Annotated in this window: 113 protein-coding genes, 2 tRNA genes and 1 pseudogene (2 of these 116 running past the window's edge); 86 read left to right on the top strand and 30 right to left on the bottom strand. The window is 41.7% G+C overall.

The features are described from left to right. The 3 genes from BacF7301_RS21805 to BacF7301_RS21795 all read left to right on the top strand — a co-directional run. Window positions 1–520, top strand: the end of a protein-coding gene (locus BacF7301_RS21805) for an alginate export family protein (RefSeq protein ID WP_167966112.1). Its footprint begins 758 nt before the window's first position; only the last 520 of its 1,278 coding nucleotides appear in the window; its start codon lies beyond the left edge, outside the window; the stop codon is at window positions 518–520. 183 nt (window positions 521–703) lie between these two features. Beyond that, a complete protein-coding gene (locus tag BacF7301_RS21800) occupies window positions 704–919 on the top strand; it encodes a hypothetical protein (protein WP_167966111.1) in 216 nt (71 codons plus the stop codon). Next, entirely contained in the window at window positions 912–1,184 is a 273-nt protein-coding gene (locus BacF7301_RS21795; RefSeq protein ID WP_167966110.1) for a type II toxin-antitoxin system YafQ family toxin, read from the top strand. Before BacF7301_RS21800 ends, BacF7301_RS21795 begins: the two co-directional genes overlap by 8 nt. 60 nt (window positions 1,185–1,244) lie before the next feature. Here BacF7301_RS21795 and BacF7301_RS21790 read toward each other — a convergent pair whose 3' ends face one another. Both BacF7301_RS21790 and BacF7301_RS21785 read right to left on the bottom strand, forming a co-directional pair. Then, entirely contained in the window at window positions 1,245–1,934 is a 690-nt protein-coding gene (locus BacF7301_RS21790) for a Crp/Fnr family transcriptional regulator (RefSeq protein WP_167966109.1), read from the bottom strand. Between the two features lie 119 nt (window positions 1,935–2,053). Further along, window positions 2,054–2,908 (bottom strand): AraC family transcriptional regulator, encoded by an 855-nt coding sequence (locus tag BacF7301_RS21785; protein ID WP_167966108.1) that lies wholly within the window; start codon window positions 2,906–2,908, stop codon window positions 2,054–2,056. 132 nt (window positions 2,909–3,040) lie between these two features. Here BacF7301_RS21785 and BacF7301_RS21780 point away from each other — a divergent pair, with 132 nt between their 5' ends. The 4 genes from BacF7301_RS21780 to BacF7301_RS21765 all read left to right on the top strand — a co-directional run bounded on the left by BacF7301_RS21780 (window position 3,041) and on the right by BacF7301_RS21765 (window position 8,768). Continuing rightward, window positions 3,041–3,670 carry a nitroreductase family protein gene (locus BacF7301_RS21780; RefSeq protein WP_167966107.1) on the top strand — a complete coding sequence of 210 codons (630 nt, stop codon included), beginning with the start codon at window positions 3,041–3,043 and terminating at the stop codon, window positions 3,668–3,670. Between the two features lie 119 nt (window positions 3,671–3,789). After that, window positions 3,790–4,329 carry a flavodoxin family protein gene (locus BacF7301_RS21775; RefSeq protein WP_005678067.1) on the top strand — a complete coding sequence of 180 codons (540 nt, stop codon included), beginning with the start codon at window positions 3,790–3,792 and terminating at the stop codon, window positions 4,327–4,329. Window positions 4,330–4,581: 252 nt separating this feature from the next. Beyond that, entirely contained in the window at window positions 4,582–5,403 is an 822-nt protein-coding gene (locus tag BacF7301_RS21770; RefSeq protein WP_167966106.1) for an MBL fold metallo-hydrolase, read from the top strand. Window positions 5,404–5,423: 20 nt separating this feature from the next. Continuing rightward, window positions 5,424–8,768: a S41 family peptidase gene (locus tag BacF7301_RS21765; RefSeq protein WP_167966105.1), complete on the top strand. Its 3,345-nt coding sequence runs from the start codon at window positions 5,424–5,426 to the stop codon at window positions 8,766–8,768. 81 nt (window positions 8,769–8,849) lie between these two features. Here BacF7301_RS21765 and BacF7301_RS21760 read toward each other — a convergent pair whose 3' ends face one another. After that, on the bottom strand, window positions 8,850–9,521 hold the full coding sequence (locus BacF7301_RS21760; protein ID WP_167966104.1) for a YczE/YyaS/YitT family protein: 672 nt from the start codon (window positions 9,519–9,521) through the stop codon (window positions 8,850–8,852). Between the two features lie 153 nt (window positions 9,522–9,674). Here BacF7301_RS21760 and BacF7301_RS21755 point away from each other — a divergent pair, with 153 nt between their 5' ends. Further along, on the top strand, window positions 9,675–10,565 hold the full coding sequence (locus tag BacF7301_RS21755) for a helix-turn-helix domain-containing protein (protein ID WP_167966103.1): 891 nt from the start codon (window positions 9,675–9,677) through the stop codon (window positions 10,563–10,565). A gap of 87 nt (window positions 10,566–10,652) precedes the next feature. Here BacF7301_RS21755 and BacF7301_RS21750 read toward each other — a convergent pair whose 3' ends face one another. Next, window positions 10,653–12,410, bottom strand: a complete 1,758-nt coding sequence (locus BacF7301_RS21750) for a 1-deoxy-D-xylulose-5-phosphate synthase (protein WP_167966102.1) — start codon at window positions 12,408–12,410, stop codon at window positions 10,653–10,655. 179 nt (window positions 12,411–12,589) lie between these two features. Here BacF7301_RS21750 and BacF7301_RS21745 point away from each other — a divergent pair, with 179 nt between their 5' ends. The 21 genes from BacF7301_RS21745 to BacF7301_RS21645 all read left to right on the top strand — a co-directional run bounded on the left by BacF7301_RS21745 (window position 12,590) and on the right by BacF7301_RS21645 (window position 34,982). Further along, window positions 12,590–13,345: a class I SAM-dependent methyltransferase gene (locus tag BacF7301_RS21745; RefSeq protein ID WP_167966101.1), complete on the top strand. Its 756-nt coding sequence runs from the start codon at window positions 12,590–12,592 to the stop codon at window positions 13,343–13,345. Window positions 13,346–13,623: 278 nt separating this feature from the next. Further along, on the top strand, window positions 13,624–14,829 hold the full coding sequence (locus BacF7301_RS21740) for an MFS transporter (protein WP_167966100.1): 1,206 nt from the start codon (window positions 13,624–13,626) through the stop codon (window positions 14,827–14,829). Between the two features lie 131 nt (window positions 14,830–14,960). After that, a complete protein-coding gene (locus BacF7301_RS21735; RefSeq protein ID WP_167966099.1) occupies window positions 14,961–15,992 on the top strand; it encodes an alpha/beta hydrolase in 1,032 nt (343 codons plus the stop codon). Between the two features lie 12 nt (window positions 15,993–16,004). Beyond that, window positions 16,005–16,523, top strand: a complete 519-nt coding sequence (locus BacF7301_RS21730; protein WP_245208278.1) for a cyclophilin-like fold protein — start codon at window positions 16,005–16,007, stop codon at window positions 16,521–16,523. A gap of 11 nt (window positions 16,524–16,534) precedes the next feature. Next, window positions 16,535–17,398, top strand: a complete 864-nt coding sequence (locus BacF7301_RS21725; protein WP_167966098.1) for a DUF3737 family protein — start codon at window positions 16,535–16,537, stop codon at window positions 17,396–17,398. A 3-nt stretch (window positions 17,399–17,401) separates the two neighbouring features. Next, window positions 17,402–18,559, top strand: coding sequence for a MalY/PatB family protein (locus BacF7301_RS21720; RefSeq protein ID WP_167966097.1), 1,158 nt, complete (start codon window positions 17,402–17,404; stop codon window positions 18,557–18,559). A 70-nt stretch (window positions 18,560–18,629) separates the two neighbouring features. After that, on the top strand, window positions 18,630–19,571 hold the full coding sequence (locus tag BacF7301_RS21715) for an EamA family transporter (protein ID WP_167966096.1): 942 nt from the start codon (window positions 18,630–18,632) through the stop codon (window positions 19,569–19,571). A 93-nt stretch (window positions 19,572–19,664) separates the two neighbouring features. Beyond that, window positions 19,665–20,867 carry a cupin domain-containing carboxymuconolactone decarboxylase family protein gene (locus tag BacF7301_RS21710; RefSeq protein ID WP_167966095.1) on the top strand — a complete coding sequence of 401 codons (1,203 nt, stop codon included), beginning with the start codon at window positions 19,665–19,667 and terminating at the stop codon, window positions 20,865–20,867. Between the two features lie 614 nt (window positions 20,868–21,481). Then, window positions 21,482–23,068: an ATP-binding protein gene (locus tag BacF7301_RS21705; protein ID WP_167966094.1), complete on the top strand. Its 1,587-nt coding sequence runs from the start codon at window positions 21,482–21,484 to the stop codon at window positions 23,066–23,068. A 304-nt stretch (window positions 23,069–23,372) separates the two neighbouring features. Next, window positions 23,373–23,888 carry an outer membrane beta-barrel protein gene (locus tag BacF7301_RS21700; RefSeq protein ID WP_167966093.1) on the top strand — a complete coding sequence of 172 codons (516 nt, stop codon included), beginning with the start codon at window positions 23,373–23,375 and terminating at the stop codon, window positions 23,886–23,888. A gap of 249 nt (window positions 23,889–24,137) precedes the next feature. Beyond that, window positions 24,138–25,265 carry an OmpA family protein gene (locus BacF7301_RS21695; protein ID WP_167966092.1) on the top strand — a complete coding sequence of 376 codons (1,128 nt, stop codon included), beginning with the start codon at window positions 24,138–24,140 and terminating at the stop codon, window positions 25,263–25,265. Window positions 25,266–25,458: 193 nt separating this feature from the next. Beyond that, window positions 25,459–26,532 carry an STM4015 family protein gene (locus BacF7301_RS21690; RefSeq protein WP_167966091.1) on the top strand — a complete coding sequence of 358 codons (1,074 nt, stop codon included), beginning with the start codon at window positions 25,459–25,461 and terminating at the stop codon, window positions 26,530–26,532. 5 nt (window positions 26,533–26,537) lie between these two features. Next, a complete protein-coding gene (locus BacF7301_RS21685; RefSeq protein ID WP_167966090.1) occupies window positions 26,538–27,548 on the top strand; it encodes an STM4014 family protein in 1,011 nt (336 codons plus the stop codon). Beyond that, on the top strand, window positions 27,535–28,389 hold the full coding sequence (locus BacF7301_RS21680; protein ID WP_167966089.1) for an STM4013/SEN3800 family hydrolase: 855 nt from the start codon (window positions 27,535–27,537) through the stop codon (window positions 28,387–28,389). The genes BacF7301_RS21685 and BacF7301_RS21680 overlap by 14 nt, the downstream gene beginning before the upstream one ends. Continuing rightward, window positions 28,386–29,660 (top strand): STM4012 family radical SAM protein, encoded by a 1,275-nt coding sequence (locus tag BacF7301_RS21675; RefSeq protein WP_167966088.1) that lies wholly within the window; start codon window positions 28,386–28,388, stop codon window positions 29,658–29,660. The genes BacF7301_RS21680 and BacF7301_RS21675 overlap by 4 nt, the downstream gene beginning before the upstream one ends. Before the next feature lie 55 nt (window positions 29,661–29,715). After that, window positions 29,716–31,263, top strand: coding sequence for an STM4011 family radical SAM protein (locus BacF7301_RS21670; RefSeq protein WP_167966087.1), 1,548 nt, complete (start codon window positions 29,716–29,718; stop codon window positions 31,261–31,263). 79 nt (window positions 31,264–31,342) lie between these two features. After that, window positions 31,343–31,804, top strand: a complete 462-nt coding sequence (locus tag BacF7301_RS21665) for a DUF2867 domain-containing protein (RefSeq protein ID WP_167966085.1) — start codon at window positions 31,343–31,345, stop codon at window positions 31,802–31,804. Window positions 31,805–31,817: 13 nt separating this feature from the next. Next, window positions 31,818–32,381, top strand: a complete 564-nt coding sequence (locus tag BacF7301_RS21660) for a Crp/Fnr family transcriptional regulator (protein ID WP_167967278.1) — start codon at window positions 31,818–31,820, stop codon at window positions 32,379–32,381. A gap of 90 nt (window positions 32,382–32,471) precedes the next feature. Beyond that, complete coding sequence (locus BacF7301_RS21655; RefSeq protein WP_122364959.1) at window positions 32,472–32,798, top strand: DMT family transporter; 327 nt, start codon at window positions 32,472–32,474, stop codon at window positions 32,796–32,798. Window positions 32,799–33,028: 230 nt separating this feature from the next. Further along, window positions 33,029–34,393, top strand: a complete 1,365-nt coding sequence (locus BacF7301_RS21650; RefSeq protein WP_167967277.1) for an MATE family efflux transporter — start codon at window positions 33,029–33,031, stop codon at window positions 34,391–34,393. 40 nt (window positions 34,394–34,433) lie between these two features. After that, window positions 34,434–34,982: a Crp/Fnr family transcriptional regulator gene (locus tag BacF7301_RS21645; protein WP_167966084.1), complete on the top strand. Its 549-nt coding sequence runs from the start codon at window positions 34,434–34,436 to the stop codon at window positions 34,980–34,982. Between the two features lie 162 nt (window positions 34,983–35,144). Here the strand turns inward: BacF7301_RS21645 and BacF7301_RS25985 are convergent, their stop codons facing one another. Together BacF7301_RS25985 and BacF7301_RS25980 are read right to left on the bottom strand one after the other, a co-directional pair. After that, a complete protein-coding gene (locus BacF7301_RS25985) occupies window positions 35,145–35,321 on the bottom strand; it encodes a hypothetical protein (RefSeq protein ID WP_245208277.1) in 177 nt (58 codons plus the stop codon). Beyond that, the gene (locus BacF7301_RS25980) at window positions 35,321–35,578 is read right to left on the bottom strand and encodes a DUF1016 N-terminal domain-containing protein (RefSeq protein WP_245208276.1); all 258 of its coding nucleotides are present in this window, start codon (window positions 35,576–35,578) and stop codon (window positions 35,321–35,323) included. Before BacF7301_RS25980 ends, BacF7301_RS25985 begins: the two co-directional genes overlap by 1 nt. Before the next feature lie 136 nt (window positions 35,579–35,714). Here BacF7301_RS25980 and BacF7301_RS21635 point away from each other — a divergent pair, with 136 nt between their 5' ends. Continuing rightward, a complete protein-coding gene (locus tag BacF7301_RS21635) occupies window positions 35,715–36,602 on the top strand; it encodes an AraC family transcriptional regulator (RefSeq protein ID WP_167966083.1) in 888 nt (295 codons plus the stop codon). Between the two features lie 89 nt (window positions 36,603–36,691). After that, window positions 36,692–37,114, top strand: coding sequence for a pyridoxamine 5'-phosphate oxidase family protein (locus BacF7301_RS21630; protein WP_167966081.1), 423 nt, complete (start codon window positions 36,692–36,694; stop codon window positions 37,112–37,114). Between the two features lie 611 nt (window positions 37,115–37,725). On the opposite strand, the gene BacF7301_RS21625 is transcribed toward BacF7301_RS21630, so the two are convergent. Then, entirely contained in the window at window positions 37,726–38,625 is a 900-nt protein-coding gene (locus BacF7301_RS21625; protein WP_167966080.1) for a helix-turn-helix domain-containing protein, read from the bottom strand. A 240-nt stretch (window positions 38,626–38,865) separates the two neighbouring features. Here BacF7301_RS21625 and BacF7301_RS21620 point away from each other — a divergent pair, with 240 nt between their 5' ends. Together BacF7301_RS21620 and BacF7301_RS21615 are read left to right on the top strand one after the other, a co-directional pair. Further along, window positions 38,866–39,912 carry an alpha/beta hydrolase gene (locus BacF7301_RS21620; RefSeq protein ID WP_167966078.1) on the top strand — a complete coding sequence of 349 codons (1,047 nt, stop codon included), beginning with the start codon at window positions 38,866–38,868 and terminating at the stop codon, window positions 39,910–39,912. 30 nt (window positions 39,913–39,942) lie between these two features. Continuing rightward, a complete protein-coding gene (locus tag BacF7301_RS21615) occupies window positions 39,943–40,641 on the top strand; it encodes a flavodoxin (RefSeq protein ID WP_167966076.1) in 699 nt (232 codons plus the stop codon). A gap of 69 nt (window positions 40,642–40,710) precedes the next feature. On the opposite strand, the gene BacF7301_RS21610 is transcribed toward BacF7301_RS21615, so the two are convergent. Both BacF7301_RS21610 and BacF7301_RS21605 read right to left on the bottom strand, forming a co-directional pair. Continuing rightward, window positions 40,711–41,169 carry a hypothetical protein gene (locus BacF7301_RS21610; RefSeq protein WP_167966074.1) on the bottom strand — a complete coding sequence of 153 codons (459 nt, stop codon included), beginning with the start codon at window positions 41,167–41,169 and terminating at the stop codon, window positions 40,711–40,713. Between the two features lie 68 nt (window positions 41,170–41,237). Beyond that, window positions 41,238–41,834, bottom strand: a complete 597-nt coding sequence (locus BacF7301_RS21605) for a type 1 glutamine amidotransferase family protein (RefSeq protein ID WP_167966073.1) — start codon at window positions 41,832–41,834, stop codon at window positions 41,238–41,240. 168 nt (window positions 41,835–42,002) lie between these two features. Between BacF7301_RS21605 and BacF7301_RS21600 the strand changes: the two genes are divergently transcribed. Further along, window positions 42,003–43,229 (top strand): AAA family ATPase, encoded by a 1,227-nt coding sequence (locus tag BacF7301_RS21600; RefSeq protein ID WP_167966071.1) that lies wholly within the window; start codon window positions 42,003–42,005, stop codon window positions 43,227–43,229. Beyond that, window positions 43,226–43,861 (top strand): RloB family protein, encoded by a 636-nt coding sequence (locus BacF7301_RS21595; protein ID WP_167966069.1) that lies wholly within the window; start codon window positions 43,226–43,228, stop codon window positions 43,859–43,861. The genes BacF7301_RS21600 and BacF7301_RS21595 overlap by 4 nt, the downstream gene beginning before the upstream one ends. A 243-nt stretch (window positions 43,862–44,104) precedes the next feature. On the opposite strand, the pseudogene BacF7301_RS21590 reads toward BacF7301_RS21595, so the two are convergent. Next, window positions 44,105–44,998: pseudogene (locus BacF7301_RS21590) on the bottom strand (arginase family protein); the annotation flags it as partial. 167 nt (window positions 44,999–45,165) lie between these two features. On the opposite strand from BacF7301_RS21590, the gene BacF7301_RS21585 reads away from it, so the two are divergent. Continuing rightward, a complete protein-coding gene (locus BacF7301_RS21585) occupies window positions 45,166–45,519 on the top strand; it encodes a winged helix-turn-helix transcriptional regulator (protein ID WP_209319469.1) in 354 nt (117 codons plus the stop codon). A gap of 71 nt (window positions 45,520–45,590) precedes the next feature. Here BacF7301_RS21585 and BacF7301_RS21580 read toward each other — a convergent pair whose 3' ends face one another. Further along, window positions 45,591–46,307, bottom strand: a complete 717-nt coding sequence (locus BacF7301_RS21580; RefSeq protein ID WP_167966066.1) for a LuxR C-terminal-related transcriptional regulator — start codon at window positions 46,305–46,307, stop codon at window positions 45,591–45,593. Window positions 46,308–46,415: 108 nt separating this feature from the next. Here BacF7301_RS21580 and BacF7301_RS21575 point away from each other — a divergent pair, with 108 nt between their 5' ends. Further along, window positions 46,416–47,501: an alpha/beta fold hydrolase gene (locus tag BacF7301_RS21575; protein WP_167966065.1), complete on the top strand. Its 1,086-nt coding sequence runs from the start codon at window positions 46,416–46,418 to the stop codon at window positions 47,499–47,501. 175 nt (window positions 47,502–47,676) lie between these two features. On the opposite strand, the gene BacF7301_RS21570 is transcribed toward BacF7301_RS21575, so the two are convergent. Beyond that, window positions 47,677–47,750, bottom strand: a tRNA-Asp gene (locus BacF7301_RS21570). 55 nt (window positions 47,751–47,805) lie between these two features. Then, window positions 47,806–47,879: transfer RNA gene (locus tag BacF7301_RS21565), tRNA-Asp, on the bottom strand. A gap of 443 nt (window positions 47,880–48,322) precedes the next feature. On the opposite strand from BacF7301_RS21565, the gene purU reads away from it, so the two are divergent. The 10 genes from purU to BacF7301_RS21515 all read left to right on the top strand — a co-directional run bounded on the left by purU (window position 48,323) and on the right by BacF7301_RS21515 (window position 58,490). Then, window positions 48,323–49,180: a formyltetrahydrofolate deformylase gene (gene purU / locus BacF7301_RS21560; protein WP_004297049.1), complete on the top strand. Its 858-nt coding sequence runs from the start codon at window positions 48,323–48,325 to the stop codon at window positions 49,178–49,180. Further along, window positions 49,180–49,770, top strand: coding sequence for an imidazole glycerol phosphate synthase subunit HisH (gene hisH, locus BacF7301_RS21555; protein ID WP_044653158.1), 591 nt, complete (start codon window positions 49,180–49,182; stop codon window positions 49,768–49,770). The genes purU and hisH overlap by 1 nt, the downstream gene beginning before the upstream one ends. A 161-nt stretch (window positions 49,771–49,931) precedes the next feature. Then, window positions 49,932–50,651 (top strand): 1-(5-phosphoribosyl)-5-[(5-phosphoribosylamino)methylideneamino]imidazole-4-carboxamide isomerase, encoded by a 720-nt coding sequence (hisA, locus tag BacF7301_RS21550; RefSeq protein WP_167966064.1) that lies wholly within the window; start codon window positions 49,932–49,934, stop codon window positions 50,649–50,651. Between the two features lie 73 nt (window positions 50,652–50,724). Continuing rightward, a complete protein-coding gene (gene hisF, locus BacF7301_RS21545) occupies window positions 50,725–51,480 on the top strand; it encodes an imidazole glycerol phosphate synthase subunit HisF (RefSeq protein WP_167966063.1) in 756 nt (251 codons plus the stop codon). A 21-nt stretch (window positions 51,481–51,501) separates the two neighbouring features. Then, window positions 51,502–52,113 (top strand): bifunctional phosphoribosyl-AMP cyclohydrolase/phosphoribosyl-ATP diphosphatase HisIE, encoded by a 612-nt coding sequence (gene hisIE, locus BacF7301_RS21540; protein WP_167966062.1) that lies wholly within the window; start codon window positions 51,502–51,504, stop codon window positions 52,111–52,113. A gap of 37 nt (window positions 52,114–52,150) precedes the next feature. Then, on the top strand, window positions 52,151–52,879 hold the full coding sequence (locus tag BacF7301_RS21535) for a cell division ATP-binding protein FtsE (RefSeq protein ID WP_167966061.1): 729 nt from the start codon (window positions 52,151–52,153) through the stop codon (window positions 52,877–52,879). A 13-nt stretch (window positions 52,880–52,892) separates the two neighbouring features. Beyond that, window positions 52,893–54,212 carry an aspartate kinase gene (locus BacF7301_RS21530; protein ID WP_167966060.1) on the top strand — a complete coding sequence of 440 codons (1,320 nt, stop codon included), beginning with the start codon at window positions 52,893–52,895 and terminating at the stop codon, window positions 54,210–54,212. A 77-nt stretch (window positions 54,213–54,289) separates the two neighbouring features. Beyond that, the gene (lysA, locus tag BacF7301_RS21525) at window positions 54,290–55,450 is read left to right on the top strand and encodes a diaminopimelate decarboxylase (protein WP_167966059.1); all 1,161 of its coding nucleotides are present in this window, start codon (window positions 54,290–54,292) and stop codon (window positions 55,448–55,450) included. A 141-nt stretch (window positions 55,451–55,591) separates the two neighbouring features. Then, the gene (locus tag BacF7301_RS21520) at window positions 55,592–56,071 is read left to right on the top strand and encodes a ferritin (protein ID WP_167966057.1); all 480 of its coding nucleotides are present in this window, start codon (window positions 55,592–55,594) and stop codon (window positions 56,069–56,071) included. Window positions 56,072–56,234: 163 nt separating this feature from the next. Then, a complete protein-coding gene (locus BacF7301_RS21515) occupies window positions 56,235–58,490 on the top strand; it encodes a sensor histidine kinase (protein WP_167966056.1) in 2,256 nt (751 codons plus the stop codon). Between the two features lie 53 nt (window positions 58,491–58,543). Here BacF7301_RS21515 and BacF7301_RS21510 read toward each other — a convergent pair whose 3' ends face one another. Then, the gene (locus BacF7301_RS21510) at window positions 58,544–58,951 is read right to left on the bottom strand and encodes a DUF2721 domain-containing protein (protein ID WP_167966055.1); all 408 of its coding nucleotides are present in this window, start codon (window positions 58,949–58,951) and stop codon (window positions 58,544–58,546) included. 180 nt (window positions 58,952–59,131) lie between these two features. Next, window positions 59,132–60,325: a glycine C-acetyltransferase gene (kbl, locus tag BacF7301_RS21505; RefSeq protein ID WP_167966054.1), complete on the bottom strand. Its 1,194-nt coding sequence runs from the start codon at window positions 60,323–60,325 to the stop codon at window positions 59,132–59,134. A gap of 135 nt (window positions 60,326–60,460) precedes the next feature. On the opposite strand from kbl, the gene BacF7301_RS21500 reads away from it, so the two are divergent. The 5 genes from BacF7301_RS21500 (at window position 60,461) to BacF7301_RS21480 (ending at window position 65,709) form a co-directional block, all read left to right on the top strand. Then, window positions 60,461–61,414 carry an NAD-dependent epimerase/dehydratase family protein gene (locus BacF7301_RS21500; RefSeq protein ID WP_167966053.1) on the top strand — a complete coding sequence of 318 codons (954 nt, stop codon included), beginning with the start codon at window positions 60,461–60,463 and terminating at the stop codon, window positions 61,412–61,414. After that, on the top strand, window positions 61,414–62,262 hold the full coding sequence (locus tag BacF7301_RS21495) for a DUF4348 domain-containing protein (protein ID WP_167966052.1): 849 nt from the start codon (window positions 61,414–61,416) through the stop codon (window positions 62,260–62,262). Before BacF7301_RS21500 ends, BacF7301_RS21495 begins: the two co-directional genes overlap by 1 nt. Window positions 62,263–62,281: 19 nt before the next feature. Next, complete coding sequence (gene murB, locus BacF7301_RS21490) at window positions 62,282–63,271, top strand: UDP-N-acetylmuramate dehydrogenase (protein WP_167967275.1); 990 nt, start codon at window positions 62,282–62,284, stop codon at window positions 63,269–63,271. Between the two features lie 9 nt (window positions 63,272–63,280). After that, window positions 63,281–64,039, top strand: coding sequence for an MBL fold metallo-hydrolase (locus BacF7301_RS21485; RefSeq protein WP_167966051.1), 759 nt, complete (start codon window positions 63,281–63,283; stop codon window positions 64,037–64,039). 83 nt (window positions 64,040–64,122) lie between these two features. Then, a complete protein-coding gene (locus BacF7301_RS21480) occupies window positions 64,123–65,709 on the top strand; it encodes a DUF3352 domain-containing protein (protein ID WP_167966050.1) in 1,587 nt (528 codons plus the stop codon). A 16-nt stretch (window positions 65,710–65,725) separates the two neighbouring features. On the opposite strand, the gene BacF7301_RS21475 is transcribed toward BacF7301_RS21480, so the two are convergent. Together BacF7301_RS21475 and BacF7301_RS21470 are read right to left on the bottom strand one after the other, a co-directional pair. Next, window positions 65,726–66,076: a hypothetical protein gene (locus tag BacF7301_RS21475; RefSeq protein WP_167966049.1), complete on the bottom strand. Its 351-nt coding sequence runs from the start codon at window positions 66,074–66,076 to the stop codon at window positions 65,726–65,728. A 160-nt stretch (window positions 66,077–66,236) separates the two neighbouring features. Next, on the bottom strand, window positions 66,237–66,611 hold the full coding sequence (locus BacF7301_RS21470) for a DUF3127 domain-containing protein (protein WP_167966048.1): 375 nt from the start codon (window positions 66,609–66,611) through the stop codon (window positions 66,237–66,239). Between the two features lie 152 nt (window positions 66,612–66,763). On the opposite strand from BacF7301_RS21470, the gene dnaN reads away from it, so the two are divergent. The 24 genes from dnaN (at window position 66,764) to BacF7301_RS21350 (ending at window position 93,035) form a co-directional block, all read left to right on the top strand. Beyond that, the gene (dnaN, locus tag BacF7301_RS21465) at window positions 66,764–67,885 is read left to right on the top strand and encodes a DNA polymerase III subunit beta (RefSeq protein ID WP_167966047.1); all 1,122 of its coding nucleotides are present in this window, start codon (window positions 66,764–66,766) and stop codon (window positions 67,883–67,885) included. A gap of 115 nt (window positions 67,886–68,000) precedes the next feature. Next, the gene (locus BacF7301_RS21460; protein ID WP_167966045.1) at window positions 68,001–68,780 is read left to right on the top strand and encodes a 3'-5' exonuclease; all 780 of its coding nucleotides are present in this window, start codon (window positions 68,001–68,003) and stop codon (window positions 68,778–68,780) included. After that, the gene (gene coaBC, locus BacF7301_RS21455) at window positions 68,780–69,997 is read left to right on the top strand and encodes a bifunctional phosphopantothenoylcysteine decarboxylase/phosphopantothenate--cysteine ligase CoaBC (protein WP_167966043.1); all 1,218 of its coding nucleotides are present in this window, start codon (window positions 68,780–68,782) and stop codon (window positions 69,995–69,997) included. The genes BacF7301_RS21460 and coaBC overlap by 1 nt, the downstream gene beginning before the upstream one ends. A gap of 16 nt (window positions 69,998–70,013) precedes the next feature. Continuing rightward, entirely contained in the window at window positions 70,014–71,675 is a 1,662-nt protein-coding gene (gene recN, locus BacF7301_RS21450) for a DNA repair protein RecN (RefSeq protein ID WP_167966041.1), read from the top strand. A gap of 55 nt (window positions 71,676–71,730) precedes the next feature. Next, complete coding sequence (gene rlmB, locus BacF7301_RS21445) at window positions 71,731–72,474, top strand: 23S rRNA (guanosine(2251)-2'-O)-methyltransferase RlmB (protein WP_167966040.1); 744 nt, start codon at window positions 71,731–71,733, stop codon at window positions 72,472–72,474. 1 nt (window position 72,475) lies between these two features. Then, window positions 72,476–74,182, top strand: coding sequence for a serine protease (locus BacF7301_RS21440; protein ID WP_167966039.1), 1,707 nt, complete (start codon window positions 72,476–72,478; stop codon window positions 74,180–74,182). Between the two features lie 393 nt (window positions 74,183–74,575). Further along, window positions 74,576–75,523, top strand: coding sequence for a tyrosine-type recombinase/integrase (locus BacF7301_RS21435; RefSeq protein WP_167966038.1), 948 nt, complete (start codon window positions 74,576–74,578; stop codon window positions 75,521–75,523). A gap of 358 nt (window positions 75,524–75,881) precedes the next feature. Further along, window positions 75,882–76,469, top strand: a complete 588-nt coding sequence (locus BacF7301_RS21430) for a UpxY family transcription antiterminator (RefSeq protein WP_167966037.1) — start codon at window positions 75,882–75,884, stop codon at window positions 76,467–76,469. After that, complete coding sequence (locus tag BacF7301_RS21425; RefSeq protein ID WP_209319468.1) at window positions 76,456–78,870, top strand: polysaccharide biosynthesis/export family protein; 2,415 nt, start codon at window positions 76,456–76,458, stop codon at window positions 78,868–78,870. Before BacF7301_RS21430 ends, BacF7301_RS21425 begins: the two co-directional genes overlap by 14 nt. A gap of 9 nt (window positions 78,871–78,879) precedes the next feature. After that, window positions 78,880–80,010 carry a chain-length determining protein gene (locus tag BacF7301_RS21420; RefSeq protein WP_167966036.1) on the top strand — a complete coding sequence of 377 codons (1,131 nt, stop codon included), beginning with the start codon at window positions 78,880–78,882 and terminating at the stop codon, window positions 80,008–80,010. Window positions 80,011–80,085: 75 nt separating this feature from the next. Further along, a complete protein-coding gene (locus tag BacF7301_RS21415) occupies window positions 80,086–81,630 on the top strand; it encodes a lipopolysaccharide biosynthesis protein (RefSeq protein ID WP_167966035.1) in 1,545 nt (514 codons plus the stop codon). 24 nt (window positions 81,631–81,654) lie between these two features. Continuing rightward, entirely contained in the window at window positions 81,655–82,608 is a 954-nt protein-coding gene (locus BacF7301_RS21410) for a glycosyltransferase (protein WP_167966034.1), read from the top strand. Between the two features lie 21 nt (window positions 82,609–82,629). After that, window positions 82,630–83,904 (top strand): EpsG family protein, encoded by a 1,275-nt coding sequence (locus tag BacF7301_RS21405; RefSeq protein WP_167966033.1) that lies wholly within the window; start codon window positions 82,630–82,632, stop codon window positions 83,902–83,904. Further along, complete coding sequence (locus tag BacF7301_RS21400; protein ID WP_167966031.1) at window positions 83,904–84,701, top strand: hypothetical protein; 798 nt, start codon at window positions 83,904–83,906, stop codon at window positions 84,699–84,701. Before BacF7301_RS21405 ends, BacF7301_RS21400 begins: the two co-directional genes overlap by 1 nt. A 69-nt stretch (window positions 84,702–84,770) precedes the next feature. Then, window positions 84,771–85,619 carry an alpha-1,2-fucosyltransferase gene (locus BacF7301_RS21395; RefSeq protein ID WP_167966030.1) on the top strand — a complete coding sequence of 283 codons (849 nt, stop codon included), beginning with the start codon at window positions 84,771–84,773 and terminating at the stop codon, window positions 85,617–85,619. Window positions 85,620–85,626: 7 nt separating this feature from the next. Continuing rightward, complete coding sequence (locus tag BacF7301_RS21390) at window positions 85,627–86,595, top strand: ATP-grasp fold amidoligase family protein (protein WP_167966028.1); 969 nt, start codon at window positions 85,627–85,629, stop codon at window positions 86,593–86,595. Continuing rightward, complete coding sequence (locus tag BacF7301_RS21385; protein WP_167966026.1) at window positions 86,592–87,458, top strand: glycosyltransferase family 2 protein; 867 nt, start codon at window positions 86,592–86,594, stop codon at window positions 87,456–87,458. The genes BacF7301_RS21390 and BacF7301_RS21385 overlap by 4 nt, the downstream gene beginning before the upstream one ends. Window positions 87,459–87,494: 36 nt before the next feature. Further along, a complete protein-coding gene (locus tag BacF7301_RS21380) occupies window positions 87,495–88,550 on the top strand; it encodes an NAD-dependent epimerase (protein WP_167966025.1) in 1,056 nt (351 codons plus the stop codon). A gap of 2 nt (window positions 88,551–88,552) precedes the next feature. Next, window positions 88,553–89,866 (top strand): UDP-glucose dehydrogenase family protein, encoded by a 1,314-nt coding sequence (locus tag BacF7301_RS21375; protein ID WP_167966024.1) that lies wholly within the window; start codon window positions 88,553–88,555, stop codon window positions 89,864–89,866. 4 nt (window positions 89,867–89,870) lie between these two features. Further along, entirely contained in the window at window positions 89,871–90,896 is a 1,026-nt protein-coding gene (locus BacF7301_RS21370; RefSeq protein WP_167966023.1) for a glycosyltransferase, read from the top strand. A 73-nt stretch (window positions 90,897–90,969) separates the two neighbouring features. Next, window positions 90,970–91,596, top strand: coding sequence for a sugar transferase (locus BacF7301_RS21365; protein ID WP_167966022.1), 627 nt, complete (start codon window positions 90,970–90,972; stop codon window positions 91,594–91,596). Window positions 91,597–92,227: 631 nt separating this feature from the next. Further along, window positions 92,228–92,461, top strand: a complete 234-nt coding sequence (locus BacF7301_RS21360) for a DUF4248 domain-containing protein (protein WP_167967273.1) — start codon at window positions 92,228–92,230, stop codon at window positions 92,459–92,461. Window positions 92,462–92,529: 68 nt separating this feature from the next. Then, complete coding sequence (locus BacF7301_RS21355; RefSeq protein ID WP_167966021.1) at window positions 92,530–92,724, top strand: hypothetical protein; 195 nt, start codon at window positions 92,530–92,532, stop codon at window positions 92,722–92,724. Further along, the gene (locus tag BacF7301_RS21350) at window positions 92,721–93,035 is read left to right on the top strand and encodes a hypothetical protein (RefSeq protein ID WP_167966020.1); all 315 of its coding nucleotides are present in this window, start codon (window positions 92,721–92,723) and stop codon (window positions 93,033–93,035) included. Before BacF7301_RS21355 ends, BacF7301_RS21350 begins: the two co-directional genes overlap by 4 nt. A 61-nt stretch (window positions 93,036–93,096) precedes the next feature. Here the strand turns inward: BacF7301_RS21350 and BacF7301_RS21345 are convergent, their stop codons facing one another. The 4 genes from BacF7301_RS21345 to BacF7301_RS21330 all read right to left on the bottom strand — a co-directional run bounded on the left by BacF7301_RS21345 (window position 93,097) and on the right by BacF7301_RS21330 (window position 96,838). After that, window positions 93,097–93,540: an N-acetylmuramoyl-L-alanine amidase gene (locus tag BacF7301_RS21345; protein WP_167966019.1), complete on the bottom strand. Its 444-nt coding sequence runs from the start codon at window positions 93,538–93,540 to the stop codon at window positions 93,097–93,099. A 20-nt stretch (window positions 93,541–93,560) separates the two neighbouring features. Further along, complete coding sequence (locus BacF7301_RS21340; RefSeq protein ID WP_156149973.1) at window positions 93,561–93,659, bottom strand: smalltalk protein; 99 nt, start codon at window positions 93,657–93,659, stop codon at window positions 93,561–93,563. Window positions 93,660–93,745: 86 nt separating this feature from the next. Continuing rightward, complete coding sequence (locus BacF7301_RS21335; RefSeq protein WP_167966018.1) at window positions 93,746–94,222, bottom strand: HU family DNA-binding protein; 477 nt, start codon at window positions 94,220–94,222, stop codon at window positions 93,746–93,748. Between the two features lie 249 nt (window positions 94,223–94,471). Then, entirely contained in the window at window positions 94,472–96,838 is a 2,367-nt protein-coding gene (locus tag BacF7301_RS21330; protein WP_167966017.1) for a DUF3987 domain-containing protein, read from the bottom strand. A 151-nt stretch (window positions 96,839–96,989) separates the two neighbouring features. On the opposite strand from BacF7301_RS21330, the gene BacF7301_RS21325 reads away from it, so the two are divergent. The 5 genes from BacF7301_RS21325 (at window position 96,990) to BacF7301_RS21305 (ending at window position 100,997) form a co-directional block, all read left to right on the top strand. Beyond that, window positions 96,990–97,349, top strand: a complete 360-nt coding sequence (locus BacF7301_RS21325) for a hypothetical protein (protein WP_167966015.1) — start codon at window positions 96,990–96,992, stop codon at window positions 97,347–97,349. Window positions 97,350–97,454: 105 nt separating this feature from the next. Then, a complete protein-coding gene (locus BacF7301_RS21320; protein ID WP_167966013.1) occupies window positions 97,455–98,636 on the top strand; it encodes a DUF262 domain-containing protein in 1,182 nt (393 codons plus the stop codon). Then, on the top strand, window positions 98,633–99,739 hold the full coding sequence (locus BacF7301_RS21315; protein ID WP_167966011.1) for an AAA family ATPase: 1,107 nt from the start codon (window positions 98,633–98,635) through the stop codon (window positions 99,737–99,739). Before BacF7301_RS21320 ends, BacF7301_RS21315 begins: the two co-directional genes overlap by 4 nt. 1 nt (window position 99,740) lies before the next feature. After that, on the top strand, window positions 99,741–100,580 hold the full coding sequence (locus BacF7301_RS21310) for a hypothetical protein (protein WP_167966009.1): 840 nt from the start codon (window positions 99,741–99,743) through the stop codon (window positions 100,578–100,580). A 42-nt stretch (window positions 100,581–100,622) separates the two neighbouring features. Further along, complete coding sequence (locus BacF7301_RS21305; RefSeq protein ID WP_022137846.1) at window positions 100,623–100,997, top strand: RidA family protein; 375 nt, start codon at window positions 100,623–100,625, stop codon at window positions 100,995–100,997. On the opposite strand, the gene BacF7301_RS21300 is transcribed toward BacF7301_RS21305, so the two are convergent. Further along, window positions 100,965–102,461, bottom strand: a complete 1,497-nt coding sequence (locus BacF7301_RS21300) for a bifunctional folylpolyglutamate synthase/dihydrofolate synthase (protein WP_167966007.1) — start codon at window positions 102,459–102,461, stop codon at window positions 100,965–100,967. The two genes, BacF7301_RS21305 and BacF7301_RS21300, sit on opposite strands and share 33 nt — an antisense overlap. Window positions 102,462–102,593: 132 nt before the next feature. Here BacF7301_RS21300 and BacF7301_RS21295 point away from each other — a divergent pair, with 132 nt between their 5' ends. Further along, complete coding sequence (locus tag BacF7301_RS21295) at window positions 102,594–103,919, top strand: PhoH family protein (protein ID WP_167966005.1); 1,326 nt, start codon at window positions 102,594–102,596, stop codon at window positions 103,917–103,919. Window positions 103,920–104,030: 111 nt separating this feature from the next. Here the strand turns inward: BacF7301_RS21295 and BacF7301_RS21290 are convergent, their stop codons facing one another. The 4 genes from BacF7301_RS21290 to BacF7301_RS21275 form a co-directional block, all read right to left on the bottom strand. After that, on the bottom strand, window positions 104,031–105,008 hold the full coding sequence (locus BacF7301_RS21290) for a dihydroorotate dehydrogenase-like protein (protein ID WP_167966003.1): 978 nt from the start codon (window positions 105,006–105,008) through the stop codon (window positions 104,031–104,033). Between the two features lie 15 nt (window positions 105,009–105,023). After that, a complete protein-coding gene (locus BacF7301_RS21285) occupies window positions 105,024–105,698 on the bottom strand; it encodes a YggS family pyridoxal phosphate-dependent enzyme (protein ID WP_167966001.1) in 675 nt (224 codons plus the stop codon). A 6-nt stretch (window positions 105,699–105,704) separates the two neighbouring features. Continuing rightward, window positions 105,705–106,184, bottom strand: coding sequence for a DUF4494 domain-containing protein (locus BacF7301_RS21280; RefSeq protein WP_167965999.1), 480 nt, complete (start codon window positions 106,182–106,184; stop codon window positions 105,705–105,707). A gap of 83 nt (window positions 106,185–106,267) precedes the next feature. Continuing rightward, window positions 106,268–106,831 carry an HdeD family acid-resistance protein gene (locus BacF7301_RS21275; RefSeq protein ID WP_167965997.1) on the bottom strand — a complete coding sequence of 188 codons (564 nt, stop codon included), beginning with the start codon at window positions 106,829–106,831 and terminating at the stop codon, window positions 106,268–106,270. A 137-nt stretch (window positions 106,832–106,968) separates the two neighbouring features. Here BacF7301_RS21275 and tpx point away from each other — a divergent pair, with 137 nt between their 5' ends. Beyond that, window positions 106,969–107,469, top strand: coding sequence for a thiol peroxidase (gene tpx / locus BacF7301_RS21270; protein ID WP_022137852.1), 501 nt, complete (start codon window positions 106,969–106,971; stop codon window positions 107,467–107,469). Between the two features lie 162 nt (window positions 107,470–107,631). Further along, window positions 107,632–108,516 carry a DUF3078 domain-containing protein gene (locus BacF7301_RS21265; RefSeq protein WP_167965995.1) on the top strand — a complete coding sequence of 295 codons (885 nt, stop codon included), beginning with the start codon at window positions 107,632–107,634 and terminating at the stop codon, window positions 108,514–108,516. 104 nt (window positions 108,517–108,620) lie between these two features. On the opposite strand, the gene BacF7301_RS21260 is transcribed toward BacF7301_RS21265, so the two are convergent. From BacF7301_RS21260 to BacF7301_RS21245, 4 genes are all read right to left on the bottom strand, one after another. After that, complete coding sequence (locus BacF7301_RS21260; protein WP_167965993.1) at window positions 108,621–109,259, bottom strand: DedA family protein; 639 nt, start codon at window positions 109,257–109,259, stop codon at window positions 108,621–108,623. A gap of 34 nt (window positions 109,260–109,293) precedes the next feature. Continuing rightward, window positions 109,294–110,736: a tetratricopeptide repeat protein gene (locus tag BacF7301_RS21255; RefSeq protein ID WP_167965991.1), complete on the bottom strand. Its 1,443-nt coding sequence runs from the start codon at window positions 110,734–110,736 to the stop codon at window positions 109,294–109,296. Window positions 110,737–110,841: 105 nt separating this feature from the next. Beyond that, window positions 110,842–112,584 carry a glutamine--tRNA ligase/YqeY domain fusion protein gene (locus tag BacF7301_RS21250; RefSeq protein WP_167965989.1) on the bottom strand — a complete coding sequence of 581 codons (1,743 nt, stop codon included), beginning with the start codon at window positions 112,582–112,584 and terminating at the stop codon, window positions 110,842–110,844. Between the two features lie 50 nt (window positions 112,585–112,634). Next, entirely contained in the window at window positions 112,635–113,447 is an 813-nt protein-coding gene (locus tag BacF7301_RS21245) for a PstS family phosphate ABC transporter substrate-binding protein (protein ID WP_167965987.1), read from the bottom strand. A gap of 177 nt (window positions 113,448–113,624) precedes the next feature. Between BacF7301_RS21245 and pstC the strand changes: the two genes are divergently transcribed. Both pstC and pstA read left to right on the top strand, forming a co-directional pair. Then, on the top strand, window positions 113,625–114,821 hold the full coding sequence (gene pstC, locus BacF7301_RS21240) for a phosphate ABC transporter permease subunit PstC (protein ID WP_167965985.1): 1,197 nt from the start codon (window positions 113,625–113,627) through the stop codon (window positions 114,819–114,821). A gap of 1 nt (window position 114,822) precedes the next feature. Next, window positions 114,823–115,343: the 5' portion of a phosphate ABC transporter permease PstA gene (gene pstA, locus BacF7301_RS21235; RefSeq protein ID WP_167965983.1), read on the top strand. The gene runs 355 nt beyond the window's last position; only the first 521 of its 876 coding nucleotides appear in the window; it begins with the start codon at window positions 114,823–114,825; the stop codon falls past the right edge of the window.

Here is a 115,343-nt window from a genome sequence, read left to right as displayed (position 1 = left end):
GAATGCTGAGAAAGTGTCGGCATTAATGGGAAGCGTGCAGGCTGCCTATGCTTTTGACAAGACATGGGGAGTTGTGGCAAGTTTCGACTATCTGAGCGGCGATAAGGGAAACGGCGACAAGTTTAAGGCATTCGACCCTCTCTACGGGACACACCATAAGTTCTACGGAAGTATGGATTATTTCTATGCGAATCTATTTGTGGACGGTTATGCGCCGGGTTTAATGGACAGCCGTATCGGTGCTCGTTTCCGTGCGTCAGACAAGGTGGATATGGAGTTGAATTATCACTATTTCACTACCGCGGTTAAATTGCCGGACTTGAAGAAGTCCTTGGGTTCGGAAGTCGATTATCAGATTAACTGGTCGGTGATGAAAGATGTGAAACTTTCCGCAGGATATTCTTTCATGCGTGGCACAAAGACGATGGATGCAGTGAAAGGCGGCAATCATAAGAGTTGGCAAGACTGGGGTTGGGTATCGTTGAATATCAATCCGAGAGTGTTTTTCACAAAATGGTAGAGAAATAAACAGAATGATAAGAATCCCGGTTGGCTTATGTTGACCGGGATTTTTTAGTTAACAGCGGCATATCCTTATTAATATATGTGTATGGTACTGCAAAAACAGTGTTTTTTAGTATATTGTAAAAGGAAATAATGATTATATTTGCAAAAAAGTGAGGAGGTATATATGGATATGACAATGGAAACAAAAAGTCTGAAAATGGACGTAATGGAGGATTTAATGGCTATAAATAATCAGGATACCTTGAAAAAAATAAAGTCGTATATAGCGAAAGTGCGTAAGCAGAATAATATGAATGATGCTACCCGTAAGGCTTTGGAGGAAATGGAAAAGGGAGAAATGATTCATTTCAATTCTTTTGATGCTTATGTAAAAGCAACAGAAAATGCTTGAGATTAATGTAACGCATCAGTTTATGAAAGACCTGAAAACTGCTAAAAAAAGAGGTCTTGATATTGATAAGCTTAATGAAGTGGTTCGTTTGATAGCTGAAGAGAAAATATTACCGGATAAGAATAAAGACCATAAACTAAAAGGTGACTACATGGGTTGCAGGGAATGTCATATCCAACCGGATTGGCTGTTAATCTATGTGGTGGAAGATTCGGTTAAAATATTGAATTTATTACGTACCGGCAGCCATTCTGATTTGTTTTAGGGAAGATTTAGAGAAGTGTTTTATTCTTTTTTCTGCTTCAAACCCGTCTCTGTTTTTTTATTATATGAATTTCTCTAAAGCTACTTTGTTCAGAATTTCCACCCGTTTCCCTTCCATGGTCATAAGCCCTTCCTTGATTATCTTATTTATTTCTTTCGATAAGGCAGGGCGCGATACATTGAGGTATTCGGCAAGTTGGGATTGCGTATGTGTAATCTCTACTATCAGAGAATCCTTCTTTTTGTGCTCAAACAAATAAACGATGAATCTTTCCCGGACAGTCTTTCGGGAGAGTGGTTTCAGCCGTGATACGGTACAAATGTTGCAATTACCGGCAATGCAGAGAAAATTGTGCAACACTTGCGGGTCTTGGCTGATAACTTTAAAGGTGGAATCCTTGGTTGCCATAAGTATCACACTGTCCTCAAGAGCAGTGAAAGTAGCCGGCAAAGTATTGTTCGAATTAAAAAGATGAGGAGTGGCGAAGGTACGTGGCGCAATGATATATTCAATCATTACTTCATTTCCCAATCCGTCGATAATATCCGTGCGCAATTTCCCTTCCAACAACACATACAGTTTGTTACAAGGTGTTCCTTGTGTGACGACTATCTCTTTTTTGTCTGCTGCGTAGATTACGAAATCCAGCTTTTCTAATAAAGATTCTTTTATATTCAAGGGCAAATCCCGGAAAAGAGGGATTTGGAACAGCTTTTCTTTATGTGTGTCGGTCAGTTGTATTTTTTTCATTGTATCATGTTGTTCGTATTGTGGACAAACTTACGGAAAATCTTCGTAATAAACGAATAAAAAGGGAGAAATGGCATTAAATGGTTAGGACACAAAATTGTCTTTGGAGAAAGAGATGATTATTGAAATTGTCTTCTGTATTTGGACGGAGATATTCCCAAGGTATTTGTGAAAACCCGGACGAAATGGGGCAAATCATTAAAACCGACCGTAAAACAAATTTCGGATACTTGCTTTTGTGAATGTTTCAGAAGTTCGCAGGCTGTATTTAAGCGGTATTGGGTTACATACTGCGAGAAAGTCATTCCTTTGCAACGTTTGAAATAGGAACAGAAAGCGGAGCGGTTCATGCCTACTTCTGCCGCAATGTCATCCAAAGATATGGTATGGATATAGTGAGCCATTACATAAGTACAAATTTGCTGCATACGTCTCACGTCACGTTCAATACTCATGGGCTTTCCGGCAAGGCTATGGTCGGATGAGGTAAAGATGACAGGTAGTAGACGAAACATTTCGCATAGGTGTCCCAACTCGTCCATATCGTTCATCTGTGACAATATCCGGCGAATGTTTTGTGAACTTCCAGTACCGAATTTCAGTGCGTTCGTCGGGAATGTAATGCCCGTCAGACGATTACGCAGTTCGGGGAATACTGCCATACACCGTTCTACAAGCGAATGACTGAAAGCTACCATTAAATAACGGACATACCCGTCATCGTCTGCCGAATCCGGCGAATATTCCCAGCGGTGTAGCATGGACGGCGGTATTAACGCCACGTCGCCTGTTGCGAAAGGTTGCAATGTGTCGCCTGCCATTCGTTTGCCATATCCATGGACAACATAATACAACTCCCATGCATCATGCCGGTGCAGTTTGGCTTCGATGCTTGTTGTCACTCGTTGGTCTATAAAGAAAAAAGAGTGATTCTCCACTTCGGGCAATTCATAAGGAATGGCGGTATCTTCCATAAAAGTAATGCTTAAAATGACTTATGTGCAAATATACGACAAATATCTAAGATGATACCACAAATATATAACAAGAAAGCCGGGTAACTTTGCTGCCGGAAACAATAAGTATAACTATTAAAATGTATTGTTATGGATTTCTATCAAGTATTAGAAAAAAGAAGAACTATTCGCGACTTTTCCGATAAGAAGGTGACGGATGAAGTGTTGGAGAAGGTATTGTCGGCTGCATTCAAAGCTCCGACTAATGACCATTTGCGGCAGTTTGAGTTTATTGTCGTGAGAGGGCAGGAAAACATTGCCCGACTCATATCGCCTGTGGCGGAAAACACCAAGAACATTCAGCAGACAGGGCTTGATGCTGCTGCCGGCGTGATGGATAAGGATGAACACGCCATGTTTGTCGATGCGTTGCCCAAACAACAACGTATGCTTATGCAAAGCAATTGTCTCATACTTCCATTTTTCCGGCAAAAGGATTTTCCTCTGTGCCAATCTGCCGACCAAAGTTCACTCAACTATTTCGCTTCTGCATGGGCAGCCGTTGAGAATATCCTGTTAGCAGCAACGGCGGAAGGACTGGCGTGTGCATTCCGTATTCCTATTGGCAACGAACCGGAGTATGTGAAACATCTCGTCAATGCTCCTGACGGATATGAGTTTACCTGCTTCCTCGCTATCGGCTATGCGGCGGAGAATGCACATATTTGTAAACAGAAAGAAATCCGGGTAGGGGATAGGATTCACAGGAATGTCTGGTAATCTGTAATTAAGGTATATCTCTCTGTAATTTATATACATTTGCTATGTTATAAATTGTCTATTTTTGCAGAGTGAAAAGACTGATTAATACAAAAAGATAAAACTAATAAAGTAAAGTTATGGCTAAAAAAGTTCTGATAATTTCGTCCAGTCCGCGGAAAGGCGGCAATTCGGATTTGCTTTGTGATGAATTTATGAAAGGTGCCCTTGAAGCGGGCAATGAAGTGGAAAAGATTGTATTGAAAGACAAAACGGTTCATCCTTGTACGGGATGCAGTGTTTGCAGTATGTACGGAAAGCCTTGTCCGCAGAAGGATGATGCGGCGGAAATCGTGGAGAAGATGATTGCTGCCGATGTGATTGTAATGGCGACTCCCGTGTATTTCTATACAATGTGCGGTCAGATGAAGATTATGATTGACCGTTGCTGCGCACGTTATACGGAGATAACGAACAAGGAGTTTTATTTCATTATTGCGGCAGCAGAGGATAATAAAGCAATGATGGAGCGCACGATAGACGGTTTCCGTGGCTTCCTTGATTGTCTGGAAGGGCCACAGGAAAAAGGAACGGTCTATGGAATCGGCGCTTGGAAGGTGGGAGAGATAAAAGATACTCCATACATGCAGGAAGCCTACAACATGGGAAAAATGGTGTAACTGTCACCGGCTTATTATAGTGACGCTATGCTTGCAGGATAGTGACGCTATAACAACAAGATAGTGACGCCATGACGACCGGATAGTGACGCTATCTTATGTGACCTTTTGAAGGTTAAAAATAAAAATTCAATCGAATAGATTGAAAAGTCAAGAATTTTAATTGCCTGGATTGCTTGTTCTGCCACAGAATTATTATAATTTTGTGGCAGAACTTTTTATTTTGTATGATTCGTTTAATAACTAAGCATCATGGGCTATACAATAACGACTCTTGTAGAGAATTGTGTCTATGGACGTAAATTGCAGGCAGAACACGGTCTTTCTCTCTATATTGAGACATCGGAACATAGATTACTCTTCGATACGGGAGCGTCCGATTTGTTTATCCGTAACGCCCGCCTGTTGCATATTGACTTGCAGAAAGTTGATTATCTGATATTATCCCACGGGCATAGCGACCACACGGGAGGCTTGCGTCATTTCTTGGAACTGAACAAACAAGCAACGGTTGTCTGCAAACGTGAAGTCTTCTCTCCTAAATTCAAGGATGAACGCGAGAATGGAATGCAGCATACGCAGACTTTCAACCTTTCCCGCTTCCGTTTTATTGAAGAACAAACCGAATTGCTTCCCGGCGTATTTCTCTTTCCCTCTATTGATATTATCGACCATGAGGATACCCATTTCGAACGCTTTCGGGTTCAGAAAGAAGACGGTTGCCATATACCGGATACTTTTCTGGATGAATTGGCGGTAGTGTTGGTAGAGCCGGGCGGTTTTTCTGTATTGAGCGCCTGTTCTCATCGGGGAATTACAAATATCTTGCGAACAGTCCGTGCGGCATTCCCCGAATCTCCTTGTAACTTGCTTTTGGGAGGTTTTCATATCCATAATGCGGAAGAACGGAAATATCAGGTCATTGCGGATTATCTGAAAGAGTATCTGCCGCGTCAGATTGGTGTCTGCCATTGTACGGGAGTAGATAAATATGCTTTCTTCTATAAGGATTTTGGCGACAGGATATTCTATAATCACACGGGAAAACTAATTCAAACCGATTTATCGGAATAAAATATATATAATTATTTAACATGAAGAAACTAATAACTTCTTTAGCATTGGCATTGACCGCATTGTCCGGCTATGCCATTACTCCTTTGTGGATGCGTGACGCACGTATTTCACCGAATGGAACGGAGATTGTCTTTTGTTATAAAGGCGATATTTACAAAGTCCCCGCACAGGGTGGGACAGCCGTTCAGTTGACAACACAAGCATCTTATGAAGCTAACCCCGTCTGGTCGCCCGACGGAAAGCAAATTGCATTTGCCAGCGACCGGAATGGGAATTTCGACCTCTTTATCATGTCTGCCGACGGCGGAACCGCTCAAAGGCTGACTTATCATTCCGCTTCGGAGATTCCTTCGGCTTTTACTCCGGACGGAAAGTATGTACTTTTCTCCGCATCTATTCAAGACCCTGCTGGCAGTGCTTTATTCCCTACCGGAGCAATGACAGAATTGTATAAAGTTCCTGTTGGCGGAGGACGTACCGAGCAAGTGCTCGCTACTCCTGCCGAATGGGTTTGCTTTGATAAATCGGGGGAAAACTTTCTTTATCAAGACCGTAAAGGCTTCGAAGATGAATGGAGAAAACACCATACTTCTTCTATAACCAGAGATATTTGGCTGTATAACACGCAATCGGGAAAACATACTAATCTGACGAACCGGGAAGGGGAAGACCGCAATCCGGTATATGCGCCCGACGGCAATTCTGTCTATTTTCTTAGTGAGCGCAACGGCGGCTCATTCAATGTCTATAACTTTTCACTGAACGCTCCGCAAACGTCGAATCTCCCTCAAGAGGTAAAAGCGGTAACTACATTCCGTACGCATCCGGTACGTTTCTTGTCAATCAGCGATAAAGGTACATTGTGCTATACCTATGACGGAGAACTTTATACGCAGGAAGCCAATGCCCGTCCGAAGAAAGTAAACGTCGAACTTGTCCGGGATGACGAAAAGGAGATTGCTTCCCTCAAATTCTCCCAGGGTGCTACTTCCGCTTCCGTATCCCCGGACGGCAAACAGGTTGCTTTCATTGTACGTGGCGATGTTTTTGTCACTTCGACGGATTATACTACAACAAAGCAAGTCACGAATACTCCGGGAAAAGAAGCCGCCGTGTCCTTTGCACCGGATAACCGGACGCTGGTCTATGCCAGTGAACGGACGGGGAACTGGCTACTTTACACCGCCAAAATAGCCCGCAAAGAGGAAGCCAATTTCCCCAATGCAACTCTTATCGAGGAAGAAGTCCTGCTTCCTTCCAAAACGGTGGAACGTGCTTATCCGCAATATTCTCCGGACGGCAAGGAACTGGCTTTCATCGAAGACCGCAACCGCTTAATGGTACTTGACTTAAAAACGAAGAAAGTTCGTCAAGTGACGGACGGTTCTACATGGTATAATACCGGTGGCGGATTCGACTACGAATGGTCGCCGGACGGCAAATGGTTTACTCTTGAATTTATCGGCAATCGCCATGACCCTTATTCGGATATAGGTGTTGTCAGCGCACAGGGCGGTATTATTACCAACTTGACTAACAGCGGATATATTAGCGGTTCTCCGCGTTGGGTCTTGGACGGAAACGCTATTCTTTTCCAGACTGAACGTTATGGTATGCGTGCGCATGCTTCTTGGGGTTCGCAACAGGACGTCATGCTGGTATTCCTGAACCAGGATGCTTATGACCGCTATCGCCTGAGCAAGGAAGACTTTGAACTGCTCAAAGAATTGGAAAAGGAACAGAAGAAAGCGAAAGAAAAAGACGACAAGAAGAAAGACGGAAATAAGTCCAAAAAGGAAAAGACTGAAAAGGAAAAAGCTAAGTCCTCTAAGGACAAAGACAGTGATAAGGATGAAGCTGACGAGGACAAAGCATCCGAAGATAAAGCAGACAAGAAAGATATAGTAGTAGAGCTTAATGGCATTGAAGACCGTATCGTCCGTCTGACTCCCAACTCGTCCGATTTAGGCAGTGCCATACTTTCAAAAGATGGGGAGAATCTTTATTATTTCTCATCTTTTGAAGGTGGATATGACCTTTGGAAAATGAATCTTCGTGAAAAAGACACGAAGCGTCTGCACAAACTCAATACCGGTTGGGCATCATTGATGTTGGATAAGAAAGGAGATATTTTCTTGTTGGGAAGCCGGATTATGCAGAAAATGGATGCGAAGTCGGATGCTTTGAAATCAATCAGTTATCAGGCTGAAATGAAAATGGATTTGGCTGCCGAGCGTGAAGCGATGTTCGACCATGTGCACAAGCAGCATCAAAAACGTTTCTACAATCTTACTATGCATGGGGTCGATTGGGATGCCATGACGGCTGCTTATCGTAAATTCCTGCCTCATATTGATAATAACTACGACTTTGCGGAATTATTGAGCGAATGGTTGGGCGAACTGAATGTTTCGCATACGGGAGGACGTTATTCTCCAAGAGGCGGGGGAGATGTGACGTCTAATCTGGGCTTGTTGTTCGATTGGAATTACCAGGAAAAAGGAATGAAAATCGCTGAGGTAATCGAGAAAGGCCCGTTCGACCATTCCCGTACAAAAGTAAAAGCAGGCTGCATTATTGAAAAGATTAACGGTGAGGAACTGGCTTCGGATAAGGATATTACTGCTTTATTGAATAATAAAGCCGGAAAGAAAACTCTGGTTTCATTGTATAATCCGCAGAACAAGGAACGTTGGGAAGAAGTGGTAATGCCTATTACTAGTGGAAAGCTTAACGGTTTGTTATACAAACGTTGGGTAAAACAACGCGCTGCCGATGTTGAGAAATGGTCGAACGGTCGGTTGGGGTACGTGCATATCCAGTCCATGGGAGACGGAAGTTTCCGTACTGTTTACTCGGATATTCTGGGTAAATATAACAACTGCGACGGGATTGTGATTGACACCCGTTTCAATGGCGGTGGCCGTCTGCACGAAGATATCGAGGTACTTTTCAGCGGTCAGAAATACTTTACGCAGGTAGTACGCGGACGCGAAGCCTGTGATATGCCGAGCCGTCGCTGGAATAAACCTTCTATCATGTTGCAGTGTGAAGCTAACTATTCCAATGCGCACGGCACACCTTGGGTGTACAAACATCAGAAGATAGGCAAACTGGTCGGTATGCCTGTACCGGGAACAATGACAAGTGTATCTTGGGAAACATTGCAAGACCCTTCACTGGTATTCGGTATTCCTATTATCGGCTATCGTCTGCCGGACGGAAGCTATCTGGAAAATAGCCAGTTGGAACCTGATATTAAAGTTGCCAATGACCCCGAAACAGTGGTGAAAGGAGAGGATACGCAACTGAAAATGGCTGTTGACGAATTGCTTAAAGAAATAGACAGTCAGAATAGATAGTAAATATCGAAGAGAAATATAAAAGCCGTTTCTTTGGGAGATTTAAAATTCTCTTTCCGAAGAAACGGCTTTTATTATGTTTTATTTCAAAACAGGCAAGAGCTTGTAGAGCGTCTTCCTCGTCATTATCTTCTGATTCAGAAAACTGACGATATATCCTGTGATGCAGGCAGCGATAAGAGAGCCTTCGCGTACTCCTTCAATGCATTGGGAAAGCAGGAGAGAAAGTAATACTGCAAATGTGACTAGCGTAACATCGAAATAGACCTTGAATTTCCCAAACTCTTTGTTGTAGCGGCGGGAAGCATATTTCACAAAGGCTTCCGCACTCATCATAGCGACTTTAGGTTTCAACTCCAGTACCACGCCGATAGATTGCACCATACATCCTGTAAGCAATAACGCTATTGACATACCATAACTCTCGGGATGCAGGCTGTTGGTGATTGTCATATTGAAATCAATGAATGCCGAGAAGATAAAGGAGAAGGGCAATTGAAGAAGAATCTCGATAATATCCTGCCGGGTCCTGTTCTTTCGGATAAGCCAAAACTGTCCTAAGATAAGTACCATATTGATAAGAAAGGTGCAAGTTCCCAATGACAAAGGACTGTTCAGGCTTAGTACATAGTTTACGCTGGATATAGGGGTGGTTCCCAATGCCGAACGTATGATTAATACTATCCCGGCAGCCAGAAAATACAATCCTATAATAAATACTAGGTATCTTTTACAAACGTCTTTCATTCCCATATCTTCAAAACTTTTTAATTGATTCCTTCTTATAAACTGAAAAGGATATGCAAAGGTCCTGCTTTTTTGCCAGAAATGAATTATCTAATTCCACACAGTTTTTGCCATATCCGAAACAAATCGTATTTTTACATCGAAAAGAAGGAGGCATAAATGGTAAAATCACGTATTTTCGATAATAAGCAGTTGTTGAAGGAACATCCCGGAATTCCTCATTACGAAGAGGACGTCGTTTGTTTCATGAGTGAATACAAAGACAGGAGTTATCCCGAAAATGAACGCTATTTTAACCGGGAACTGTATATGATACTTGTGCTCGAAGGTCGTTCGGAGATTTTGCTGAATGGAGAGTTTATTGCGATAGAGCCTTATATGCTGCTTATTCATGGAGCAAATTATCTTACCGACCATTTATACTCAAGTCCCGATATTAAGTTTATCACTCTTTCCATTTCCGAATCCATGCGGACGGATGATTCTTATCTGACTCAAATAACAGCTATCTTGTTGGCGACGATGAGGCAGAACAAGCAATATACCATACAACTGACCGCATACGAAGCTCAAATCATCCGCAACGAACTGGAAGTACTCATGCATCTGTTGAATATAAAACACCAGTTTCTTTTCCGGAGAATACAGGCTGCATGCAATGCTTTATTCCTGGATATAGCAGATTTTCTTTCCCGAAAGACGATTATTAAAAAGCAAGTTAGCCATAAAGACCATGTATTACAAGAGTTTCATGCACTTGTCACCCGGAATTTTAGGGAAGAACATTTCGTCGCTTTCTATGCGGATAAGCTGGCTATCAGTGAGCAATATTTGGCCCGCATCGTCCGTGCAGGAACAGGAAAGAGTGTAAACAGTATTATTAATGAGCTGCTGATAATGGAAGCCCGTACATTGCTGAGTTCAACCAAATCCACGATAGGAGACATCGCTTCCGAACTGGGTTTCAGTGACTCTGCCGGATTCTGTAAATTCTTTAAGAGAAATACAGGGCAGACTCCATTGAATTATCGGAAAGGATTACGGATTTGATTGAAAATAAAAGTAGGTTGATGCATATCTCCCGTTACGGAAGTGCATCAACCTACATGAATATATAATGAACTGGTTAGGACTTCTTTAACCGATAATCTTTCTTATATCTTCTACAATCAGTTCATCTGTCAGATGATTGGTACGAAGTAATTCTTGTATGTCGTACCGGTCTACGAATTCTTTCTTCGCTCCATAATTAAGAACTTTCATATCACTGGCACCATAATAACGGGCAATCTTTTCGCCGAAACCACCGTCCAACACACCGTCTTCCAATGTAATCACTAGTTGGTGGTCGGCTTTCAACTCTTCCATTAGCTCATTGTCAATGCCGGTGATATATCGGGGATTGATAAGCGTTGCATCAATACCAGCCTTTTCTTTCAGCAGTGACAGCACCGACTGTCCTAATCCGAAGAACGAACCTAACGCAAGGATAGCCACTTTCGAACCACGATGAACGACTTTATAACGATTGAGAATACTATAATCGGATTCCACAGACTCGTCACAGCTAATCACATCTGTTGCGGGCACACGGATAGCAACCGGGTGTTCATTCTGACGGATACCCCATTCCAGCATGGCAAGATATTCCTCTTTGCAGGTTGGCGCCAAATAGACCATATTCGGAATATTACTGATAAGCGGAATGTCGAAGAAACAGAGATGAGTCACATCATTCATACCGGATAATGTTCCACCAAATACCAAGAGGACTGCCGGATTATTATTGATGCAGAGGTCTTGCGAGAGCTGGTCGTAAGAACGCTGGATAAATGTGCTATATACTCCATAGACAGGTTTTCCCCCATTAGCCGCAATACCGGAAGCAAGTGCCACCGCATGTTCTTCGGCAATGCCGACATCTACAAACTGCTTGCCTGCTTCCTGGCGACGGTCGGGAGTAAATCCGAGAACGGCAGGAGTGCCCGAAGTGATTGTTACCACCCGCTTGTCTTCTTTAATCTTTTTCAGCAGATATTGAGCGGTTACTTCGCTATAATCTTCTGCGCTTTCGCCAAACTTGGATTCTCCGGTTTCTATATTGAACGGAGTACGCCAATGGTAAGTCTCTTTATCCAGTTCTGCGCGTTCATAACCTTTGCCTTTCAAAGTATTAATATGTACTACTATCGGATGCTGAATATCTTTCACTTTAGAGAAAGCCTCAACCAATGCTTCCACATTATTGCCGCCGTTCACGTACATATAATCCAATCCCATAGCCTTGAAGAAATTACATTCGCACTGACCGTTACTGTCACGCAAATCTTTCAGGTTCTTGTACAGACCACCGTGATTCTCGGCAATAGACATCTGATTGTCGTTGACAATAATAATCATATTTGTTCCAAGTTCCGCTACATAATCCAATCCTTCAAATGCTTCGCCGCCACTTAAAGAGCCGTCGCCTATCACGGCTATGATATTCTCGTTGCCACCGGTCAGGTCGCGTCCTTTTGCTAATCCGCTAGCCAGGCTGACGGAAGTGGAAGTATGACCGATAACAAAGAAATCATGTTTGCTTTCGTGTGGTTCGGAATAACCCGATACATTGTCATACTCTGCCGGATAGAGGAAAGCATCTTTCCGTCCGGTCAGCATCTTATGCACATAACTTTGATGCGATACATCAAAAACAATCTTGTCTTCCGGTGAATTGAATACATAATGTAAAGCAATAGTCGCTTCCACCATTCCGAAATTAGGCCCGAAATGCCCGCCGTGTTCACTCAATTTTTGCAGGAGTGATGCACGGATTTCATTACTTAAATCATTGAGCTCATTAAACGATAACTTTTTTACGTCTGCAGGAGAGTCAATATTTTCTAAATACATATCAATTTGTTTTTTTACGTTTATACCTGTTGTTTTTATCACACTGCAAAGATACTGCTGATTTTAGATTCGGTTTGTATATAGATTACGGATTATTTTACCTATATTACCGACCTTGGAAAATGTGACTGATGATAAACCTAAAAATAGTAGATAATAGACATTGGAGGACGACATATATGAATAGTGATTATAAAGTGGGTGATTTAATTTATGATGCAAATATTTATGATGCAATGAATACCAATCTAGATGATTTGCATTTTTATAAGCGGTGGTTGCCGGAAAACAAGGATGCGCAGATACTTGAACTTTGTTGTGGTACAGGCAGACTTACTCTTCCCATTGCAAAGGAAGGATATGATATTACTGGAGTTGATTACACCCCTTCAATGCTTGCCCAGGCAAAGGTGAAAGCTTCCGAAGCAGGATTAGAAATAAGTTTTATCGAGGCAGATATCAGAACTTTGAATTTGCCGGAAAAATACGACCTTATCTTTATTCCGTTTAATTCGATTCATCATTTATATAAGAATGAAGATTTATTTAAGGTACTTAGTGTCGTTAAGAATCACCTCAAAGACGGCGGCTTATTTCTGTTTGATTGTTTTAATCCAAATATCCAATATATAGTTGAAGGTGAAAAAGAGCAGAAGGAAATTGCCGCATATACAACCGATGACGGTAGAGAAGTATTGATAAAGCAGACCATGCGATATGAAAATAAAACTCAGATAAACCGTATCGAATGGCATTATTTTATCAATGGCAAGTTTAATTCTATTCAAAATCTGGATATGAGAATGTTCTTTCCTCAAGAGCTGGATTCATATTTGGAATGGAATGGTTTTCATATTATTCATAAGTATGGTGGATTTGAAGAAGAGGCATTTAATGATAATTCGGCAAAACAGATATTTGTTAGCCAGTGCTAGATAACTATTTTTTGGGGGGCAATCAAGCTGATATTGGAATTTCTATCCAATACAGCAAGGCTTTTTTACCATTTTTTTCATAGCTGTTTTTATTTGAACTGTAATAAAGATATGTGTAAAAAAACTATCTTCATAGAGAGGAAATGATGAATCTGTAATTAGGGTTGTCATATCCGTAATCTGTCTACAACTGCTTCACATAATTCTGTCGACCTTTGTAGCGTCGATTAAATTCTATACTTCTAGAGAATTGGAATTATAAATTATATGTAGCAGCTATGGAACAAAAGAATAAATTAAAACTCAATTCGGGCGGTTTGCTCGTCTTTATCCTTACGGTCGGTGTGTTTGGCATTATAAACACCGAGATGGGAGTAGTGGGTATCCTGCCCTTGATTGCCGAAACTTTTAATGTCTCCGTACCGCAGGCAGGCTGGACGGTAAGTGTTTTTGCATTGGTGGTAGCCGCATCGGCTCCAGTCACTCCTTTGTTGTTTTCGGGAATTAACCGGAAGAAAGTAATGCTGCTTGCACTGGGATTATTTACGCTAAGCAATATCATATCCATGCTTACCTCTAACTTTACCATATTGTTGATTGCCCGGATACTTCCCGCTTTCCTGCATCCGGTATATGTATCTATGGCTTTTACGGTAGCTGCTGCTTCTGTCAGTAAGGAACAGGCTCCCAAGGCTGTTTCTAAAGTCTTTATCGGTGTGTCCGCCGGCATGGTGCTGGGCGTTCCGGTGACCAGTTTCATTGCCAGTGAAGTTTCGTTCTCCATGGCAATGTTATTTTTCACAGTTGTGAATGCTTTGGTATTTGTGGCTACTATACTGTTTATCCCTTCCATGCCTGTAAAAGAAAAAGTATCTTACGGTGCGCAACTCAGCGTATTGAAGAAAACGGAGATGTGGCATTCAATCATTGCCGTAACCTTGATTAACGGAGCCATGTTCGGATTCTTCAGCTATATGTCAAACTATCTGAAAACAGTGACGGAAGTCTCCTACAATGTAATCAGTGCCGTCTTGCTTGTATATGGACTGGCGAATATTGTAGGCAATGTGCTGGCGGGGAAATTACTTTCGATAAATGCCAGACGCTCAATAATCATCATGCCTTTTGCGCTGTTAGCTTCCTATATCTTCCTGTTCTTCGTTGGAGAATGGATAACGGCTATGGTAATAATCATCCTTATTTTAGGTGTATTGGCAGGTATCGCAAGTAATAATATGCAATACATGATAACAGATTCCGCACTCGAAGCTCCCGATTTTGCCAATGGAATGTTTTTGACTTCCGCTAATTTGGGAACGACGATTGGTACGGCTATATGCGGAGCCTTCATCACGGAAATGGGTACCCGCTATTCTGTTTTCGGCGCGTTTCTTTTCCTGATTGCAAGCATTATGTTCGTTTATTTACGTGTTCGTATGCCTCATTCCCGCAAACAGGTTAAAATGGAGATTTTAGCAGAATGATGAAAAAAATATAATCTGTAATTCGGGTAATAATGTCAGTAATTCATCTACATACACTCTCTTTATTTCACCGTATTTTTGCAATGTAGAAAGTAGACAATCAATTCTTTAATTATTAAAACGCCAGAGATATGAAATGGATTTTATTATTAACAACTGTATTTATTATGATGCTCGGAACTAGTTTTTCTTCTGCACAGACAGATGCAGATAACTTTTATAAAAGTGATTTGGTAAGTGTGGAGAAAGTTTCTTTTTCCAACCAGTATAAAATGAAGGTAGCCGGAAATCTGTTTCTGCCCAAGAATATGAAAGAAGGGGAGCAATACTCGGCAATCATTGTCGGACACCCTATGGGAGCAGTCAAGGAACAGAGTGCAAACCTTTACGCAACGAAAATGGCTGAACTGGGTTTTGTAACACTCTCCATAGACCTTTCTTTTTGGGGTGGGAGCGAAGGCGAGCCGCGCAATACCGTTCTGCCGGAAGTTTATGCGGAAGACTTTAGCGCTGCGGTAGATTTTCTCGGTACACGTCCGTTTGTCGACCGGAATCTTATCGGTGTAATCGGTATTTGCGGCAGTGGAAGTTTTGCTATCAGTGCGGCAAAAATAGACCCTCGTCTCAAAGCCATTGCAACAATCAGCATGTATAATATGGGTACTGCCAGCCGTAACGGATTGAAGCACTCATTGACTCTGGAGCAGAGAAAACAAATTATGGCGGAAGCGGCAGAGCAGCGTTATGTGGAATTCCTGGGTGGAGAAACAAAATACACAGGTGGCACAGTGCACGAACTGACAGAAAAATCCGGCCCGATAGAACGTGAATTTTATGAATTCTACCGCACAGAGAGAGGAGAATTCACTCCCGAAGGAGCCACTCCCTTGACAACAACTCATCCAACCCTTTCAAGCAATGTGAAATTTATGAATTTCTATCCTTTCGCAGATATTGAAACGATTTCACCCCGTCCCATGCTTTTCATAACCGGGGAGAATGCCCATTCGCGTGAATTCAGCGAGGATGCCTATCGACTGGCTGCCGAGCCTAAAGAACTGTATATAGTGCCCGGTGCAGGACACGTAGACCTTTACGACCGTGTAAGCCTTATACCATTCAATAAATTGGAATCTTTCTTCAAGGAATATCTGAAGAAATAAATATGAATCATTATGAAGCACTATATAATAACAATCTTCGCTATGTTGGCATTATCGGTCGGTTCCGCATCATGCAGCGAGGATGAGCCATTGCAGGGAACAGGTCAGCAGACAACCCCGAATAATGGAAATAACAGCTCAGGTAATAATAACAATAATAATGAAAACGTCCCAGTGAGCAACAATCTTAAAATAACAATCGGCTCGGCTTCGTTCAATGCTACCCTGGAAAGTAATGAAACAGCAAAAGAATTCAAGAAATTACTGCCTTTGACAGTTAATATGTCCGAACTGAACGGCAATGAAAAACTATTTTATCTACAAAACAGCTTGCCGACAGCCTCTTTTAGTCCGAGAACCATTCAAACGGGAGATTTAATGCTTTACGGTTCTACTTGCGTGGTGCTTTTTTATGAGAGCTTCTCGACTTCATATACTTATACCCGCTTGGGACGTATAACGAATCCTTCGGGACTGGCTTCCGCTGTCGGTGCAGGAAGTGTAAATGTAACTTTTGAAATAACAGACTAAAAAATAAACTAATGGAACAAATAAGAAATCAAGAATACGGAGGCGAACGTCCTCTGTTTGCAACCCACGACCTTCAACTGGAAGATGTGACGATTCACACTGGTGAGTCTGCACTGAAAGAATGTAGCAACATCATAGCAATCAACTGTCGCTTTGAAGGAAAATATCCCTTTTGGCATACCAATGGATTTATAGTGAAGAACTGTCTCTTTACAGAAGGCGCCCGTGCCGCGCTATGGTACTCCCAAAGTTTGCAAATGGCGGATACTTTAGTGGAAGCACCAAAGATGTTCCGCGAAATGGACGGGATAAAACTCGAAAACGTACAATTGCCCAACGCTTTGGAAACATTCTGGTATTGCCGTAATATAGACCTGAAGAACGTGCAGATAGACAAAGCGGATTATCTTTTTATACATAGCGAGAATATCAAGATACAGCACTACGCTCAAAACGGAAACTATTCATTCCAGTACTGTAAGAACGTGGAAATCCATAATGCAGTTATCAATTCCAAAGATGCATTTTGGAATACGGAGAATGTAACTGTCTATGATTCTGAACTGAATGGCGAATATCTGGGCTGGCATTCTAAAAACTTGCGTTTGGTAAATTGCAAGATTTCGGGCACGCAGCCACTTTGCTATGCGCATGACCTGGTCATGGAAAATTGCACAATGGCAGAGGACGCCGACCTCGCTTTCGAACACAGTAGTGTGAAAGCAACGATTAAAAGCCCGGTTCACAGCGTGAAGAATCCCCGCACGGGGAGCATTATTGCCGAAAGTTTCGGGACAATCATTCTGGACGAGAATCTCAAAGTACCAGGGAATTGTGAATTGAAACTTTGGGACGAACTGACTTGTTTTGATTGAAATATGAAGTACAACTTCGATGAAATAGTTCCGCGCAGAGGTACGAATTCCTATAAATGGGATTCTGCCGGAGATGCGGATATATTGCCGATGTGGGTAGCTGATATGGATTTCCGTACGGCTCCCCCTGTTGTGGAAGCGTTGAGGAAACGGGTGGAGCATGGTATCTTCGGATATGTCTGTGTACCGGATGCATACTACGCAGCGGTGACAAACTGGTTTGCAAGGCGGCATGAATGGCAGATAGAAAAAGAGTGGATTATTTATACCACGGGAGTAGTACCGGCATTGTCTGCTGTCATTAAGGCACTGACAGTCCCCGGAGATAAAGTAATGGTGCAGACACCCGTATATAACTGCTTTTTTTCCTCTATCCGCAATAACGGATGCGGGATGATTGCCAATCCCCTGATTTATAGAAATGGAACCTATCAGATAGATTTTGCGGATTTGGAACAAAAAGCTGCCGACCCAAATGTAAAGGTTCTATTGTTATGCAACCCGCACAATCCTGCGGGAAGGGTATGGACAAAGCAGGAACTTACCCGTATCGGTGACATCTGTATCCGAAATAATGTGTGGGTAGTAGCAGACGAAATCCATTGCGAACTTGTCTTCCCAGGACACACCTATATCCCTTTTGCTTCTATCTCACAAGAATTCTTGATGCACTCCGTCACTTGTACCTCGCCCAGCAAGGCCTTTAACCTGGCAGGGCTTCAAATAGCCAATATCATTTCTGCCGATACGGATATACGAACGAAAATAGATAAAGCAATCAATGTCAATGAAGTTTGTGATGTGAACCCGTTCGGGGTGGAAGCGTTAATGGCAGCCTATAACGACAGTGAGGAATGGCTGGAAGAGCTGAAACAATACTTGTTCGACAATTACAATTATTTGAGGGCATACTTCTCTGAATATCTTCCTGAATTTCCAGTGTCGATGTTGGAAGGCACTTATCTGGTTTGGGTGGACTGTTCAGTGCTGAATCAGTCATCGGATGAGATAGTGAAAACCTTGTTGGAGAAAGAAAAACTTTGGGTGAACGAGGGCAGCTTGTACGGAGAGGCTGGTGAAGGATTTATCCGCATCAATATCGCCTGTCCGCGACAGCAGTTGATAGAAGGATTAAACAGATTGAGGCGGGCTTTGAAATAATAAAATAATTGTCAATTTATTGAGAGTTCCCCCTTCTCACTCCCCGTAAATACGAATAAAAAGAAGTAATATGGAAAGTCAGAATCGCTCGAGCAGGAATTTACCGGGTGTTATCATCGCTTATTTCCTCATTTATGTAGTCTGGGGCTCCACCTATTTTTTTATAGGCGTGGCTTTAAAAGATTTTTCGCCTTTCCTGCTCGGAGCATTGCGTTTTACGGCTGCCGGGCTGATACTTCTTGGAATTTGTTATTTGCGGGGAGAACATATATTTAAGAAAAGTCTCGTGAAGCGTTCTGCCGTTAGCGGCATTGTATTGTTGTTTATAGATATGGCTGTCGTCATGCTGGCACAGCGTTATCTGACAAGTAGTCTCGTGGCAATAATCGCTTCTTCTACGGCACTCTGGATTTTGCTGTTGGACGTTCCCATGTGGCGTATTAATTTCCGTAACCCTCTTACAATTACGGGAGGTGTGATAGGATTCGGAGGAGTAATAATGCTCTATGCGGAACAGCTCAATGCAGAATGGCTGCATCCGCAAAGTGAGCGCGGTATCCTGCTTCTTATTTTCGGCTGTATATCCTGGGCTTTGGGAACACTGTATGCCAAATACCGTTCTTCCCGTGAGGAAGAAGTGAACAATTTTGCCGGTTCTGCGTGGCAAATGCTTTTTGCCAGTGCGATGTTCTGGCTTTGTACAATTGTGAGTGGAGATATTGAGGAAGCCGATTTGAGTACAGTCTCGTCTACAAGCTGGTTCTCCTTGCTTTATTTGATTTCTTTCGGTTCTTTGCTGGCATATTCGGCGTATGTCTGGCTCTTGAAAGTACGTCCCGCAGCAGAAGTAGGAACGCATGCTTATGTCAATCCCTTTATAGCAGTCCTTTTAGGAGTATTTTTAGGAAATGAACAAGTTACATTTATTCAGCTTTCCGGTTTACTGGTAATTTTGCTGGGAGTGATGTTGATTAGCCGGAAACGTTTGACAGGTAAGACGGGAAATCTGTAATAATGGTACTAACTTCTGTAATTTGTATCAGTCTTGTAAGGCTATAACTTCGTATTTTTGTGTTATTAATTTTAAAACAATTAGACTATGAACATGAAGAAATTAATTGTTACTTTAGTAGTTGCATTAATAACGTTTTTCGGATATAATTCATTAAATGCACAGAATATGAAAAAAGAAGAAGTACCTCAAAACATCAGCGCATTTCCGATAGGAGAGGAGAATGTAGGATTCAAACAGTATTTCACAGGAGAATCCTGGCTGGCGCGGCTGACTAGTAACAAAGACTTGAATGTCCCCATGTCCAACGTTACTTTTGAACCCGGTTGCCGCAATAACTGGCACAGCCATACGGGCGGACAAATCCTGATTGCCGTCGGCGGTGTGGGATATTATCAGGAACGTGGTAAAGCATCACGTCGCTTACTTCCCGGTGATGTGGTTGAAATCGCTCCAAACATCGAACATTGGCACGGTGCCGCCCCCGATAGCTGGTTCTCGCATCTGGCTATCGAATGTAATCCGCAGACCAACAAGAATACATGGCTGGAACGTGTGAGCGACCAACAATATGCCGAAGCTACAAAAGACAACGTGGCAACCGGACTAAAAGCTACCGACTCCGAATTGGACGGAATATTTGGTAATTTTACAAAAGAGGTGCAGGAATATGGTGACTTGGATACTAAAACCCGCCTTATGGTAACCTTGGCGTCCAATATAGCTTCGCAGGCACAGGCTGAATACCGTATCACACTCGAAAGCGCCCTTAATGAAGGCATTACCCCGATAGAAGTGAAGGAAATCCTTTATCAGGCAGTAGCTTATGCAGGCATGGCTAAGGTGAGAGATTTTATCGGTCTTACTAATGGTATATTGCTTGCCCGTGGTGTACGTCTTCCTTTAGAGGGACAATCGGTTGTATCATCCGAAACCCGTTTCGACAAAGGGTTGGAGTTGCAGAAATCCATTTTCGGTGAACGGATAGAACAGATGCATAAGAACGCTCCCGAGAATCAGAAGCATATCCAGCGTTATCTCTCCGCCAATTGTTTCGGAGACTATCAGACACGTAGCGGACTGAATGTGAAGACACGCGAATTGATTACGTTCTCAATTCTTGTTTCCTTAGGCGGTTGTGAGTCACAAATAAAAGGACATATACAGGGAAATGTCAACGTAGGGAATAATAAAGATACGTTATTGGCTGTCGTCACACAACTATTGCCCTACATCGGCTATCCGCGTACACTCAATGCCATAGCTTGTCTGAATGAAGTGATTCCGGAAAAGTAAAAAAAGAGCATCCTCGATAACAAGTGATTAAAACTTATCCGGGACTTGACAAATGCTTTTTTATTTCGTATATTTGTAGTCCGGAAAAGGATGAAACCAATGAATAATGAATGAAAAAATAACTGGAATATGAATATAGAATGGATAGAAAAAAGTATAATATTACAACGAACTTAGCTTATTCCCTTAGCTTATACTAAAGGATAGAACGGCAGATATACCCCAAAGGTTGCAAACTTTACAGAGTTTGCAGCCTTTTTTGTTGCATATTATTGATGCTAAATATACAAATCCGGATTTTAAAGTTTATAATAAACGGAGGGGACGTTTATAATAAACGGTCACAGTATTTATTAATAACTCAATTAACCTTTAAGTAGTAAGTTGTTGCCTTTTTTGTATTACCTTTTTCTTAAGTGTAGGGACTTTATTATTTATGGTGATAATAGTTGACATTATGACCAGGCGATTAAATCTTACAAATAGACTTTGAATGCATACTTCCTACTTGTCTGAAACTTCACGAAGCAGGATAATAAAACCCTTGTCAGATAACCGATTCACTGCAAGATTTGTTATCTTTGCAAAGTATTCATTTGTAAAGAGAAGAAATTATGGATATTATTGACCGTTTGAAAGCTCCCCGGCGCAATCTTCCTATTGGAATACAGAGTTTTGAAAGACTCCGTCGCGACGGTTATTTATATGTCGACAAAACGGCATTTGTCTACGAACTTGCCTCAACGGGCAATCCGTATTTCCTTAGCCGCCCGCGTCGTTTCGGCAAAAGTCTGCTGCTTTCTACATTGGAAGCATATTTCTGTGGAAAAAAGGAACTTTTTAAAGGACTTGCCATTGAGCAGTTTGAAACAGAATGGAATGAGCACGCTGTACTACATCTCGACCTCAATGCTGAGGATTATTCTGATATTGAAGGGTTGAAGAATGGGCTCGAATTGCAACTTCGTAGTTGGGAAAAAATCTATGGAACCAATGAGGAAGGTTTGAGTTATTCCGGTCGTTTCATGCAAGTCATTAAAGAAGCTTATCGACAAACAGGTCGCGGTGTGGTTGTTCTTATTGATGAATATGATAAACCGTTGCTTCGTGCTATGCATAACCCGGAGTTACAAGATAAGTTTCGCGAAATGCTCACGGCTTTCTATACTGTATTGAAATCAGCTGACCCATGGTTGCGTTTCGTCTTTATCACCGGAGTTACCAAATTTGCTCAAATGGGTATATTCAGTACCCTCAACCAACTGATAGATATTAGTTTCGACCCACAATACAATGCTCTCTGTGGCATGACCCGTCCAGAAATTGAAGCCAATTTCGTCCCGGAACTGGAACGGTTGGCAGAAAGGAACAGTTTGACAAGAGAAGACTGCATGGTGTATCTCACCCGTATGTATGACGGATACCATTTCAACTATTTCCGTAAGGAAGGCATGTATAATCCGTTCAGTATTCTGAACGTGCTTAGGAGCGGAATGTTTGAGAACTACTGGTTTGCCAGCGGTACCCCCACCTTTCTGGCTGAAATGTTAAAGAAAACGCATTATGATTTGCGTGAATTGGACGGATTGGAAGTGACTGCCGCCTCTCTTACCGACGACCGTGCTGATGTGGACAACCCCGTGCCAATGATTTATCAAAGCGGCTATCTGACTATCAAAGGATATGATACAGAATTACGTCTCTACAAATTGGGGTATCCTAATGATGAAGTGAAATATGGATTCCTTAATTTTATCACTCCGTTTTATACTTCGTTGGACGAATCGAGAGCTCCCTTCTATATCGGGCAATTTGTAAAAGAACTTAGGGCAGGAGATGTCGAGTCTTTCCTCACCCGTCTTCGTGCTTTCTTTGCCGATTTCCCCTACGAGTTGAATGACAAAACGGAACGCCACTACCAAGTGGTATTCTATCTTGTTTTCAAATTATTGGGGCAGTTTGTTGATGCCGAAGTACAAAGTGCTCTGGGACGTGCCGACGCTGTGGTGAAAACGGCTGATGCTGTTTACGTCTTCGAATTCAAACTGAATGGTACTGCAGAAGAAGCATTGGCACAGATTGATAATCGCGGCTATCTTATACCCTATACCGCTAATGGTTGCCGTATGGTGAAAATAGGTGCGGAGTTCAGCAAGGAAGAACGTAATTTGAGCCGTTGGCTAGTGGAAGAAGAGGAATAAATGGGAATTGATGAACTGATAAATAAGAGTATAATATATAAATTCAAACCAAATAATAACGCTCAAACGGTAATACGAATCCGTTTGAGCGTTTCTTTTTAAGACATCTTTTTGTGATGTTCTATTCCTAATTTGTTTGCTAATAGTAGTTTTGTTATATTTCTCAAATCTTAAATTGATGTTAATTCCGATTTCGGACTGCGAACTAATTTTTTATAAGGTATGTTGTTTAAGATGAATAGCAATATTGAATATACATATTCTATTTGAAGTAAAATATGTTACTAACTAAAATACCTTGATTATGAAAAAATTATTATTATTAGTTATGGTTGCTCTTGCAGCCTTCGGAGTGAATGCACAGACGAAAAAAGGAGAGGGCTCATTGCTAGGAAGTGTTGGTTACCAGACCAATTATGAAAGATTTGGCTTGCAGGCGCAAGGACGTTATGTGATTGCCAATAACCTTCGGATAGCTCCCGACCTTACATTTTTCTTTCCAAAAGATAAAGTGACGGGACTGGATGTAAACATCAACTTCCATTATGTATTCAACTTTAGCAAAGACGGACAGGGATTTTCTGTCTATCCTCTTGTGGGAATCGGTATGCAGAATAATTTCTATGGGAAACAGACTGTCGAAGTTGCCGATCAGACTGCGAAGGTGGATAGGGATAATACCACCAAATTTGCCTTTAATCTCGGCGGTGGTATATCATTGCCATTGTCAGAGCATAGTTTCTTAAATGCGGAAGCACGATTCATGTTTGCCCATGATGACAATGTCATTATTATGTTAGGTTACGGTTATAAATTCTGATTCTTGTACTATGCCGGATACTCTTTCGTAGTCCGGCATAGCGCTGTTTCTATGTTAGAAATCGTATCGTGGCTTCGATGAGTGAATAGTTGTTAATTAGCCTATAGGCGTATGAACTAATTTTTTATACGATATGTTGTTTAATGTAAATAACGAATTTGATTATAAACTAAAGAATTAGACATGGAACACATAAAACATTTCTAATGATTTAGCAAGCAAAACATCACAGTTTAAAAACATTTGATTATGAAAAAATCTATTATTTTATTAGCTTTTGTATTGGGTGCATTTACAGCAAACGCCCAATCAGTAGTAGAAGGTACAAAGTTTACAGACAACTGGTCTGTTGAAGTAAATGCGGGAGCAATTACCCCTCTTACTCATAACGCTTTCTTTAAGAGTATGCGTCCCGGTTTCGGAGTAGGGTTCTCAAAACAATTGACTCCTATCTTCGGTTTGGGATTCCAGGGAATGGGATATATCAACACCACTCCGAGTAAAACGGCTTTCGATGCTTCGGATGTCAGTTTATTGGGTAAGGTTAATTTGATGAACCTGTTCGCAAGTTATCAAGGTCAGCCTCGTTTGTTTGAGGTGGAAGCAGTAGCCGGAATGGGTTGGTTGCATTATTATGTAAATGGTGACGGAGATGACAACTCATGGTCTACCCGTTTCGGATTGAACTTCAATTTCAATCTCGGTGAAACGAAAGCATGGACATTAGGAATCAAACCTGCTATCGTATATGATATGCAAGGTGATTTTCCCGAAGCAAAGAGCCGTTTCAATGCGAACAACGCAGCGTTTGAACTGACTGCCGGATTGACTTATCACTTCAAGACAAGCACCGGAAACCATTATTTCACCAAAGTAAAAGTCTACAACCAGGGCGAAATTGACGATTTGAACGCTTCTATCAATGCACTTCGCGGACAAGTAAGCAACCGTGACAACGAATTGAACAATGCCAACCAAAGAATCAACGGATTGCAGAAAGACTTGGAAGAATGTCGTACAAAGGTCGTTCCTGTTGAAACAGTAGTCAAGACTGCCCGCGTTCCGGAATCTATCATTACTTTCAGACAAGGTCGTTCATCAGTAGATGCGTCACAGTTGCCGAATGTGGAACGTGTAGCTTCTTACATGAAGAAATATCCTGATTCAAAAGTGATTATCAAAGGATACGCTTCTCCGGAAGGAAGTGTGGAAGTCAACGCAAGAATAGCTGCCGCACGTGCAGAAGCTGTCAAGACTATCCTGGTCAATAAATACAAGATTAACGCTTCCCGTATCACTGCCGAAGGTCAGGGTGTAGGTGACATGTTTACCGAACCGGATTGGAACCGCGTAAGTATATGTACTATTGAAGATTAATACAGAAGTATAGAAACAGAATAGCAAGGGCTGCTCCGGAAAAACGGGGCAGCCCTTCTTGTTTATATCTCCCTGTTTTGAAAGTTTAGTGTGCGATTGCTTTGTACGTGGCGAAAAATAATTATTTTTGCAGGCATCGTTCATGCGCTGTGGCGCTTTGAATGAGCAAATATCAACCATTAAAAACAGTATTATGAAAAGAGTATTCGTATTTCAAGACTTTAAGTCACAGAAATTCTGGAGTATAGATGTAGTCGGAACAGACGTTACCGTTAATTATGGCAAGCTGGGAACAGACGGTCAGACACAAGTAAAAAACTATTCGACTGCTGAAGAAGCCGAAAAAGCTGCCAATAAACTTATTGCGGAGAAAACAAAGAAAGGCTATGTAGAAACAGCAGAGGAAACGGCACGCGAGATGAAAGTGGAAGCCAAGAAATACACTTTAAGTTATGATGAATACGAAAACGACGTTCAGCTATTGGATAAGATTCTGAAAGACAAACATCTGCCCGAATATAAACAAATCACTATCGGTTGCTGGGACTATGAAGGTGAAGATTGCTCCGCCTTACTAAAAGGGATGCTCGAAAATAAAGATAAGTTTGCAAACATTGAAGGCTTATTTTGGGGAGATATCGACCAGGAAGAACAGGAAATCTCATGGATTGAACAGGCAGACCTCAGCCCGTTGCTCGATGCTATGCCCAAATTGAAAGACTTGAAAATAAAAGGTACGAATAGCCTGCGCCTGGGACAAACCTCACGTCCGGAATTGCGCTCACTGGAGATTATCAGTGGCGGTCTTCCTACGGAAGTCGTAGAGGATATTCTGGCGTCTGATTTCCCGAATCTGGAAAAACTGGTTCTGTATGTCGGTGTGGAAGACTACGGATTTGAAGCTGATATTGAGATATTCCGTCCGCTTTTCTCAAAGACGCGTTTCCCGAAATTGACTTATCTTGGCATCGTGAACTCGGAAGAACAGGATGAGATTGTAAAAATGTTCCTGGAGTCGGATATCCTTCCTCAATTGGAGACAATGGATATTTCGGCAGGTGTCCTCAAAGATGAAGGTGCCCAACTTTTGCTGGACAATATGGACAAGATTGCCCATTTGAAGTTTATCAATATGCGCTACAATTATTTGAGCAAGGGCATGAAGAAGAAGTTGCAGGAACTTCCGATGAAGATTGATATTGCAGAATCGGAAGAAGCTGATGAGGACGACGGTGAAATGTGGTATTACCCGATGATTACGGAGTAGGGGAAATGCAGATAATCGTTGTCAGCAACTCTCCGTCCAAACGCATCGAATACTTTGTCGAAGCCGGCAGGAGCTTGCAGACGGGAGTCCGCTTTATGACTTACGAAGAATTGTTCAACTGCCTGCCGTCATTGCGGCAGGCAGTTGTCAAACTGGAACCGTGGGTAAGCTGCGAAACGGATTTTCTGAAATATGCTCTGTTGAGTGAAGAATATAAAACGGTATTACAGCGGTTGGACGAGACGGCACTGCCTGACGATGTGCATTTCTTGAATCCGCCTCATGCATTATTGCAGGCTCTTGATAAAAAGGAAGGCAAACGGATTTTATTAGCTAATGACTTGAGTGTGACTCCGATGTTGGCTGCTCTACATGCTTTCGATGGACTGGTGCAAGCTCTTTCCGATTGCGGCAGGGGGTGTTTTCTGAAACCCCGTTATGGTTCGGGAGCAGGCGGCATTATGGCAATCCGCTATCAGCCGCGTCAGAAGAAATGGGTGGTTTATACTACCTTGCAAAAGGTGGACGGAATCATTCATAATACAAAACGTATTCATCGTCTGACTAAGGAAAAAGATATTCTCCCATTGGCGGAAGCGGTCATGCATACCGGAGCTATTTTGGAAGAATGGATACCTAAGGAGCAGTTGCAAGGAGAAAATTATGACCTTCGGGTAGTATGCGGAAAGACAGAGATTGATTATGTGGTAGTCAGATGTAGCAAGGGAAGCATTACCAATCTGCACTTGAATAACAACGCACGCCTGTGGAGCGAACTTTCCTTGTCAGAAGATGTCCGCCAACGGATTTATCTCTTATGCAGGAAAGCCGTCTGCACACTGGGTTTGCGATATGCCGGAGTAGATGTACTGATAGAAAGAGGAACGGATACTCCTTATATTATTGAAGTCAACGGACAAGGCGACCACATTTACCAGGATATGTACGCTCACAATTCTATTTATACCCGACAGATAAGAACAATAAAAAAGAAATATGACCATGCAGATAGATGAACTGCCCGCCGGAGAACAAAACCAGTATCCCGATATGGATATGAACCGGGTGGTAGGGACACATGATATACTTATGCTTTGCTTCGATACGTTGCGCTACGATGTGAGTAAAGCGGAAGAAGCCGCCGGAGGTACGCCGGTTCTGAACAGTCACGGCGGTTTGTGGGAGAAAAGGCATGCGCCGGGGAATTTTACTTACCCCTCTCATTTTGCTATTTTTGCAGGCTTTCTCCCTTCACCGGCAGAGCCTCATTCCTTACGTAGCCGTAAATGGCTGTTTTTCCCCGTACAGGCAGGGACGGGACGTATCCCGCCCAAAGGCAGTTATCCGTTTACGGAAGCTACTTTCGTGCAGAGCCTTGCCAATAAGGGATATGAGACAATCTGCATAGGCGGCGTGAATTTCTTTAGCAAACGTAATGAACTGGGACGTGTGTTTCCCGGTTATTTTACGAAAAGCTACTGGCTGCCGACCTTTGGCTGTACGGCTCCCGACAGTACGGAGAATCAGATTGATTTCGCCTTGAAGAAACTGGAGAATTACCCTGCGGACAAACGTATATTCATGTATATCAACTTTTCCGCTATCCATTACCCGAACTGTCACTATGTGAAAGGTAAAACGAAAGACGATAAGGAATCGCACGCGGCGGCATTGAGGTATATCGACAGTCAGTTGCCCCGTTTGTTTGAAGCTTTTCAGAAGCGTGCCGACACACTGGTGATTGCCCTTTCCGACCACGGAACCTGTTACGGTGAAGACGGCTATGAATATCACTGCATATCCCACGAAACAGTCTACACGGTTCCTTACAAACACTTTATCCTGACAAAACAATGAATCAACCTCTATCCCGATATGTAGACTATATGTATAGTTATCCGCATAAAACGGCGTACCGTCCTTTTCCTGCTCCGGTTTCGCTGCTCCCATATTTGGAGCAACTGGAAGGCAGAAAGGCGTCACTCTACTTTCATATCCCTTTTTGCAGCCATAAATGCGGATACTGCAACTTATTCTCCCTGCAAACGAACCGTATCGAATATATCGCCACTTATCTGGACGCCCTTTACAGACAGGCGAAAGAACTCTCACCGCTCACTGCCGGACTGACGTTTGATAGCTTTGCCATCGGCGGCGGTACTCCGTTGCTGCTGACTGTCCCACAACTGGAACAACTAATGACTACCGCCGCTTTGTTCGGTGTGCATCCGTCCCATGCCTTTACTTCCGTAGAGACTTCACCGGAATACGCAGACCGTTCGCGGCTCAATGTTTTGAAACAGGCGGGAGTAGCCCGCGTAAGTATCGGCATACAGAGTTTTCAAGATGAAGAACTGAAAGCTATCAAAAGGCGCCCCCGGCAAAACACTATTTATCAAGCGTTGGAAGGCATTCGTCAAATGGATTTTCCCTATTTCAATATCGACTTGATTTATGGCATTAAGGGACAGACGGTAGAAAGTTTCCTCTATTCACTGGAAGAAGCGCTCCGGTTCCAGCCGAACGAACTGTTTATTTATCCGCTATATGTGCGTCAGGGTACGGGCATTACCGAGCGGGAACCGGATGATGTCTGTTTCCGAATGTATCGTGCTGCCTGCGAGTTATTGCAAGCAAAAGGCTTTCTGCAAACATCCATGCGGCGTTTTATTCATCATCCGTCCACTGACGCGGAAGTTTCATGTGGCGACGAAGTGATGCTTTCGTGCGGGTCGGGCGGACGCAGCTATTTGGGTGATTTACACTATGCCACCCGATATACCGTCTGTCAGCAATGCATTGCCCGCGAGATAGACGAATATATGGCAACCACTGATTTCACCGTAGCCCGGAACGGATTTATCCTTTCCGCAAAAGAACAACAGCAACGTTTTATCATCAAGAATCTGATGTACTATATGGGGATTGACAAGGCTGAATATACCCGGCGTTTTGGAGAGCCGCTTGACAGGACTCCGTTGTTCCGCGAACTGGCGGAACAGCACTGGATAGAGGAAACTCCAGAACGTATCCGGCTGACTTCCGAAGGACTTGGCTATTCCGATTATATCGGTCAGTTATTTATCACTCCGGAAATCAGGCAATTAATGGAAACTTATTCCTATTGAATGAAAATTGAATGAAAATTGAGTGAAGTTTAAATGATATTTGAATGAAATGACAATGGCAAATGAAGGCTCTTTACTTTCCGTCCGACGTATATACTATCGGGGTAAATTGAATAGTTGTAACTACACTTGTTCTTATTGTCCTTTCGGCAAGAAGTCTCATCCTGCATCTACAATGCAGGACAAACAGGCATGGAGTCGTTTTATTACTGCTATTGAGCAATGGGAAGGAGAAACTTTGCAACTATTTGTCATTCCCTACGGGGAAGCACTCATACATCGCTATTATAGGGAAGGAATAATGCGGCTTGCGTCATTACCACAAGTTACCGGAATTTCCTGTCAGACTAATCTTTCTTTTCCTGCCGACGAATGGCTGGACGAACTCCGGACTGCTCCGGAATTGATAAATAAGATAAAGATTTGGGCTAGCTTTCATCCGGAAATGACTTCAGTAGAGAAATTTGTCCGGCAACTTCATACGCTTCATAATGCGGGAATACAAGTCTGTGCCGGAGCTGTCGGCAATCCGTCGGCAAAAAATATACTTGCTGATTTGAGAAATGCTCTCATGCCGGATATTTATCTGTTTATTAATGCTATGCAGGGACTAAAATCCCTGGTGAGCGATGACGATATTCGTTTTTTTACTCAATTGGATAATCTCTTCGAGTATGATTTGCGAAACGCTCCAGCTCAATGGGAGAATTGCTCAGGGGGAAGAAGTAATTGCTTTATTGACTGGAAAGGAGACATCTTTGCCTGCCCTAGAAGTAAAGTGAAGATAGGCAATCTTTATCAGAATCAAAAAACGGGTCAGAATCAAAAGTTGGATACCTCGCTTTCTTGTCAGCGGAAAGTCTGTGACTGCTACATTGCTTTCAGCAACCTGTCGAATCACCCTCTGCATGACATACTGGGAGAAGGTGCCTTTTGGCGGATACCGGATAAGTCCTTGATTACTGCCGTTTTTTTTGATGTGGACGGAACATTGACCGATGCACAAGGGAAAGTCCCGGAAAGTTATGCTAATACCTTACGATATATAGCGCAATCTGTCCCATTATATCTGGCTACTTCTTTATCTATGGAACAGGCACGGAGAAAATTAGGAAAGACTCTTTTTAGCCTGTTTAAAGGTGGAGCATTTGCAAACGGCGGATTATTGTTGTACGACGGGCAGAGCCGATGTTTACCGGTTGAATTACTACCGGACGTGAACGAAGAATCTGCAAAGATAACGGCGCATAGCTATGAAGGCCAAGTCTATAAGTATAGCATGCTGGTTTATGAGAAAGAACAGAGGGAGAGCATTCTTTTTCGATTAAAAGCAAAACCTTATCAGGTATTTTATAAGCCACCCCTTATCGCAGTTGTACATAAGGAAGCCGGCAAAAAGAAAGGAGTACTCCATATATGTAAAGATTTAGCTTTCCCTCTAGAGCAAGTTTTGATTGTCGGCAACTCGCAGAAAGATTGGGAAATGATGTCGGCAGTACCCCATTCTTGTGCAGTGATGAACTCCGAACCACTATTGAAAGAACATGCCCGCTACACGTTGAATCCCGACCGCCTGCCTGCTTTCTTCCGCTTCCGCAAATAGAAAAGCAGATAAAGTTATTGTATATCAATTTAAAGTGATTATTTTCGCAACCTACGTTATTTAAAAAACGCATCAAGTTATGAAAGTACAAAACAACATATGTGAGGGAAGTCTCATCACCAATTACCTTCCGGCGGATTACTGTGATTCTTTTTCAAAAACAATAGTGAGTGATAAAGTGGTTACTCCCGAAGTATTTATGGATATAGCCTTTAACCAGTCTCCCGCTTGGGTGAACGGATTGATGGCGCTGCGAAATGCAATCGTCAAACCGTTGGGGCTGGAAGTCAATATACGTTTTACGGATACGATTCTTGAAAGAAGTCCGAATGAGATTGTTTTCGGCATGCCTGATAAGCACCTGACATTTTACGCGTCTTTATGGTGCGGAGAGAAAGAGGTTGATGGACAAATGTTTGCTATTACAACGATTGTAAAGTACAATAACCGGCTGGGACGATTCTACTTCTTCTTTATTCGCCCTTTCCATAAAACTATCATGCGTTCCATACTGAACAGAGTTGCCAAACAAATGAAATAAAGAATCTATGGATATGGACATCTATGACATCATTGACAATATCTACAAACTGCCGCTTGCATCCAAGGAAGCCCTGTTGAATGAAGCACCGGAAGTAACCTATCCTAAAGGTTTTCACTTGTTTCTGGCAAACCGTAAAAGTTCCAGATTCTATCTGATGAAGAAAGGAATGTTGCATGCATATACCTATAAATCGGACAAGAAAGTGACATTTTGGTTCGGAAAGGAAGGGGACGCTATTTTTCCTTTGCAGACCCTTTATAATAATCAGGCGGGATATGAGAATATAGAACTACTAGAAGACAGTGTGCTGTATGAATTGAGTGTCGATAAACTACACGACCTTTATCTGGCGGATATACATATAGCCAACTGGGGACGGAAGTTTGCCGAAAGGGAGTGTATCAAATCAGAACAGCTATTTATATCGCGGCAGTTCAAGACCTCACTGGAACGCTATCAGGATTTGATTGCTGATTACCCCGACATACTTCAACGTGTACCATTAGGAATTATCTCTTCCTATTTGGGAATCTCCCAAGTCAGTCTGAGCAGAATCAGGGCGAAGATAAGATGATTTTTTATCAAATGTAAAATCCCTTTTTTACAAATGTAAAATAGAGGCTGCCGGAAATTCATGACCTTTGCAAATAAAAAAACAGATGTTATGAATTGGATTCTTTTGATTTTGGCAGGTTGCCTTGAGCTGGTGTTTACTTTCTGTCTGGGAAAGATAAACAGGGTATTCGGAATGGAGAAATATGTGTGGTCATTCGTACTTTTGGTATCCTTATGCGTGAGTATGCTGCTTCTGATAAAGGTGACCAGAACGCTGCCGGTCGGTACGGCTTATGCGATATGGACAGGCATCGGTGCGGCAGGCACGGTATTAATTGGTATCTTCTTCTTTAAAGAACCTGCAAGTGTGGGACGGTTGTTCTTTATCTTCACATTGATTTGCTCCATTATCGGGTTGAAATTGGTATCACATTGATACCCGATTGTATCCTGAAAAAATAAAGTGCAGCTATAATTTGGTAGTTATGAAAACAAAGCCCATATTTGCAGCCCGAAAATAGAGACAGGCATAAAAATCCTCATCGGAGGGTGCTATAATAGATAATTATAGTGCTGGATAAGATGAATGGTGTAAATCATTCGCTTGTTCGGCACTATTTTTTATTGTAACATTTTAAGATAAGAGGTATGAGTAGAAAAGAAACGATGAAAGAGTTGAATTTGACACAGGGGAGTGTTCCGAAGGTACTGCTGCAATTTGCAGTGCCTTTTCTTATTGCCAACGTGCTTCAGGCACTTTATGGCGGGGCGGACTTGTTTGTTGTGGGGCAATATGATGATTCTGCCAGTGTGGCGGCTGTGGCTATCGGCAGCCAGGTGATGCAGACGATTACAGGTATCATCCTTGGCATAACGACGGGGACAACCGTATTGATTGCTATTGCCACCGGAGCAAAAGATAACCGGAAAGTAGCGTTTACAATCGGTTCTTCCGTATGGCTGTTCTCAATCGTAGGAGTGTTGCTGACTTTGGTTATGGTCGTGTTTCACGGGCAGATAGCCGAATTGATGCATACGCCTGCGGAAGCAATGGCTGATACGAAAAGTTATATCCTGGTATGCTCGGCAGGTATTTTGTTCATAGTGGGGTACAACGTAGTGTGTGGTATCCTGCGTGGACTGGGCGACTCCAAGACACCGCTTTATTTTGTAGGATTGGCGTGCGTGATTAATATTGTCCTCGACTTTATCTTGGTCGGCTATTTCCATTTGGGGCCTACGGGAGCTGCTGTAGCTACCATAACAGCACAGGGAGTCAGCTTTGTCATCTCGCTTTGGTTCTTGCACGGTCATGGATTCCATTTCGAGTTTACACGGAAGGATATCCGGCTGAACAAGAATTTATCCAAAAAGATTATGGTGCTGGGAGCACCCATTGCATTGCAGGACGCGTTAATCAATGTTTCATTCTTGATTATAACGGTCATTGTCAACCAAATGGGAGTCATCGCATCAGCTTCTTTGGGTGTTGTAGAGAAAATCATCGTCTTTGCGATGCTGCCGCCAATGGCGATATCATCGGCAGTGGCAACCATGACGGCACAGAATTACGGTGCGGGACTGATACAGCGGATGAACAAATGCCTGGCTTCGGGCATTGGAATTGCCCTTGTTTTCGGTGTATCGGTTTGTGTGTATTCCCAATTCCTGCCGGAGACGCTTACCGCATTCTTTTCCAAAGATGCGGCGGTGGTGGCAATGGCAGCGGAGTATTTGCGGGGGTATAGTATCGACTGTATCATTGTAAGTTTTGTGTTCTGCATCAATTCTTACTTCAGCGGACAGGGAAATTCATTGTTCCCGATGATTCACAGTCTGATAGCGACCTTCCTGTTCCGTATTCCGTTGTCGTACTGGTTCAGCCAGATAGACAGTTCCTCACTGTTCCTCATGGGCTTTGCTCCGCCCTTGTCGACGGTGGTCTCGTTATTGATTTGTATTTGGTATTTGCGATATAACCAAAAGAGAATGTACTCGAAAGGCACTGTGATGCCTGCTATATCGAATTAAGTGTTTTCTAAGTGACATATATTAACTAAAATCAATTTGTATGGAAGCTTATTTGAAGAAACTCTGTTTTGAGTATCAGGTGGAAGAAAAAGAAGTGAAAGAGCTGTTGGCTCGTATGGAAATGGTGCATTTGGATAAAGGTGGGACGATTGCTTCTGCTACAATGCCCGAGCAGAGCTTGTATATTATCGTTTCCGGTATCTTGCATACATTTTCCAGTCATCAGGGAGAGGACAAGACTATCCGCTTCCTGTCGGCAGGGGATGCGATATTGTGTTACAACACAAGAAAACATTCCGTAAAAACACTGACGAGATGTGTGGCTTATTACATCAGCGAGGATGAGATTGAGGAACTGTGCGCTACGTCCATAACATTCTCCAACCTGGTACGTCAGCTTATGGAATACCAGTTTTACTTTAAAGAAGAAATGAATGTGAATATGCGCAAACTGACGATTAGGGAAAAGTATCTTTCTCTATTGACGGAAATACCCGACATTTTATACAGAGTACCTCTGAAGTATATTACTCATTATTTGGGGGCTGATGTGACAAGCCTGGGATATTTGGCGGGAAGTCAGAAATAAGAAAGCGTTGTTTACCTATAAAACAACGCTGATATAAAAGCAGTCAAATTCATTGATTGAGCAAAGAGTTTGGCTGCTTTCTTTATAATAACTTTTTAAGTTCCTCTATATCAGGCAAAGCTTTTGCTGTATGATGAGTAAAACCTGTTTTAAAGAACTCTTTTATGGAAAATACTTAAAATTCGGCAGTTGCAACTTCCGAATTTCTGCTGTCTCTTTTAATTCATCAGTTACAACTGATAAATTTGCTTCTTGCTCACTTTCAGTATTTTGTGTTTTGTCAGTTGTAACTGATGAATTGCCATCAAGCATATCCCATTCTTCATAGAATATACGCATTAATCTGAGGTTTGTTTCAGAAAAACCTCTAAGGCCGGGCAGTTCCTTTGAAGCTTGTTGCTAATGAAAGCAATGGCACCGGTTCCCCAATATCCATTACGTGAATTTTGAGAAATATAACGTCCTATGCCATAATACAAAGCCAATTGTTCCTTGTTTAAAAGCTTTATTGCTTGATATTGGCTCTGTAATATAGCTGTCTTTATTGTTTGGACAGCTATTGTGTATTTGGTTTCTAAAAAAATATTGTTTGGCATAATATATACTCGTTAAATTACAAACAAAGGTAATACTTTTATTGGAGATGGAATAATGTTGGCAGAATAACTTACCTCAATAGTAACAAGTATAAAAAAAATAATTAATTATCTTTGCACGGATAATTGAAAGAAAATGAAGAACTTGATTCCCCGATATACTTTCCACAAAAATAAGTATGGCAGTGAACTTTTGATTGATGTCGTCGAACTGAAATATGTGAAGAAGTTCCTGGCTGAAAGTTCTGTCCATACGCTGACTTATTATGATATTACTTTTATAACGGAAGGAGAGGGGAACTTTTCCATCGACAACCGTACTTATGAAGCTTTCCCCCAAGATGTGTTTTTCTCAAAAGCGGGAGAGATTCGGAATTGGGATACGCATCACATAACAAACGGATATGCTTTGATTTTTGAGGATGAGTTTTTGTCTTTCCTCTTTAGGGATTCTATGTTTGTCCGGCATCTTGCGTTTTTCAAACCGGAAAAGACATCAGCCAAACTGCATCTACCGGACGAACTTTATACACGTGTCCTTCAAGTCTTGCACAATATCAAAACGGAGATTGACTCTTACAAACAGAATGATAATGACGTGCATGTTTTGAGGGCATTGCTTTATGAAGTTCTGATGCTGTTGGAGCGGGCGTATCAGAAGGCGGTTTCAAACGAGGAAATCGCCACAGATAAAGAAATCAATAATACTCATATAGACAGATTCATCCATTTGGTAGGAACTCATTTGAAGGAACAACATTCTGTTCAGTTTTATGCGGATAGACTTTGCATCACTCCCAATTACCTGAATGAAATCATAACTTCGGCAATGGGGCTTAGTGCGAAGCGATACATTCAGAATAAAGTGATAGATGAGGCTAAAAGGTTGCTTGCTTATACAGACGCTCCGATATCGGATATTGCGTTTGAGCTTCATTTCTCGACGGTTTCTTATTTTATCCGCCGCTTCCGGCAGCATACGGGAGAAACGCCGTTACTCTACCGGAAAAAGTATAAACCGTAAAAAGTACTATTTCTCCCTTTCTTTTTATTGCACCGGCTCTACTCAATATCCTTACTTTTGCATCAAATAATAACCAATTAAATTATTAAATGATGAGAGACGCAGAAAAAACGGTAGGGAACATGATTGATAAGTTAAAAACAGCCTTTATCGGTTCCATAGACAGCGAAGGATTTCCTACTATCAAAGCCATGTTGCAACCCCGGAAAAGGGAAGGGATAAAAACGATTTATCTGACAACGAATACTTCGTCAATGCGTGTTGCGCAATACCGGGAAAACAATCATGCCTGTATTTACTTTTGTGATAACCGCTTCTTTCGGGGAGTAATGTTGCGCGGCACAATGGAAGTGTTGACAGACAGTGCCAGTAAAGAGATGATATGGCAGGAAGGTGATACAATGTATTATCCCGAAGGAGTCACCGACCCCGACTATTGTGTATTGAAATTTACGGCAACTTCCGGTAGGTTTTATAGTAATTTCAAATCGGAGAGCTTTATCGTAGAGTAGACTCATTGTATATAAAAGAAGCTGAGAAGCAGGGATTTTATAGTCTTAATGTGCTATTTTTAAGATTGCGTGAAAGAATAGCGACTATAAAAACAATGAACCAGCGAATAAACTGCATAAATTAGTGCAATAATATGCGGAAATGTAACTCTATTTTGCATAAAACTACATACAATATGCATCTTTTCTTGCTTGCAAATCATTCGTTCCCCGGTGAGGAGCGGGGTGTTCCTCGGTGTGCATCGCTACCTTCCTCACCGAGGAACTTGTTTGTCATCGGTGAGGAAGCTGAAACCGGTCTTTTTGAGGGTGCTTTTTCTCTAGTTTGGCATAACTATTAGAAAGAATAGAAATAATAAAAAGATTGGTTTATCTTAGTATTTCATATTGATTGGTGAATAAAAAATGGAAAATGACTGCTATTTGGATACTATATATCTCAAATGATAACAAGAAAGAACTTTCTCCCGACAAATGTCGGGCTTCTTTCTGTTTTTCTTAAACCGTTATGCTATTATCCCCCTTCCTGATTGCTTAAATATTCCTTTTTTAAGAATGGTCATTCTTTCAGCAAAGTGAAGATATATACTAACAGGAAAAATTCTCTTCCTCTATCCGACTTGCAGACGATATTCATTAGGAGTTGTGCCTACCACCTTTTTGAATATTCTGCTCAAATGATGCGGATACTTGAAACCGAGTTCGTAGGCAATTTCACTGACAGTCTTGTCCTTTTCCGCTAACAGTTCTTTAACTCTCTCCATGACAGACAACTGGATATACTCTTGAGCGGACTTGCCAGTTTCCTTTTTTATCAAGTCTCCGAAATAATTGGGAGAAAGATGCATCTGTTCAGCACAATATCCGACGGACGGTAATCCAATAGTCTGGGGTTTGTCTGATGCATAATATGAATTTAGTATGCGCTCGAAATTACCGAGCAAATCCCGGTTGACCGTCTCGCGGGTAATAAACTGACGTTCGTAGAAACGGACACAGTGATTGAGTAAAGTTTCAATGTTTGAAGCTACGATTTGTTTGGTATGTTTGTCGATAGCGTGTTCCAGTTCCTCTTGAATCTCTTTGAAACAGTTGAGGATAATTTGGCGTTCACGTTCGGACATATGCAGGGCTTCGTTGGATTCATAAGAAAAGAAAGTGTAATCTTTCATTCTGCGGGTAAGCGGTGTTCCATATAGCAAATCCGGATGAAACATCAATGCGAGCCCTTTGGGATTGAGCGTTTCGCCCCCGTCGTCCACGCCTGCCACTTGACCGGGAGAGATAAACACCAATGTCCCGTCTTGATAATCGTATTTATTACGTCCATATTGTAATGTCCCGCATTTAAGCTCCTTATAAAATACACAGTAGAAACCGAAGTTTTTCCGGCAATGCCGGATTGACTTTAGTTTGGAAAGATCCGTTATGCTGACAAGGGGATGCAACGTTTCTGCTCCCAGCAACATATTGTACTCTTGAATTGTCTCTAACTTTATTATATTTCCCATACTTTCCGTATTATTGTTATGTCACAAAGCTAATGATTTTATCTGATAAATAAATATAGTATATACTCGAATCGGTAATTAAGGTTAGTTAATCCGTAATATGTGTTATTGCTTGATAGATAGGGTTATACAAACAGTGAAATGTGTTAGCATATCAGTAATCCGTCTATTGTCTTGTCCGGCAAATCTTCTCAACTTTGCATTATCGAAAAATAATATTCAGACTAAAAAGAAACCATTATGAAGAAATATTTAACTCTCAAATTAGTTATTATGATGATACTAACTCAAGGTATTGCGGCTCTCTCCGCACAGAACAATCCTTTCGGGCTGGTTTATGAAAATGCACTTAAGGAAAATATCAAAGGGCAGGTAAATATCCACCCTGTCACTTATCAGTTGCATGGGATAGATATTGCAGCCAATGTATATGTGCCTGCTGATTATGACCCTGCAAAGACATACGCGGCAATAGTAGTGGCGCATCCCAATGGGGGAGTTAAGGAACAGGTTGCCGGTCTTTATGCACAGCGTTTGGCAGAGAATGGGTATATCACCTTAGTGGCGGATGCTTCCTATCAGGGAGCAAGTGGTGGAGAACCGCGCAATACGGATAAGCCTGCCTACCGTATTGAGGATATTCACGGCATGGTTGATTATATTACCCATTATCCGGGCGTTGATACGGAGCGGCTCGGTATTCTAGGAATCTGTGGCGGTGGCGGATATACTTTAAAAACTGCGCAGTCTGACAAACGTTTAAAGGCGGTAGCTACCCTAAGTATGTTTAATTCCGGAAAAGTCAGGAGAGAAGGATTTATGGGCTCTCAGATATCTACCATTCAGGAAAGACTGAAACAAGCAACAGAAGCCCGTGCACAAGAAATGGCAGGTGGCGAAATCTTATATACAGGAGAATCCAACCTGACCGATGAACAGATAGCCAAACTGCCGTTCGATTTATACCGTGAAGGGCTTATCTATTATGGTAAAACTCATGCTCACCCAAATTCCACTTTCAGATATACGGTCAGCAGCCTGCTTGACCTGATGATATGGGATGCTACTTCTAACGTTGACTTGATAAACCAGCCATTACTCATGTTGGCAGGCAGCAAAGCCGATACTTTTTATATGACCGATGAAGCCTTTCAAAAAGCAACCGGAACTACGGATAAGGAATTATTTCTGATACCCGGGGCTACTCATATTCAGACTTACTATGTTCCCGAATATGTAGACATGGCAGTGAAGAAATTGATAGCGTTCTTTAATGAGAAATTGTAAATATCCTTAATCCATAAAAATATCCCGATAATGAGAAAATTTTATTTATCATTCGTAATTTTAGTAGTGTTGGCTTGTATCTTTGTAGTTTATGCCAAAGCGATAGCTGTTAGTAATTTGACAGAAATGCCTGAAGTAGAAAAAACAACAGCCAGTGAAAGTATAATACCGACTAAAGGCAAGATATTGATTGTTTATTTCACTTCGCCCGAAACAGACGGAGTGGATACCTCATCCGGTGCCAGCCGTCTCGTATCAAACGGTAAACTTTATGGTAATACCGAATATGTAGCTACTCTTATCAGTGAAGAGACAGGCGGCGACCTCTTTCAGATAAAGACTGTGCATGCTTACCCGGGCGCACACAAAGAATTGATAGATGCTGCCAAAAAGGAAGTTGAGTCGAAAGCTCGTCCGCAATTGGCAACACACATTAAGAATCTTGCCGACTATGATGTTGTATTTGTAGGCTTTCCGAACTGGTGGTATGATATGCCAATGGTACTCTATTCGTTCTTCGATGAATATGACTTTACAGGTAAAACCCTCATACCATTCTGTACACATGGAGGAAGCCGTTTCTCACAAGCGGAAAAGACCATTGCCTCATTGGAAAAGGGGGCAAAGATGCAGAAAGGGCTTGCCATTTCCCGTAATAATGTTAATAACTCAGGAGAGTCTGTCTCGAAATGGCTGCGGGATATGGGTATGACAAGTAAAAGTAAATAATATGTATTTATAAAAGGCTCTGAATCTGAAATTCAAAGCCTTTTATTTGTGAATCTGTTCTTATTGGCATTATTTGAACTTGCTTTTTTCGTAGTTATACGGAATACTTGTACCTACAACCACATCTTCGATTTTTTCAATAATCAACCAATCATCCATATTTCCTTGGTGTTCGAAGTCAAATGCCGGCTCAATCTTTTCCACGTCGGAGAATTCTATCAGTATTAAACATTTCTTATGCCAACGTTCCTTCTGCTTATCTGTCAGATTGAGTTTTGGCTGGTTATGAGTAAGGATAGTGATAATCTCTTCTTCTGTCAGTTTCTGATAGTTTTCTACATGAGTTACCGTAGCTTTGGCCGAAATTTTCTTCGATCCTTTCTGCATAAAATAGAGGATTTCACCTTCATTTACCCGACTGTGCGGGATTTTTCGTCCGGCAGCACCGCGAACCACCATTGTTTTACTGCCGTCAAGTATTTTCTCCAATACTTTCGCTTTATCATCACAATATACCAAGTGCACCATGTTTAACTCTTTTAGATTAGACAATATACTATGTTCTATTTGATTGTTTTATAGTCGTTAGATTTATTCTATTGCTCCGGACAAAATCCGTTTTTATAAAACAGATAACTTTCTTCTATCGCATCGGCAGTATCGGCTTCTAATGCATATAATATTTCCCTGCAAAACTCCAGTTGCCCGGTTCCGTTGGCAGTTACGATATTTCCGTCTCTTGCAGCTTGTTTATTGATGTAATTAGAATCACCTGTATATTTATCTCCGGCATATTGTTTAAGATAGTCGATTGTATTGCTGGTGTGCTTTACTTCATTAAGAAAACCATGCATACCAAGAAAAACGGAAGCATTGCATATTCCGGCAACTAACTTTTTCTCTTTGACAGCTTTTTTTACTAGTGGAACTATCAACTCAGCTTCAGGTGAGAACCAGCTCATACCACCGACTAATACCAGCCCCGCATAATCTTCCGGCATATCTTTTAGTTCATAGTCGGGCAGCACTTTGAATCCGCCTATTGAACTAACAGGCTCTTTGGTTATCGATAAGGTTTTTACTTTATAAGTAATGGGGTTTCCGGGCTTGACTCCCTGATTCAAACAAGTGGCTATATATGCGCCTTCCCAGTCGGCGAATCCTTCTAAAATTACAAATATTACTTCTTTCATATAAACTTCTATTTTTTTTGCGTGTACAAAGATACTATATTTAATTGACTTTTGTAGTAGTAATACATGTTATTAGGCATAAAATAATATAATTCACCTAATAAGTTTCTATATCATGGATAATAAATGATATATTTGTGATAAAATCTCAAATAATACGATTAAAGTATGATTATTCAATTTACAATAGGAAACTTTCTATCATTCAAAGAGCAATCTACATTGTCATTATTAGCATCTGCTTTGAAAGAAATACAGGTTCCGGCTGAAGATATAATCTTTGATGTAGGGACTGCTGGATTATCATTAATGAAGAGTGCGGTTGTTTACGGTGCTAATGCGTCCGGTAAATCCAATTTCATTAAGGCGTTAGAGTTTTTTAAGTGGTATGTAATAAACTCGTCGAAAGATATTCAAGCAGGAGAACGTGTCAATATAGAAAGTTTCCGGCTAAATTCGGTTACTACGAGTGAACCGAGTTTTTTTGAAGCCATATTCTGTGATGAAGATAATCAATATCGTTACGGATTTGAAGCTGATAATTCATTGGTACATTCTGAATGGCTCTATCAGAAAGCTAATAAGAAGAGGGCGAAGGAGGTGGAATTATTCTATCGTGAAAAAGATAACTTCGATATTCATACAAAGTTTGTTGTAGGTAAAGAGCTTGCGGGTAAACGAATGGTAAGAGCAAATGCATTGTTACTCTCAGTTGCGGCTCAATTCAATGAACCGACAGCAGTAGAGATAATGAAATGGTTGAACGATACTACTATTATTTCAGGTTCTAATGATGAAAAGATATGGAGTTCTGCAACAATTCAACTGGATGATATCCGAATGAAACAGAGGATTGTTGAGTTTTCTCGTTATGCCGATTTAGGTATTGAGAATATTGAAAAAATAGATAATACTATTGTTAGTACACATACGCAATACGATGATGAAGGGCGTGAAGTAAAAACTATAACTTTTCCATTCAGGAAAAATGAATCGGAAGGTACAATAAAGTATTTTTCCTTGGCATATCCTATTATTGATGCTTTGGATAATGGAAAGCGCCTTATTATAGATGAATTTGATTCTAAAATGCATCCGCTTCTTACATGTAGAATTATTGCTTTATTTAATTCAAAAGAAACAAATCCGAAAAATGCCCAATTAATTTTCACTACTCATGATACGAACTTATTGAGTGCTAATATATTCCGACGTGACCAGGTTTGGTTTACGCAAAAAAGTCGCTATGGAGCAACGGAACTTTATTCCTTGGCGGAGTATAAAGTACGTAATGACGCTTCGTTTGAAAAAGACTATTTATCCGGAAAATATGGGGCAATTCCTATTGTTGGAGATTTAACCCGTTTATTCAATACCCAAGAAAATAAACAATGACCGCTACGAAAAGAAAAAATGTAAATCCACGCATCGAGAGAAAAATAGTTCGAATAAGTGGTGTGCGTGAGGTAAAACAAACGTTTCTGATTATTTGTGAAGGAGCTAATACTGAACCGGACTATTTTAATGCTTTTCGTTTGACTTCTGCTAATGTGAAAGCCGTTGGTCAAGGTATGAGTACATTGGCTTTAGTGCAAAAGGCTATCAGTATAAGAGAATGGGAAAGGCAAAAAGGGAGGACGTATAATCAGAACTGGGTTGTCTTTGATAAAGACGATTTTCCTGAAAATGATTTTAACTCTGCTATCCTATTAGCACGCCAAAAAGGTTTCGAAGTGGCTTATAGTAATCAAGCTTTTGAATTTTGGTTTTTGCTTCACTTTAATCTGTATCAGGGAGCTTTACATCGTTCCAGGTATGAAAGTATGCTTACAGCCTTACTTGGATTTCCTTATACAAAGAGAGCTGAGGTAAGTTCTAAAATGTTTAATGCTTTGTTCTCTAAACAGGAACAGGCTATTAATCACGCTAAAACTATCATGAAACAATTTGATGGAAGTAATCCGGCACGATATGAGTCTTCTACTACTGTGTATTTGCTGGTAGAAGAATTGAATAAATTCTTATAACCTTATTAAATTCCTGTATTAGATTTGGTAATAATAACAGGTTGGTTAACATCTTGAATTTATTTTGATTACATGGTGTCCGATTGCTGGTAGAAGGGTGTCTATAATATCCACCTAAAAATATACTCTTTTATGTTTTCCATTTAGATAGCCTTTATTGTTAAGTATAAACAGGTGTCATATATGAGTGGTTTTTATTGACAGGTATTATAATTTAGTTCATAATACCTGTCGATTGATACATTATTTCAATAAAGGCAACTGGCTCAACATGTTTTTTATTCTGATAGCAGTGCGGGGCATTGCTTCTGCAACAGTCAAACCAACAATTTCTTTTTCTGCTGCAATATCATTTATCACACGTATTACCTGTTCCATTTTCATACCATTAGGGTCTGTGCCGACAGCAGCAATGATTTCGGCAGGGTCTAATACATCCATATCAAAATGAATCATCACTTTTGAAGCTCCACAAGATTTTAACCATACCCGAATAGCATCACTATTTTCTGCAACTTCTTCCCCCGTAATATCCTTGATGCGATATTGCTTTTGACGAACTTTAATTTCATCGCGTTCCCAATTCCGTAATCCGACAAATAAGATTTTAGACGCGTCCATTTTTGCCGGCAAAGATGAAATAATTTGTTTTTCACCATATCCCATACAAGCTGTAACAGCCATGGCATGATAGCCGGAATAAACATCACCGGGTAGTGTAATATCAGGATGAGCATCTATCCAAATCATTGCTACGTCATTTTTATACTTATCAGCAAGATAAGTAAACGGAACGACACTCACTGAACATTCGCCGCCAAGCGTCACTATTTTGTCCGGATTGGTGGTGCGAAGCATCTCCAATGCAGTTTTCGTTTGTCTCAGAATAATATCACGGTCTGTTACTCCGTCTGTTATTTCCCTGTCAGTCACTTCAGTAGATATAGGTACGGTCAATGTTTCTTGCCCTGTATCAGGAGCAAGAAAATTTAATAATTGTGCCCCCAAATAATACCCTCTCGAAGCATCTGCCGGATTATCTTTTAGCTCCGTTATTTGGTCGGCAACTCTGGCGCCTTGCCATTGTGGGTAAATCAAACGGATTGTTGATGATTTCTTTTCCATACTTTGATGATTTAACTTGTGCATTAGAAGTTTATTACTTTGCAAAAGTATATACTTTATCACGATACTACAAGTATGGCTAAATTATTCATATACTGTTAAATTTATCACTATACTTATGAAAATGCATATACTATATAAATACTATATTTGCAGCAAGAAATCAAAATTATAAACTTATGTACGAAAAGAAGATACCTTTTGATATCGATTGTGGAATTAGAATTGCAATGGAAGTAATTAGTGGTAAATGGAAAAGTTGCATCATATTTGAATTGAGTAACGGTGCAAAACGTCCCAGTGAAATACATAGACTATTCCCTGAAGCTAACTCACGTGTCATTAATCAGCAATTGAAAGAATTGGAAATGCATGGGATAATAGAAAAGAAGATATTTGCGGAACTTCCGCCTCATTCGGAATATTCCATAACTCCACTAGGCAGAACATTATTACCGATAATTGAAAAGTTGGAAGAGTGGGGGAATAGCTTTCGTCCGAATATGAAGAAAATGTTGGGTATGGAAGAATAGTGTGTAATTCTTTGGACTGTTTGGTATTGTGTGGTTGTTTGAGTTGGTGCAAAAAACAAAATCCTTCTGGACTAATCCAATAATCCAAGCTTTCTGGCATATTCAATGGCTTCGATTATGTTGTCAGCATTCATTTTTCGCATTATATTTTGACGGTGTTTATTTACGGTATGAATACTTACTGACAGACGATCGGAAATTTCCTTGCTAAGCATACCCGATTTTATTAAAAGTAATATTTCTTTTTCTCTTGGGGTAAATTCAATAAGTTCTTTTTCCTCGAATTTATTTAAAGGCAGAGTTTCGCCAGTGATAAAGTTTACTACTTGAATCTTGATGTTATCTAACGGTGCAGTATTAGGGGATAGATCAGCAATACCCATTACAAGCCAGGGAACGCCATTTTCATCTAACTCCAATACCTGATGTTGGCTGATGATACGAACATATTTATTGTATGAATTTAGAATTCTAAATTCATAAACAAGCTTATATTCTAAAATCTTATTCGTTTGAGTTGTATGTAAATACTCAAATAATCTCTGCTGTGTATTACTCAATACAATTAAATCTTCCGGATGTATGCGGGATTCGAAATAGTTTTTTTCTTTATTCTGGAATTCTAATGTATCTGGATTATATCCGAAGAAACGAATGTAACTATCTGACAAGTAAAGGTATTTCACATGTTGGTCTACAACAAACACATAACTGTTATTTACTTTAGCAAGCAGTTCAATATGCCTTTTATGAGCTTCCCATATCTTTTGTTTTTTTTCTGCATTCATGGTCGCATATTTTAATATAGCTAAAATTAGTAATTGTCTGACTTAACAAATGATACTAACTTTGTGCAAAAGTAAACGGAATATTTTTTAATCCTCAAAAATAAGAAAATGAAAAACATAGGGAAAGCAATAACAAGTATTTTTATAAATACTCTTTTAAATAGTTGCTCTGTAGTAAGCATAATAACACAAAGTCCAGGAAACCTACCCCCTCTACTGGATAAAGCAGGGAAAAATATAACTAATTCTATCTCTGAAAAAGGGAGAGTGGGTATTAATGGGGTTTCGCAAGGCTTTTTCATTCGTGGTGAGAATTTAGAAAATCCTATAATATTATACTTGCACGGTGGTGTTCCTGAACTACCTTTTATTCTTCCACGTGAGAGTCAGGAAAGGTTAGAAAAGTATTTTACTGTATGTTATTGGGAGCAGCGATATGCAGGGATGTCATACGATAAATCAATCAATTCCGTTAGTTTCACTCTCGAACAGATGATTGATGATGTTTATAAAATGACAAAATATCTCCAGCATCGTTTTATGAAAAACAAAATATATTTGGTGGCTCACTCGTGGGGGACTTACCTCGGAGTTAAGTCCATAGAAAAATATCCGGATGAATATACTGCATACATAGCCATAAGTCAAATAACAAATCAGTTAGAGTCTGAACGTCAGGCTTACGACTATTTACTTCAATATGCATCTGCTATTGGAGATACTAAATCAGAAAAAGAGCTGAAAAGGTTTGATTGTAAAGCAGAGGATTTCCCATGCTATGATTATCTGACTTCAATACGGTCTGAACTGTTAGAAAAATACGGAGTTGGGACATTACGGGAAAAATCTTCAATGTCAAAACTAGTAAGCGATGTTTTCAAGTTTAAAGGATATACTATTTCAGAGAAGATTAACTTTGGATGTGGCTCTAAATTTCACACGAGATATCTTTTTCCCTATCTGTTTGTAGATAATCTTTTTACGTCATCAATATCTTTTAATCTGCCTGTCTATTTCCTGCATGGAAAATATGATAAAACGGTATCATACACGTTAGCCAAAAAATATTTTGGGGTTGTCAATGCTCCACGCAAAGAATTTATTTCATTTAAGAACTCGGCGCATTCTCCTAATATGGATGAAGCAGAAGAATTTTCACTTATAATGCAAAAAATATTGGAACAAACAAAATAATGAAATACTTCTCATTCATAGGTATGTTATAAATACATATTATATTAACCTTTGAAAAGTAGGAGTTGGCAGAACGTTTGGGCGGAAAAGATAATAAAAAAACACCCGAAAAAGCCATTTATGGGTACTTTTTCGGGTGTCTTTTTTGTAACTACCTTATAATAAGGCTTTGTTGCGGTGCGTACGGGACTCGAACCCGTGACCCCATGCGTGACAGGCATGTATTCTAACCAACTGAACTAACGCACCAAATTTTATATAGACTAACTCATTATTATTTCTTTCCGCCTCTCTATTAAAGAAGCGGTGCGTACGGGACTCGAACCCGTGACCCCATGCGTGACAGGCATGTATTCTAACCAACTGAACTAACGCACCAGAATTTCATTTTGTTAATCTGCATCTCTCTCGATTGCGGGTGCAAAGGTAGTTCTTTTTTATAAATCTGCAAGCGTTTTGGGAAAAGTTTTTTTCAAGAAAAAACGAGAAAAACGCTTAGTGTCTCATTTTGAGTACTTTTGTAATGAAAAAAAATATTGTTTTTTCTTCTCTTCGGATAGTGACGCTATCCGGTTGTCATAGTGACGCCATCACGATAGGATAGTGTCACTATCCGAAGTCGATAGCGTCACTATCCTGAAGTTTGTCATTCTATTCATAGAAAATAGCTCCCGAATTCTTTCTATCTGTAAGAAATCCCCGTTTTTATATCAACTTTCTGCTTGAATAATTCGTAATTTTGCAATAAATCGTTATTTTTGCGGACTAAAATTAGAAAGGTGGAAAATAATTCCGCCTGGAATCGTAAATTAGTAGAAAGAATGATGACAACAGCCAAACTGTTATTGCACTGTCCCGACAAACCGGGAATCCTTGCGGAAGTAACAGACTTTATTACGGTAAACAAAGGAAATATTATCTATTTGGACCAATATGTAGACCATGTAGAAAACATATTCTTCATGCGTATTGAATGGGAATTGAAAGACTTCTTAGTTCCCCAGGAAAAGATTGAAGATTACTTCAGGACACTTTACGGCCAGAAATACGAAATGGATTTCCGCCTTTATTTCTCGGATGTGAAACCGCGTATGGCTATTTTCGTTTCCAAGCTGTCTCATTGTCTTTTCGATATGTTGGCTCGTTACACCGCCGGCGAATGGAATGTGGAGATACCTCTTATTATAAGCAACCATCCCGATTTGCAACACGTGGCCGAACGTTTCGGTATTCCTTTCTATCTGTTTCCTATTACAAAAGAGACAAAAGAAGAACAGGAACGCAAAGAAATGGAACTGCTTGCCAAACATAAGATTACATTTATCGTACTGGCACGCTATATGCAAGTAATCTCCGAACAGATGATTAATGCTTATCCGAATAAGATAATCAATATCCATCACTCTTTCCTTCCTGCGTTCGTAGGGGCGAAACCTTACCATGCAGCCTTCCAAAGAGGTGTGAAAATTATCGGAGCGACCAGCCATTACGTGACAACAGAGTTGGATGCAGGTCCAATCATCGAACAGGACGTAGTACGCATCACTCACAAAGATGCTATTGAAGACCTGGTAAATAAAGGAAAAGACCTTGAAAAAATCGTTCTTTCCCGTGCCGTACAGAAGCACATTGAACGCAAAGTCTTGGCTTATAAAAATAAAACAGTAATATTCAGCTAATGAAAGTAGCAGTCGTAAAATACAATGCCGGTAATATCCGTTCTGTGGATTATGCTTTGAAGCGGTTGGGAGTGGAAGCAGTGATTACTGCCGATAAAGAAGAACTCCAGTCGGCCGATAAAGTAATCTTCCCCGGAGTAGGAGAGGCGGAAACTACCATGAACCACTTGAAAGCGACAGGACTGGACGAATTGATAAAGAACCTGCGCCAGCCTGTATTCGGAATTTGTCTCGGCATGCAATTGATGTGCCGTTATTCCGAAGAAGGGGGAGTGGACTGTTTTAATATCTTCGATGTGGACGTGAAACGTTTTGTTCCGCAGAAACATGAAGATAAAGTACCGCATATGGGCTGGAATACCATCGTAGATACGAATAGTAAACTCTTCGAAGGATTCACCGAAGAAGAATTTGTCTACTTCGTACATAGCTTCTATGTTCCGACTTGTGAATTTACTGCCGCTACGACTGATTACATTCATCCGTTCAGCGCGGCGTTGCACAAAGATAATTTTTATGCCACCCAGTTTCACCCGGAGAAAAGCGGTAAGACGGGAGAGAAGATTCTGACGAACTTCCTGAATCTATAATAAACTATGTCGCCGTTTATAATAAACTCCACCATAGTTTATAATAAACTCGTTCATCGTTTATAATAAACTTTTTGAGGGGCGGTGGAAGTGGTGCTGAACAAGTTAGGAAAGAAATAAGTAATAAAAGAATAGTAATTTGTCAAATAGCAAATAAATAGATGATAGAAATTATTCCAGCCATTGATATTATTGACGGAAAGTGCGTACGCCTTTCCCAGGGAGACTACGATAGCAAGAAGGTGTATAACGAGAATCCGGTAGAAGTTGCCAGGGAGTTCGAAGCGAACGGCGTTCGCAGACTTCATGTGGTCGATTTGGACGGTGCTGCTTCTCACCATGTAGTCAACTATCGTGTGTTGGAACAAATTGCTACACATACCTCGCTTGTGATAGACTTCGGCGGTGGAGTGAAAAGCGACGAAGACTTGAAAATAGCCTTTGAAAGCGGCGCGCAGATGGTGACAGGCGGAAGCATTGCTGTGAAAGACCCCGCACTGTTTACTCATTGGTTGGAAACATACGGCAGTGAGAAGATAATCCTGGGAGCAGACGTCAAAGACCATAAGATAGCCGTCAATGGCTGGAAAGACGAAAGCGCCTGCGAACTATTCCCATTCCTCGAAGATTATATGACGAAAGGAATACGAAAAGTAATCTGCACCGACATTAGTTGTGACGGAATGTTGAGCGGCCCTTCCATTGATTTATATAAAGAAATGCTTGCCAAATTCCCCGACCTCTATCTAATGGCGAGTGGCGGAGTAAGCAAGATAGATGATATTATCGCCTTGGACGAAGCCGGTATCCCCGGAGTCATCTTTGGTAAAGCGTTGTACGAAGGACATATCACATTGAAAGATTTAAGAATATTTCTGTAAGCTGTCAAACATACGAGGACATACCTGCTCAAAGCACAGATTTAAATTGTCAACTAGTAAATAAAATAGGATTGTGTTAGCAAAAAGAATTATCCCTTGTCTTGACATTAAAGACGGGCAAACAGTAAAAGGAACGAACTTCGTTAATTTGCGCCAGGCCGGTGACCCGGTAGAACTGGGGCGGGCTTATAGTGAACAAGGAGCAGATGAACTTGTTTTCCTTGATATTACTGCAAGCCACGAAGGACGCAAGACCTTTACCGAACTGGTCAAGCGGATTGCGGCAAATATCAACATCCCGTTTACCGTAGGTGGCGGAATCAACGAATTGAGCGATGTAGACCGTTTGCTGAATGCCGGAGCAGATAAGATTTCAATCAACTCTTCCGCTATCCGTAATCCGCAACTGATTGATGAAATCGCCAAGAACTTCGGTTCCCAAGTCTGTGTACTGGCAGTAGACGCCAAGCAAACAGGCCACGGATGGAAATGCTACCTCAACGGCGGTCGCATCGAAACCGATAAAGAACTGATGGCATGGACAAGAGAAGCACAGGAACGTGGTGCAGGTGAAATCCTGTTCACGAGCATGAACCATGACGGCGTAAAGACCGGTTATGCGAACGAAGCCCTTGCTTCACTCGCCAACCAGCTCTCTATTCCAGTCATCGCTTCCGGCGGAGCGGGTTGTAAAGAACACTTCCGCGACGTATTTTTGCAAGGAAAGGCAGATGCGGCGTTGGCAGCCAGCGTTTTTCATTTCGGAGAAATCAAAATTCCCGATTTAAAATCGTATCTTTGCAGCGAAGGTATTGTAATGCGTAAATAGTAAATTAAGATATTAAATAAAATGGAATTGGATTTTGACAAAATGAACGGACTTGTTCCGGCTATCATACAAGACAACGAGACGCGTAAAGTCTTGATGCTGGGTTTCATGAACCAGGAAGCCTATGACAAAACGGTAGAAACAGGAAAAGTAACCTTCTTCAGCCGTACCAAGAACCGCTTGTGGACAAAAGGTGAAGAAAGCGGTAATTTCCTTCATGTCGTTTCCATCAAAGCCGATTGCGACAATGACACCCTGCTGATTCAAGCAAACCCAGTAGGTCCGGTTTGCCACACAGGTACAGACACTTGCTGGGGCGAGAAGAACGAAGAACCGGTAATGTTCCTGAAAGCATTGCAAGACTTCATCGACAAACGTCACGAAGAAATGCCGGAAGGTTCCTATACAACCAGCCTGTTTGAATCCGGCGTCAATAAGATGGCGCAGAAAGTAGGCGAAGAAGCTGTAGAAACTGTGATTGAAGCAACCAACGGGACAGACGAACGTCTGATTTACGAAGGAGCCGACCTGATTTACCACATGATTGTATTACTCACTTCAAAAGGCTATCGCATCGAAGATCTTGCACGCGAATTGCAGGAAAGACATAGCAGTACCTGGAAGAGACATTGATTCAATTAGAAATTAAAGATTAAAAATAGAAGTCTGCATGGGCGACGAGGCGTTGATACAATATAAGAACGTAGAAATCCATCAACAGGAACTCTGTGTGCTGAATGATGTCAATCTTGAACTGCACAAAGGCGAGTTCGTCTATCTGATAGGAAAAGTAGGCTCCGGAAAAACGAGCTTGCTCAAAACTTTCTATGGCGAACTGGACGTAATGGATGGTGAGGCAGAAGTGCTGGGCTATAACATGCGTTCCATCAAACGCAAGCATATCCCGCAGCTACGCCGGAAATTAGGCATCGTATTTCAGGATTTCCAGTTGCTGACAGACCGCACCGTTTACAACAACCTCGAGTTTGTGCTTCGTGCCACAGGCTGGAAAAACAAACAAGAGATAAAGGAGCGTATTGAAGAAGTGCTCGACCTGGTAGGAATGTCCAACAAAGGCTACAAACTGCCCAATGAACTTTCCGGCGGCGAACAGCAACGCATCGTGATTGCACGTGCCGTACTCAACTCCCCGGCTATCATCCTGGCGGACGAACCGACCGGAAACCTGGACGTAGAAACAGGAAAATCCATTGTAGAGTTATTGCACAATATCTGTGAATCCGGCTCATCCGTAGTGATGACGACGCACAACCTGCAATTGCTGAAAGAATATCCCGGCAGGGTATATCGTTGTGCCGACCATCAGATTGTAGATGTCACCGACGAATACATGCCCCGTCAGAGAACAATAGAAATAGATTTAAATATAGATAACTAAAACAGTAACGAAAATGAAAGTTTTAAAGTTTGGAGGAACTTCCGTAGGTTCTGCTCAACGCATGAAGGAAGTAGCCAAATTGATTACCGATGGTGAACAGAAGATTGTTGTCCTTTCAGCTATGTCAGGCACGACAAACACATTGGTGGAAATTTCGGACTATCTGTATAAGAAGAATCCGGAGGGTGCCAACGAGATTATCAATAAGCTGGAATCTAAATATAAACAGCACGTTGATGAACTTTTCGCAACCCAGGAATATAAACAGAAAGGTCTTGAAATCATCAAGTCTCACTTCGACTACATCCGTTCCTATACGAAAGACCTTTTCACTTTGTTTGAAGAGAAAGTGGTCTTGGCACAGGGCGAACTCATCTCTACGGCTATGGTGAACTTCTACCTGCAGGAATGTGGCGTGAAGTCCGTATTGCTTCCGGCTTTGGAATTCATGCGTACTGACAAGAACGCAGAGCCGGACCCTGTATATATTAAGGAGAAGTTGCAGACTCAGCTCGACCTCTATCCTGATATGGACATCTACATCACGCAAGGTTTCATCTGCCGCAACGCTTACGGTGAGATAGACAACCTGCAACGTGGTGGCAGCGATTACACCGCATCCCTGATTGGAGCAGCAGTGAACGCTTCTGAAATCCAAATTTGGACAGACATCGACGGCATGCACAACAACGACCCGCGCATTGTGGACAAGACAGCCCCGGTTCGTCAGCTTCATTTTGAAGAAGCGGCCGAGTTGGCTTACTTCGGTGCAAAAATCCTGCACCCGACTTGTATCCAGCCTGCCAAATATGCCAATATCCCCGTGCGCCTGTTGAACACCATGGACCCGGAAGCTCCCGGCACATTGATTTCCAACGACACGGAAAAAGGCAAAATCAAAGCAGTAGCCGCCAAAGAAAACATCACAGCTATCAAAATCAAATCCAGCCGTATGTTACTGGCTCATGGTTTCCTGCGTAAGGTATTCGAAATCTTCGAAAGCTACCAGACTTCCATCGACATGATTTGTACGTCAGAAGTAGGTGTGTCCGTTACGATAGACAACACCAAGCATCTGAATGAAATCCTCGATGACCTGAAGAAATACGGAACAGTGACCATTGACAAAGATATGTGTATCATCTGCGTTGTAGGTGACCTGGAATGGGAAAACGTCGGTTTCGAAGCAAAAGCGCTCGACGCGATGCGCGACATACCGGTGCGAATGATTTCTTTCGGTGGAAGTAACTACAACATCTCCTTCCTCATCCGGGAATGTGATAAGAAGACAGCATTACAGTCGCTGAGCGACATGCTTTTCAACAACAAATAATTCCACAAATAACATGAGCGCTTTTACCAACCTGATAAAAGCGCTCTTTTTAACTAACTAAACAAGTTTTTCGAATTATGAAAGGAATATTTCCAATCGATAAGTTCCGCACTTTGCAGACCCCTTTCTATTATTACGATACCAAGGTGCTGCGTGATACATTGTCGGCTATAAACCACGAGGTTGCCAAATATCCTAATTATTCAGTGCATTACGCTGTCAAGGCCAATGCCAACCCGAAAGTACTGACCATCATCCGTGAGAGCGGCATGGGAGCCGACTGCGTGAGCGGTGGAGAAATCCGTGCGGCTATCCGTGCCGGATTCCCCGCAAACAAAGTTGTTTTTGCCGGAGTAGGCAAAGCCGACTGGGAAATCAACCTCGGCCTGGAGTACGGCATCTTCTGCTTCAATGTAGAATCCATCCCCGAACTGGAAGTCATCAACGAACTGGCTGCCGCACAAAACAAGATAGCCAATGTCGCCTTCCGTATCAACCCCGATGTAGGTGCGCATACTCATGCCAACATTACCACCGGACTGGCTGAAAACAAATTTGGTATCAGCATGCAGGATATGGACAAAGTGATTGACGTGGCTCTCGAAATGAAGAATATCAAGTTCATCGGACTCCACTTCCATATCGGTTCGCAGATTCTCGATATGGGTGACTTTGTCGCCCTCTGCAATCGTGTCAACGAACTACAGGATAAACTGGAAGCCCGGCGGATTCTAGTGGAACATATCAATGTGGGCGGTGGACTCGGCATTGATTACGGACACCCCAACCGTCAGGCAATCCCGAACTTCAAAGAATACTTCACAACCTACGCCGGACAACTGAAACTGCGTCCCTACCAGACACTGCATTTCGAATTAGGACGCGCGGTCGTTGGGCAGTGTGGTACATTGATATCCAAAGTACTGTATGTGAAACAAGGGGCGAAGAAAAAATTCGCCATCCTCGACGCCGGTATGACCGACCTGATTCGTCCCGCCCTCTACCAAGCCTACCATAAAATGGAAAATATTACATCCGAAGAACCGGTAGAAGCTTATGACGTAGTAGGTCCTATCTGCGAATCGTCCGATGTTTTCGGAAAGGCGATAGACTTGAACAAAGTGAAGCGCGGCGACCTGATAGCCCTTCGCTCTGCAGGTGCATACGGTGAAATCATGGCATCCGGCTACAACTGCCGCGAGCTCCCGAAAGGATATACTTCCGATGATTTGGTGTAATTAAAAAATGAGTAACCACGCCCAAAGTGTGAATGTAATTTAAAAATGCAGAGGGCGTGGAACAATTTTAACTGAAATCTTGTTATTTTTGTAATGAGTTCAATAGGAAACTACATTAACAACTTAATAAAAAATACGATTATGATTTCAGAAAAATTACAAAAGGCAATCAATGAACAGATTACAGCTGAAATGTGGTCTGCTAATCTGTATTTGGCAATGTCTTTCTACTTTGAGAGAGAAGGTTTCAGTGGATTTGCACATTGGATGAAGAAACAATCTCAGGAAGAAATGGGACATGCATATGCTATGGCCGATTATATCATCAAACGTGGTGGAATTGCGAAAGTTGACAAAATAGACGTTGTGCCTAACGGCTGGGGAACTCCGCTGGAAGTGTTTGAACACGTTTACAAACACGAATGTCATGTATCTGCCCTGGTAGATAAATTGGTTGACGTAGCTGCTGCTGAAAAAGATAAAGCAACTCAGGATTTCCTGTGGGGATTTGTTCGCGAGCAGGTAGAAGAAGAAGCTACTGCGCAAGGAATTGTTGATAAGATTAAGAAAGCTGGTGACACCGGAATTTTCTTTGTTGACTCACAACTAGGACAACGCTAACAGACTGCAAACTAGGAAAGTAGTTTATATATACAAGAAGCTGTTCAGGGCAATCCGGACAGCTTCTTTTTTTTCACTTATTTAGCTTATATTCAAAAAATAGACTACCTTTGTCTTTGAGAATAAGAGAGATATTAGTTCTGATATATATAGAGAAAAGAGCGTGAACAGAGGACTTGTTAGATTATTACCTATATTTTTGTTAATACTTTTAGGGGTGAGTAGTTGTTCTAAAAAAGAAGAACGACGCATCCTGGTCGTCCATTCCTATGAAGAAAGCTATGATGCTTATCCCGATTTCAATCGGATGATAGCAGAGCAGTTTAAAAAAGAGAAAGTAGACGCAGACATCCGTACCGTTTATTTAGACTGTGAGTCCTACTGGGAAGAACCGGAATTGGAGCGTATGCGCTTTCTGGTTGATTCCATCTCTAAAGACTGGAAGCCGGAAATAATCCTGGTAAATGAAGACCAGGCCACCTATTCATTGATGAAATGCAATGTCCCCCTTGCTAAAGAAATACCCGTCGTTTTCGGCGGAGTCAATTACCCGAATTGGGGACTGTTGAAATACCATCCCAATGTGACAGGTTTCCATGATAAGATTGCCTTTAATGAAAATGTCGAAGTAGCAAAAGCACTGTTCGGGTCGCGCGTCCGTATGTTTACTATGCTCGATACCACCTATATTGACCGGAAAATCAGAGCAGACGCCAAAGAGCAGTTTCAGGGTCACAAAGTGACCGGATTCATAGATAGTTCGACTGTCTCCCCGGAAGAACAAATACGTTTGAGCGAAGAAGAGGGGTACACGCGCTTTATGGCTATCCCTTTGCGAAACAGCAGAAATCAGTCTGATGCCAACCTGATGTGGATTCTGAACAAAAACTATCGGGACCAATGCTATATCCAGTTGAAACGCGACTTCACCACCATTAATATTGGAAGTATCTGCGTCAGCCCCAGCCTGACAGCCATCAATGAAGCCTTCGGCTACGGTGAAAAATTATTGGGTGGCTACATGACTACACTGCCCATCCAGGTGGAAGAAGAAGTGAAAACTGCCGTTCGCATCCTGAATGGCGAGCGTCCGCAAGATATACCTATCTCTGAAAGCAGGAAAGAATATGTTGTCGACTGGAAAACAATGAAACAGATAGGACTGAGTAAAGACAGGATACCTGCTCATTACAAAATAGTCAATATTCCTTTTAGCGATGAATATCCTCTGTTGTGGAGCATCACAGTCGCTTCCCTGTTCCTGTTCCTAATCATTCTTTTGGCTTATTTCTGGTGGCTTTACCTTCGTGAGCAGGCAAGAAAGAAACAGGCTCTTGCCGCATTGGCCGACGAAAAAGAAAATCTGTCTTTAGCCATTGAAGGTGGAACGACCTATGTATGGAAGCTGGATAAAGAGCATTTTATCTTCGAAGATGCTTTTTGGAAAGCACAGGGATTGACTCCCAAGCCAGTCTCATTTCATGAACTGCTCAACTTTGTACATCCCGACCATTGGGGAAGTGTGAAGATAAGCTGGCAAAACCTGAAAAACGCACGGAAGAAGATTGCTCATCTCCGCTGTAGCTTCGATGGTAAAGAATACCAATGGTGGGAATTTCGCTATACCACCACCATGTTGCCCAGTGGCGAATATAGGACAGCCGGTCTGTTGCTCAACGTACAAGAGATAAAAGACCGTGAAAGAGAACTGGAAGCTGCGCGCCTGCTGGCGGAGAAAGCCGAACTGAAACAGTCTTTCCTTGCCAATATGAGCCACGAGATACGTACTCCGCTCAATTCCATTGTCGGCTTCGCCAATATTCTCGCAGTAGACGAAACGCTGAATACGGAAGAGCGGCAAGAGTACATTGACACTATCAACAAAAATAGTGAGCTATTGCTTAAATTGATAAACGACATCCTCGAACTATCCCGTATCGAATCCGGCTATATGTCTTTCACTTACCAAAGATGCCGTGTGAAGGATTTGATTGACGACATCTACATGACTCATCAGGTATTGATAGCTCCACGCCTGGATTTCTTGAAAGAAACCCATGAACTGCCTTTAGAAATAAATGTAGACAGAGAACGTCTGATACAAGTACTGACTAACTTCCTGAACAATGCCGGAAAGTTTACGGAAAGAGGATACATCAAGTTGGGCTACGATTATCTGCCGAATGAAGGAAAAGTCCTGATTTACGTGGAAGATACCGGACGAGGCATCCCTCAGGAAGAACAACGGATGATTTTCAGCCGTTTCTACAAACAGAACGAGTTTTCACAGGGGGCGGGATTGGGATTATCTATCTGCCAAGTAATTATAGAAAAACTGGGCGGTAAGATAACACTCCAATCGGAAGTAGGCAAAGGAAGCCGTTTTACGGTCATTCTCCCTTGTTGGGTAGAGTCTTGAAAGTCTTTCAAAATCTTGAGTCTTTTTAATGAAATAGGACTAAGGAAGCAGGATTACTTTTTATTTTTCCCTTTCTCCATCGCTCCCAGATAAATTTCCAATGAACGGGTAGAAATCTGTATTTCCCGGAAAGATACGCCGAGAGAAGCGATAAGCAGAAGCAAAGCCACCCCAAACACATAAGCGGAGAGCAGTTGCAACCCAATATAAATAAAGAACATACTGACTACACAGAGAAACAGGCTTGCAATTCCCAATCCCTGCATGGTGCGTGTGAGGTTCAATCGTTTCCGTAAATTCTCGATTTGCGCTACGGTGATATCCGTAGGATTCTCCATATAGCGGTCACGCAGTTGGCGAACAAGCTGTGCGTACGATAAAAACCGGTTGGTATAAGCCAATAAAATCAGAGAAACTGCCGAGAAAAGCAGGGCAGGAGTAGTGAGAGTCAATTCTTCCATAATCTATTTTTTATAGTCAAGTAGAGAGTAGCAGTTCAAAATTCATCTTATAAAAGAGAAATTTCAGGCACGGATTACACGGATTTCACGGTTTTAGAAATATGCTTGCATAAAGCAACAGCGTAATCCGTGTAATCCGTGCCTAAAATATATATCCCGCAAGGAAACCTTGCTCCGGCGCTACGCCGTCGGCAGTACGCCAAGCTCTTTACCTACTTTGATAAAGGCGGCTATACACTTGTCGAGATGTTCCTTCTCGTGTCCTGCGGAAATCTGCACACGGATACGAGCCTGATCTTTCGGAACTACCGGATAATAGAATCCCGTCACGTAAATACCCTCTTCCTGCATACGTGCAGCATAAATCTGTGACAACTTCGCATCATACAGCATCACGGCACAGATAGCACTTTGAGTCGGCTTGATGTCAAATCCGGCAGCCGTCATCTTGTCACGGAAGTAATTTACATTCTCCACGAGCTTGTCATGCAGCGCATTGCTCTCTTTCAGCATCTTGAATACCTCAAGACTTGCACCGATAATGCCCGGTGCCAATGAGTTAGAGAACAAATACGGGCGGCTACGTTGACGCAGCAAATCAATAATCTCCTTACGTCCCGTAGTAAATCCCCCCAGCGCACCGCCGAAAGCCTTGCCCAGCGTACCGGTATAAATATCCACGCGTCCGTGAGTCTTATATAATTCGCTTACTCCATGCCCCGTAGCACCCACTACGCCGGCAGAGTGAGACTCGTCTACCATAACCAGCGCGTCATACTTCTCGGCGAGGTCGCAAATCTGATCCATCGGAGCCACATTGCCATCCATAGAGAACACGCCGTCGGTAACGACAATGCGGAAACGTTGTGCCTGCGCCTCTTGCAGACATCTTTCCAAATCCTTCATATCAGCATTGGCATAACGATAACGTTTCGCCTTGCACAGGCGAACACCGTCAATAATAGAAGCATGATTCAGAGAATCCGAGATGATAGCATCCTCTTCAGTGAAAAGCGGTTCGAATACACCACCGTTCGCGTCGAAGCAGGCAGCATACAGAATCGTATCTTCTGTCTGGAAATAATCAGAAATTGCGGCTTCCAGTTCCTTGTGTATATCTTGCGTTCCGCAAATGAAACGGACGGACGACATACCGAATCCGCGTCGGTTCATCATTTCCTGTGAAGCCTTAATCAGTCGGGGGTGATTGGACAATCCCAGGTAGTTGTTAGCGCAGAAGTTCAGCACTTCTTTGCCTTTTACAGTGATGGCAGCTTGCTGCGCACTTTCGATCAGTCGTTCTTCTTTATAAAGTCCGGCTTCCTTAATTTCAGCCAATGTTTGGCTGAGGAATTCTTGCATTTTACCGTACATGGTGTTTATGTATTAAGTTAGATTGCAAAGGACATAATTTTTCTTGGAATAACAATGTCTTTTTGATTAAAATCTGAAAAAAAAGTGCTTACTTTGCGCACTATTTAAGCTTAATATTCTAAGTCAGAAGAAAAAATGAAACACATTTTGATTATTGGAGCTACCGGACAGATAGGTTCGGAGCTAACGATGGAGCTACGTAAACGTTACGGAAATGCAAATGTAGTAGCTGGTTACATCCCGGGTGCAGAACCTAAAGGTGAGTTGAAAGAATCCGGACCGTCAGCGATTGCCGACGTAACGGATGCGGAAGCGATAGCATCCGTGGTAAAAGAGTATCACATCGATACGATCTATAATCTTGCTGCGCTGCTGTCAGTCGTAGCAGAGTCGAAGCCTAAGCTGGCTTGGAAAATAGGTATCGACGGATTATGGAACGTACTGGAAGTTGCGCGCGAACAAGGATGCGCGGTATTCACTCCCAGTTCAATCGGCTCGTTCGGTGCTACTACGCCGCATACGCAAACCCCGCAGGACACTATACAGCGTCCGCGTACCATGTACGGAGTCACTAAAGTAACCACCGAGTTATTGAGTGACTATTACTTTAATAAATACGGTGTCGACACTCGTGCTGTCCGTTTTCCGGGCATTATCTCGAACGTGACACCACCGGGTGGCGGAACCACAGACTATGCTGTCGACATTTATTATTCGGCAGTGAAAGGAGAAAAATTCGTGTGCCCCATTAAACAAGGCACCTTGATGGATATGATGTATATGCCGGACGCGCTGAATGCAGCCATTACGCTGATGGAAGCCGACCCGACAAAATTGATACACCGCAATGCTTTCAATATCGCCTCTATGAGTTTCGACCCGGAGACGATTTATCAGGCAATCAAGAAGCATGTGCCGCAGTTCGAGATGGTTTATGACGTAGACCCTTTGAAGCAGCGCATAGCCGACAGTTGGCCTGATAGTCTGGACGATACCTGTGCTCGCCAAGAGTGGGGGTGGAAGCCGGCCTACAATTTGGAAAGCATGACGGTGGATATGCTTGAAAAGTTAAGAGAGAAACTGAAATAATGAAAAAACTAATTGCAGGGGTCATATTGCTCTGCATGTTGGGTTCTTGTGGTAACAAGAAAACCAAGATTGACCCCTTCGCATCTATTACCCAAGAAGTGGATTCAATCCGCCAACAGGCGGATTCTATCCATGGAGATGAATTGCCGGAAGAGCCGCAACCTATACAGGCTGACGAATCTTTCGACGATTTCATCTACAATTTTGCTTCCGATGATGCTTTGCAGCGTCAGCGTGTGAAATTTCCTTTGCCCTACTACAAAGGAGATGAAAAGTCGAATATCGAGGAAAAACACTGGAAGCATGACAACTTGTTTACCAAGCAGCACTATTATACGCTCCTGTTTGATAAAGAAGAAGACATGGATTTGGTAGGAGACACCTCACTCACATCCGTACAGGTAGAATGGATATTCGTCAAAACCCGGATGATGAAGCGGTATTATTTTGAGCGTATCAAAGGAGCATGGATACTGGAAGCAATCAATCTGCGCCCTATCGGGAAAAGTGACAACGAGAACTTTGTAGAGTTCTTCGGTCGTTTTGCCACCGATAGCATTTTCCAGAGCCAGCGTGTGCGTGAGCCGTTGGCTTTCGTCACCAGCGACCCGGACGACGACTTCTCCATCCTGGAGACAAGTCTCGACCTCAACCAGTGGTTTGCCTTCAAACCCGAACTTCCTTCCGAACGCCTTTCCAATATCAACTACGGACAGCGGAATGACGACAATTCCACAACGAAAATCCTGGCATTGAAAGGCATCGGCAACGGTTTCTCCAACATCCTTTATTTCTGCCGGAAAGCCGGAGAATGGGAACTGTGTAAGTTTGAAGATACAAGTATATAACCCTAAAACAGTATAGATGATGTACTCTCTTTTGTCTTACAATACATTCGGCATTGATGTCAGTGCCGCCCGTTTTTTAGAATATGCTTCCGTAGAAGAACTGCAACAACTGATTGCGCAAGGTGCCGTTACGACACCTTTTTTGCATATAGGCGGCGGCAGTAATCTCCTGTTTTCCAAAGACTATGACGGGCTGATACTTCATTCGCGCATCGAAGGAATCGAAGTGACGGAAGAAGATGCGCGCTCCGTATCCGTACGGGTAGGCGCAGGCATCGTATGGGACGACTTTGTGGCATACTGCGTGGAACGCGGATGGTACGGAGCCGAAAATCTCTCCCTGATTCCCGGTGAAGTGGGAGCGAGTGCCGTACAGAACATCGGAGCCTACGGCGTCGAAGTAAAAGACCTCATAACCGCCGTGGAGACAGTGAACATTCAGGGCGAAAAACGTGTTTACTCCGTAGAAGAATGTGAATATGCCTATCGCGACAGCCTTTTTAAGCGTCCGGAGAATAAGTCGGTCTTTGTCACCCACGTACGTTTCCGGCTTAGCAAAGAAGCGTATTACACACTGGACTACGGAACCATCCGCCAGGAACTTGACAAATACCCTGAACTGACGTTGCCGGTAGTCCGGAAAGTAATCATTGATATTCGCGAAAGCAAGTTGCCCGACCCGAAAGTCATGGGAAATGCCGGCAGCTTCTTTATGAACCCCATCGTCCCTAAAGAAAAACTGGCAGACCTGCAACAGGAATATCCGCGGATACCCTATTACGAACTGACGGACGGACGGGTGAAAATCCCTGCGGGATGGATGATAGACCAGTGCGGCTGGAAAGGAAAATCCCTCGGGCCTGCGGCTGTGCACGATAAACAAGCACTCGTGCTGGTCAACAAAGGCGGAGCAAAGGGGAGTGATATAATAGCACTTTCGGATGCAGTGCGGGCTTCCGTCCGCGAGAAGTTCGGCATAGACATTCATCCTGAAGTAAATTTTGTCTGATAACGAGAAATGAAAGTAAAAATCATAGGAAGTGGAACATCGACGGGAGTACCCCAAATCGGCTGCACATGCGCAGTCTGTACTTCTGCCGACCCGAAAGATAACCGTTTGCGTACATCCGCCATCGTTGAAACGGACGACGCACGGATACTGATAGACTGCGGTCCCGATTTCCGGGAGCAAGTATTGCATCTCCCTTACGAGCGGATAGACGGCGTGCTCATAACGCACGAACACTATGACCACGTCGGCGGACTGGACGATTTGCGCCCCTTCTGCCGTTTCGGTTCCGTGCCTATCTATGCCGAAGAATATGTGGCGAAAGCATTGCGCCTGCGCATGCCCTACTGCTTCGTAGACCATCGTTACCCCGGCGTGCCCGACATTCCTTTGCAGGAAATTGAACCGGGACAGCGCTTTTCCATTAACCATACTGAAATACTTCCCCTGCGCGTGATGCACGGCCGGCTGCCGATTCTGGGCTACCGCATCGGACAACTCGGCTATATCACCGATATGCTGACCATGCCCGAAGAATCTTTTGAACAATTAGCGGGAATAGATGTTTTGATAGTGAATGCACTTCGGATTGCCCCGCATCCTACCCATCAGAACTTGGAGGAAGCATTGGCAGTGGCGCGGCGTATTCAGGCAAAGGAAACTTACTTCATACATATGAGCCATGATATGGGCTTGCATGCCGAGGTTGAACGGAAACTACCGGACAATATTCACCTGGCATTTGACGGAATGGAAATTCATTTCTGATTGTCGGTGAAATTTTTAGCAAAAGTTTTGTTTTCTTTGTAGAAATTATTATTTTTGCACCTAACCGATAAACAGCGAATATTATGAAACTTCGTACGATAGTGAAAATAGCGGTCACTTCTTCTGTTGTACTTTTGTGCGCAGGTTTCGCCTTATACTCTTTTTTCCGGCTGTCGGCCGCCGAAGGGCAGAAAGATTTCAACCTTTACGAGTTAGTTCCGACCACCGCTTCCGCGGTATTTGCCACCGATGATGTGCTCGGATTTGTCACCGAAATAGATGGCCTGACTTGTAGCAAGAATCAGCAATATCTGCATGTATCCAAACTTTTTTCTTATCTGAAGCAAACCCTCTATACGCTTTCGGAAGACAGTCCGCACGGATTAAGCCGGCAAATGAACCAAATGCTGATTAGCTTCCACGAGCCGGATAATGAGCGCAATCAGGTACTTTACTGCCGGTTGGGCACAGGAGACAGGGAGCTGATCGACAGATTTGCACAGAGATATATATCATCGCTCTACCCGCCGAAAAGCTTCGACTATAAAGGAGAAAAAATAATGATTTACCCCATGTCTGACGGTGATTTCCTCGCCTGCTACCTGACGCCCGATTTCATGGCATTGAGTTTCCAGAAGAAACTGGTGGAAGACGTCATTGATGCCTATAAGAAAGGTGGTTCACTGGCGGATGATTCTACTTTCACGGGAGTGCGCACGCCGAAGAAAAGTACGGCTGCCGCCACCATTTATACCCGTGTGAACGGGATGATTGGATGGACGGAGTTCGATATGAAGATGAAAGACGACTTCGTCTATTTCACAGGAATCAGCCACGACGCAGATACCTGCTTCACCTTTATCAACCTGCTCCGCCAACAAGAATCCGTGCAGGGATTTCCCGGCGAAGTGCTGCCCTCTACCGCATTCTATTTCAGCAAACAAAGCATAACCGATTGGAGTTCCTTGCTCTCTTACAGCGATTTGCAAGGATACGCAACCGCAGGGCACACCACTGAAATGCAAAACAGAGACAGGGTGTTATCGCATTATCTGATGGAGAATACCGGGCACGATTTGGTTGCCTGCCTGTTTCAGCGGGAAGATACCTTGCAAGATGCGGCAGCAGTGTTGAGCCTGTCCGTACTGGACGTGACGGAAGCCGAACGGATGTTGCGCTCGTTGGTCAATACCGCTCCTGCCGAAGAAGGGGTTAGAAAGCCTCGTATAACTTTTTGTTATACCGCCAATAAGGCTTATCCTGTCTATCGGCTTCCTCAAACAACGTTGTTTGCGCAACTAACCAGTTTTGTGGAACCGACATCCCATATGTATGCCGCTTTCTATGGCGGGCGCCTGTTGCTGGCTCCCGATGAAGACAGTCTGTCCCGTTACATCCGCCAGTTGGATAAAGGCGAAGTGCTCGATGGAGCAATCGCCTATCGGGCAGGAATGGATAGTATGTCCGATTCTTATCATTTTATGTTGATGGCGGACTTCGACCACCTGTTCCATCAGGCGGAAAAACAAGTCCGTTTCGTGCCGGATTTCTTCTTGCGCAACTCCGAATTTTTTCGCAATTTTATACTTTTTGCCCAGTTCACCTACGCCGATGGAGTGGTCTATCCTAACATCGTTTTGCGGTATAAAATGGAGCAGAATCCTAATTGAAAATCCATTCGTAATCCTATTTTTCCACACAGCAAAAAGAGGATTTCCCGAGTGAAAACATCCAAAGCTGAAAGGTGAAAAACTCACGAAAAAACTCACGGAGAAACTGCGAAAAACCGACGAAAAACATCGGTTGGAAAAACGACGTTTTTTCAAAAACTAAAACTTCTGAAACGCCTTCTGGCAGGGCGCGAAAACCCAACCATAACCCAACCATAACCCAAGAGAGGAGAAGAGAAGAGAAAAGAAGAGAAAAAAAACAGAAAGAAAAAGAAAGAGAAAAATGCTGCTGTTGTTGCTGATGGTATTTCGAGAAGAAGACTGTTGCTGCTGTTGTTGCTTTGTTTCTTCCGTAACCCCCGGGCATATTTTCCTAAGCCCGCAGCATCGGCTTATCCACCCCCGGGGTGAAGACCTTTCAGCCCCCGGCGGAATCTTTACAAAGTGTGGGCATAAAAAAACTCCCGGCAAGAATCATTCTCGCCGGGAGTTTTTTTATCTGTATCGTTAAGCGGAATACTTTCGGCTTAGAACGGCAGGTCGTCTTTAGCGTCGCCCGGAGTGAAATCGGGAGTGGCCGACGGAGCCGGTGGAGGAACGGGAGCACCCGGAGCCATTGGAGCACCTGCGCCGACACGTTCAACTTTCCATGCACGGATACTGTTGAACCAGCGGTCTTGCCACTGGCGGGCGTCAACGTCAAATGATACGGTCAGTTCTTCGCCCATCTGAATGTTGAACTGCTCGATTTTGTCTACGCCAAATACATCGAAACACATTTTGCGTGGATATTGGTCGTGATTTTCGATAACGAACTCTTGTGATTTCCACTCGTTGCCGCTAGTCTTTGAAACTCCACCTCTCGGAGGGAGTATAGCGATGATTTTTCCTGTAAATTCCATTGCGATTAATTTAAATTCTGCGGCGAAGTTACAATTTTTTAGGAATATCCCTCATACAAACTCAGTTTTTTCTTTTGTTTTGTTGGGTAGCCCGAATCTTTTTTCGTAACTTTGTGCGTTAGAACATTTAAAACTTAAATACACGAAAATATATGAAATTTATCGTTTCAAGTACTGCTCTTTCCAGCCATTTACAGGCCATCAGCCGTGTGATTAATTCCAAAAATGCGCTGCCGATTCTCGATTGTTTCCTCTTCGAACTGGAAGACGGAACATTGTCTGTGACCGTATCTGACAGCGAAACGACAATGGTGACTACCGTTGAAGTGAATGGCGATACAAACGGGCGTTTTGCCGTAGTAGCGAAAACATTGCTTGATGCACTGAAGGAGATTCCGGAACAACCGTTGACATTTGATATCAATCCGGACAATTACGAAATCACAGTACAGTACCAAAACGGAAAATACAGCCTGATGGGGCAGAATGCGGATGAATTCCCGCAGTCGGCTACACTGGGTGACAACGCAGTCCGCGTGGAAATGGCGGCTGAAGTATTGCTGGGTGGTATCAACCGCTCCGTGTTTGCCACTGCCGACGATGAACTTCGTCCCGTGATGAACGGTATTTATTTTGATATTACAACAGAAGACATCACAATGGTGGCTTCGGACGGTCATAAACTGGTACGTTGCAAGACGTTAGCTGCCAAAGGCAACGAACGCGCAGCCTTCATCCTTCCGAAGAAACCGGCTACCTTGCTCAAGAACCTTCTGCCGAAAGAACAGGGAACTGTGACTGTCGAATTTGACGAACGCAACGCTGTATTCATGCTTGAAAAGTACCGCATGGTGTGCCGTCTCATCGAAGGACGTTATCCGAACTACAACTCGGTAATTCCTCAGAACAACCCTCATAAGGTAACCGTAGACCGCCAGCAGTTGGTAGGTGCTTTGCGCCGTGTGTCCATTTTTTCGTCACAAGCGAGCAGCTTGATTAAACTCCGTGTGCAGGAAAATCAGATTGTGATTTCCGCACAGGACATCGACTTCTCCACTTCTGCCGAAGAAACGCAGGTGTGCCAGTATGCAGGTGCCGCCATGAGCATCGGCTTCAAGTCTACTTTCCTTATCGACATCCTGAACAATATCTCGGCCGACGAAGTGATTATCGAATTGGCTGACCCGTCACGTGCCGGAGTTATCATCCCTGTGGAACAGGAAGAGAACGAAGACCTGTTGATGCTGCTGATGCCGATGATGCTGAACGATTAATGTTAATTCACCACAGAGGACGCAGAGGACACAGAGGGTTATTTAATAATAAATATTCAAATTTATCCTCTGTGTCCTCTGCGTCCTCTGTGGTGACTCAATAAAATAACAAGAAATGAAATTAAACCTGAAAAATCCCATCGTCTTTTTCGATCTCGAGACAACCGGAACCAATATCAACACAGATCGGATTGTTGAAATCTGTTATTTGAAAGTTTACCCGAACGGGAATGAGGAAGCAAAAACCTTGCGTATCAACCCCGAAATGCATATCCCCGAAGCATCTTCCGAAGTACATGGCATTTATGATGCCGACGTGGCGGATTGTCCTACTTTCAAGGAAGTGGCAAAAAACATCGCACGTGACATTGAAGGCTGCGACTTGGCGGGATTCAATTCCAACCGTTTCGATATTCCGGTGCTGGCCGAAGAATTCTTGCGTGCCGGCGTAGACATCGACATGACAAAGCGCAAATTTGTAGACGTACAGGTGATTTTCCACAAAATGGAACAACGCACCTTGTCTGCCGCCTACAAGTTCTATTGCGAGAAGAACCTGGATGATGCCCATACCGCGGAAGCAGATACACGGGCTACCTACGAAGTGTTGAAAGCACAGCTCGACCGCTATTCCGACCTTGAGAACGATATTGCATTCCTGGCCGACTACTCCAGCTACAACAAGAATGTAGACTTTGCCGGACGTATGGTGTACGACGACAACGGGGTGGAAGTGTTTAACTTCGGAAAATACAAAGGAATGTCTGTAGCCGAGGTCCTGAAGAAAGACCCCGGATATTACAGTTGGATTTTGAACAGTGATTTCACGCTGAATACGAAGGCGACGTTGACAAAAATCCGTTTGCGTGAAATGAGTAATTTGATTACAAAATAATGCTAAAAGGAAAAAAGATAATTCTTGGAATTACCGGCAGTATTGCCGCGTACAAGGCTTGCTACATCATCCGCGGACTCATTAAGCAAGGAGCGGAAGTGCAAGTCGTAATTACTCCGGCGGGAAAAGAATTTATTACTCCCATCACTCTTTCGGCTTTGACTAGCAAACCGGTCATCAGTGAGTTTTTTGCCCAGCGAGACGGGACGTGGAACAGCCACGTAGACCTCGGCCTGTGGGCGGATGCCATGCTGATTGCGCCTGCCACTGCTTCCACCATCGGCAAGATGGCAAACGGGATAGCCGACAATATGCTGATAACGACTTATCTTTCGGCCAAAGCTCCGGTGTTTGTAGCTCCGGCGATGGACCTCGATATGTTTGCCCATCCTTCCACACAGAAGAATTTGGATATACTCCGCTCGTTCGGTAATCATATCATCGAACCGGGGACGGGAGAACTTGCCAGCCATCTGGTAGGGAAGGGGCGCATGGAAGAACCGGAAGCGATTATCCGTGCGCTGGATGAATTCTTTTCGGCAAGCGACGAACTGCAAGGAAAGAAAATCGTGATAACGGCGGGCCCGACTTACGAAAAGATAGACCCTGTCCGTTTCATAGGCAATTATTCTTCGGGAAAGATGGGATTTGCCCTGGCGGAAGAATGTGCCCGCCGTGGTGCGGAAGTGACGCTGATAGCAGGCCCTGTACAACTGGAAGCGAAGCATTCCCTTATCCGCCGTGTCGACGTAGAATCGGCGGAAGAAATGCATTCGGCCTCACAAGCCTGCTTCTCTGATGCCGACGCTGCTATCCTCTGCGCGGCAGTAGCCGACTATCGCCCCGAAAAGGTAGCCGACAGGAAGATTAAGCGGGAGAAGGAAGAAGAATTAACCCTGCATCTCCAGGCAACGAAAGATATTGCAGCCAGTTTGGGAGCTACGAAAAGAAAAGGCCAGTTGTTGGTAGGCTTTGCCCTCGAAACCAACAACGAGCAGCAGAACGCTGAAGGAAAGCTCGAACGCAAGAACTTCGACTTTATCGTGCTCAACTCGCTGAACGATGTGGGAGCAGGCTTCCGTCACGATACAAACAAAATCAGTATCATCGACCGGAAAGGCCGCACGGACTATCCGCTGAAACCGAAAACGGAAGTAGCGCAGGATATCATCGACCGTCTGTCTGATGAATTGAAACTCTCAACTCTTAACTCTTAACTCTCAACTTATCCCAATGTTACGTTCACTATACATTCAGAATTATGCGTTGATAGAGAAACTGGATATTAGTTTCGACACAGGTTTTTCCGTTATAACAGGTGAAACGGGAGCCGGAAAATCAATCATTCTTGGAGCCATCGGACTGCTGTTGGGACAGCGTGCCGATGTGAAGGCGATTCGCCGTGGAGCTTCTAAATGTATAATAGAAGCTCGTTTTGATATATCGGGTTACGGTATGCGCCCGTTTTTTGAGGATAACGAACTGGAATATGACGAGGAGTGCATCCTGCGCCGCGAAGTACAGGCATCCGGCAAAAGCCGGGCATTTATCAACGATACTCCCGCCTCGCTGGCACAGGTGAAGGAGCTTGGCGAACAGTTGATTGATGTACATTCACAACATCAGAACCTGTTGCTCAATAAAGAAGGTTTCCAGTTGAACGTGCTTGATATCCTGGCACATAATGACGCCGCATTGGAAAAATACCATGCCCGTTATGCAGAGTGGAAGCAGACCGAGCGCGAACTGGCGGAGTTGATGTCATTGGCGGAGAAAAGCCGTTCCGATGAAGATTACATCCGTTTCCAACTGGAACAGCTTGAAGAAGCCCACCTTTCCGAAGGTGAGCAGGAAGAGCTGGAACAGGAAGCTGAAACGTTGAGTCATGCGGAAGAAATCAAGGCGGGACTCTATCGGGTGGAACAATCCTTTTTCTCGGACGAAGGTGGCTTGCTTTCATCCCTGAAAGATAGCCTGAACACGCTGAACAGCCTGCAAAGAGTCTTCCAACCCGCCAAGGAACTTACCGAACGCATGGAAAGCGCCTATATCGAATTGAAAGATATTTCGCACGAAGTTTCTTCGCAAAGCGACTCCGTAGAGTTCAACCCCGTGCGTCTCGACGAAGTGAACGAGCGACTGAACCTGATTTATTCCCTTCAACAGAAACACCATGCGCAGACGCTCGACGAGTTGATAGCGTTGACGGAAGAATACCGCAGCAAGCTGTCCGACATCACTTCTTACGATGAACGTATCGCCGAACTGACCGCCCGCAAGGATGAACAATATATGCAAGTAAAACAACAGGCCGAACTGCTCACGAAAGCCCGTATAAAGGCTGCCCGTGAAGTGGAAAAGCAATTGGCCGCCCGATTGATTCCACTCGGGATGCCGAACGTCCGTTTCCTGGTGGAAATGGGACTCAAGAAAGAACCGGGCTTGCAGGGAGAAGATACGGTCAGCTTCCTGTTCTCTGCCAATAAGAACGGTATGTTGCAGAATATCTCTTCCGTAGCTTCCGGTGGTGAGATAGCCCGCGTCATGCTTTCCATCAAAGCCATGATTGCCGGAGCCGTGAAGTTGCCGACTATCGTATTTGATGAGATAGACACGGGAGTATCCGGCGAAATAGCCGACCGCATGGCAGATATGATGAAGGAGATGGGCGAGCAGAACCGCCAGGTTATCAGCATTACCCACCTACCGCAAATTGCCGCTCGTGGATGTGCGCATTATAAGGTATATAAGAAAGACAGTGATACGGAAACCAACAGCCATATCCGTCGTCTCACCGACGGGGAGAGGGTAGAGGAAATCGCTCATATGCTGAGTGGAGCCACACTGACCGAAGCAGCCCTTAGCAATGCCAAAGCTCTGTTAAATAGTAATTAGCGACTAGTAGCCAACAAATAATAACTGGTAAATAGAAAAATAGTAAATAACCGCGATGATAGATAAAAGTGAAATGATTTTCGGCGTTCGTGCCGTGATAGAAGCCATTCAGGCTGGAAAAGAGATTGATAAAATCCTTGTAAAGAAAGACATTCAGAGTGAACTTTCTAAAGAGCTGTTTGCGGCTTTGAATGGTCTGCTGATTCCTGTTCAGCGTGTTCCGGTAGAGCGTATCGACCGCATCACCCGCAAGAATCATCAGGGTGTGATTGCCTTCATTTCTTCTGTGACCTATCAGAAGACGGAAGATATGGTTCCTTTCTTGTTTGAGCAGGGTAAGAATCCGTTTTTCGTGATGCTGGATGGAATAACCGATGTGCGCAATTTCGGCGCGATTGCCCGTACTTGCGAATGTGCCGGCGTAGACGCGGTGATTATCCCTTCCCGTAACAGCGTGTCGGTGAATGCCGATGCCGTGAAAACCTCGGCAGGAGCCTTGCATACGCTTCCCGTATGCCGCGAACAGAGTCTGCGCTCGACGCTGAAATTCCTGAAAGATAGCGGTTTTCGCATCGTGGCTGCCACCGAAAAAGGGGACTATGACTATACGAAAGCTGATTATACAGGGCCGGTGTGCGTCATTATGGGTGCGGAAGATACAGGTGTGTCTTATGACAACCTGGCACTCTGCGACGAATGGGTGAAGATACCGATGTTGGGAACCATCGAATCCCTGAATGTGTCTGTTGCCGCCGGTATCCTGATTTACGAAGGTGTGAAACAAAGAAATAACGAGTGATATGAAGAAGATTTTAATCCTACCTTTACTGTTCATCTTCCTGGCACAGGGAAGCATGGCACAAACCCCAAAATGGGTAGAGAAGGCGAAACGCGCTGTCTTCTCTGTGGTGACTTACGACAAAAACGACAAAATGCTGAATACCGGAAACGGATTTTTTGTATCCGAAGACGGGTTGGCTCTGTCCGACTACTCTCTCTTTAAAGGTGCCGAACGTGCGGTGATTATCACGGCCGAAGGCAAACAAATGCCTGTCAGCACGATATTGGGAGCGAATGATATGTATGATGTTATCAAGTTCCGCGTAGCTATTACCGAAAAGAAAGTGCCTGCGTTGATTGTGGCGAATACTGCTCCGGCAGTGGGAGCCGACGCATGGATGCTTCCTTATTCTACACAGAAAAGCATTGCTTGTGTATCGGGTAAAGTGAAAGAGGTTTCAAAAGTAGCCGGCGAGTATCATTATTATACGTTGAGCATGCAGATGAAAGACAAGATGGTGAGCTGTCCGGTGATGAATGTGGACGGTCAGGTGTTCGGTATTGCGCAGAAATCATCCGGTCTTGACACGGTGACTACCTGCTATGCCGCAGGAGCTGCCTTTGCCATGTCACAGAAGATTAGTGCACTTTCTTTGGGAGATGCGGCACTGAAAAGCATAGGTATCCGCAAAGGTCTGCCCGAAACGGAAGACCAGGCATTGGTATATCTGTTCATGGCTTCTTCAAGTCTGTCGGAAGAAGATTACGGAAAGCTGCTGGATGATTTTATCCGTCAGTTTCCGATGAATGCGGATGGTTATCTTCGCCGTGCGAATTATTACGTAGCTAAAGGCAAGGACGACCAGTCTTGGTTCGATAAGGCCGTTGCTGACTTTAACCAAGCGTTGAAAGTAGCTCAGAAGAAAGATGATGTATATTATAATATAGGTAAGCTGATGTACGCTTACCAACTGTCGAAACCGGAGAAACCATATAAGGACTGGTCGTATGACACTGCTTTGAAGAATGTACGTCAGGCCGTCACTATCGATCCGCTGCCTGTTTATATCCAACTGGAAGGCGATATCTTATTTGCCCAACAGGATTATGCCGGAGCTTTGGCTGCTTACGAGAAAGTAAATGCCAGCAATATCGCTTCTGCCGGTACGTTCTTCAGTGCTGCCAAAACAAAAGAGTTGATGAAAGCCGACCCGAAAGAAGTTTTGATGCTGTTGGATAGCTGTATCGCCCATTGCCCGCAACCCATTACGGCGGACTTCGCTCCTTATCTGCTGGAACGTGCACAGATGTATATGAACACCGACCAGCCACGAAACGCTATGTTCGACTATGACGCTTATTTTAAAGCTGTCAACGGTCAGGTGAACGACGTATTCTATTATTATCGTGAACAGGCTGCTTTGAAAGCGCGCCAGTATCAACGTGCATTGGATGATATTGCCAAAGCCGTCGAACTGAATCCGACCGACTTGACTTATCAGGCTGAAAACGCTGTGGTAAATCTGCGTGTAGGACGTTATGAGGAAGCCATTCAAATTCTGAATAATATCCTGAAAACAGACCCGAAATATGGCGAAGCCTACCGTTTGCTGGGACTCTGCCAGATACAATTGAAAAAGACAGACGAGGCTTGCGGAAACTTCAAGAAAGCTAAAGAATTGGGTGATCCGAACGTGGATGAGCTGATTAAGAAATACTGCAAGTAAAAAAAGCAATGGTGCTTAAAAGATAAATTTATCACTTAAAGATAAGCTTAGTACCTAAAAATAAAAACCCCTGCCAACTTCAAAGTTAGCAGGGGTTTCTTTTTGGGGACGTTAAATAAAAAACTCTCTCTCTTTTCTGTTTTTTCCCCCACTTGTTAAGCTCAGGTTTTAGGTCTTATGATATAGGTCTGATTATCTTTTTTATTTCTTGGCTTTATAGGATAAATGCAGAGATTCCCGGAATACTGCATCGTTCCTGTTATTTTTTTTAGAAAAGATTCGAAAATCAGTTGAAAACAGTGAGTAATTCTGAAATAGTAACTTATTTTATCTATAATCTTGGTATATTCCGTCCGTCATTTGATGACCAACTAGATAAGTAATTATTTATTTATGAAGAAAAAGCAATTTACTAATTGTGCAAACGAATATATAGATCGTTTGCGAAGGGAGGGCCGTTATTCAACGGCTCATGTGTACAAACATGCTATCCGTTCCTTTACGAAATTTTGCGGAAGTCAATTCATTACCTTCAGTAGGGTGAACCGCGATACGTTGAAGGCGTATAGTAACTATTTGGCGGCTTCTCACCTGAAGCCTAATACGATTTCTACATACATGCGTATGTTGCGTTGTATCTACAACCGCGGGGTTAATAGTCGGCAAGCTCCTTATGTGTACGGCCTGTTCCGGGATGTCTTTACTGGGGTTGATACCCGTCAGAAGAAGGCACTTCCGATACGAGAACTTCATGTCTTGCTTAACGAAGACCCGAAGACGGAGAAACTGCGTCGTACACAAGCTGTTGCCAGCCTGTTGTTCCAGTTTTGCGGTATGCCGTTTGTAGACTTTGCCCATTTGGAGAAATCTAACGTCGAGCAGGGACTTTTGAAGTACAACCGTATGAAGACCGGTACGCCCATGAGTCTCGAGATTCTGGATTCGGCGCAGGATGCCATTGCCCGTTTGTGCAACGGATATAATAAGGAGTATCCCGATAATCGTCCCGACTATCTTTTCCGAATATTGAGCGGCGAATATAAGAGAACGGATGAAAAGGCATATCGCGAGTATCAGACGGCTTTGAGACGGTTTAATAATGACTTGAAGTGTTTGTCCAGACAACTGAGAATACGGTCGTCTGTCACATCTTATACGCTCCGCCATTCCTGGGCTACCACTGCGAAATACAGAGGGGTTCCTATCGAGATGATAAGCGAATCACTGGGACACAAATCGATTAAGACAACGCAAATCTATTTAAAAGGCTTTGAATTAGAAGAAAGAACAAAAGTAAATAAATTGAATTATTCTTACGTGAAGGGTTTTAGAGAACTCTGAGTAATTCAGCTAAAGTATTAGGGTTTAGGGACTTCGTTGATCTGTTACTTCTTAGGTAACGGATTTTTATTTGCTACAAAGATAGAGAAAAATAATAATAGGAAACAAGCAATAAACTTCTTTTTTTCCTTTTTCTTTCAAATATACCCACATAAAGTTTCTGAACATGAGGAATAAGCTCTTCATGCTCTGTGATTTTCTATTTCCTAACCTCAAAAAGCGTCTGTCTTGAAGTCCAAATAAACATATCTTTTCTTCCCTCATGTTGTTTTTTTTCCTTTTTATTGCTGTTGTATGCGTTCTGCATGTGTATTATCCGTTACCTAAGAAGTAACAGATAAACATGGGGTAAAAAATTATGATTTTTGCAAAGGAAAAGTCTATTAGCGCCGCGCCCGGTTGTGGGACAGGGGAAGGCGTAGCACACTCAAAACGCTGGTATGTAGCACTGGTTCGTATGCATCACGAGAAGAAGGTTGCCGAGCGTTTGTTCAAGATGGGAATCGATACTTTCGTTCCTGTCCAGCAAGAGGTACATCAATGGAGCGACCGTCGTAAGGCAGTCAATACTGTATTACTTCCGATGATGGTATTTGTACATGCTGATCCTAAAGAACGCAAAGAAGTTCTAAGTTTTTCCACGGTCAGCCGTTATATGGTGATGCGTGGTGAAAGCACTCCTGCCGTTATTCCCGATGAGCAGATGGCTCGTTTTCGTTTCATGCTCGATTATTCCGATGAAGCAATTTGTATGAACAGTTCTCCTTTGGCACGTGGCGAGAAAGTCCGTGTCATCAAAGGCCCTCTCAGCGGTCTTGTCGGCGAACTTGTCACGATAGGCGGCAAGAGCAAAATCGCTGTCCGTTTAAATATGCTTGGCTGTGCTTGCGTGGACATGCCAATCGGTTATGTAGAATCTACAAAAAACACCAATGACACTATCTAAAAAGATTACTGCGTTTCTATTCATTCTAATGTTAGGGGGGTCCTCTCCTTTGTTGGCTCAAAGTATGAGTGATTCCCAAGTTCTTGAATACGTAAAAGACGGCATCAAGCAAGGAAAAGAACAAAAACAACTAGCCTCGGAACTAGCCCGCAAAGGTGTGACCAAGGAACAGGCGATGCGCGTGAAACAGTTGTATGAACGTCAGAACAACGTAAATACTTCCAATGCCACCGGTACCGACGTCAATGAATCGCGCCTTCGTGAAGAAACGAAAGAGAATACGTCCGATATGCTGGAAGACCACCCGAGTACGCAAGACCTCGCCCGTGGCAACCAAGTCTTCGGTAGAAATATATTCAATACCCGAAACCTGACTTTTGAACCCAGTGTAAACATCGCCACTCCCTTGAACTATCGTCTCGGCCCGGGTGACGAAGTGATAATCGACATATGGGGAGCCAGCCAGAACACTATCCGCCAGCAGATTTCTCCTGATGGCACCATCAACATTCAGAAAATCGGCCCTGTCAACCTGAACGGTATGACTATCGCCGAAGCCAACGACTATCTCAAGAAAACTTTAAATAAGATATACAACGGCCTTAACAACGCCAACGACCCTACTTCGGATATCCGTCTGACTCTGGGCAGCATACGTACGATCCAAATCAACGTGATGGGTGAAGTTGTACAACCGGGCACGTATTCCCTGTCTTCTTTTGCTACTGTATTTCATGCACTTTATCGTGCAGGCGGAGTCAGTGACATAGGAAGCCTTCGCAATGTCCAACTGGTAAGAAACGGTAAGAACATCGCCACAATTGATGTCTACCAATTCATACTGAAAGGAAACATCCAGGACGACATCCGTCTCCAGGAAGGCGATGTTGTTATTGTCCCCGCCTACGAAGTATTGGTAAAGATTGACGGAAAAGTGAAACGCTCCATGCGTTTCGAAATGAAGAAGGACGAATCTTTATCTACCCTTCTCAGCTACGCCGGTGGTTTTGAAGCGGATGCCTACACCCGTTCACTGCGTGTAGTACGTCAGAACGGCCAGGAATACGAAGTAAATACAGTCAAAGACCTTGATTACAGCGTCTATAAAATGAGAAATGGTGATGTTGTTACAGCCGAAGCCATCCTTAACCGCTTTATTAATAAACTCGAAATCCGTGGTGCAGTCTACCGTCCGGGAATCTATGAATTGAACGGTAAACTGAATACAATCCGCGAACTTGTCAACGAATCGCAAGGCCTTACAGGCGATGCATTCCTGAACCGTGCCGTTCTTTACCGCCAACGTGAAGACCTGACCAGCGAAGTTATCCCGGTAGACATCAAAGCTATAATGGATGGTACTTCCCCCAATATCATCCTGATGAAAAACGACATTCTCTATATCCCCAGCATCCACGATCTGGAAGATAAAGGTGATGTTGTCATCCACGGCGAAGTAGCCAAGCCGGATTCTTATCCTTATGCAGATAATATGACTCTTGAAGACCTTATTATCCAGGCAGGCGGTTTGCGTGAAGCAGCTTCGGTTGTCCGTGTGGATGTATCCCGCCGAATCAAGAATCCCCGAAGTACCGTAGACAGCGATACAATCGGTCAAATATATACATTTTCCCTGAAAGAGGGATTTGTGGTGGATGGGAAGCCGGGATTTGTACTCCAACCTTATGATGAGGTTTATGTACGTCGAAGTCCCGGCTATCAGCCCCAACAAAATGTAGCTATTGAAGGTGAAATCCTTTTCGGTGGCTCTTATGCGATGACCAGTCGTGAGGAGCGTCTTTCGGATTTAATCAACAAAGCCGGCGGTGCTACGAATTACGCATATTTACGTGGTGCAAAACTGACTCGTGTCGCCAACGCCAGCGAAAAGAAACGCATGGGGGATGTGATTCGTCTAATGAGCAGACAGTTGGGAGAGGCGATGATTGACTCTTTAGGTATCCGTATTGAGAATACATTCACAGTCGGTATTGATTTGGAAAAAGCATTAGCTAAACCTGGAAGTACTGCAGATCTTGTATTGCGTGAAGGCGATGTTGTTTCTATTCCGAAGAACAATAATACAATAACTATTAATGGTGCTGTAATGGTTCCGAATACTGTTTCCTATATAGAAGGTAAGAGTGTGAATTATTATTTGGATCAGGCTGGTGGTTATTCTGAAAATGCGAAGAAGAGTAAGAAGTTCATAGTTTATATGAATGGTCAGGTCACGAAGGTGAAGGGCAGTGGTAAGAAGCAGATAGAGCCAGGTTGTGAGATAATTGTGCCTAGTAAGGCTAAGAAAAAGGTAAATATGGGTAATATTTTGGGGTATGCTACTTCATTTAGTTCATTGGGAATGATGATTGCATCTATTGCTAATCTAATAAAAAAATAGCCATTTTTTATGAACGATAAGATACATATAGAAAAAAAAAAATCAGAGGATTTGACGGTAAGTCAGATGGAGCTTGATTTGTTGGGGATATTATGTAAGATTATTAATATTCGCAAGAGGCTATATTGGGCTGCAGGAATAGGATTGATTATTGGTATTATTGTAGCATTAAGTATTCCTAAGCAATATACAGTAAAAGTAACGCTTTCACCGGAAATGGGAAATCAAAAAAATAATAGTAATTTGGTAGGACTTGCTGCCTCTTTCTTGGGAGAGGGAAGTACTATGGGGAATAGTATAGATGCATTGAATGCATCCATATCAGCAGATATAGTAGCTTCTACACCATTTTTATTAGAATTGTTAAATATGAACGTGTCTGTAAAAGACATGAAAGTAGCTTCTACATTAAATCTATATTTAGGTGAGTTATCATCTCCTTGGTGGAGTAATGTTATAGAGTTGCCGAATATGGTGATTGGTGGAATCAAAAAACTGTTTACAGATGATAACGATGAGGTTGCTAATAATGTAACGAACGGAGCTATTGAATTATCTAGAAAAGATATGGAGAAAATAGAATACCTGAGGAAGCAAATAGTTGCTTCTGTAGATAAAAAAACTGCTATTACAGAAATAACTGTTACATTACAGGATCCCAAGGTCACAGCTATTGTTGCAGATTCCGTTGTGCGGAAATTGCAAGAGTATATTATTAACTATCGTACTTCTAAAGCAAAAGAGGACTGTCTCTATTTGGAACAATTATTTAAAGAACGTCAACGAGAATATTACTTAGCGCAAAAAAAATATGCTAATTATGTTGATACACATGATAATCTTATACTGTTGAGTGTGCGTACAGAGCAGGAACGATTACTAAATGATATGAATTTAGCTTTTCAAATTTATAGCCAAGTGGCTAATCAATTGCAGATTACAAGGGCAAAAGTACAAGAAGAGAAACCTGTGTTTGCAGTAGTGGAACCAGCGGTGGTTCCTTTGTCCGCTTCTGGTATAGGATTGAAAATATATGTGTTGTTATTTATGGCTTTGGCTATACTAGGTACACTTCTTTGGGTGTTATTAGTACAAAAAGTTTTCTGTGAATTGAAAGAAAAACTATCAATTAACTCTTGATTTTTATATTATATATCGAGATCGAATATGTTACTATTTATTTTGATATAATGTATTTAGCTTTTGAATCAATATATGAATGTAATTACTGAAAGCCGTACTTCTAAAAGTATTCGAAATGCTAAAATAGCTTTGTTGTTTTATTTGGCTAATTTGATATTACAATTCTTTTCAAGAAAAATATTTTTAGATTATCTTGGTCCGGAAGTGCTAGGATTAAATACAACGGCTCAGAATTTATTAGGCTTTTTAAATTTGGCCGAATTGGGAATTGGTGGAGCTATATCTTATACTTTGTATAAGCCATTATATCAAAATGATATAAAAGTAATAAATGAAATTGTTTCTTTACAAGGATGGTTATACAGAAGGGTGGCTTATATCGTTGTTGGAGGAGCATGTGTATTTATGTGTTTTTTTCCAATGATATTTGAAAAGGCTGTACTTCCACTATGGTATACTTATGGATCATTTATTGTATTATTAGTTGCATCGTTGTTAAGCTATTTTGTGAATTATCCTCAAGTAATATTGACTGCTGATCAAAAAGAATATAAAATCACCTTAAATGTACAGAGCATTAAATTAGCTAAGATAGTATTACAAATAGTGGCTATTAGATTTTTATCCAATGGATATGTTTATTGGATGATACTTGAACTCTTGACAGCGATATTTATAGCAATTGTTTTAAATAGAGTATTAAAAAAAGAGTATCCTTGGTTGAATACTTCTCCTTCACTTGGGCCTATACTTAAAAAAAAGTATCCAACTATTATAACTAAAACAAAGCAAATATTTTTTCATAAAGTATCAGGATTTGTTTTAACACAAACGAGCCCATTGATTATTTATGCATATGCATCTTTAACTTTAGTGGCGATTTATGGTAATTATATGTTGATAATAACAGGAGTCACTTTATTAATGAATGCCTTCTCTGGTGGTATTACTGCAGGAATTGGAAATTTAGTAGCAGAAAATAACATGCAGAGGATTAAGGAGGTTTTTTGGGAATTGACATCATGTAGAATTTGGTTAGCATCTATTATATGTTTTGGTATTTATAAGTTAGCCCATTCTTTTATAGCTTTATGGGTAGGAGAAAGCTATGTGATTGAACAGGAACCTTTTATTGTTTTACTTCTTATTACATTTATATCGTTAACTCGAACTAATGATCTTTTTATATATGCTTACGGGTTATATCAAGATATATGGTCTCCCATTACTGAAGCTATATTGAATCTAGGATTGGCTATTGGGTTAGGATATTATTATGGGTTAACCGGAATTCTTTTGGGAACTGCAATAAGTTTATTAATAATTGTATGTTGTTGGAAACCATATTTCCTTTATAAATGTGGATTTAAGGAAAAAATATCGGAATATATATATCGTTATATGAAGTGTATGTTATTGGTGGTCTTTTCCTTTATCGGTACCTTGAAGATTCTGCATATGATAGTTAAAGATGATTTTATATCTTCATATTATGAATGGGGGAAGTATGGAATTCTTTGTCTTTCTTTATATATTACTGTTAGTTTATTATTCTTTTTAGTATTTGATAGCGGTATGAGGCGATTTGTTAATAGAATAAAGAGTATTATTAGGTAGTTCGTGTTAAAAATAAATGGTATTATGAATAAATATATTCGTTATTTTCTAAGAAGGAACAAAATTTATAGAGGGAATTTGAAATCAACCTATAAAAATTGGAATGTTTTGCCATGTGATGAGCTTTATTTGAATAAGATTTCCAATAAACAGAGAATAGAACACTGTGCTTTGATGACGGAAAAAATTATTTTTCATACTTATTGGCATGGTGATTTTGGTTTGAAACAATCTTTTTCTATAAAAAGTTTTCTTTGTACGCAAGATTTGCGGAATACTGAATTATGGTTGTGGCTAGATGCTTCAAATGGATATTCACAGCTATTAGAAAATAAGTATTTGCTAGAATTAAAAGATAAAATAAAAATATTACCATGGAATATTGAGGAAGAAATATTTGATACTCCTTTTCAAAATATTAAATCATTTTTGCTTAAGGATAAACCATTACCAGCTAGAGGAGATGATTTTAGAATTATTGCTCTGTATAAGTTTGGTGGAGTTTATTTTGATTTAGATATAATGTTTTTAAAGGATTTTTCTTCTCTGTTGAGAGGGCATGAGTTTGTTTACGCATGGGAATATCAACCTTATGCAAATAGTGCTGTTATCTATCTTCGGAAAAATAGTTTTCTGACTATTTATTTAATGAAGAAAATGATGAAAAGAAAAGAGGCTATGCCGTGGGTTTTGTTTGACTATAAAGATAACAAATTGGCTAATTTGCGGAATTATCCATGTACATATTTCGATCCATTATGGGGTGGATATTCAGAAGATATGCCTTTTGATAATTTCGACTATTTTTTCAAAAGATTCGATTCTGATTTTGTCCGAGATCCAAGGATTAAATCTTATAAAGACTTTTTCCCTGCTGCATTTACTTATCATTGGCACAATAGATGGGATATGGAAGAGCATCCGGATTCTTATTTTGGAATATTCAATGCAGAATATAATAAATTATTGTTACTGTAATTCGTAATATTATTGGTTTCAATGGATGTAAAGGGTAATAGTTTGTCTGTTTTCACAAAAATGTCTTTAGAAAAAGAATATACTAATAGAACCATATTATTGCTTTTATTTTTAATATGTCCATTAGCTTCATTTGTTTTCAGTTTGTTTTTTTTGAATAAAAAGACAGCAAATATAACTTTATTCTTATTTATAGTGCTTTTTGCTTATTCAATGACAAATATTGATACAGAAGGACCTGATTTGAATAGGTATTTGGAATATCCAAAGAATTGTGTTGCTTATAATTCTATTACAGAATTAGTGACGTCGTATGATTTTGTTATAAGTGGTGGAGATTATTATCGTGCCTTTATGGGATTTATAGTGTCTCGTTTTACGACAAATGGTCATATACTGATGGCGTTATTAGGTATGGTATGGGCCATTTTATATCTAAAGTCAAAGTCTTTATTTGATGTATATAGGTGTAGTAGGAAAGATTTGTCGTATGGATTATTGCTGTTGTTCTTTTTGGCTTACGGAGTTGCACATTTGGGTAATGTTAGGTTCCCTACTGCTGCCTTACTCTTTTTTTATTCTTCAATAAAATATTTGCATACGCGTAAGTTGAAATATTTAATAATTTTAGGTTTGGTTCCTTTATTTCATTCAGCATTTATCATATATGATTTCTTATTTCTCGTGATAGTTTTATTCCCTAAAAATATTCGTATATATTTTATTCTTTTATTATTAGCTTTTGTTGTAAAGAATTTGAATGTAGTTGCAGGTTTTTCCTTCGTACTTAATTATTTGCCAAATAGCTTAGCACTGAAATATGCATCTTATGTTTTGGATGAAAATTATTTAGCTAATTCAGTAGCTGCATCGGAAGTTGCTTCTCTTCATGTTAAATATATGTATATCCTAATCGAACTGTCTTCTTTGTGGATTATAATAAATGTATTTTTAAAGAAGAAAATATTGTATGATACAATTGATACTTCAATAGCATGTTTTCTGCTTTTATTGTATGTTTTTTATTATTTATCTCCATTAGCTAATGATGTGAATCAAAGGACATTACACTTGTCTTCATTATTTGTATATTATTTATGTTATAAATTATGGGCTAGAAATAAAGTCAATTATTGGTATCGTAACTGTTTACTTGTATTGATATGTGCTTCTATACCAATGTTATTTTATAATTTAAAATTAATGTTATATTTTACCAAAGTAGATATGGTATACGGATCTTTACCATCGCTGATATTAAATGATTCTATGAGTACTATAATAACCAATATGTGATGAAGAAATATTTAGTTACGTATGCTGATGAATCTTTTAAAGATGCAGGGGAACGTTTGATGGTCACTTCTAGACAGTTGGGCGTTTTTGACGATTGCTTATTGTATTCTAGGGAAGACTTGACAAGTGAAATGAGAAATAGTCCAATAATGAGATTTCCAAGAGGTGGAGGCTATTGGGCATGGAAGTCTGATGTTATATTGCAAATGTTAGATAAAATAAACTGGGGAGATTATGTTGTTTATGTGGATGCAGGATGTTATGTTTATCATAGTGGCGAATGGGGAAAAATGTGGAGATCATTAAAGGGGTATGATTTAATTTTATTTAGAATCCCTAATCAGATAAAGAGGTGGATAAAGAGAGATACTTTAAATTATTTTGGAGTATCATTGAATAATAATTTGATGGAGCAATATTTGGTTGCTGGTGGGGTCATCTTTTTTAAGAAGACTCCGTTCACCATTTCTTTTTTTGAATCTTGGAGAAAGCTTGCATTAGAAAAGTATTATTTATTTGTGGACTCAAAAAGAGTAGATGAATATCCGGATTTTATAGAGCATCGTCACGATCAAGCAATATTATCTTTATTGTTTTACTGTACATTTAAAAAAAGCAATCGAATAAAAGTCTTTTGGGAGAATTTCGAAGTAAGAGGAGCTAGACAATGTATATATGCAGCTCGTTCAAAGAAAAAGTTTCAAGAGAAAAAAACAAAAGCTCTACATAAACAAGCATATCATTATTTATTTAAATATCCAATGTGTAGTTTAGCTAAATTTCTATTTCAAAGATAATAGGGGATGAGCATATGTGGATATTTTGTAAGGAGGCAATGTTTGAAATTTATAATTTAATAAATAGAAATGGTTATAGTTCGACTTTGGGGAGGAATTGGAAATCAATTATTCCAGTATGCTTTTGGTGAGTATTTACGTAATAAAACGTGCCATGATATTAAATATGATATATCATCATTTGGACGTTCTGATAAATTAAGAGGGCTTGGGCTTGCTCTGTTAAATCATAAGTTAGAGACTATTGATAATATACATATTTCTCATTATACAGGAATCTTAAATCGTTTATTCGTATTCTTGTTTAACATTCGTCCTAATCATAAATTTATTTCGGAGAATTGTTTTTCTGAAAGTATAATTACTTCATTAAAGGATAATGCAGTTTTATATTTGCAAGGCTATTGGCAGAAAGAACAATACGCACAATGGCTTATGGAAAATAAGAGTGAGTTGTTTGAACCTAAAGAAGCAATACCATTCAAAATACAATCTTATTTCCAAATAGCAAATGATACTCATTCTGTAGCTCTTCATGTGCGGAGAGGAGATTATTTTCAGTCTAAATATGCTACAACATTTGGAGTTTGTACAGTGGAATATTATCAGACAGCTTTAGAACTAATTTCAACTAAGATTGATAAGTTTCAATTACTCGTGTTTTCTGATGATCTAGAATGGGTAAAGGAAAATCTAAGATTACCTAAGGATAGTGTACTGGTTGAAAATTATGATATAGAACAATACTGGTATATTTATTTGATGTCAAAATGTAAACATAATATTATATCAAATAGCTCTTTTAGTTGGTGGGGAGCATTTCTAAATTCACATAAAAATAAAGTTGTTATTTCTCCTAAGAAATGGCTTAATACCAGTGATATCACCATTGCATTAGATTCTTGGATTAAAATTTAAAATAAAAATGAATATTTCTCATCTCAAAAAAACAATAAAGGAGACAAAACGTCTCGCGAGAACTTATACTGCTATTAGAAATAAGTATTTTAATATTTTCTATTCGGATGAAAGATATTTAAAATATCAATATAAAAAATTACATGGAATTTATCCAAATCTAGAGAATCCACAGAATTTTTCTGAAAAGTTAATATGGTTATTGTTAAATTATAGGGACGATAAAATTGTTTCATGTACTGATAAATATGAAGTTCGTGATTATTATCGGAAGAAGTTAGCTACAGAAGAATATTTGATACCTTGTGTTGATTGCTATAGCAACGTAGCAGATATAAATATTGATAACCTACCTAATAAGTTTGTGTTGAAAGCTACTCATGGTTCCGGTTGGAATTATTTGTGTATAGATAAGGATAAAATAAGTGCTGAAACATGGAAAATAGTGTTGGCTGACTGTCATTATTGGTTGACCCATAGGTTGTCGGATTATGGCAGAGAATGGAATTACAAATACATGAAACCTAGGATAATTTGTGAGAATTTTATAGGCGATGAAGAAGGTAACCCGCCTATGGATTATAAATTCTTTTGTTTTAATGGAGAACCTAAGATGATACAGTTGGATATAGACAGGTATAGTCATCATAAAAGAAATTTTTATGATGCAAACTGGAATTTATTTAATACTGTAGATATAAAGGATGTTGATGAAAATGACGGTAAGTATTATGAACGACCAGAAAAACTTGGTGAGATGTTGGATATTGCAAGAAAATTATCTCATGGATTTCCTCATGTTAGAGTCGATTTATTCTATGTTAATGGCAAAATTTATTGTGGAGAAATGACTTTCTTTCATAATGCTGGGCTAACTAATTTTAAACCAGATGAATTCCATGTAGAAATCGGTAATTGGCTTAGATTGCCTGAACCCAATGCTTCTGGTTGGAGCTATAAGAAAAGTGTTCAATGAATTTGTGCCCTTTAGTAACTATCGCTATCCCTTTCTATAATCCGGGAGAGTATTTAAAATATGCTGTTAAATCGGTACTAAGTCAGACCTATGCCAATTGGGAATTAATATTATTGAATGATGGGAGTACTGATAATTATAAAGACATTATATCTGAATTTGAGGATAAAAGGATCAGATTTATTAATGATGGATATCAGTTAGGATTGCCAGCTCGTTTGAATCAGCTTTCATTGATAGCACATGGAGAATATTATGCCCGTATGGATGCGGATGATATTATGCATCCTCAAAGAATAGAATTACAGGTTGAATTTCTTGTGAAACATCCTGAAATAGATGTAGTAGGTAGTAATGCTTATTATATAGATAAAGATAATTCAATTTTGGGAGTTTCAAAAGAACTCTATCAGCAACCGAAAACTATTGCAGATATATTGAATAGAGGGGCGTTTGTTCATCCTAGTATTTTAGGAAAAAAAGAATGGTTTATTAAACATCCGTATAATGAGAAATTGCTTAGAATGCAGGATTTGGCATTATGGATAAGTTCAGTTGGAGATTCTTACTTCTTTAATATGTCCGACAAGTTACTTTTTTATAGAGCAGTAGGAGTTCCTTCATTATCAAGATATTTAAAGACTCAAAAGTATTTTAGAGGTTATTTACGAACTGTTCGCAAGCGTGATTTTCACTACAGTACAATATATAAATTATATATGAGTTCATTGCTAAAGTCAGTCGTATATTCTTTTTTTTCTTTGATTGGTAGAAATGATCTTTTAATACGTAAACGATATTCCACATTGAATTCCGAAATATTAGCTGAAGCTAAGCTATGGCTACAACGAGCTGTAGAATAAATTAGACATATAGATTAAAACAAACTTTTTTTTGTAATGAAGATTCTATTAACAGGAGTTGCAGGCTTTATTGGGTCTAAAACTGCAGAATATTTACTTCAACGGGGCGATGAAGTTGTCGGACTGGATAATATCAATGATTATTATGACGTAAATTTGAAATATGCACGTTTAGAAAAAATCCTTGGTATTTCACGAGATAAAATAGATTGGTACACATTTGTGAAAAGTGATTTATACGAACGTTTCAGTTTCATTCGCATTAATCTCGAAGATAAACAAGCAATAAGGATGCTTTTTGCCAATGGCAGTTTTGATGTAGTAGTCAATTTGGCTGCCCAAGCTGGGGTTCGTTATTCAATAGAAAATCCGTATGCTTATGTAGAGAGCAATGTGGATGGATTCTTGAATATATTGGAGGGATGCCGCCATCATAATATAAAGCATTTTGTTTATGCCAGTTCGAGTAGTGTATATGGATTAAATGGAAAAGTTCCTTTCTCAGAAAAAGATAGTATTGCTCATCCGGTTAGTTTATATGCTGCGACTAAGAAGTCGAATGAGTTAATGGCACATACCTATAGCTATCTATATGGAATTCCATCTACTGGTCTTCGTTTTTTTACCGTCTATGGGCCTTGGGGACGTCCGGATATGTCGCCTTTTCTATTTGCGGATGCAATATCTCATGATAGAGCTATAAAGGTTTTTAATAATGGAGACATGCTTCGTGATTTTACATATATTGATGATATTGTGATGGGGGTATTAAAAGTAATTGATTCTATACCTCAACCGGATGCTTTATGGGATTCTGAAAATCCATCACCGGACTCTTCAACAGCCCCATATCAAATTTACAATATTGGCAACTCACAACCGGTGCGTTTGATGGATTTTATTCAGGCAATAGAGGTGGCAATAGGTAAAGAAGCGAAAAAGGTATATCTTCCTATGCAGCCAGGAGATGTTTATCAAACCTATGCGGATACTTCTAAATTAAAGAAAGATTTGGATTTCAAACCAAGTACGCTTTTGAGAGAAGGTATAAAAGAAACAATGGATTGGTATAAATCATTTTATAAGTTATAAGAATGAAAATAGCTATTGTAGGTACAGGATACGTAGGATTGGTTACAGGAACTTGTTTCTCTGAAATGGGAGTGAATGTTACCTGTGTAGATGTGGTAACCTCTAAAATAGAGAATTTGAATAAAGGAATCATCCCTATCTATGAACCGGGGCTGGAAGATATGATTCATCGAAATTATGATGCCGGACGTTTGAAGTTTACAACTTCTTTAGTTTCCTGTTTGGATGATGTAGAAGTAATTTTCAGTGCTGTTGGCACACCGCCCGATGAAGATGGAAGTGCGGATCTGCGCTATGTACTTGAAGTGGCTCGTACTATTGGACAAAACATGAATAAATATGTTTTGGTGGTTACGAAGAGTACAGTTCCAGTGGGGACAGCACAAAAAGTGAAGGCTGCTATTCAGGAGGAATTGGACAAACGTCATGTAAAAATAGAATTTGATGTTGCATCTAATCCGGAATTCTTGAAGGAAGGAGATGCCATAGATGATTTTATGAAACCGGATCGGGTAGTCGTTGGTATTGAATCAGATAGAGCAAAAAGCATAATGGAAAGGTTGTATAAACCTTTTATGATGAATAATTATCGTTTGATTTTTACGGATATTCCCTCTGCAGAAATGATAAAATATGCGGCAAATTCAATGTTAGCAACCCGGATCAGCTTTATGAATGACATCGCAAATTTGTGTGAATTGGTTGGTGCGGATGTGAACATGGTGCGGAAAGGAATCGGTTCAGATTCGAGAATTGGGAGTAAATTTCTATATCCGGGGTGTGGTTACGGTGGTTCGTGTTTTCCAAAGGACGTGAAAGCTTTAATCAAAACAGCAGAAAAGAATGGATATAATATGAGAGTTTTGGAAGCTGTAGAAAAAGTGAATGAACTTCAAAAAAATATTCTTTTTGATAAGGTGTCTACATTCTTTAATGGAGAACTCGTTGGAAAACGGGTCGCATTATGGGGATTGGCATTCAAACCGGAGACAGATGATATGCGTGAAGCTCCTGCATTAGTGCTGATTGATAAGCTAACATCTGCTGGTATAATCGTAAAAGTGTATGATCCGGTTGCTATGGATGAATGTAAACGCAGGGTTGGAGATCTAGTTGAATATGCTACAGATATGTATGATGCGGTACTTGATGTTGATGCGCTTTTGTTGATTACAGAATGGAAAGAATTTCGGGTACCCAGTTGGGGAGTATTGAAGAAGACTATGAAATATCCTTTAGTTATTGATGGTAGAAATATTTATGATAAAAAGGAACTTTCAGAATTAGGCTTTCATTATTCTTGTATTGGAAAATAAAAGAATGAAAATCTTACAAATCATAACTCTCTCAGAGCTTGGTGGAGCTCAATCCGTTGTCATCAATTTGGCAAATAATCTAAGTAGAGAGAATGAGGTTATCGTTGTTGCCGGAGAAGGGGATGGCAAGATGTGGCAAGCTTTGAATGAGAATATAGAAAAGGTTCATATTCAACACTTAAAGAGAGCATTATCACCAGTCTCTGATTTTTTAACTATACTCTCTTTTATAAGATTGTATTATAAATATAGGCCGGATATAATACACCTTCATTCTTCTAAAGTTGGGATTCTGGGACGCATCGTTTTTCCAAATAAGAAGACTGTTTATACAGTGCATGGCTTTGATTCCATTAGAATTGCTTATCGGAAGTATCTTCCGGTTGAGAAGTTCTTTCAAAAGAAATGTAAGGCAATTGTCGGGGTAAGCAATTATGATAGGCAAAATCTTTGGGATGAGGGGATTACAAATAATGTATATCGTGTCTTTAATGGGATTTATCAACCACAAGGAGATGTAACAATGAAAGTCGCACAGGGATATGCTAAAAAAATATTATGTATTGCCCGTGTCGCTAAGCCTAAAAGATTTGATTTATTTTTGGAAACAGCGAAAATGTTACCTCAATATGCTTTTATATGGATTGGCAATCAAGAAGAAATGGAGAATCTTCCTAAAAATGTCTTTTGTTTGGGTAATATTCCTAATGCGGGTATTTATAATAAAGAAATAGACCTTTTTATGCTTGCTTCCAATTACGAAGGATTGCCAATGGTCATACTCGAAGCAATGAGTTTCGGAAAACCTGTTGTAGCTTCACGAGTAGGTGGAATCAGTGAAGTGATAGAAAATGATGTAAATGGGTATACTGTTGATAATACAGCAGAAGCTTTTGCTGATAAAATTCAATACGTATTGGAAGATGATTATGTTTATAAACTTTTCTCGGCGAATACTCTACACCGATTTAATGAAAGTTTGACCGTAGATAAGATGGTTAAAGCATATATGGATATATATCAGTTGTAAGGCTTGCTAGACAATATTGATAGACTAACTAAGTTCTAATAGATACTTATCAAATTTACAATTTATAATTATTATGGGGTATAGTGAGGAATTCATTCCGGATGGAATGAATGCTTTTGAGCGTAATGTAAAGCGAATTGGGGACTGCATAATTGCAGCAGTTTTAATGGTTGTTTTTTCTCCGCTATTTTTAATTTGTTATATAGCTGTGAAACGGGAAGATGGTGGACCAGCCATATTCAAACAAGAACGTATTGGGCGTTTCGGCCGACCGTTTAATATCTATAAGTTTCGCAGTATGCGATTGGATGCAGAGTCGGCAGGGCCTAGACTTTATGCCGGAGGAAGAGACGGACGACTGACGGATATTGGAAAGTTTCTTCGTGAACATCATTTGGATGAACTGCCGCAGCTATGGAATGTTTTCTGTGGAGATATGGCTTTTATCGGGCCTCGTCCGGAACGGAAGTTTTATATTGACCAAATTATAAAGCACGATCCACGTTATCAATACTTGTATCAGATTCGACCGGGGGTAACTTCCTATGCTACCTTGTATAATGGCTATACAGATACAATGGATAAGATGCTGCGTCGTTTGCGGTACGATCTGTTCTATTTGCAACATCGTTCCTGGTGGTTTGATTTTAAGATATTAGTAAAGACTTTCTTGAACATCTGTTTTGGCAAGAAGTTTTAGATATATGGAATAATAAGAAAATAAAAGTGGTATAAAATATAATGTTGAGATGTAATTAAAACTAAGAGTGTTTGTATGTGAGATGAAAAAATGTAGGTCCCTAGCTTCATGCCGTAACAAGCATGATTCTCCTACATTGTAGATTAGAAATCGTACGACGGTACATTTCTAATTTACGCCCTGTCATCGGAGGTTAAAGCCGATGTGAATTTCCCACTATATCAACTGTCTGTGAAGATCGTTGATATATTATTCTATTTCTGTTTTGGCAAGAAGTTTTAGATATATGGAATAATAAGAAAATAAAAGTGGTATAAAATATAATGTTGAGATGTAATTAAAACTAAGAGTGTTTGTATGTGAGATGAAAAAATGTAGGTCCCTAGCTTCATGCTGTAACAAGCATGATTCTCCTACATTGTGAATTAGAAAGGTACGACGGTATATTTCTAATTCATGCCCTGTCATCGGAGGTTAAAGCCGATGTGAATTTCCCACTATATCAACTGTCTGTGAAGATCGTTGATATATTTTTTTACCCCTTGCTGTTTGGAATAATAATGAATGTATTCTTTGGCTGGTTGTCTGAAAATTTGTATCTTTATAGCTGTGAATCAAGCATAAAGAAATGATGGAACATCCTGATTTTATACTGAAATGTTATAATAAACAAGAGTTGGCTCAAATGTATTTTCCTGATTTATCCGTTCGGGCTTCGGTCAATAAATTGCGGCGCTGGATGCGGAAGTGCAAGCCGTTGATGGAAGAAATACTGGCTACTGATTTTCATCCGAAAACGAAGGCATTTTCTGTGAGAGAGGTACGGCTTATCACTTATTATTTAGGGAAGCCGGGGGACTTATGAAAAATGTTGTGTGTATGCTTGTTTATCAGAATAATAATGTTTTCCTTTGTAGAAAAAGATATATATAGATGAAAAAGGAAAATAAGCCAGACAAGGAGAAGTCTATTGCACGCGAGGAAGTAGTATATTATCAGCGCCGTATTGATAAAGGTGGAGTCACTCATACTATATCTCAAAAGACGTTGAATGAAGAATGTATGACTGTGGCGGAGTCTAAAGAATTACTCCTTAAAAAGATACATAATCATTTTCATAATTTATGAAAGTCTTTATAGATAAAGATGTTCATGCATCTATTGAAGATTTTTATGATATAGCTCTTTCTATACATCGTGCTTTGGATGAACAAACTGTGATTAATAAAGTAAACAGATTGTATGAGGCGATGGAAGCTTTGGGACATTATGCAAGAATATATCCTTTGGCCCGTTTAAAGAAAGAATGGATTGAAAAAGAATATAGAGAGTTTATTTGTGAAGATTTTCATTTTGCGTATCAGATTTATACATTGCCTGATGGACAAGAGATAGTGAGGATACACGACGCATGCCATAGTTTGATTTATCACGAATGATTTTATTACTATATAAAAAGATAACGGGAGATAGCAAAAATGCTGTCTCCCGTTACCTTTTCTATAAATCCGAATAAGTTTTTTGAGCATCAAAGCAAGGACACGCCTTATGAATAGATGCACTCAACTGATAATGCCCCAGGATTTTCGCTTCCGGATACTGGTGTTTGAGAATCGTCAGCAAGTCAAGCAGTGCGAAGCGTTGCGCCTGGTTTCTAGTATCTGCCGGACGTCCTTCCTCATCCAGTCCGCCTTCATAGCAAATTCCTAAACTATGCCGGTTGAATCCTCTCACGTGCGCACCCATTTCCGATACCGGGCGGCAATGGTGGATTTCTCCGTCCCGCATGATATAAAAATGATAACCGATATCCTTGAAGCCCCGTTGCAGATGGCATTGGCGAAGTTGCTCTACGGTGAAGGGAACATTGCAGCGCGTCGCGCTGCAATGAATCACCAACAATTTAATCTCGCGTGGGAGATAATTCTCTTCTGAATTTTCCATGTGTGTAGATAATCCGAATATTACTGTCCCACGCAGGACGTTACACCGATAGCCGAGATGATAGAAGTCGCGATAGTCACGATAAACTGGAGAATGTTTTTCCAAAGTTGCTTTTTCATAAGTCAATTAATTAAAAGTTATAAACTACAAACTACAAGCTGCAAATTTCAAATTACAAGTTAGCGGGAGTATAGTGCGGCCGCCGTTAAGCTGCCGGATCCGGAGTTTCTCCGTCGTTATCATCCCCGCCGCCGTCGGGAAGCGGTTCCTCTTTTCCCGAATCGTCTTTGGAATCACTTTTATACAGTGCATAATCCAACGTCTTGCACAACTTGCGAAGATCGCTTCCGGGGAAGAACAGCACCTTGCCTTTATCAATGCAGGAAGCCTTGAACTCCTTCTCCGTTGCGGTAGGAGTGGCGGTTTTGAGACTCATGCGGAAATTTCCCAAATCACCTACCTGGGCGATATTGCCTTCATTCAAGACATTGACGATTTCGAGCAGAAACTCACCGATACAACCTTCCAGTTCACCTTTAGAATAAGAAGAACGTTCGGAGATACGTTTGCAAACTTCCTTGACGGTCACCTTGCGACCGCTGCGCGCTACTGCATAATACTTGGGAGCTTCATCCGGTTTCAACAGGTTCTTGCGAGCCATGAGAGAATAATTCTGTGCCATAAAGATTAAAATTTTAAGTTGTTAATACTGAATTGTCTTGTAATCGATTACATGACAAAAGTACTACATCGGAGAAGCGGCATGATGCATAGTGACGCACACGGGCGTATAATAAAAAAGAAAAAACATTGGGATGTTTGTATCGAAACTTCCCAATGTTTGATTTCAATTACCGGCATGTTTTTTTCAAATCTCCCGATGTTTTCAAGCAGCCCTGAAAAGGACAAAAGGACAAAAAGACATATGTGGCTATTGGTTTTTCATCTTCATGTAGACCCCGTGGGATATCTTGCTGATTTTCACTCCGGTGAGCGATTTTAAAAGCCGCGTTATCTTGCGGTTGTTGAAATCGTATTTTGCGCCGGTCTGGATGGCTTCGTCCGTTGTGAAAGTATCCGGAAGTTCATTGATAAAATTACGGATATTGTTCGGATTCTTCAGCGGGCGGACAGAAGAAGCCGCCATGGACGAAAGTAATAGCCGGCTGTGCTCGTAGCAGCAGAGAACGACGTGAAGGGAACGTTCGAAATCGGTATCCGTACAATAGATATCGGTAGACACATCATTCGCTTCGAATTGGCGGATGCGGGTCTGGATCATGCTGATACGCATCACTAGAAAAGCGTAACGTTTCACTACTGCCTGAAGGTCATCGTTGCTTTCCAACACTACTTCGGATAGCATGCGTGAGAAAATAGCATTCAGCCGGTTCCATTGCGGACGGGTGAAATGGAAAAGCACCGGATGATTGAGGCAGAAAGTATACAAACCGGAGACACGATGTGCAACAGGCTGGAAGAAATCTTCCAGGGAGATGCCATCATCACCCATCTCTTTCCAATGGGGAATCTCACGGAAGGTATAAATGAGCATACGGCTTGGCAGACCTCTTTCCGGCTCGCCCAACAGAATGTCCACCTGTCCGGGAGTACCGGTCAGACACAAGGATAGCCTGGGATGATGAATGTGGATGGGAATCATACCGTTCGCCTTGTAAGAGGAGTCTATGTCTTCGTGTTCGAAAGCTTTGCGGAGCATATCGTCGAAATTGCCGCAATCCAGATGATTGGCGGTAGAGAGTGTTTGTGCTTCCGTGTCGAAGATGATGCTGCCTTGCTCCCCGTTGTCCTGCATTTGTATCTGCATACGGGTGTAGCTGGTGGTGGCGGGAATGAACAGTATTTTGAAAGGCGGTCTTTGAGGCTCTTCAGGACAGGCTTTTCCTTGTTTCCTGTTTTGCTGGCATTCTGCCTGCCAGTCACTATGTGCCGTTTGATAAGCTTTCTGCTGTTGTTCGCTGGTGGCGAGGATACGTGCATGTATCTCTTCCAGCAGATATCGTCCGATTTGTACGATACTTTTTCCGCTACCGGCAGGTGAATCTATGATGGAAAAAAGGTGCGTGGAATATTTCTTGTGATTATAGATTCCGAAAGTCTGTGGAAGCGCCGCACTGAGTGTTGTGAGGACGGCAAGGAGAGAGATATCCTGTTCGCGGTCGCTTTCGTCCTCGATGATGCAGGCGTCAAGAAGTTCAGGAAGATTTTTGTACACTTCCCGTGGAAATGTAGGCGTTGTTTTGCGGAATTCCTCACCTGCCCAGTAAGCGTCGTCTGCTTCGTCGGCGTTCTCAAAAGTACCATAGGTGCTTTTTGTCTTTTTGTCCTTTTGGCAAAGGGCATTATTTTCCGGTGCAGGGGCGGGCGTTTTTTCGTTTACTTGCTTGTAACCGTCTGATAATACGCTTTTCAGTTCTTCGGCAGGAAAGTCCGTGTGTTCGAAAAACGTGGTAAGCTCGCGTAATATGCTTTCCTGCGGATAGCGTCGGCGGCAGGCTTCACAAGCGAGTTTGAAGAGATGGGAATGGCGTCGTCCGGCAGTCAGAGGGTTAAGGAAAATGTAGGACGAAAGAAACTGCTTTATTTCTTCTTCCGACGCATCTTTCGTAGTGAAATCTTGAGTGGGAAAGGGTGGGAGAATTTCATTTTCCAAAGGAGAAGAAGAGTTCTTCTTGAAAGCGGGCTTTTCTCTGAAAGCGGGTGCTTCCTTGAAGGCGGGTGCTTCCATTACAAAGGACTGATAAAGGCTGGCGACATATCCGTTGGGCGAATAGGTAAAATAGCAAAGGCGGCTTTCATCTTTGCAGGCAGGGTCGCTTTCCAGTCCGAGCAGGCGGTTGTAGTATTGGCTCACCAGCAGTTGTCCTTCACGATGGCGGCCTTCGATACCTTCTACGTAGGCGAAGATTTTCACACCGTCGGTAGGACTTTCAAGGGCGGCTACTGTGTGGGGATCTGCTGCGCAACGTTGAATTACTTCCAGTCGATTGAGTACATGATCATAGTCTAATCCGACTATATTACTGTGTTGAAGAAAGTTCTTGATGGCGTGCGCCCCGTCGAATGTACCTGCCGGAGTGAAGCAGGGCAGTTGGCTTTTCAATTTCTGAGCGGCAGCCTGGTCACCTTCCGTGTGGTAACGGCGGATGGTGCTGATGACGGCGGCATAGACAGGATGGATGCACATAAATATGATTTCGAGGAAAGACATGACTTTTGGCTTTTTTGAATACACATTTTCATAAACCGATACTTTGATTTCTTCTAAAGCTTTCATATAAAATTGTTTTTTAAGAGTTGGCTGTCCGACTATCGGATAACGGGTGCAAAGGTAGGCAGACGAAATTTGGGATTACTTTCCTAAGTGGAAAGGGGTTGATAAACCAAATATAAACGAGAATATTATAAATTATTAATAATACGACAACATGGTAAAAGAAAAAGAGGAATCTTACGATTTCCTGGGCAATTTGGTAGTGAGTTTAATGAGTAAGGATAAATTGTTTACTAATAAGTTTTTCCAAGGTGAATTCTCTGTATCCGACAGGCTGCTGAGTGAGATGAAACGCGGTAAAGAGGAGTATATTTATCAGTATGTGCGGCTAATCCAGTGTATGCTGAAAAATCTGAATCTGAAGATTTTGATGGATGAGATATTGAAGCAGATAAAGGTGGCGTTGGCTTCCCACTGTGATTTGGTGATTGCTACAGTCCCGCATTGTTCACATGGAGCCGTCCGACCGGAAAAGTGGGAGGTGATAATGCAATGGGATGGCGTAATTTTGTGAAAGTGATATTCTCAATAGTTATTCTATCACATTTAGAGAAAGATATTAAATAAACAAAAGTTATTAGATTGTTTTTTTATATCTTTGCCATATAAAATATATGTTATGGTAGATTCTAACAATATATCTCCTGATTTTTTTGCTCTTTTGACTCCGGAAGAACAAAAAGAAAGGAAGCAACTAGAAGAACTTCAAGAGGAATTGTCTGTAGAAAATGATACGGAAGATGATAAGATAGTTATGGATAATCCTTTTAATCCGAAAGATATTGACATTAAAACAAAAACAATGTCTATGGATAATATCATAAAAAGATTGAAAGAGGATGAAATCGATTTATCTCCTGATTTTCAGAGAAATATGAATTTGTGGGATCCGGAGAAGCAAAGTCGTTTAATAGAATCACTTCTTATAAAATTTCCTCTTCCTGCATTCTATTTTGATGGTAGTGACGATAATAAGTGGTTAGTCGTAGATGGTTTACAACGCCTTAGTGCTTTAAAAAATTTTATTGTTGACCAAACATTGCGGTTGACGGGACTAGAATTTTTAGAAAAACTAAATGATTCAACTTTTTCTGAGTTACCTCGAACATTTCAAAGACAAATTGAAGAGGCTGAAATAATAGCTTATATAATTAATCCGGGAACTCCAGAGGATGTGAAGTTTAATATTTTTAAAAGGATTAATACTGGTGGATTAGTTTTGGAACCACAGGAGATTCGTCATGCTCTGAATCAAGGTATGCCTGCACGCTTTATTGCGGAGTTGGCAAATTTAGAAGAATTTAAAAGAGCAACAAGATATGTTATCTCTCCAGTTAGAATGCTGGATAGGGAATTTGTAACTAGATTTGTTTCATTTTATATAAATGATCCTAATGACTATAAACCTGATTTGGATACATTTATGACTAAATCAATGGGGCAAATAAAAAATCTATCTGAAAAGGAGCGGAACGAAATAAAGAGAAATTTTTCAGAAGCGATGAAATGTGTTATTACAGTTTTCGGGAAATGGGCATTCAGAAAAGTATATAAGATTGAGGAAAAACGTAGACCGATAAATAAAGCCTTATTTGAAGTTTGGAGTGTAATGTTGGCAAAATTAAATGATGAGCAACGCAATACAATTATGAATAAACGTGAGTTAGTATTCGAACGGTTTATTCATTTGATGAATACTGACACTTCCTTTGTAGATTCTATCACTTCTTCAACAGGAGATAAGAATCGTATAAAATATAGATTTGGTAAAATTGAAAACTTATTGATCGAATTGTTATGATAAAGAATATACATGTTCTAAATTTCAAATCCTTAAAAGACATACAGTATAGTCCTAAGAATTTGAACCTATTGATGGGGCTTAATGGTATGGGGAAGTCTTCATTCATACAAAGTTTATTGTTGCTTAGGCAAAATAAGGACACAAAGTTATCTCGTTTCTTTCTCAACGGTCCTTATACAGAGATAGGAAAAGGAAAAGATGCAATGTATCAGGATAACCAAGGAGATACAATTTTCTTTCAATGTGATATGGAAGAAGGTGCAGAAAGCTTGTCTTTGCGTTGTGAACTAAAATATCAACCGGAAAGCAACGCTCTTGACTCTAATTGTTCCTGGTCGGTTGACGAATTAAATAAATATAGTTTGTTTAATAATAACTTTCAATATTTAGAGGCTGATAGATCAGCGCCTGCGGCAGATTATAAAACCTCATATATTGATGTAGTAGAGCATAAACAAGTGGGGACACAAGGTGAGTATGCTGTACATTATTTAAATAAATATGGAAATGAAAAGATTGCTAATCCTCTTTTGTTTCATCCCCAAGCAAAATCTGATATATTATTGCATCAGATAGATGCTTGGTTAGGGGAAATAAGTCCTGGAGTTAAATTAAATATTACTGAAATTCAAGGAACTGATAAAGTTCTGTTAGATTATCAGTTTTCTAAAGGAACACAATTTTCCAATCGTTTTCGTCCTAAAAATGTAGGTTTTGGTATCTCCTATGTTCTTCCTGTTATTGTTGCATTGTTGAAAGCCAATAGAGATGAGGTCATCATTATAGAAAATCCAGAATCTCATATTCATCCCCATGGACAAGTTGAATTAGGAAAATTAATATCTTTAGCAGCGGCCACCGGTGCACAGATTTTTGTTGAAACGCATAGCGATCATATTGTTAATGGAGTTCGTGTAGCAGTAAAAGAAAAGCTAATAGAAAAAGAAATGGTTCGTATTGCATATTTCGATAAGATTACTACTGAAAGTGAGCAATATTCTAAAGTAGAAATTATACGAATAGATGAAAATGGAGAATTAAGTGATTATCCTAGAGATTTTATGGATGAGTGGACCAATCAATTACTTAAATTAATCTGAAATGGAGATAGTTTTTAATGAACAGTCGATTTATCCGTTAGCTGAAGATATGCCAGAGGTAATAAATAGAATTAGAGCCTTGGTTAAGACATACAAAGAAGCAGAAAAACATAATTTTAAAAGAATTCGATATCTTAATTCTTTTGATGAGATACTATTAACTAAGGATATTAGCTTAACTGACTTTTGTAATAGTAAACAGCCATATTTGAGAACACTTGGAGGAATTCTGTTAGGATTGGCATGTCATCCTTTCATAGATGATAATTCTGAAGAAGAGGAAAGATATATAAAAAATAAATTCTATTTGACTATTGACTCAAAAAAAACTATGGTATATGGTTTGGCAGCCGCTTATTTATATAATACTATTGGGATAAATTTGAACTCTTCGGATTATTGGAACAAATTGCTTTACAATTTGCAGATAGAAGGGGAAGAACAACAGGAAATGGACATCTTGTCTGTATGCTCTGAACAGGACTTTTCTTGTGAGGAGTTTATAAATTGGTCGGAAAATATAAAAGAGGTAGAATTAGTAGAATGTAAGATATTGGCTAGTGATAAAAAAATCCATTTAAGGGCAGATCATGGTTCTGATACTTTGGTACATTTTTCCAAGAAAATATGTCAAAGTCTTTATGTAAAAGAAGTGATAAATTCGCTTCCTTATAATAGCCATGCCGTTGATTTTATCCATAAAGTAACAGCTACAGGATTAATTGAAATTGTATTAACTAATACGGATAAAGGTTTAGGTATAGTAATACAGACTACAGGGAGGACATTAAAAGAAACTGAAAAGATTGCATGTTTATTGCAAGAAAAATATAGGAGTTAACTCCTGATATTATCTTTGAAAGTCACTAAAATAGAAATAAATATGAAAAAAGTAATTTGCAGTGAGAAAGCGCCCGGAGCTATCGGGCCTTACAGTCAGGCGATAGAAGCCAATGGAATGGTATTTGTGTCGGGTCAGTTACCTATTGATGCCGCTACGGGAGAGATGGCGGAAGGGATAGAAGCACAGGCACGCCAGTCGTTGGAGAATATGAAACACATTCTTGAAGAAGCAGGATTGACAATGGCAAACATTGTCAAAACTACTGTCTTTCTTCAGGATATGTCCCTGTTTGCTGGGATGAATGGTGTGTATGCCACCTATTTCGACGGAGCTTTCCCGGCACGCTCGGCGTTTGCCGTAAAAGCTCTGCCAAAGGATGCATTAGTGGAGATTGAGTGCATCGCGGTTCGTTAACAAATCTGCGACAATGAAACTGCTGCCTCCCACGAAGATAAGGTCTTTAGGGGGGCAGTTCTTTTTAGCAGCCTGCACGGCATCCACTACAGTAGGGTAGGATGTTCCTTTCAGTCCGGCTTTTTTTGCCAGTTCCATCAATTCATTTTCAGGTAACGCACGCTTCACGCTTGCTTTGGTGAAGTAGTAAGTGGCATCTTTCGGCAATACTTGCAGGACACCGCTGATATCCTTATCGTTGACCATGCCGAATACGATATGAATCTCTTGCCCGGATTCCCGGTGGATATAGTTAAGCTGCTCACTGATATATTTGATTCCGTCGACATTGTGTCCGGTGTCACAGATAATGTCGGGATAGCTGTGCACTTTCTGCCAGCGCCCCATCAGTCCGGTGAGCTTACATACGTTTGCAAAGCCGGTGTAGTAGTCTTGATGTCTGATGCGGTAGTTCTTCTGCCGGGTTAGTATCGTAAGAGCTGTCAGGATTGTGAGCGTGTTCTCGAATTGGCAGAGGCCGCTCAGTTCCGTATAAAGCCCGATAGGAAAGTCACGAGTGGCGATTCTAATACAATCTTTTCTTTTGTCGAGTATTTGGTCCATCGCACGCATACTGTCTTCCGGAGTTAGTATGAGCATCGTTTCCCGGAACGCGTTTGCCCTTTCTTCTTCTGACTGATTGTCGAGCAATTCAATCGTCTCATACATTTCCTGTATTGCGTCGTCCACTTTTATTCTCTCTTTTTGCAACTCCGGATAAGAAACCATCGCCATTTTGTAGAGCGGGTCAAATTCCTGCGCATATACGATGGGCGCATTCTTTTCTTTGGCTTTCATGGTGAACACACGTCTCACCGCTCCTTTGGCTCTACCGATAACGACCGGAACACCTTCTTTGATGATACCTGCCTTCTCTTTGGCAATCTTTGTCAGTGTGTCACCCAGGTATTGGGTGTGGTCAAGACCGATATTGGTGATGACGGACAAATCCGGATGGATGATGTTCGTGCAGTCCAGTCTCCCGCCCATACCTACTTCGATTACCGCCACGTCCACTTTCTGATCGGCAAAATAGCGGAACGCCATGGCAGTGGTCAGTTCAAAAAAAGAAGGGTGCAGCGGCTCGAAGAAAGCGCGGTGCTCTTCTACGAAATTGACTACATACTCTTCAGGTATCATCTCTCCATTAATGCGGATGCGTTCGCGGAAATCAATCAGGTGAGGGGAAGTGAATAATCCGACCCGGTAGCCGGCGCACTGCAATACTGCCGCGATAGTATGTGAGCAAGAACCTTTTCCGTTTGTTCCTGCGATATGTATCGTTTTGAATTGTTGATGAGGATGCCCGAAATGTTCGTCCAATTTGTGTGTTGTCTCTAACCCCGGCTTATATGCTTTGCTTCCTATTTGTTGAAACATAGGCACACTTTCATATAAGTACTTTAAAGTGTTCTGATAATCCATGTTTTATAAAATTTAACTCAAGGCAATCTTTATTGCCCGCTAATTTGTTTATCTTTAGAACCGTCAATCCTACGATATATGCGGGGTTGACGATTTGAGATTGCAAATATCAACATTTAAATCTAAGAAATCATGGGAACTAAGAAAAATTTTGTACTAGACACAAATGTTATTCTTCACGACAGTAATTGCTTGAAGAATTTCCAGGAAAATGATATCTATCTCCCTCTTGTCGTACTCGAAGAACTGGATAAGTTCAAGAAAGGGAACGAGCAGATTAATTTCAATGCCCGTGAGTTTGTACGCGAACTGGATGTGCTGACCAGCGACGAACTTTTCACTGACGGAGTGAAATTGGGCGAAGGCTTGGGACGTCTGTTCGTGGTGACCAGTAAGGTGGAAGCTACCAAAGTGTGGGACTCTTTCCCTATCAAGAAACCCGACCATCTGATTCTGGCGGCGACTGAGTATCTGACGACCAAATATCCGGATGTGAAGTGTATCCTGGTGACTAAGGATGTGAACCTGCGCATGAAAGCCCGTTCCATCGGCCTGCTTTGCGAAGATTATATCACGGATAAGGTAGCCAATGTGGATATCTTTGAAAAGTCTAATGAAATCTTTGAAAATGTAGACCCGGCATTGATCGACCGTATCTATTCTTCTAAAGAAGGTATCGACTTGAGCGAGTTTGACTTTAAAGACCTGATTCATCCTAATGAATGTTTCGTGTTGAAGAGCGACCGGAATAGTGTACTGGCACGTTACAATCCTTTCACTCATTCTATCTGCCGGGTGATGAAAGGCAAAAACTATGGAATCGAACCTCGTAACGCCGAACAGAGCTTTGCTTTTGAGATTCTGAACGACCCGAACATCAAACTGGTGGCACTGACCGGAAAGGCGGGGACAGGTAAGACATTGCTGGCTTTGGCAGCCGCTTTGGGCAAGTTGACTGACTATAAGCAGATTTTGCTGGCACGTCCTATTGTTGCTCTTTCTAACAAGGACATCGGTTTCCTGCCGGGAGATGCACAGGAAAAGGTTGCTCCTTATATGCAACCGTTGTTTGACAACCTGAATGTGATTAAGCGTCAGTTTGCCGCTAGTTCTACGGAAGTGAAGCGTATCGAAGATATGCAGAAAAGCGAGCAACTGGTGATTGAGGCACTGGCATTTATCCGTGGACGTAGCTTGAGCGAAATGTATTGCATTATCGACGAAGCGCAGAACCTGACTCCGAATGAAATAAAAACAATCATCACCCGTGCAGGCGAAGGTACGAAGATGGTGTTTACGGGGGATATTCAGCAGATTGACCAACCGTATCTGGATAGTCAGTCCAATGGCCTGGTATATATGATTGACCGCATGAAGGACCAGAATCTCTTTGCGCACGTCAACCTGTTGAAGGGTGAACGAAGCGAGTTGAGTGAGTTGGCTAGTAACTTGATGTAATAACGAAAAATAAAATAGGCACGGATTACACGGATTTCACGGTTTTTCCAATTATCTTAAACCGCGTAATCTGTGTAATCCGTGCCTGATTTTTGCCTTTTACTTTTTCTCTTATTCTTTCTTCCCGAAATATTTCAAGAATTGCGTACGTTCGAAGGTATTGATACCTTTCACATCCTTCGTATTCAGTTTGCCTTTGAACTGGGCAATGCTGTTGAAACCTTTTCGTGCCATCCATGCGGAGAGGAAGCGTGTCGCTTCTCCGATGAATGCGTTGGTGTTCAGGTAGACAGCGCTACATACTTCTACGGCCGATGCGCCGGCAAGAATCGCTTTTACTACTGATTCTGCATTGGCAACACCACCAGATGCCGCATAGTCGATTTTGTCTACTGCGGCCGACGCAATTCCAATCCAGCGAAGCGGAGTGGCGAGGTCGGAAGCATTGCTGAATACTTCACCGGAGATGTGCTCCAGTTTCTCGATATTGATGTCCGGCTGATAGAAACGGTTGAAGAGGACAACTGCTGCCGCACCGTTAGCGTAGAGCTGGTCGATCAGTGCTACGGGATTCGTCAGGTTGTCACCCAGTTTCATGATAACCGGAATACTGATTGTCTTTTTGATGTGGCGGAGAATATCAATGTGACGTTGCTCAAAAGAACCATACGCATATTGTACGTCCGACTGCAACGCAAGGATATTGATTTCCAATGCGTCGGCACCGGCTTCTTCGATTTGCTTGGCAAAGTCCACCCATTCGGAATCAGAGTAGCAGTTGATACTGGCAATGATAGGAATAGGACAAACCTTCTTGCTTTCCTTAATCAAACTCAGGTATTCGGACAACTTGTGTTCACGGATATACTCTTCCAGATAATCGCTGCCTTCAGCAGAGAAAGCCGGATCACGCAGTTGTTCTGCTTCCAGCATAATCTGTTCTTCGAACAGTGATTTCAGGACGATAGCGCCGGCACCTTCTTCGGCCAGCTTTTTATTTTTGCCGACACTGTTGGTCAGTCCCGAGCTACTGATAATGATAGGGTTTCTGAGAGAAAGCCCTGCGAAAGTAGTTTTTAAATCGGTCATGGTCATAATGATTGGTTAAATATTATAATTGCGTTCTCCGAAAATCTTGCTTCCCACCCGTACCAAGGTACTTCCTGCGGCAATTGCTTCGTGATAGTCGTGTGACATTCCCATCGACAACTCCCGGAAATCATCCGAGCCGGCGAACCAAGTTTCTTTGAGCTCATTAAAGAGCCTATCAAGTAAACAGAATTCCCGGTTGATTTGTTCAATATTATCGGTGTTGCTAGCCATTCCCATCAACCCGCAGATGCGCACGTGGGTCAGTTCTTTCCATTCTCCGGCGTTCAGCATCTCCTTGCATTCTGCAGGGCTGAAACCGAATTTTGTCTCTTCCTGCGCTACGTGTATCTGTAACAGGCAGTTTACGGCGCGTCCTGCTTTGACAGCTTGCTTGTTGACTTCTGTCAGTAATTTGTAAGTGTCAATTCCATGTATCATAGCTACGTATGGTATCATGTACTTGATTTTGTTACTTTGCAGGTGTCCGATAAAATGCCATTCGATGTCTTTGGGCAAACTTTCGTATTTAGCTGTCATTTCCTGCACTTTGCTTTCTCCAAAAATACGCTGTCCCGCCTGATATGCTTCTTCTATCGCTTCATTGGGATGGAACTTTGAGACAGCAACCAGCCGGACTCCTTGGGGGAGTTCGGCCAGCACTTGCTTTAAATTGTCAGCAATACTCATTGTCACTTATGCTTTTGACGGATCAAACTCCGGTTTGTCATTCGGGCCGGCACTGTATGGATAAACGTCCATTAACGGCGTCTCGGACACCATGCCGATTTGATAATCCGCCATTGTTCCCTTCATGCCTTCGTCCAGTTTCTTCACTGCGTCACGCAAGTCGGCAGCCTGTACCAATACTTGTGTGGAAGTCTTTTTCTCCGCACCGCTTTTTTCATCCAGCGTGATGAAAATAAGTTTGCATTTGAACCAGCGGTCGGCACTTTCTTCGTCGCTGGGAAAAAGTTCGCTATAATTGGCACGTTTGATGTCAGAAACGGTAAACTCTCCGGTCATAAACGGAGTCATTTCTTCGATGATGCGTGCTTCGGCTTCTGTAAAGCTAAGCGCGTCAACGAGATAAGGTTCGGTTACTTTTTTTTGCATTCCGTTCTCCATTACTTTCTCATAACGGATTTTACATTCAAACCATGTATGCATTGCCATAATTTTCTTCCTTTTAAATTAATTGATTTATGTAAATTGCCTACAAAGATAAACAAAATACCAAAGTAAGTGCCGAAAGCTTTTTATTTTCTTTTATGCAGATTTTTTAGTTCAAATGAAAGCATGATGCGGAAAAGTCCGATAATGAGGAAAGTAAAAGAAATCATGTACACTGCGTAGAGTGCTCCGACGGCAGGTTGCCACAATATCAATAGCGAGCAGAGGATGGCGAGGATACCGAAAGCCATATACCAGCCCCAGTCGCGGGTTCCGTAACGTTTCAGGTCGATGGAATAGCCGGTAGAGGAGAAGCCGCGGAACATCAGCCAGAAGGCTATGATGAACGGAATAACTTCCATGCTGACTAGCGGATAGGCAACCAGGTAGATACCCAGGACGAGGTCAATCAATCCGCCTACGACATACCATCCCCAACTGGGTACACCTTTCTTATTACTAAGGGCAAAGATGATTTCCAGGATACCGCTTATCAGCATGGATACGCTGAAAACGATGCTGAGAGCTACATAACTGCTCAAGGGGGAGAACATGAGCCAAAGGGCTACAATAACATATACAATACCTAAAAGAAGGGAAGTCCACCAGTTTTTTACCGAGTGTTGAATCTCATTAAATACAGTTTCCATACATTTTATTTTTTAAGTTGATTACTAGGGTGATTTCGTTGTGGAATAACAAACTGCATTTAGAAATGTTTCTCCGTGAACATTTTTTTGGTAATAGTTGTTTTCTATATAAAGTAAATTTTAAATATAAAAGCATTATGGCAACAACAAATTTCAAAGGACAACCGGTGAAACTGATCGGTGAATTTATACAAGTAGGTAAAGTCGCTCCTGACTTCGAATTGGTAAAAACAGATTTATCTTCTTTCTCTCTGAAAGACTTGAATGGTAAAAATGTGATTTTGAATATTTTCCCGAGTCTGGATACAAGCGTATGCGCTACGTCTGTACGTAAGTTTAATAAGATGGCTGCCGGCATGAAGGATACAGTCGTATTGGCTATCTCTAAAGACCTTCCGTTTGCACACGCTCGTTTCTGTACGACCGAAGGCATCGAGAACGTGGTTCCATTGTCGGATTTCCGCTTCTCTGATTTTGATGAAAGTTACGGTGTACGTATGGCGGACGGCCCATTGGCGGGACTTTTGGCACGTGCGGTAGTCGTAATCGGTAAAGATGGTAAAGTGGCTTATACGGAGCTTGTTCCTGAAATTACACAGGAGCCTGACTATGACAAGGCACTCGCAGCGATAAAATAATATAAGTATTAAGTATAAAATAATAATTGCGGCTGACAAGTGATTGCGGCTGATACTTATCTAAAGATTTTGACCTAATGAGAACTGGTAATGAGTTTGGTATTTCGCCAGACTTATGTTCTTGTTAGGTTGTGTTTTTTTCTACACTAAACCTCGACTATCATGAACAAAATGAAAACTCTATTCATCGCCCTGTTATGTACGGGCGCTGGAACTCTTTCGGCGCAGACTGCCGATAGTACACAAACTTCTCCCTGGACAAAAGAAGGGTTTGCCGGACTGAAACTGACACAGGTCAGTCTCACCAATTGGGCTGCCGGTGGTGACAACTCCGTTGCTTTTGACTTGCAAGGTACTTATCAGATTAATTATAAGAAAGGAAAGCATTTGTGGAACAATCGTATCGAATTGGCCTATGGATTGAATAAGACCGGCGATCAAGGTACAAGAAAGGCAAATGATAAAATCTATCTGAATACGAATTATGGTTATTCCATTGCCAAGAACTGGTATGCCAGCGCATTCGCCACTTTTCAGACCCAGTTCTCTCCGGGATATGACTATTCGGTCAATAAGGATGTTTCTATCTCCGAATTTATGTCTCCGGGTTATCTGACTACGGGTTTGGGATTCACGTATGATCCGGGCAAGATATTTACGGTCGTATTGTCTCCTGCTTCCTGGCGTGGCACATTTGTCCTGAATGACCGTCTCTCTGACGAAGGAGCTTACGGAGTTGATCCCGGCAAGCACTTGCTGTCCAGTTTCGGAGCGAACCTGAAAGGGGAAGTGAAATATGAATTCTTGAAAAATATGACTGTATATTCACGTCTGGACTTATATTCCGATTATTTGCATAAACCTCTGAATATAGATGTCAACTGGGAAGTGCAAGTGAATATGATTATCAATAAGTGGTTCTCAACTACATTGACCACTAACCTGATGTATGATGATGATGTGAAGATTACGCAAAAGGACGGTACGAAAGGTGCACGCGTACAGTTCAAGGAAATATTGGGAGTGGGAGTACAATTCAACTTCTAAAATTAAAGAGAAGATTCAGGCACGGATTTCACGGATTACACGGTTTTAATAAAATATATCATTAAACAACCGCGTTAATCCGTGAAATCCGTGCCTAAAATATATTACTTCTTCTTCATCCCCTTATAAATGAGGAATGCAACGACAAATACGGCGATGGCAATAAAGACATAGCCTATTTCGTGGCTGTATTCCGTCACTTTAGCTATAAGCTGTGCTTCGCTTTCGATGCCGGGAACTTTAGCCAGGTGGTAACCGATAATAGCTAAGATAGTATTCCATAATCCGGCTCCCAAAGTGGTATATATCAGGAATGTATGCAATTTCATCTGAGCCAGTCCGGCAGGAATTGAAATCAATTGGCGGACAGCGGGAATCAAACGGCCGATAAAGGTGGACAATGCGCCGTGTTTGTCGAAATAAATTTCGGCATTGCGTACTTTCTCTTCATCAATCAGGCACATATGACCGATACGGCTATTGGCAAATTTGTAGATGATGGGACGTCCCAGCCATTTAGCCAGGTAATAGTTGATTAACGCTCCGATATTTGCCCCGATAGTAGCGAATAAAACTACCAGATAAATATTAAGCTCGTCGTTGACTGCAGCTTTGTAGGCTGCCGGCGGGATGACCACTTCCGAAGGGAAAGGTATAAAAGAACTTTCGATGGTCATTAATAAGGTGATAGTCCAATAATTTAAATGATCCAGACACCACTGGATAAAAGCTACTGATTCCATGTTTTTTAGGGATAGAGTTTATTTAATTGATTGATTATTTTCCTTTCTTTTTATTCTCTTTTTTCATGCGCTTCAATACCTCCTTGAGTGTCTTTTCATCTTCCTCCCTATGATTGGGACTGGCAAGCAAGTCCTCGATGACGTCCAATCCGAGCGGGCTCTTACATTCACTGTTGTATTTGAAGAAATTTTCTATTTCGTTGCTCATGAGACAGAGAACACTTAGCTTTTCCGTCACTAATTCATACTTCGGGTCGAGCTTGTAGGCCATCTCGTAGTATTCTTTCGCTTCATACAGATAGTCGTTTTCCGAATAGGTGGAAGCAACCATATAACACATTTCCACACCGGGATTAAGTTCTATAGCCTGTTGGAAAGCTTCGGATGCCAGGTCTTCCATTTCTTCCGCCAGATATACTTTTCCGTCCGTCAGGTAGATAAGTCCTTCGTCGGGGCCTAGCTTCTTGGCTTTGTCGCAGAGCTGATGCGCTTCTTCATATCTTTGCAGATGGGAGAGGGCAAAGGCTTTACTGGTATATGTGTCTATCAACAATATAGAGTCTCTGTCTCCTTCCTTTTCAAAGCAGTCGATTACCTTTGTATAATAATCGTCGGCTTTCTGCCAATCTTCTTTATTGGCGTAGGACAATCCCATGAACATATAGCCCAGTTCGGGGGGGATTGACTTGTAATTAATAGCCTTCCCGTAATTCTCGATGGCTTCATCCGAATTGTTCAGATAGAAAAAACTATGTGCCTTGTAGGCATAGGCTTCTCCGTAATTTTCGTCGGCTGCCAGTGCGAAATCACAAGCTTCGATGGTCTTGTCTACATTCTCTTCGATAAAGTGGCATTTTGCCAGTCCCATCCAGTAGGATGCATTGTAAGGAGCTTTGTCAATCAGTTTGTTGTAAGCTTCGATTGCGACTTCCGTCTGGTGAGTGGCGAATAGATAATCAGCGGTAAGAGCCAGGTAATCCTGTTCGTCGGCATATCGTGATTTTCCTCTTTCCAGCCATTCTTTGGCATTTTCAGGATAACCCAAATCCAGGAAAAGATATACAATATCGGTGATGGTGACAAGGTCGTCGGCATCTTCTATTGAGTTCAGAAGCTCCTGGGCTTCTTCCAGTTTCCCTTCGTTCAGCAGTAGTTCGGCTTTCAGCATCTTCACGTCAGGTTCGTATTCTTCGGTGATGGCGGCGGCTACTGTCTTTGCTTTTTGCAGTTTTTGGGTGTCCAGGTAAAGATAAGCCTGTTCTATCAGCAAGTCTGTGCTTCCGGGGTGCAGATGAAGTCCGTAACTGATGACTTCCTGCGCTTCGGCAAATTTTCGTTCGGTGGCATACCAGTCGGCAATGTCAGCCAGTTGATCTCCGTCCAGGTAGATTTGTCGATCCTCGGCTTTGGCAGCTTCGTAGTTTGTGATTAGCTCGACTAGTTCTTTTTTTGCGGACGGTGAATTTTTTCTACCCATTTTTATTTTATCGTTTTTTTGATTGCTAAGATGGGGCTGTTGCAAAAGTGTTCATTCTCTCTTTTGTCACAGCCCCATTTTATAAAGTCAAGCCGGTTGGCCTGTTTATTTATTAATCTTGCCCCACGTATCTTTCAAGCCTACTGTGCGGTTGAAGACCATTTTTTCAGGGGTAGAGTCTTTATCTATATTAAAATAACCGATTCGTTGGAACTGCAAGTAGGAGAGTGGCGGCAAGGTTGCTGCGAACTTCTCTATGTAGCAGTCGGGCAATACTTTCAGTGAATCGGGGTTTATAATTTCCTTCATGGCTTCGAGGGCTTCGCAATTCTTGGCTTCGCGGATAGCGGCCATTTCGTCGCGCGGGTTCTCTACTTTCCACAGGCGGTCGTACAGTCGTACTTCTGCTTGCAAACAATGGTCGCAGCTTACCCAGTGCAATGTACCTTTCACTTTGCGGTTGGCATCCGGCATACCGCTGCGGGTATTGGGGTCGTATTCGCAATATACTTCTGTAATCACGCCGTTCTCGTCTTTCTTGCAGCCTGTGCATTTCACGATATAGGCATTTTTCAGACGTACTTCCTGTCCCGGTGTCATACGGAAGAATTTCTTCGGAGCATCTTCCATGAAGTCCTCACGTTCCATCCACAATTCGCGGCTGAACTCGATAAGGTGGCTTCCTGCTTCCGGATCTTCCGGATTGTTGATGGCTTCCAGTTCTTCTACCTGTCCTTCGGGGTAGTTCGTGATGATGAGCTTCACAGGATTAACGACGGCCGATACGCGGATAGCGCGGCTGTTCAGGTCGTCACGGAGAGAGCTTTCAAGCAGGGCAATGTCATTCAGCGCGTCATAGGTAGTATAACCGATTTTGTCGATGAACTTATGGATGGCTTCCGGCGAATAACCGCGACGGCGGAAACCGCAGATTGTCGGCATACGGGGGTCGTCCCATCCGTTCACCAGGCCTTCTTTTACCAGAGTCAGCAAGTTACGTTTACTCATCAGCGTATAGCTCAGGTTCAGTTTGTTGAACTCAGTCTGGCGGGGACGGTTGTCGTTCAGATCTTTACCTTCTTTCAGCCAGTCGATGAAGAGGTCGTACAACGGACGGTGTACCACAAATTCGAGGGTACACAGTGAATGGGTCACTCCTTCGAAGAAGTCACTCTGTCCGTGGGCGAAGTCATACATCGGATAGGCTTTCCACGTGGTGCCCGTACGGTGGTGAGGATGCTTCACTACACGATAGATAATCGGGTCGCGGAAGTGCATGTTCGGGTTTGCCATGTCAATCTTGGCACGGAGCACCATAGCGCCTTCTTCAATCTCACCGCTGTTCATCTTCTTGAAAAGCTCAAGGCTCTCTTCGATAGGGCGGTTGCGGTAAGGGCTTTCCACACCTGCCTGGGTAGGAGTGCCTTTTTGCTGCGCAATCAGTTCGGAACTCTGTTCGTCGATATATGCTTTTCCTTCCTCTATCAGGCGGATAGCGAAGTCCCATAATTGCTGGAAATAATCGGAAGCGTAGTATTCATTGCCCCAATGGTAGCCTAACCACTGGATATCCTCTTTGATGGCTTCTACATATTCCACATCTTCCTTGGTAGGGTTTGTGTCGTCGAAACGAAGGTTGCATACACCGCCATGTTTTTCTGCGATGCCGAAGTCAAGGCAAATAGCTTTGGCATGGCCGATGTGAAGGTATCCGTTAGGTTCGGGCGGGAAACGTGTCTGCACTTTTCCACCGTTTTTACCTTCTTTCAAGTCTTTTTCTACTGCCTGCTCTATAAAGTTCAGGCTTTTCTTTTCACCTGCTACTTCTTCGTTTTTAATATCTGTCATAACGATTTATGTTAATACATGATTCAGGCTACAAAAGTAGGACATTTTTTTTATTTAACCGGAATATAACCGCTCTTTTTTATAATGTCCTGCCCGTCGGGTGAAAGAATGTATTGAATCAGGGGATCGACTTGTTCTTTGTTTTTTACATTGTAATAGTAGTAAAGCGGGCGCACGATGGGGTAGGTCTTGTTGGTGGCGTTCTCTACTGTGGGCGTGGCGTAGTGGCTGCCGTCATAGGATACGGAGAGCGTCTTGACGCGGGGAGATACGTATGCCAACCCGACGTAACCGATGGCTCCTTTGGTCTGGCTGACAGATTGGATAATGGCACCCGTTGCCGGCATGGAAAGGCTGCTCGCCATGTAGTTCTTGTTTTTCAGGACACTCTCTTTGAAAAATTCATAAGTACCGGAAGAGGTTTCGCGGGAGTAAACCACTATCTTGCGGTCGTCTCCGCCCACTTGCTTCCAGTTGGTTATCTTTCCGCGGAAGATGTCTTCCAGTTGCTGGCGGGTGAGTTGCTTCACCGGGTTGGAAGGGTGTACCACTACGGCGAGGGCGTCGTAGGCTACAATCACTTCGTCCACTTCTTCTCCTGCCGCTTTGATTTTCATTTTTTCGCTGAATTTTATCGGGCGTGAAGCCATTGCGATATCCGTAGTGTTATCCATCAGGGCGGAGATGCCGACACCGGTTCCGCCACCGGTGACCGTGACACGGGCATCGGGCTGTTGGTTCATAAACCGTTCTGCTGTCTGCTGGGCGACAGGCAGTACCGTGTCACTGCCTTTGATACGTTGCGCACTGGCACTGAGCGCGAACAGCGAAAGGGCTATCAATAAGTTTCTTCTTATTTTCATAATGATTCTTTGTTTATTACTGGTGCAAATAAAGCAATCGGATATTACATTTCTGTTTCATGTGGCGGGGAAATATTACTTGTAATACAAATGTAACAGGATTGAAACATTTCCTTCAAACGTTAGTCACACCCCCTTAATAAGGAGATGCTTTCTTTGCATCAGAAATCAAGAGGTATGAAAAAGGTTTTAGAAAGGATTATAGAAGGAGTTTTGACTTGTAGCGGCTTCGTAACGAGTATTACTATTTTGCTGATTGTACTTTTCCTGTTTACAGAGGCTTTCGGATTATTCAAGAGCAAGGTAATCGAGGAAGGGTATGTGTTGGCGTTGAATAAAACAAATAAGGTAAGCGTATTGAGCCCTGAACAGATAAAGGATGTTTTCGACGAGGAGATAACGAACTGGAAAGAACTCGGTGGGGATGATCTTCCTATCCGGGTATTCCGTTTGGAGGATATTACGCAGTATTATACGGAAGAAGAACTCGGTGCTGCTTATGAGTATGCAGGGGATAAAATCACGGAACTGGTAGAGAAAACGCCCGGTATCGTGGCGTTCGTACCGCAGAAATTCATTGTCCATCCGGATGCGGTGCATTTCATAGAGGACAATACGATTTCCGTGAAAGATGTGTTTGCGGGTGCAGAATGGTTTCCGACGGCTACTCCGGCGGCGCAATTCGGCTTTCTGCCCTTGATTACCGGTACGTTATGGGTGAGTTTGTTCGCCATTCTTTTTGCTTTGCCGTTCGGGCTGTCGGTTTCTATCTATATGTCCGAAGTGGCAAACCCGAAAGTGCGGAACTGGCTGAAACCTATTATCGAATTGTTGAGCGGTATTCCTTCCGTAGTCTATGGCTTTTTCGGGCTGATTGTCATTGTGCCGATGATTCAGAATGTTTTTAATCTTTCGGTAGGGGAGAGCGGGCTGGCGGGTAGTATCGTGCTGGCCATTATGGCGCTGCCTACCATTATAACGGTGACGGAAGATGCGATGAGAAACTGCCCTCGTTCCATGCGGGAAGCGAGCCTGGCGCTGGGAGCTACGCAATGGCAGACGATTTATAAGGTGGTGATTCCGTATTCCATATCGGGCATTACTTCGGGCGTGGTGCTCGGCATCGGACGTGCTATCGGTGAGACGATGGCGGTATTGATGGTGACGGGTAACGCGGCTGTGATTCCGACAACGATTCTCGAACCGTTGCGCACCATTCCGGCTACTATCGCGGCGGAGTTGGGAGAAGCACCGGCGGGTGGTCCTCATTATCAGGCTTTGTTCCTGCTGGGTGTCGTTCTGTTCTTCATTACATTGATTATCAACTTTAGCGTGGAGTATATTTCCTCTAAAGGATTAAAACGTAGCAAATAACATGGAAATAAGAAGTAATAATAAGGCTAAGCACCGTTCGCAGAAGATTGCTTTCGGAATATTCCGACTGTTGAGTCTTTGTATCGTGCTGATATTGTTCGCGATTCTGGGCTTCATCATTTATAAGGGGAGCGGCGCTATCAGTTGGGAGTTTCTCACATCGTCTCCTACGGACGGGATGACAGGGGGCGGCATCTGGCCGGCTATCGTCGGAACTTTCTATCTGATGACGGGCAGTGCGCTGTTTGCTTTCCCGATAGGGGTGATGAGTGGGATTTATATGAATGAATATGCGCCGAAGGGGAAGTTGGTACGCTTTATACGGGTGATGACCAACAATCTGAGCGGTATCCCTTCTATCGTGTTCGGTTTGTTCGGTATGGCGTTGTTTGTCAATTATATGGGTTTGGGAGATAGTATCCTTGCCGGTTCTTTGACATTAGGTTTGCTTTGCGTACCTTTGGTCATCCGGACCACGGAAGAAGCGTTGAAAGCTATTCCCGACAGTATGCGTGAAGGCAG

It is taken from the genome of Bacteroides faecium (assembly GCF_012113595.1).
Taxonomy (GTDB): domain Bacteria; phylum Bacteroidota; class Bacteroidia; order Bacteroidales; family Bacteroidaceae; genus Bacteroides; species Bacteroides faecium.
Note: the sequence above shows the minus strand (reverse complement) of the source record. Positions and strands in the feature narration are given on the sequence as shown.

Excerpts from the sequence above, each read along its gene's own strand:
- BacF7301_RS21660 (WP_167967278.1), top strand. The coding sequence starts at position 31,818 with ATGGACATCTATGACATCATTGACAATATCTACAAACTGCCGCTTGCA.
- BacF7301_RS21245 (WP_167965987.1), bottom strand. The coding sequence starts at position 113,447 with ATGAAAATAAGAAGAAACTTATTGATAGCCCTTTCGCTGTTCGCGCTC.
- BacF7301_RS21535 (WP_167966061.1), top strand. The coding sequence starts at position 52,151 with ATGGGCGACGAGGCGTTGATACAATATAAGAACGTAGAAATCCATCAA.
- BacF7301_RS21785 (WP_167966108.1), bottom strand. The coding sequence starts at position 2,908 with ATGGAAGATACCGCCATTCCTTATGAATTGCCCGAAGTGGAGAATCAC.
- BacF7301_RS21435 (WP_167966038.1), top strand. The coding sequence starts at position 74,576 with ATGAAGAAAAAGCAATTTACTAATTGTGCAAACGAATATATAGATCGT.
- BacF7301_RS21310 (WP_167966009.1), top strand. The coding sequence starts at position 99,741 with ATGGAGATAGTTTTTAATGAACAGTCGATTTATCCGTTAGCTGAAGAT.
- BacF7301_RS21380 (WP_167966025.1), top strand. The coding sequence starts at position 87,495 with ATGAAGATTCTATTAACAGGAGTTGCAGGCTTTATTGGGTCTAAAACT.
- BacF7301_RS21645 (WP_167966084.1), top strand. The coding sequence starts at position 34,434 with ATGGAAGCTTATTTGAAGAAACTCTGTTTTGAGTATCAGGTGGAAGAA.
- BacF7301_RS21765 (WP_167966105.1), top strand. The coding sequence starts at position 5,424 with ATGAAGAAACTAATAACTTCTTTAGCATTGGCATTGACCGCATTGTCC.
- BacF7301_RS21620 (WP_167966078.1), top strand. The coding sequence starts at position 38,866 with ATGAAGAAATATTTAACTCTCAAATTAGTTATTATGATGATACTAACT.
- BacF7301_RS21280 (WP_167965999.1), bottom strand. The coding sequence starts at position 106,184 with ATGGCAATGCATACATGGTTTGAATGTAAAATCCGTTATGAGAAAGTA.
- hisA (WP_167966064.1), top strand. The coding sequence starts at position 49,932 with ATGATAGAAATTATTCCAGCCATTGATATTATTGACGGAAAGTGCGTA.
- BacF7301_RS21710 (WP_167966095.1), top strand. The coding sequence starts at position 19,665 with ATGAAGAAATTAATTGTTACTTTAGTAGTTGCATTAATAACGTTTTTC.
- BacF7301_RS21755 (WP_167966103.1), top strand. The coding sequence starts at position 9,675 with ATGGTAAAATCACGTATTTTCGATAATAAGCAGTTGTTGAAGGAACAT.
- BacF7301_RS21325 (WP_167966015.1), top strand. The coding sequence starts at position 96,990 with ATGGTAAAAGAAAAAGAGGAATCTTACGATTTCCTGGGCAATTTGGTA.
- BacF7301_RS21440 (WP_167966039.1), top strand. The coding sequence starts at position 72,476 with ATGAAGAAGATTTTAATCCTACCTTTACTGTTCATCTTCCTGGCACAG.
- BacF7301_RS21360 (WP_167967273.1), top strand. The coding sequence starts at position 92,228 with ATGGAACATCCTGATTTTATACTGAAATGTTATAATAAACAAGAGTTG.
- BacF7301_RS21670 (WP_167966087.1), top strand. The coding sequence starts at position 29,716 with ATGGCAAATGAAGGCTCTTTACTTTCCGTCCGACGTATATACTATCGG.
- BacF7301_RS21255 (WP_167965991.1), bottom strand. The coding sequence starts at position 110,736 with ATGGGTAGAAAAAATTCACCGTCCGCAAAAAAAGAACTAGTCGAGCTA.
- BacF7301_RS21655 (WP_122364959.1), top strand. The coding sequence starts at position 32,472 with ATGAATTGGATTCTTTTGATTTTGGCAGGTTGCCTTGAGCTGGTGTTT.
- BacF7301_RS21295 (WP_167966005.1), top strand. The coding sequence starts at position 102,594 with ATGGGAACTAAGAAAAATTTTGTACTAGACACAAATGTTATTCTTCAC.
- BacF7301_RS21750 (WP_167966102.1), bottom strand. The coding sequence starts at position 12,410 with ATGTATTTAGAAAATATTGACTCTCCTGCAGACGTAAAAAAGTTATCG.
- BacF7301_RS21495 (WP_167966052.1), top strand. The coding sequence starts at position 61,414 with ATGAAAAAACTAATTGCAGGGGTCATATTGCTCTGCATGTTGGGTTCT.
- BacF7301_RS21795 (WP_167966110.1), top strand. The coding sequence starts at position 912 with ATGCTTGAGATTAATGTAACGCATCAGTTTATGAAAGACCTGAAAACT.
- dnaN (WP_167966047.1), top strand. The coding sequence starts at position 66,764 with ATGAAATTTATCGTTTCAAGTACTGCTCTTTCCAGCCATTTACAGGCC.
- BacF7301_RS21265 (WP_167965995.1), top strand. The coding sequence starts at position 107,632 with ATGAACAAAATGAAAACTCTATTCATCGCCCTGTTATGTACGGGCGCT.
- BacF7301_RS25980 (WP_245208276.1), bottom strand. The coding sequence starts at position 35,578 with ATGCCAAACAATATTTTTTTAGAAACCAAATACACAATAGCTGTCCAA.
- BacF7301_RS21345 (WP_167966019.1), bottom strand. The coding sequence starts at position 93,540 with ATGGAAAATTCAGAAGAGAATTATCTCCCACGCGAGATTAAATTGTTG.
- BacF7301_RS21510 (WP_167966055.1), bottom strand. The coding sequence starts at position 58,951 with ATGGAAGAATTGACTCTCACTACTCCTGCCCTGCTTTTCTCGGCAGTT.
- lysA (WP_167966059.1), top strand. The coding sequence starts at position 54,290 with ATGAAAGGAATATTTCCAATCGATAAGTTCCGCACTTTGCAGACCCCT.
- BacF7301_RS21365 (WP_167966022.1), top strand. The coding sequence starts at position 90,970 with ATGGGGTATAGTGAGGAATTCATTCCGGATGGAATGAATGCTTTTGAG.
- BacF7301_RS21580 (WP_167966066.1), bottom strand. The coding sequence starts at position 46,307 with ATGAATGCAGAAAAAAAACAAAAGATATGGGAAGCTCATAAAAGGCAT.
- BacF7301_RS21300 (WP_167966007.1), bottom strand. The coding sequence starts at position 102,461 with ATGGATTATCAGAACACTTTAAAGTACTTATATGAAAGTGTGCCTATG.
- BacF7301_RS21610 (WP_167966074.1), bottom strand. The coding sequence starts at position 41,169 with ATGGTGCACTTGGTATATTGTGATGATAAAGCGAAAGTATTGGAGAAA.
- BacF7301_RS21385 (WP_167966026.1), top strand. The coding sequence starts at position 86,592 with ATGAATTTGTGCCCTTTAGTAACTATCGCTATCCCTTTCTATAATCCG.
- BacF7301_RS21695 (WP_167966092.1), top strand. The coding sequence starts at position 24,138 with ATGAAAAAATCTATTATTTTATTAGCTTTTGTATTGGGTGCATTTACA.
- BacF7301_RS21790 (WP_167966109.1), bottom strand. The coding sequence starts at position 1,934 with ATGAAAAAAATACAACTGACCGACACACATAAAGAAAAGCTGTTCCAA.
- BacF7301_RS21715 (WP_167966096.1), top strand. The coding sequence starts at position 18,630 with ATGGAAAGTCAGAATCGCTCGAGCAGGAATTTACCGGGTGTTATCATC.
- BacF7301_RS21395 (WP_167966030.1), top strand. The coding sequence starts at position 84,771 with ATGGTTATAGTTCGACTTTGGGGAGGAATTGGAAATCAATTATTCCAG.
- BacF7301_RS21400 (WP_167966031.1), top strand. The coding sequence starts at position 83,904 with ATGAAGAAATATTTAGTTACGTATGCTGATGAATCTTTTAAAGATGCA.
- BacF7301_RS21595 (WP_167966069.1), top strand. The coding sequence starts at position 43,226 with ATGACCGCTACGAAAAGAAAAAATGTAAATCCACGCATCGAGAGAAAA.
- BacF7301_RS21770 (WP_167966106.1), top strand. The coding sequence starts at position 4,582 with ATGGGCTATACAATAACGACTCTTGTAGAGAATTGTGTCTATGGACGT.
- BacF7301_RS21350 (WP_167966020.1), top strand. The coding sequence starts at position 92,721 with ATGAAAGTCTTTATAGATAAAGATGTTCATGCATCTATTGAAGATTTT.
- BacF7301_RS21475 (WP_167966049.1), bottom strand. The coding sequence starts at position 66,076 with ATGCCCGGGGGTTACGGAAGAAACAAAGCAACAACAGCAGCAACAGTC.
- BacF7301_RS21425 (WP_209319468.1), top strand. The coding sequence starts at position 76,456 with ATGACACTATCTAAAAAGATTACTGCGTTTCTATTCATTCTAATGTTA.
- recN (WP_167966041.1), top strand. The coding sequence starts at position 70,014 with ATGTTACGTTCACTATACATTCAGAATTATGCGTTGATAGAGAAACTG.
- BacF7301_RS21615 (WP_167966076.1), top strand. The coding sequence starts at position 39,943 with ATGAGAAAATTTTATTTATCATTCGTAATTTTAGTAGTGTTGGCTTGT.
- BacF7301_RS21530 (WP_167966060.1), top strand. The coding sequence starts at position 52,893 with ATGAAAGTTTTAAAGTTTGGAGGAACTTCCGTAGGTTCTGCTCAACGC.
- BacF7301_RS21700 (WP_167966093.1), top strand. The coding sequence starts at position 23,373 with ATGAAAAAATTATTATTATTAGTTATGGTTGCTCTTGCAGCCTTCGGA.
- BacF7301_RS21305 (WP_022137846.1), top strand. The coding sequence starts at position 100,623 with ATGAAAAAAGTAATTTGCAGTGAGAAAGCGCCCGGAGCTATCGGGCCT.
- BacF7301_RS21725 (WP_167966098.1), top strand. The coding sequence starts at position 16,535 with ATGGAACAAATAAGAAATCAAGAATACGGAGGCGAACGTCCTCTGTTT.
- BacF7301_RS21730 (WP_245208278.1), top strand. The coding sequence starts at position 16,005 with ATGAAGCACTATATAATAACAATCTTCGCTATGTTGGCATTATCGGTC.
- BacF7301_RS21415 (WP_167966035.1), top strand. The coding sequence starts at position 80,086 with ATGAATGTAATTACTGAAAGCCGTACTTCTAAAAGTATTCGAAATGCT.
- BacF7301_RS21780 (WP_167966107.1), top strand. The coding sequence starts at position 3,041 with ATGGATTTCTATCAAGTATTAGAAAAAAGAAGAACTATTCGCGACTTT.
- BacF7301_RS21735 (WP_167966099.1), top strand. The coding sequence starts at position 14,961 with ATGAAATGGATTTTATTATTAACAACTGTATTTATTATGATGCTCGGA.
- BacF7301_RS21650 (WP_167967277.1), top strand. The coding sequence starts at position 33,029 with ATGAAAGAGTTGAATTTGACACAGGGGAGTGTTCCGAAGGTACTGCTG.
- BacF7301_RS21740 (WP_167966100.1), top strand. The coding sequence starts at position 13,624 with ATGGAACAAAAGAATAAATTAAAACTCAATTCGGGCGGTTTGCTCGTC.
- BacF7301_RS21675 (WP_167966088.1), top strand. The coding sequence starts at position 28,386 with ATGAATCAACCTCTATCCCGATATGTAGACTATATGTATAGTTATCCG.
- BacF7301_RS21275 (WP_167965997.1), bottom strand. The coding sequence starts at position 106,831 with ATGGAAACTGTATTTAATGAGATTCAACACTCGGTAAAAAACTGGTGG.
- BacF7301_RS21330 (WP_167966017.1), bottom strand. The coding sequence starts at position 96,838 with ATGAAAGCTTTAGAAGAAATCAAAGTATCGGTTTATGAAAATGTGTAT.
- BacF7301_RS21705 (WP_167966094.1), top strand. The coding sequence starts at position 21,482 with ATGGATATTATTGACCGTTTGAAAGCTCCCCGGCGCAATCTTCCTATT.
- BacF7301_RS21625 (WP_167966080.1), bottom strand. The coding sequence starts at position 38,625 with ATGGGAAATATAATAAAGTTAGAGACAATTCAAGAGTACAATATGTTG.
- BacF7301_RS21600 (WP_167966071.1), top strand. The coding sequence starts at position 42,003 with ATGATTATTCAATTTACAATAGGAAACTTTCTATCATTCAAAGAGCAA.
- BacF7301_RS21630 (WP_167966081.1), top strand. The coding sequence starts at position 36,692 with ATGATGAGAGACGCAGAAAAAACGGTAGGGAACATGATTGATAAGTTA.
- kbl (WP_167966054.1), bottom strand. The coding sequence starts at position 60,325 with ATGTACGGTAAAATGCAAGAATTCCTCAGCCAAACATTGGCTGAAATT.
- coaBC (WP_167966043.1), top strand. The coding sequence starts at position 68,780 with ATGCTAAAAGGAAAAAAGATAATTCTTGGAATTACCGGCAGTATTGCC.
- BacF7301_RS21480 (WP_167966050.1), top strand. The coding sequence starts at position 64,123 with ATGAAACTTCGTACGATAGTGAAAATAGCGGTCACTTCTTCTGTTGTA.
- BacF7301_RS21635 (WP_167966083.1), top strand. The coding sequence starts at position 35,715 with ATGAAGAACTTGATTCCCCGATATACTTTCCACAAAAATAAGTATGGC.
- BacF7301_RS21290 (WP_167966003.1), bottom strand. The coding sequence starts at position 105,008 with ATGACCGATTTAAAAACTACTTTCGCAGGGCTTTCTCTCAGAAACCCT.
- BacF7301_RS21340 (WP_156149973.1), bottom strand. The coding sequence starts at position 93,659 with ATGAAAAAGCAACTTTGGAAAAACATTCTCCAGTTTATCGTGACTATC.
- hisIE (WP_167966062.1), top strand. The coding sequence starts at position 51,502 with ATGGAATTGGATTTTGACAAAATGAACGGACTTGTTCCGGCTATCATA.
- BacF7301_RS21470 (WP_167966048.1), bottom strand. The coding sequence starts at position 66,611 with ATGGAATTTACAGGAAAAATCATCGCTATACTCCCTCCGAGAGGTGGA.
- purU (WP_004297049.1), top strand. The coding sequence starts at position 48,323 with ATGATGACAACAGCCAAACTGTTATTGCACTGTCCCGACAAACCGGGA.
- BacF7301_RS21320 (WP_167966013.1), top strand. The coding sequence starts at position 97,455 with ATGGTAGATTCTAACAATATATCTCCTGATTTTTTTGCTCTTTTGACT.
- BacF7301_RS21285 (WP_167966001.1), bottom strand. The coding sequence starts at position 105,698 with ATGAGTATTGCTGACAATTTAAAGCAAGTGCTGGCCGAACTCCCCCAA.
- BacF7301_RS21690 (WP_167966091.1), top strand. The coding sequence starts at position 25,459 with ATGAAAAGAGTATTCGTATTTCAAGACTTTAAGTCACAGAAATTCTGG.
- BacF7301_RS21375 (WP_167966024.1), top strand. The coding sequence starts at position 88,553 with ATGAAAATAGCTATTGTAGGTACAGGATACGTAGGATTGGTTACAGGA.
- BacF7301_RS21775 (WP_005678067.1), top strand. The coding sequence starts at position 3,790 with ATGGCTAAAAAAGTTCTGATAATTTCGTCCAGTCCGCGGAAAGGCGGC.
- BacF7301_RS21315 (WP_167966011.1), top strand. The coding sequence starts at position 98,633 with ATGATAAAGAATATACATGTTCTAAATTTCAAATCCTTAAAAGACATA.
- BacF7301_RS21605 (WP_167966073.1), bottom strand. The coding sequence starts at position 41,834 with ATGAAAGAAGTAATATTTGTAATTTTAGAAGGATTCGCCGACTGGGAA.
- BacF7301_RS21585 (WP_209319469.1), top strand. The coding sequence starts at position 45,166 with ATGTACGAAAAGAAGATACCTTTTGATATCGATTGTGGAATTAGAATT.
- BacF7301_RS21430 (WP_167966037.1), top strand. The coding sequence starts at position 75,882 with ATGATTTTTGCAAAGGAAAAGTCTATTAGCGCCGCGCCCGGTTGTGGG.
- BacF7301_RS21460 (WP_167966045.1), top strand. The coding sequence starts at position 68,001 with ATGAAATTAAACCTGAAAAATCCCATCGTCTTTTTCGATCTCGAGACA.
- BacF7301_RS21260 (WP_167965993.1), bottom strand. The coding sequence starts at position 109,259 with ATGGAATCAGTAGCTTTTATCCAGTGGTGTCTGGATCATTTAAATTAT.
- BacF7301_RS21250 (WP_167965989.1), bottom strand. The coding sequence starts at position 112,584 with ATGACAGATATTAAAAACGAAGAAGTAGCAGGTGAAAAGAAAAGCCTG.
- BacF7301_RS21410 (WP_167966034.1), top strand. The coding sequence starts at position 81,655 with ATGAATAAATATATTCGTTATTTTCTAAGAAGGAACAAAATTTATAGA.
- BacF7301_RS21680 (WP_167966089.1), top strand. The coding sequence starts at position 27,535 with ATGCAGATAGATGAACTGCCCGCCGGAGAACAAAACCAGTATCCCGAT.
- BacF7301_RS21665 (WP_167966085.1), top strand. The coding sequence starts at position 31,343 with ATGAAAGTACAAAACAACATATGTGAGGGAAGTCTCATCACCAATTAC.
- BacF7301_RS21685 (WP_167966090.1), top strand. The coding sequence starts at position 26,538 with ATGCAGATAATCGTTGTCAGCAACTCTCCGTCCAAACGCATCGAATAC.
- BacF7301_RS21500 (WP_167966053.1), top strand. The coding sequence starts at position 60,461 with ATGAAACACATTTTGATTATTGGAGCTACCGGACAGATAGGTTCGGAG.
- rlmB (WP_167966040.1), top strand. The coding sequence starts at position 71,731 with ATGATAGATAAAAGTGAAATGATTTTCGGCGTTCGTGCCGTGATAGAA.
- pstC (WP_167965985.1), top strand. The coding sequence starts at position 113,625 with ATGAAAAAGGTTTTAGAAAGGATTATAGAAGGAGTTTTGACTTGTAGC.
- BacF7301_RS21405 (WP_167966033.1), top strand. The coding sequence starts at position 82,630 with ATGGATGTAAAGGGTAATAGTTTGTCTGTTTTCACAAAAATGTCTTTA.
- BacF7301_RS21355 (WP_167966021.1), top strand. The coding sequence starts at position 92,530 with ATGAAAAAGGAAAATAAGCCAGACAAGGAGAAGTCTATTGCACGCGAG.
- hisH (WP_044653158.1), top strand. The coding sequence starts at position 49,180 with ATGAAAGTAGCAGTCGTAAAATACAATGCCGGTAATATCCGTTCTGTG.
- murB (WP_167967275.1), top strand. The coding sequence starts at position 62,282 with ATGTACTCTCTTTTGTCTTACAATACATTCGGCATTGATGTCAGTGCC.
- BacF7301_RS21335 (WP_167966018.1), bottom strand. The coding sequence starts at position 94,222 with ATGGCACAGAATTATTCTCTCATGGCTCGCAAGAACCTGTTGAAACCG.
- BacF7301_RS21370 (WP_167966023.1), top strand. The coding sequence starts at position 89,871 with ATGAAAATCTTACAAATCATAACTCTCTCAGAGCTTGGTGGAGCTCAA.
- BacF7301_RS21520 (WP_167966057.1), top strand. The coding sequence starts at position 55,592 with ATGATTTCAGAAAAATTACAAAAGGCAATCAATGAACAGATTACAGCT.
- BacF7301_RS21720 (WP_167966097.1), top strand. The coding sequence starts at position 17,402 with ATGAAGTACAACTTCGATGAAATAGTTCCGCGCAGAGGTACGAATTCC.
- BacF7301_RS21420 (WP_167966036.1), top strand. The coding sequence starts at position 78,880 with ATGAACGATAAGATACATATAGAAAAAAAAAAATCAGAGGATTTGACG.
- BacF7301_RS25985 (WP_245208277.1), bottom strand. The coding sequence starts at position 35,321 with ATGCGTATATTCTATGAAGAATGGGATATGCTTGATGGCAATTCATCA.
- BacF7301_RS21390 (WP_167966028.1), top strand. The coding sequence starts at position 85,627 with ATGAATATTTCTCATCTCAAAAAAACAATAAAGGAGACAAAACGTCTC.
- BacF7301_RS21745 (WP_167966101.1), top strand. The coding sequence starts at position 12,590 with ATGAATAGTGATTATAAAGTGGGTGATTTAATTTATGATGCAAATATT.
- tpx (WP_022137852.1), top strand. The coding sequence starts at position 106,969 with ATGGCAACAACAAATTTCAAAGGACAACCGGTGAAACTGATCGGTGAA.
- BacF7301_RS21800 (WP_167966111.1), top strand. The coding sequence starts at position 704 with ATGGAAACAAAAAGTCTGAAAATGGACGTAATGGAGGATTTAATGGCT.
- BacF7301_RS21760 (WP_167966104.1), bottom strand. The coding sequence starts at position 9,521 with ATGGGAATGAAAGACGTTTGTAAAAGATACCTAGTATTTATTATAGGA.
- BacF7301_RS21485 (WP_167966051.1), top strand. The coding sequence starts at position 63,281 with ATGAAAGTAAAAATCATAGGAAGTGGAACATCGACGGGAGTACCCCAA.
- BacF7301_RS21575 (WP_167966065.1), top strand. The coding sequence starts at position 46,416 with ATGAAAAACATAGGGAAAGCAATAACAAGTATTTTTATAAATACTCTT.